The organism is Streptomyces sp. SCUT-3, from assembly GCF_014083985.1.
In the GTDB taxonomy this organism is placed as follows: domain Bacteria; phylum Actinomycetota; class Actinomycetes; order Streptomycetales; family Streptomycetaceae; genus Streptomyces_H; species Streptomyces_H thermolineatus.
Window position 1 is genome coordinate 442501 of the sequence record NZ_CP046907.1, and the last position, 115343, is coordinate 557843.

General features: G+C 75.5%; 83 protein-coding genes, 12 pseudogenes and 2 CRISPR repeat arrays (2 of these 97 only partly in view). Of the genes and pseudogenes, 38 read left to right on the forward strand and 57 right to left on the reverse strand.

Features of this window, described 5'->3' with window-relative positions; translation table 11 throughout:
- A protein-coding gene (gene ptsP, locus GQS52_RS02025; protein WP_182311383.1) for a phosphoenolpyruvate--protein phosphotransferase crosses the window boundary here: on the forward strand, positions 1-1225 show its 3' portion. 446 nt of this gene lie to the left of the window's left edge; only the last 1225 of its 1671 coding nucleotides appear in the window; its start codon lies beyond the left edge, outside the window; it ends in the stop codon at positions 1223-1225.
- Positions 1226-1367: 142 nt separating this feature from the next.
- Here the strand turns inward: ptsP and GQS52_RS02030 are convergent, their stop codons facing one another.
- Positions 1368-2243, reverse strand: coding sequence for a hypothetical protein (locus GQS52_RS02030; protein WP_182311384.1), 876 nt, complete (start codon positions 2241-2243; stop codon positions 1368-1370).
- 82 nt (positions 2244-2325) lie between these two features.
- On the reverse strand, positions 2326-4341 hold the full coding sequence (locus GQS52_RS02035) for an acetoacetate--CoA ligase (protein ID WP_182311385.1): 2016 nt from the start codon (positions 4339-4341) through the stop codon (positions 2326-2328).
- A gap of 240 nt (positions 4342-4581) precedes the next feature.
- On the opposite strand from GQS52_RS02035, the gene GQS52_RS02040 reads away from it, so the two are divergent.
- Positions 4582-7017 carry a glycoside hydrolase family 31 protein gene (locus GQS52_RS02040; RefSeq protein WP_182311386.1) on the forward strand — a complete coding sequence of 812 codons (2436 nt, stop codon included), beginning with the start codon at positions 4582-4584 and terminating at the stop codon, positions 7015-7017.
- Here GQS52_RS02040 and GQS52_RS02045 read toward each other — a convergent pair.
- The gene (locus GQS52_RS02045; RefSeq protein WP_182311387.1) at positions 6978-7580 is read right to left on the reverse strand and encodes an NUDIX domain-containing protein; all 603 of its coding nucleotides are present in this window, start codon (positions 7578-7580) and stop codon (positions 6978-6980) included. The genes GQS52_RS02040 and GQS52_RS02045 overlap by 40 nt on opposite strands.
- Positions 7581-7669: 89 nt before the next feature.
- Here GQS52_RS02045 and GQS52_RS02050 point away from each other — a divergent pair, with 89 nt between their 5' ends.
- Positions 7670-8536 carry a M15 family metallopeptidase gene (locus tag GQS52_RS02050; RefSeq protein ID WP_182311388.1) on the forward strand — a complete coding sequence of 289 codons (867 nt, stop codon included), beginning with the start codon at positions 7670-7672 and terminating at the stop codon, positions 8534-8536.
- A 106-nt stretch (positions 8537-8642) separates the two neighbouring features.
- Here GQS52_RS02050 and GQS52_RS02055 read toward each other — a convergent pair whose 3' ends face one another.
- The 3 genes from GQS52_RS02055 to GQS52_RS02070 are packed head-to-tail and all read right to left on the reverse strand — an operon-like array spanning position 8643 to position 12980.
- Complete coding sequence (locus tag GQS52_RS02055; RefSeq protein WP_182311389.1) at positions 8643-9254, reverse strand: ATP/GTP-binding protein; 612 nt, start codon at positions 9252-9254, stop codon at positions 8643-8645.
- Positions 9235-9642, reverse strand: a complete 408-nt coding sequence (locus GQS52_RS02060) for a DUF742 domain-containing protein (protein WP_182311390.1) — start codon at positions 9640-9642, stop codon at positions 9235-9237. The genes GQS52_RS02055 and GQS52_RS02060 overlap by 20 nt, the downstream gene beginning before the upstream one ends.
- The gene (locus GQS52_RS02070) at positions 9639-12980 is read right to left on the reverse strand and encodes a nitrate- and nitrite sensing domain-containing protein (RefSeq protein ID WP_259370518.1); all 3342 of its coding nucleotides are present in this window, start codon (positions 12978-12980) and stop codon (positions 9639-9641) included. The genes GQS52_RS02060 and GQS52_RS02070 overlap by 4 nt, the downstream gene beginning before the upstream one ends.
- Before the next feature lie 283 nt (positions 12981-13263).
- Between GQS52_RS02070 and GQS52_RS02075 the strand changes: the two genes are divergently transcribed.
- Positions 13264-13668: a hypothetical protein gene (locus tag GQS52_RS02075; RefSeq protein ID WP_182311392.1), complete on the forward strand. Its 405-nt coding sequence runs from the start codon at positions 13264-13266 to the stop codon at positions 13666-13668.
- Positions 13669-13846: 178 nt separating this feature from the next.
- Here the strand turns inward: GQS52_RS02075 and GQS52_RS02080 are convergent.
- The 3 pseudogenes from GQS52_RS02080 to GQS52_RS02090 form a co-directional block, all read right to left on the reverse strand.
- A pseudogene (locus GQS52_RS02080) lies at positions 13847-18580 on the reverse strand (hypothetical protein).
- A gap of 63 nt (positions 18581-18643) precedes the next feature.
- A pseudogene (locus tag GQS52_RS02085) lies at positions 18644-19452 on the reverse strand (hypothetical protein); the annotation flags it as partial.
- Positions 19453-19608: 156 nt separating this feature from the next.
- Positions 19609-21053: pseudogene (locus GQS52_RS02090) on the reverse strand (hypothetical protein).
- A gap of 358 nt (positions 21054-21411) precedes the next feature.
- On the opposite strand from GQS52_RS02090, the gene GQS52_RS02095 reads away from it, so the two are divergent.
- From GQS52_RS02095 to GQS52_RS02105, 3 genes are read left to right on the forward strand one after another with little or no spacing between them, the layout of a single operon-like run.
- Positions 21412-22176 carry a 5-oxoprolinase subunit PxpA gene (locus GQS52_RS02095; RefSeq protein WP_182311393.1) on the forward strand — a complete coding sequence of 255 codons (765 nt, stop codon included), beginning with the start codon at positions 21412-21414 and terminating at the stop codon, positions 22174-22176.
- On the forward strand, positions 22173-22829 hold the full coding sequence (locus tag GQS52_RS02100; RefSeq protein ID WP_182311394.1) for an allophanate hydrolase subunit 1: 657 nt from the start codon (positions 22173-22175) through the stop codon (positions 22827-22829). The genes GQS52_RS02095 and GQS52_RS02100 overlap by 4 nt, the downstream gene beginning before the upstream one ends.
- Positions 22826-23782 (forward strand): biotin-dependent carboxyltransferase family protein, encoded by a 957-nt coding sequence (locus GQS52_RS02105; RefSeq protein WP_182311395.1) that lies wholly within the window; start codon positions 22826-22828, stop codon positions 23780-23782. The genes GQS52_RS02100 and GQS52_RS02105 overlap by 4 nt, the downstream gene beginning before the upstream one ends.
- Before the next feature lie 139 nt (positions 23783-23921).
- On the opposite strand, the gene GQS52_RS02110 is transcribed toward GQS52_RS02105, so the two are convergent.
- Positions 23922-25322: a HEAT repeat domain-containing protein gene (locus GQS52_RS02110; protein ID WP_182311396.1), complete on the reverse strand. Its 1401-nt coding sequence runs from the start codon at positions 25320-25322 to the stop codon at positions 23922-23924.
- 156 nt (positions 25323-25478) lie between these two features.
- Here GQS52_RS02110 and GQS52_RS02115 point away from each other — a divergent pair, with 156 nt between their 5' ends.
- A complete protein-coding gene (locus GQS52_RS02115; protein ID WP_182311397.1) occupies positions 25479-25934 on the forward strand; it encodes a hypothetical protein in 456 nt (151 codons plus the stop codon).
- Positions 25935-25976: 42 nt separating this feature from the next.
- On the opposite strand, the pseudogene GQS52_RS02120 reads toward GQS52_RS02115, so the two are convergent.
- A pseudogene (locus GQS52_RS02120) lies at positions 25977-27435 on the reverse strand (hypothetical protein).
- 367 nt (positions 27436-27802) lie between these two features.
- Between GQS52_RS02120 and GQS52_RS02125 the strand changes: the two are divergent.
- The gene (locus GQS52_RS02125) at positions 27803-28960 is read left to right on the forward strand and encodes an aminoglycoside phosphotransferase family protein (protein WP_182316154.1); all 1158 of its coding nucleotides are present in this window, start codon (positions 27803-27805) and stop codon (positions 28958-28960) included.
- 69 nt (positions 28961-29029) lie between these two features.
- Here GQS52_RS02125 and GQS52_RS02130 read toward each other — a convergent pair whose 3' ends face one another.
- From GQS52_RS02130 to GQS52_RS02155, 7 genes and pseudogenes are all read right to left on the reverse strand, one after another.
- Complete coding sequence (locus GQS52_RS02130; RefSeq protein ID WP_182311398.1) at positions 29030-29524, reverse strand: hypothetical protein; 495 nt, start codon at positions 29522-29524, stop codon at positions 29030-29032.
- A gap of 162 nt (positions 29525-29686) precedes the next feature.
- A complete protein-coding gene (locus GQS52_RS28325) occupies positions 29687-29968 on the reverse strand; it encodes a hypothetical protein (protein ID WP_346268214.1) in 282 nt (93 codons plus the stop codon).
- Positions 29908-32655, reverse strand: a complete 2748-nt coding sequence (locus GQS52_RS02135) for an AAA family ATPase (RefSeq protein WP_346268215.1) — start codon at positions 32653-32655, stop codon at positions 29908-29910. Before GQS52_RS02135 ends, GQS52_RS28325 begins: the two co-directional genes overlap by 61 nt.
- Positions 32656-32844: 189 nt before the next feature.
- Positions 32845-33090 (reverse strand): DUF397 domain-containing protein, encoded by a 246-nt coding sequence (locus GQS52_RS02140; protein WP_182311399.1) that lies wholly within the window; start codon positions 33088-33090, stop codon positions 32845-32847.
- 203 nt (positions 33091-33293) lie between these two features.
- Entirely contained in the window at positions 33294-34166 is an 873-nt protein-coding gene (locus GQS52_RS02145; RefSeq protein WP_182311400.1) for a universal stress protein, read from the reverse strand.
- Between the two features lie 373 nt (positions 34167-34539).
- Positions 34540-35205 (reverse strand): annotated as a pseudogene (locus GQS52_RS02150) (response regulator transcription factor); the annotation flags it as partial.
- A gap of 140 nt (positions 35206-35345) precedes the next feature.
- Positions 35346-36590: a hypothetical protein gene (locus GQS52_RS02155; protein WP_259370519.1), complete on the reverse strand. Its 1245-nt coding sequence runs from the start codon at positions 36588-36590 to the stop codon at positions 35346-35348.
- A gap of 182 nt (positions 36591-36772) precedes the next feature.
- Between GQS52_RS02155 and GQS52_RS02160 the strand changes: the two genes are divergently transcribed.
- Both GQS52_RS02160 and GQS52_RS02165 read left to right on the forward strand, forming a co-directional pair.
- A complete protein-coding gene (locus tag GQS52_RS02160; protein WP_182311402.1) occupies positions 36773-37975 on the forward strand; it encodes a globin domain-containing protein in 1203 nt (400 codons plus the stop codon).
- Positions 37976-38176: 201 nt separating this feature from the next.
- A complete protein-coding gene (locus GQS52_RS02165) occupies positions 38177-39868 on the forward strand; it encodes a GAF domain-containing protein (RefSeq protein WP_275946449.1) in 1692 nt (563 codons plus the stop codon).
- Between the two features lie 118 nt (positions 39869-39986).
- Here the strand turns inward: GQS52_RS02165 and GQS52_RS02170 are convergent, their stop codons facing one another.
- On the reverse strand, positions 39987-40412 hold the full coding sequence (locus GQS52_RS02170; protein ID WP_182311404.1) for a pyridoxamine 5'-phosphate oxidase family protein: 426 nt from the start codon (positions 40410-40412) through the stop codon (positions 39987-39989).
- A gap of 279 nt (positions 40413-40691) precedes the next feature.
- Here GQS52_RS02170 and GQS52_RS02175 point away from each other — a divergent pair, with 279 nt between their 5' ends.
- The 5 genes from GQS52_RS02175 to GQS52_RS02195 all read left to right on the forward strand — a co-directional run bounded on the left by GQS52_RS02175 (position 40692) and on the right by GQS52_RS02195 (position 44691).
- The gene (locus GQS52_RS02175; protein ID WP_182311405.1) at positions 40692-41573 is read left to right on the forward strand and encodes a universal stress protein; all 882 of its coding nucleotides are present in this window, start codon (positions 40692-40694) and stop codon (positions 41571-41573) included.
- Between the two features lie 50 nt (positions 41574-41623).
- Positions 41624-42367, forward strand: coding sequence for a DUF4389 domain-containing protein (locus GQS52_RS02180; RefSeq protein ID WP_182311406.1), 744 nt, complete (start codon positions 41624-41626; stop codon positions 42365-42367).
- A gap of 89 nt (positions 42368-42456) precedes the next feature.
- Complete coding sequence (locus tag GQS52_RS02185; protein ID WP_182311407.1) at positions 42457-43278, forward strand: hypothetical protein; 822 nt, start codon at positions 42457-42459, stop codon at positions 43276-43278.
- A gap of 67 nt (positions 43279-43345) precedes the next feature.
- The gene (locus tag GQS52_RS02190; RefSeq protein ID WP_346268216.1) at positions 43346-44149 is read left to right on the forward strand and encodes a sensor histidine kinase; all 804 of its coding nucleotides are present in this window, start codon (positions 43346-43348) and stop codon (positions 44147-44149) included.
- 167 nt (positions 44150-44316) lie between these two features.
- Entirely contained in the window at positions 44317-44691 is a 375-nt protein-coding gene (locus tag GQS52_RS02195) for a metalloregulator ArsR/SmtB family transcription factor (protein WP_182311408.1), read from the forward strand.
- 72 nt (positions 44692-44763) lie between these two features.
- On the opposite strand, the gene GQS52_RS02200 is transcribed toward GQS52_RS02195, so the two are convergent.
- Positions 44764-46128, reverse strand: a complete 1365-nt coding sequence (locus GQS52_RS02200; RefSeq protein ID WP_182311409.1) for an NAD(P)-binding domain-containing protein — start codon at positions 46126-46128, stop codon at positions 44764-44766.
- A 313-nt stretch (positions 46129-46441) separates the two neighbouring features.
- Here GQS52_RS02200 and GQS52_RS02205 point away from each other — a divergent pair, with 313 nt between their 5' ends.
- Positions 46442-47479: an FAD-dependent oxidoreductase gene (locus GQS52_RS02205; RefSeq protein WP_182311410.1), complete on the forward strand. Its 1038-nt coding sequence runs from the start codon at positions 46442-46444 to the stop codon at positions 47477-47479.
- A gap of 296 nt (positions 47480-47775) precedes the next feature.
- Here the strand turns inward: GQS52_RS02205 and GQS52_RS02210 are convergent, their stop codons facing one another.
- Genes GQS52_RS02210 through GQS52_RS02220 form a run of 3 tightly spaced genes read right to left on the reverse strand, consistent with a single transcriptional unit; the run spans position 47776 to position 50275 of the window.
- The gene (locus GQS52_RS02210; RefSeq protein ID WP_182311411.1) at positions 47776-48858 is read right to left on the reverse strand and encodes an ArsO family NAD(P)H-dependent flavin-containing monooxygenase; all 1083 of its coding nucleotides are present in this window, start codon (positions 48856-48858) and stop codon (positions 47776-47778) included.
- Positions 48855-49964 carry an ACR3 family arsenite efflux transporter gene (arsB, locus tag GQS52_RS02215; RefSeq protein WP_182311412.1) on the reverse strand — a complete coding sequence of 370 codons (1110 nt, stop codon included), beginning with the start codon at positions 49962-49964 and terminating at the stop codon, positions 48855-48857. Before arsB ends, GQS52_RS02210 begins: the two co-directional genes overlap by 4 nt.
- The gene (locus tag GQS52_RS02220; RefSeq protein ID WP_182311413.1) at positions 49961-50275 is read right to left on the reverse strand and encodes a metalloregulator ArsR/SmtB family transcription factor; all 315 of its coding nucleotides are present in this window, start codon (positions 50273-50275) and stop codon (positions 49961-49963) included. Before GQS52_RS02220 ends, arsB begins: the two co-directional genes overlap by 4 nt.
- Positions 50276-50369: 94 nt before the next feature.
- Here GQS52_RS02220 and GQS52_RS02225 point away from each other — a divergent pair, with 94 nt between their 5' ends.
- Complete coding sequence (locus GQS52_RS02225; RefSeq protein WP_182311414.1) at positions 50370-50783, forward strand: arsenate reductase ArsC; 414 nt, start codon at positions 50370-50372, stop codon at positions 50781-50783.
- Positions 50784-50826: 43 nt separating this feature from the next.
- Positions 50827-51210, forward strand: coding sequence for a hypothetical protein (locus tag GQS52_RS02230; protein WP_182311415.1), 384 nt, complete (start codon positions 50827-50829; stop codon positions 51208-51210).
- A gap of 154 nt (positions 51211-51364) precedes the next feature.
- Positions 51365-52611: direct repeats of the CRISPR family, unit length 28 nt; unit sequence GAACTACCCCCGCGGGTGCGGGGACGAC.
- Positions 52612-52632: 21 nt separating this feature from the next.
- Here GQS52_RS02230 and cas2e read toward each other — a convergent pair.
- The 8 genes from cas2e to cas3 all read right to left on the reverse strand — a co-directional run bounded on the left by cas2e (position 52633) and on the right by cas3 (position 62841).
- Positions 52633-52980, reverse strand: a complete 348-nt coding sequence (cas2e, locus tag GQS52_RS02235) for a type I-E CRISPR-associated endoribonuclease Cas2e (RefSeq protein WP_182311416.1) — start codon at positions 52978-52980, stop codon at positions 52633-52635.
- Positions 52977-53963 carry a type I-E CRISPR-associated endonuclease Cas1e gene (cas1e, locus tag GQS52_RS02240; RefSeq protein ID WP_182311417.1) on the reverse strand — a complete coding sequence of 329 codons (987 nt, stop codon included), beginning with the start codon at positions 53961-53963 and terminating at the stop codon, positions 52977-52979. Before cas1e ends, cas2e begins: the two co-directional genes overlap by 4 nt.
- Positions 53956-54747 (reverse strand): type I-E CRISPR-associated protein Cas6/Cse3/CasE, encoded by a 792-nt coding sequence (cas6e, locus tag GQS52_RS02245; RefSeq protein ID WP_182311418.1) that lies wholly within the window; start codon positions 54745-54747, stop codon positions 53956-53958. Before cas6e ends, cas1e begins: the two co-directional genes overlap by 8 nt.
- A 4-nt stretch (positions 54748-54751) precedes the next feature.
- Positions 54752-55546, reverse strand: coding sequence for a type I-E CRISPR-associated protein Cas5/CasD (gene cas5e, locus GQS52_RS02250; RefSeq protein WP_182311419.1), 795 nt, complete (start codon positions 55544-55546; stop codon positions 54752-54754).
- The gene (gene cas7e, locus GQS52_RS02255; RefSeq protein ID WP_182311420.1) at positions 55543-56703 is read right to left on the reverse strand and encodes a type I-E CRISPR-associated protein Cas7/Cse4/CasC; all 1161 of its coding nucleotides are present in this window, start codon (positions 56701-56703) and stop codon (positions 55543-55545) included. The genes cas5e and cas7e overlap by 4 nt, the downstream gene beginning before the upstream one ends.
- A gap of 104 nt (positions 56704-56807) precedes the next feature.
- A complete protein-coding gene (gene casB / locus GQS52_RS02260; RefSeq protein WP_182311421.1) occupies positions 56808-57959 on the reverse strand; it encodes a type I-E CRISPR-associated protein Cse2/CasB in 1152 nt (383 codons plus the stop codon).
- On the reverse strand, positions 57956-59641 hold the full coding sequence (gene casA / locus GQS52_RS02265; RefSeq protein WP_182311422.1) for a type I-E CRISPR-associated protein Cse1/CasA: 1686 nt from the start codon (positions 59639-59641) through the stop codon (positions 57956-57958). Before casA ends, casB begins: the two co-directional genes overlap by 4 nt.
- A 305-nt stretch (positions 59642-59946) precedes the next feature.
- Positions 59947-62841, reverse strand: coding sequence for a CRISPR-associated helicase Cas3' (gene cas3, locus GQS52_RS02270; RefSeq protein ID WP_182316156.1), 2895 nt, complete (start codon positions 62839-62841; stop codon positions 59947-59949).
- A gap of 167 nt (positions 62842-63008) precedes the next feature.
- Positions 63009-66215: a CRISPR direct-repeat array (repeat unit 28 nt; unit sequence GTCGTCCCCGCACCCGCGGGGGTAGTTC).
- Between the two features lie 196 nt (positions 66216-66411).
- Here cas3 and dhaK point away from each other — a divergent pair.
- The 3 genes from dhaK to GQS52_RS02285 all read left to right on the forward strand — a co-directional run bounded on the left by dhaK (position 66412) and on the right by GQS52_RS02285 (position 68573).
- On the forward strand, positions 66412-67404 hold the full coding sequence (dhaK, locus tag GQS52_RS02275; RefSeq protein ID WP_182311423.1) for a dihydroxyacetone kinase subunit DhaK: 993 nt from the start codon (positions 66412-66414) through the stop codon (positions 67402-67404).
- 72 nt (positions 67405-67476) lie between these two features.
- Complete coding sequence (gene dhaL, locus GQS52_RS02280) at positions 67477-68142, forward strand: dihydroxyacetone kinase subunit DhaL (protein WP_182311424.1); 666 nt, start codon at positions 67477-67479, stop codon at positions 68140-68142.
- Positions 68139-68573 carry a PTS fructose transporter subunit IIA gene (locus GQS52_RS02285; protein ID WP_182311425.1) on the forward strand — a complete coding sequence of 145 codons (435 nt, stop codon included), beginning with the start codon at positions 68139-68141 and terminating at the stop codon, positions 68571-68573. Before dhaL ends, GQS52_RS02285 begins: the two co-directional genes overlap by 4 nt.
- Here the strand turns inward: GQS52_RS02285 and GQS52_RS02290 are convergent.
- Complete coding sequence (locus tag GQS52_RS02290; RefSeq protein ID WP_220472728.1) at positions 68558-69961, reverse strand: DUF418 domain-containing protein; 1404 nt, start codon at positions 69959-69961, stop codon at positions 68558-68560. The genes GQS52_RS02285 and GQS52_RS02290 overlap by 16 nt on opposite strands.
- Before the next feature lie 242 nt (positions 69962-70203).
- Here GQS52_RS02290 and GQS52_RS02295 point away from each other — a divergent pair, with 242 nt between their 5' ends.
- A complete protein-coding gene (locus GQS52_RS02295) occupies positions 70204-71079 on the forward strand; it encodes an alpha/beta hydrolase (protein ID WP_182311426.1) in 876 nt (291 codons plus the stop codon).
- An 82-nt stretch (positions 71080-71161) separates the two neighbouring features.
- Here the strand turns inward: GQS52_RS02295 and GQS52_RS02300 are convergent, their stop codons facing one another.
- Positions 71162-71641 (reverse strand): NUDIX domain-containing protein, encoded by a 480-nt coding sequence (locus GQS52_RS02300; RefSeq protein ID WP_182311427.1) that lies wholly within the window; start codon positions 71639-71641, stop codon positions 71162-71164.
- 293 nt (positions 71642-71934) lie between these two features.
- On the opposite strand from GQS52_RS02300, the gene GQS52_RS02305 reads away from it, so the two are divergent.
- Complete coding sequence (locus tag GQS52_RS02305; protein WP_182311428.1) at positions 71935-72678, forward strand: SDR family oxidoreductase; 744 nt, start codon at positions 71935-71937, stop codon at positions 72676-72678.
- 51 nt (positions 72679-72729) lie between these two features.
- On the opposite strand, the gene GQS52_RS02310 is transcribed toward GQS52_RS02305, so the two are convergent.
- The 12 genes and pseudogenes from GQS52_RS02310 to GQS52_RS02350 form a co-directional block, all read right to left on the reverse strand.
- The gene (locus tag GQS52_RS02310; protein WP_182311429.1) at positions 72730-73461 is read right to left on the reverse strand and encodes a class I SAM-dependent methyltransferase; all 732 of its coding nucleotides are present in this window, start codon (positions 73459-73461) and stop codon (positions 72730-72732) included.
- Between the two features lie 292 nt (positions 73462-73753).
- The gene (locus GQS52_RS02315; protein ID WP_182311430.1) at positions 73754-74371 is read right to left on the reverse strand and encodes a TetR/AcrR family transcriptional regulator; all 618 of its coding nucleotides are present in this window, start codon (positions 74369-74371) and stop codon (positions 73754-73756) included.
- Positions 74372-74490: 119 nt separating this feature from the next.
- Complete coding sequence (locus tag GQS52_RS02320; protein ID WP_182311431.1) at positions 74491-75261, reverse strand: enoyl-CoA hydratase family protein; 771 nt, start codon at positions 75259-75261, stop codon at positions 74491-74493.
- Positions 75262-75268: 7 nt separating this feature from the next.
- The gene (locus GQS52_RS02325) at positions 75269-76897 is read right to left on the reverse strand and encodes a 4-coumarate--CoA ligase family protein (RefSeq protein WP_182311432.1); all 1629 of its coding nucleotides are present in this window, start codon (positions 76895-76897) and stop codon (positions 75269-75271) included.
- A gap of 203 nt (positions 76898-77100) precedes the next feature.
- Positions 77101-78284, reverse strand: a pseudogene (locus GQS52_RS02330) (acyl-CoA dehydrogenase family protein).
- Positions 78281-80355, reverse strand: a pseudogene (locus GQS52_RS02335) (biotin carboxylase N-terminal domain-containing protein). Before GQS52_RS02335 ends, GQS52_RS02330 begins: the two co-directional pseudogenes overlap by 4 nt.
- A gap of 128 nt (positions 80356-80483) precedes the next feature.
- A pseudogene (locus tag GQS52_RS02340) lies at positions 80484-82086 on the reverse strand (carboxyl transferase domain-containing protein).
- Entirely contained in the window at positions 82083-82337 is a 255-nt protein-coding gene (locus GQS52_RS28330) for a hypothetical protein (protein ID WP_346268217.1), read from the reverse strand. Before GQS52_RS28330 ends, GQS52_RS02340 begins: the two are co-directional and overlap by 4 nt.
- A 482-nt stretch (positions 82338-82819) precedes the next feature.
- A pseudogene (locus GQS52_RS28335) lies at positions 82820-83194 on the reverse strand (acyclic terpene utilization AtuA family protein); the annotation flags it as partial.
- Positions 83089-83600, reverse strand: a pseudogene (locus GQS52_RS28340) (acyclic terpene utilization AtuA family protein). The pseudogenes GQS52_RS28335 and GQS52_RS28340, both read right to left, overlap by 106 nt.
- Positions 83564-83770, reverse strand: a pseudogene (locus GQS52_RS28345) (acyclic terpene utilization AtuA family protein); the annotation flags it as partial. The pseudogenes GQS52_RS28340 and GQS52_RS28345, both read right to left, overlap by 37 nt.
- Positions 83767-84668: pseudogene (locus GQS52_RS02350) on the reverse strand (TIGR03084 family metal-binding protein). The pseudogenes GQS52_RS02350 and GQS52_RS28345, both read right to left, overlap by 4 nt.
- 247 nt (positions 84669-84915) lie before the next feature.
- Here GQS52_RS02350 and GQS52_RS02355 point away from each other — a divergent pair.
- On the forward strand, positions 84916-85479 hold the full coding sequence (locus GQS52_RS02355) for a hypothetical protein (RefSeq protein WP_182311433.1): 564 nt from the start codon (positions 84916-84918) through the stop codon (positions 85477-85479).
- Between the two features lie 66 nt (positions 85480-85545).
- Positions 85546-86118, forward strand: coding sequence for a hypothetical protein (locus GQS52_RS27270; RefSeq protein ID WP_259370520.1), 573 nt, complete (start codon positions 85546-85548; stop codon positions 86116-86118).
- Between the two features lie 96 nt (positions 86119-86214).
- Here the strand turns inward: GQS52_RS27270 and GQS52_RS02365 are convergent, their stop codons facing one another.
- Positions 86215-87009 carry an aspartate/glutamate racemase family protein gene (locus GQS52_RS02365; RefSeq protein ID WP_182311434.1) on the reverse strand — a complete coding sequence of 265 codons (795 nt, stop codon included), beginning with the start codon at positions 87007-87009 and terminating at the stop codon, positions 86215-86217.
- Positions 87010-87312: 303 nt separating this feature from the next.
- Between GQS52_RS02365 and GQS52_RS02370 the strand changes: the two genes are divergently transcribed.
- The 4 genes from GQS52_RS02370 (at position 87313) to GQS52_RS02385 (ending at position 92023) form a co-directional block, all read left to right on the forward strand.
- Complete coding sequence (locus tag GQS52_RS02370; protein ID WP_182311435.1) at positions 87313-87822, forward strand: DUF6643 family protein; 510 nt, start codon at positions 87313-87315, stop codon at positions 87820-87822.
- Between the two features lie 54 nt (positions 87823-87876).
- On the forward strand, positions 87877-88707 hold the full coding sequence (locus tag GQS52_RS02375) for an MOSC N-terminal beta barrel domain-containing protein (RefSeq protein ID WP_182311436.1): 831 nt from the start codon (positions 87877-87879) through the stop codon (positions 88705-88707).
- 156 nt (positions 88708-88863) lie between these two features.
- Complete coding sequence (locus tag GQS52_RS02380; protein ID WP_182311437.1) at positions 88864-89460, forward strand: hypothetical protein; 597 nt, start codon at positions 88864-88866, stop codon at positions 89458-89460.
- A gap of 118 nt (positions 89461-89578) precedes the next feature.
- Positions 89579-92023 carry a right-handed parallel beta-helix repeat-containing protein gene (locus GQS52_RS02385; RefSeq protein WP_182311438.1) on the forward strand — a complete coding sequence of 815 codons (2445 nt, stop codon included), beginning with the start codon at positions 89579-89581 and terminating at the stop codon, positions 92021-92023.
- On the opposite strand, the gene GQS52_RS02390 is transcribed toward GQS52_RS02385, so the two are convergent.
- A complete protein-coding gene (locus tag GQS52_RS02390) occupies positions 91993-94575 on the reverse strand; it encodes a hypothetical protein (protein WP_259371019.1) in 2583 nt (860 codons plus the stop codon). The two genes, GQS52_RS02385 and GQS52_RS02390, sit on opposite strands and share 31 nt — an antisense overlap.
- Before the next feature lie 416 nt (positions 94576-94991).
- Here GQS52_RS02390 and GQS52_RS02395 point away from each other — a divergent pair, with 416 nt between their 5' ends.
- The 3 genes from GQS52_RS02395 to GQS52_RS02405 all read left to right on the forward strand — a co-directional run bounded on the left by GQS52_RS02395 (position 94992) and on the right by GQS52_RS02405 (position 97937).
- Positions 94992-95867, forward strand: coding sequence for a DeoR/GlpR family DNA-binding transcription regulator (locus GQS52_RS02395; protein ID WP_182311440.1), 876 nt, complete (start codon positions 94992-94994; stop codon positions 95865-95867).
- A 173-nt stretch (positions 95868-96040) separates the two neighbouring features.
- On the forward strand, positions 96041-96907 hold the full coding sequence (locus GQS52_RS02400; protein ID WP_182311441.1) for a GNAT family N-acetyltransferase: 867 nt from the start codon (positions 96041-96043) through the stop codon (positions 96905-96907).
- A gap of 268 nt (positions 96908-97175) precedes the next feature.
- Positions 97176-97937, forward strand: coding sequence for an STAS/SEC14 domain-containing protein (locus GQS52_RS02405; RefSeq protein ID WP_182311442.1), 762 nt, complete (start codon positions 97176-97178; stop codon positions 97935-97937).
- A 133-nt stretch (positions 97938-98070) separates the two neighbouring features.
- Here GQS52_RS02405 and GQS52_RS02410 read toward each other — a convergent pair whose 3' ends face one another.
- Both GQS52_RS02410 and GQS52_RS02415 read right to left on the reverse strand, forming a co-directional pair.
- Positions 98071-99342 (reverse strand): globin domain-containing protein, encoded by a 1272-nt coding sequence (locus tag GQS52_RS02410; protein WP_259370521.1) that lies wholly within the window; start codon positions 99340-99342, stop codon positions 98071-98073.
- A gap of 487 nt (positions 99343-99829) precedes the next feature.
- Positions 99830-100951 (reverse strand): PLP-dependent cysteine synthase family protein, encoded by a 1122-nt coding sequence (locus tag GQS52_RS02415; RefSeq protein WP_182311443.1) that lies wholly within the window; start codon positions 100949-100951, stop codon positions 99830-99832.
- Positions 100952-101195: 244 nt separating this feature from the next.
- Here GQS52_RS02415 and GQS52_RS02420 point away from each other — a divergent pair, with 244 nt between their 5' ends.
- Positions 101196-101819 carry an ATP-binding protein gene (locus GQS52_RS02420; RefSeq protein WP_182311444.1) on the forward strand — a complete coding sequence of 208 codons (624 nt, stop codon included), beginning with the start codon at positions 101196-101198 and terminating at the stop codon, positions 101817-101819.
- 82 nt (positions 101820-101901) lie between these two features.
- Here GQS52_RS02420 and GQS52_RS02425 read toward each other — a convergent pair whose 3' ends face one another.
- A complete protein-coding gene (locus tag GQS52_RS02425; protein WP_259370522.1) occupies positions 101902-102399 on the reverse strand; it encodes a MarR family transcriptional regulator in 498 nt (165 codons plus the stop codon).
- Between the two features lie 149 nt (positions 102400-102548).
- Between GQS52_RS02425 and GQS52_RS02430 the strand changes: the two genes are divergently transcribed.
- Positions 102549-103721: a PP2C family protein-serine/threonine phosphatase gene (locus tag GQS52_RS02430; protein ID WP_182311446.1), complete on the forward strand. Its 1173-nt coding sequence runs from the start codon at positions 102549-102551 to the stop codon at positions 103719-103721.
- A gap of 94 nt (positions 103722-103815) precedes the next feature.
- Here the strand turns inward: GQS52_RS02430 and GQS52_RS02435 are convergent, their stop codons facing one another.
- The 5 genes from GQS52_RS02435 to GQS52_RS02455 form a co-directional block, all read right to left on the reverse strand.
- Positions 103816-104190 (reverse strand): STAS domain-containing protein, encoded by a 375-nt coding sequence (locus GQS52_RS02435; protein WP_182311447.1) that lies wholly within the window; start codon positions 104188-104190, stop codon positions 103816-103818.
- Complete coding sequence (locus GQS52_RS02440) at positions 104187-105266, reverse strand: cobalamin B12-binding domain-containing protein (protein WP_259371021.1); 1080 nt, start codon at positions 105264-105266, stop codon at positions 104187-104189. Before GQS52_RS02440 ends, GQS52_RS02435 begins: the two co-directional genes overlap by 4 nt.
- A 184-nt stretch (positions 105267-105450) precedes the next feature.
- Complete coding sequence (locus GQS52_RS02445) at positions 105451-107142, reverse strand: PP2C family protein-serine/threonine phosphatase (RefSeq protein WP_259370523.1); 1692 nt, start codon at positions 107140-107142, stop codon at positions 105451-105453.
- Positions 107143-107379: 237 nt separating this feature from the next.
- Positions 107380-108609: an ROK family protein gene (locus tag GQS52_RS02450; RefSeq protein ID WP_182311448.1), complete on the reverse strand. Its 1230-nt coding sequence runs from the start codon at positions 108607-108609 to the stop codon at positions 107380-107382.
- A gap of 72 nt (positions 108610-108681) precedes the next feature.
- On the reverse strand, positions 108682-109620 hold the full coding sequence (locus tag GQS52_RS02455) for an alpha/beta hydrolase (protein WP_182311449.1): 939 nt from the start codon (positions 109618-109620) through the stop codon (positions 108682-108684).
- 96 nt (positions 109621-109716) lie between these two features.
- Here GQS52_RS02455 and GQS52_RS02460 point away from each other — a divergent pair, with 96 nt between their 5' ends.
- Positions 109717-110592, forward strand: coding sequence for a TetR/AcrR family transcriptional regulator (locus GQS52_RS02460; protein ID WP_182311450.1), 876 nt, complete (start codon positions 109717-109719; stop codon positions 110590-110592).
- Positions 110593-110702: 110 nt separating this feature from the next.
- On the opposite strand, the gene GQS52_RS02465 is transcribed toward GQS52_RS02460, so the two are convergent.
- A complete protein-coding gene (locus tag GQS52_RS02465) occupies positions 110703-112073 on the reverse strand; it encodes a deoxyribodipyrimidine photo-lyase (RefSeq protein ID WP_182311451.1) in 1371 nt (456 codons plus the stop codon).
- Positions 112074-112189: 116 nt separating this feature from the next.
- Positions 112190-112708 (reverse strand): MarR family transcriptional regulator, encoded by a 519-nt coding sequence (locus GQS52_RS02470; protein ID WP_259370524.1) that lies wholly within the window; start codon positions 112706-112708, stop codon positions 112190-112192.
- Between the two features lie 60 nt (positions 112709-112768).
- Here GQS52_RS02470 and GQS52_RS02475 point away from each other — a divergent pair, with 60 nt between their 5' ends.
- Positions 112769-114955: an MMPL family transporter gene (locus tag GQS52_RS02475; protein WP_182311452.1), complete on the forward strand. Its 2187-nt coding sequence runs from the start codon at positions 112769-112771 to the stop codon at positions 114953-114955.
- Between the two features lie 156 nt (positions 114956-115111).
- Positions 115112-115343, forward strand: partial view of a DUF6332 family protein gene (locus GQS52_RS02480; protein ID WP_182311453.1) — the 5' portion only. The gene runs 80 nt beyond the window's last position; 232 of the gene's 312 nt are visible here — the first part of the coding sequence; its start codon is at positions 115112-115114; the stop codon falls past the right edge of the window.

Here is a 115343-nt window from a genome sequence, read left to right on the forward strand (position 1 = left end):
CGACGAGCCGTACGTCCTGATCGCCCGGGACCTGGCGCCCGCGGACACCGCGCTGCTGGACCCGTCCCTGGTCCTCGGGTTCGTGACCGAGGAGGGCGGGCCGACCAGCCACAGCGCCATCCTGGCGCGCGCTATGGGGGTGCCGGCGGTGGTCGCCCTCGCGGGGGCGACGGAGCTGGCCGAGGGCGTGGAGATCGCGGTCGACGGCAGCAGCGGCGAGGTCTTCGTGGAACCGGGGGCGGAGCTGCGGGCACGGCTGGCCGCCGAGGCCGAGGCGCGCAGGGCCGCGCTCGCCGGGGCCACGGGGCCGGGCGCGACGTCCGACGGCCACAGGATGCCGCTGCTGGCGAACATCGGGGGGCCGGCGGACGTGGCGGCGGCGGTCGAGGCCGGGGCCGAGGGCGTGGGCCTGTTCCGCACCGAGTTCCTGTTCCTGGAGGACAGCGGGAGGGCCCCCTCGGTGGAGACGCAGGTGGCGGCCTACCGGGAGGTGCTGGAGGCCTTCCCCCGGGGGCGGGTCGTGGTGCGGGTCCTGGACGCGGGGGCCGACAAGCCGCTGGACTTCCTGACCCCGGGCGACGAGCCGAACCCGGCGCTGGGAGTGCGGGGCCTGCGGTCGCTGCTGAAGCACCCCGAGGTCCTGCGGGACCAGTTGAGGGCGCTGGCGCAGGCGTCCGCGGGACTGCCGGTCCACCTCGAGGTGATGGCTCCGATGGTGGCGGACCGCGCGGACGCGCGGGCCTTCGCGGAGGCGTGCCGCGAGGCCGGGCTGGCGGCGAAGTTCGGCGTGATGGTGGAGGTGCCCTCGGCGGCGCTGCGGGCGCGGTCGATCCTCCAGGAGGTCGGGTTCCTGTCGTTGGGCACCAACGACCTGGCGCAGTACACGTTCGCGGCGGACCGGCAGGTGGGTGCGCTCTCGCGGCTGCAGAACCCCTGGCACCCCGCGCTGCTGGACCTGGTGGCGATGTCGGCCGAGGCCGCCGCGGCGGACAGCAAGAGCTGCGGCGTGTGCGGTGAGGCGGCCTCGGACCCGCTGCTGGCGTGTGTGCTGACCGGGCTGGGGGTGACGAGCCTGTCGATGGGCGCGGCGGCGATCCCGTACGTGCGGGCGGCGCTGGCCAAGCACACCCTGGCGCAGTGCGAGCGGGCCGCGGCGGCGGCCCGGGCCACGGACTCCGCGGAGGAGGCCCGGCGCGCGGCGCAGGCGGTGCTCTCCGGCGAGTGAGGCCCGTGCCGCCGCCGGGGATCCGGCCGCGGCGCCCGTGCCGCGGCCGGGACGGCTGCGGCACGGGCGTTTCGACGGCGGGCCGGAGCAGTGCTGCCGGTCAGGGGCGGGGCTGGACGGGCAGGGAAGGGCAGGGGGCGGGTCAGTCGGGCGGGGCGAGGGGGATGCCCGCCCGGTGGTCCACGCCCGGTTCGGGGGCGACGGGTTCTCCGGTGGCGGCGTCCGTGCAGTAGGCGTTGAAGACCTCGGCCTCGGTGAGGGGGCGCAGCCAGCCGTCGTGCAGGGCCCATCCGCGGACGGTGTCCCGGGCGCCGGGGCGGATGCTGCGCATGACGACGCCTCCGGGGGCGCCGGTGGCGAGGCCCGCGGCGAGGACGGTGGTGAGGACGAGGGCGTCGGCCTCGCCGAGGCGCAGCTCCTCGTCCCGGGAGTTGTCGATGTGCAGGGCCGAGGTGAGGGGTGCCCCGTCGGTGGTGACGCTGCAGACGAGGTGGTGGGTTCCCGGGCCCGCCGCCTCCAGGAGGCGGGCCAGGGCGAGGGTGGCGCGGTGGAAGGCGGAGGCCCCCGGGTCCTCCCTGGTGGAGCAGTGTGCGCAGGCGGCGGCCTCGGCGAGGAGCGCTCCGGCGCTCTCCCAGGTGGCCCGGCGGTGGGCGGAGGCCAGGAGCAGGGGCGCGATCTCGCTCAGGGGCTGTCCGTGGTAGTGGACGAGGGGGCCGGTGGCCGCGACCTCGGCGGTGTAGCGGGCGCGGGCGGAGGGGGCGTCGGGGTCCAGTCCCTCGTCGGCGCAGTAGACGGTGAACTCCTCGGGGTCGAAGAGCGCGAGGACGACGTGGGTGCCCTGGGCCGCGAGGACGCGCAGGAGTCCTTCGGTCTGGGCGAGGTAGTGGTGGTGGTCGTCGAAGACGAAGGTGCTGTGGCGGCGCATGGCCGCGAAGTCCTGCTCGGTGGCCAGGAGCGCGACCGTGCAGGGTGCTTCTCGGCGCAGGGCGGTTCGGGCGTGCGGTCCGGCGGTGTGCATGGGTCCCCCTGGTGCGGCGTCCGACGATGCTCACAGACAGTAGTCCCGGCCACTGACAGTGAGCATCGCCGGGGTGCCGCGGTCAGGAGGAGCGCTTGCGGGCGAGCGCCTCGTAGAAGGCGAGCAGGGTGATGTCGTCGACCGACCCGGGGTTGACGGCCTTCTCCATCGGGGTGCCCTGGAGGAGTCTCTTGACGGGGACCTCGATGCGCTTGCCGGTGAGGGTGTGCGGGACGGCGGGGACCTCGATGACCTCGTCGGGGACGTGGCGCGGGGAGAGCTGCTCGCGCAGGGTGCGCCTGATGCGGTCGCGCAGGGCGTCGTCGAGGACCGCTCCCTCGGCGAGCTGGACGAACAGTGGCATCCAGTAGCCGCCGTCGGGCTGTTCGACGCCGATGACGAGGGACTCGCGGATCTCCGGGAGGCGTTCGACAGCCTCGTAGATGTCGGAGGAGCCCATGCGGACGCCGCCGCGGTTGAGGGTGGAGTCGGAGCGGCCGTGGATGACGACGGTGCCGCGGGAGGTGAGGGTGACCCAGTCGCCGTGCCGCCACACGCCGGGGTACACGTCGAAGTAGCTGTCGTGGTAGCGGGTGCCGTCGGGGTCGTTCCAGAAGCGGACCGGCATGGAGGGCATGGGGTTGGTGACGACGAGTTCGCCGACCTCGTCGGTCAGCGGCCGGCCCTGCGGGTCCCAGGACTGCAGGTCGGTGCCGAGGCAGGGGGCCTGGAGCTCGCCGATGTGCACGGGGAGGGTGGGGACGCCGCCGGCGAAGCAGCTGCACACGTCGGTGCCGCCGCTGACGGAGGCGATCCACAGGTCGGCGGCGACCTCGTCGTGGATCCAGCGGAAGCCGTCGGGCGGGAGCGGGGAGCCGGTGGTGGCGACGCACTTCAGCCGGGACAGGTCGAGGTCGCGGCCGGGGTGGACGCCCGCCTTGGAGCAGGCCATGACGTAGGCGGCGGAGGTGCCGAAGACGGTGGTGCCGGTGAGTTCGGCGATCCGCCACTGGGCGTCGACGGCCGGGTGGCCGGGGCTGCCGTCGTAGAGGACGACGGTGGCTCCCGCGAGGAGGCCGGAGACGAGGAAGTTCCACATCATCCAGCCGGTGGAGGTGTACCAGAAGAACCGGTCGTCGGGGCCGAGGTCGAGGTGCAGGCCGGTCTGCTTGAGGTGTTCGAGCAGGATGCCGCCCTGGGACTGGACGATGGCCTTGGGCAGGCCGGTGGTGCCGGAGGAGTAGAGCACCCACAGGGGGTGGTCGAAGGGGACCTGTTCGTAGGCGGGCCGGGGGTCGGAGGCGACCAGGTCGTCCCAGGCGAGGGCGCCCTCGGGGGCGGGGGTGCCGAGCAGGGGGATGTGCACGGTGGCGCGCAGGGAGGGCAGTTCGCCGCGCAGTTCGGCGACGGTGGCGGTGCGGTCGTGCTGCTTTCCGCCGTAGGTGTAGCCGTCGACGGTGAACAGGACGACGGGTTCGACCTGCCGGAAGCGGTCCAGGACGCTGCGGGCGCCGAAGTCGGGGGCGCAGGAGGTCCAGACGGCGCCGACGGCGGCGGTGGCCAGGAGGGCGGTGACGGCCTGGGGGATGTTGGGCAGGTAGCCGCTGACCCGGTCGCCGGGGCGCACGCCGAGGCGGCGCAGTTCTTCGGCGAGGGAGGCGGTCTGCCGTCGCAGTTCGGCCCAGGTGGTGGTGGCCGGCTCCTGGCGTTCGTCGAGGTGGATCAGGGCGGGTTCGCCGGCGCGGGCGGGGTCGTCGGCGGTGCGCAGCAGGTGCTGGGCGTAGTTGAGGGTGGCGCCGGGGAACCAGGTGGCGCCGGGCATGGAGGCGTCGGCGAGGACGGCGTCCGGTTCGGTGGTGAAGCGGACGTCGAACCAGTCGACGACGGCCTGCCAGAAGGCCTCGTTGTGCTCGACGGACCACCGGTGGAGGGCGTGGTAGGAGGCCGCGGGGTCTCCGGCGACGGGGGCGGGGGCGCCGTGCTCGTCCGCGGCCCGGCGGTGGAAGCGGGTGATGCGGGCGTTCTCGACCCGGTCGGGTCCCGGGGTCCACAGGGGTTCGGGCTGTGCGGGCGGGGTCTGCGGCGATGCGGTGGTCATGGGTGCGGCTCCCGGACGGTACGACGCTTGTGGGCGTGGCCCCGTACCCGGCGCGTGGTACGGGTACCGGACACGGACGTTCGAGACGATGCCATGTGATCGACTCCGCCGCCAGGGTGGTGGTCCGGTGGCCGGGGCGGGGAGGTCCGGGCGGGCGGTCGGGGGCGACTCGCGCAAGCGCAGGTGAACGGAGGTTGAACCCCCTTCGCACGGAGCGGTGCAGGTGGGAGTGTGTGCGCCATGGATGTGCGGGGCCTGGTGCGGGCCGCCCGGTGGGCGGGGCCCGTTGACGGGGTGCGGGTGTGGTCGGCGTCGTGGCGCAGGCATCGTTCGGACGTGCGTGATCTTCCTCCCGGGGGGCCCGCCAGGGCCCGGGTCCCGGGCGGGGCACTGGGCGCGGAGCCGGGGCCGGGGGGCGGGACGGTGCGGTTCGCGCGGTCCCGGCTGCTGGTGCGGGTGTTCGTGGGCGGCGCGGTGTTCTGCGGGTGGGACGGCGCGGAGCCCGGGCCGTCGTACGCGCTGGGCGGGGAGCTGCCCGAGGCCGACGTGCGGGCGGTGCTGGAGCCGGACCAGGACGGCTGGCGGCTGGTCTCGGAGCGGACGACCGTGCTGGTCTCCCGGCAGGGGGCGGTGGAGTTCCGCACCCCGGGCGGGGTGCTGCTGCGGCGCGACCTGCCGCCCCGCTGGTGGGACCGGGCGGGATCCGGGGCCGGGGACGCGCGGTGGGTGCAGCGGTCGGAGCTGCCCGCGGACGCGCGGTTCTTCGGGCTGGGCGGCCGGGCCCGGGGGGCGGGGCTGCCGGCCGGCGCGTACCGGTTGTGGAGCACCGGCCGGGGCGGGTGGCCGTCCTCCGGGGAGCGGCCCCTGCCCGGGGGCGAGCCCGGGCACCCGGCGGTGCCGGTGCACACGGTGGTCTCGGACGCCGGGTGCCACATGGTCCTCCACGACTGCTCGCGGGAGGGGCTGCTGACGCTGCACGACGGGGCCGAGGGGGCCGGGTCGGGGCACGACAGGCCGGCGGGGTGCGAGCTGGCCGCGGACGGCGGGCCGCTGCGGTACTGGGTGCTGACAGGTCCCCCGGCGCGGCTGACCCGGGGGTGGGTGGCGCTGACCGGGGCCCCCGCGCTGCCCCCGCTGTGGGCCCTGGGCCACCACCACCGGCGGCGGGGCGCCCGCGACATGCGGGAGGTGATCGGGACGGTGGAGGGCCACCGGGGGCACGGGCTCCCCCTGGCCGCGGTGCACCTGGGCCCTGAGCACCTCGAGGGGGGCCGGGCGTTCACGGTGGACGGGAAGCGGTTCCCCGGCCTCCGCGGGTTCGGCGCCGGGACCGGCGGGGCGGCCGGGGAGGGCGTGCGGCTGGTGTCGGCGGTCGTGCCCGCGGTGCGTGCCGGGGCGGGGTGCGCGGCGTACGAGGAGGGCTCGGCGGCGGACGCCTTCGTGCGGGACGCGCGGGGCGCGGTGGTGCGGGGTGCCGCGCCCCCCGGGGGGACGGGGCGGCGGGGCGGCGGCGTGGTGTGGCCGGACTTCACGGACGCCGCGGTGCGGCACTGGTGGGGCGGGCTGTACGGGGGGCTCCTGGAGCAGGGGTTCTCCGGGGTGTGGCACGAGGGGGACGAGCCCTGGGCGGCCGGCGCCTTCGGGGAGCGGACGCTGCCCCGCTCGGCCCGGCACTCGCTGGAGGGGCGCGGCGGGGACCACCGCGAGGCGCACAACGTCTACGGGCTGCAGATGGCGCGGGCCGCCCACCGGGGTCTGCGCGGGCTGCGTCCCGGCGTCCGGCCGTTCCTGGTGCCCGGGGCCGGCTGGGCGGGGGTCCACCGGTACGGCCCGGTGCGGGTCGGGGGCGCGGGGGCGGACTGGGAGGGGCTCCGCGGTTCGCTGTCCGCGCTGCTGGGGCTGGGGCTGTCGGGGGTTCCGCTGGCGGGTGCGGACGTCCCCGCCCTGCCGGAGCGCGGGGATGCGGAGCTGTTCGTGCGCTGGATGCAGTTGGGCTCGCTGCTGCCGTTCCTGCGGACCTGCTCGGGTGCGGACGCGGCGGATCCGTGGCGTCCGGGGGCGGAGCCGTGGCGTTTCGGGGCGGGGGCGCTGGCCGCGGTGCGGGAGGCGTTCGCGCGGCGGGAGGAGCTGATGCCGTACCTGTACACGGTGGCGCACACCGCGCACCGCGCCGGCGTGCCGTGGGTGCGGCCGGTGTGGTGGCACGAGCCGGAGGACCGGGCGCTGCGGGAGGTGGGGGACGCCTTCCTGGTGGGCGGCTCGCTGCTGGTGGCGCCGGTGACGGAGCCGGGAGCGGTGTCGCGGGAGGTGCGGCTGCCGCGCGGGCGGTGGTACGACCGGGCGACCGGTGCGGTGTACCGGGGGCCGGGTCGGGTGGTGGTGCGCACCCCGCTGTCGCGGCTCCCGGTGCTGGTGCGCGCGGGGGCGGTGCTGCCGGTGGCCGCGGCCGGCGGCGGGGTGGAGCTGGAGGTGTGGGCGCCGGAGCCGGGGCGCAGGGGCATGGGACTGCTGGTCCGCGACGGGGGCGACGGCTGGGACGCCCCGGTGGTGGAGCGGTTCACCAGCCGCCTGGTGGACGGCCGGGTGCTGGTGGTGCGCGAGGGCGCGGACGGGGAGGACGGGGCGGCCGGGGCGGGCTACCCGGTACGGGTGTGCGGCGCGCCGCTCCCGGAGTAGCCGTCGGCGAACCAGGTGGCGGCGGCGCGGGTGTGGAGGGGGAAGGCGAGTTCGGCGGGGGCGGGCAGGATCTGCCAGCCCCCGGTCTCGTCGGTGGGGGCGGACGGCGGCAGGGTGCCGGCGTCGCGGGCCGGGAGGAGGCCGAAGAGCAGCAGGTGGCCGCCGGGCGAGCTGAGGGCGTCGGCGAGCCGCACGTCGTCGGCGGGGGCCCGGATCCCGGTCTCCTCCTCCAGTTCGCGCACGACGGCCTGCTGCCAGGACTCGTCGTGGTCGACGAAGCCGCCGGGCAGGGCGAGCAGGCCGCGCCGGGGCTCGATGGTGCGCCGGACGACGACCAGGCCGGTGGCGGAGCCCGGGCCGGAACCGGAGCCCGGGCCGGAACCGGAGCCCGGGCCGGAACCGGAGCCGGGGGCGGACCGCACGGGCAGCAGGGCCACGGCGACCGGCAGGGGGTTCCGGTAGGCGGTGTGCCCGCAGGCCGGGCAGGTGCGCGGCCAGCCGGCCCCCGGGAGGTGGGCGGCGCCGCAGGACGAGCAGTGCGAGTTCTCGCGGGGAGGAGCCACGTCAGGGACTGTAGTGGGCGGGGCGGCGGTGCGGGTGGCGTTCCGCGCGGCGGGGCGACGGAGCGGGTGGCGAGTGCTATGAAATGAGCATGACGATTCCTTCGGGTGCGGGACGGGACGGGCGGCCGGGACGGGCACGGCGGGGCGGCCGGCGGCTGCGGGCCGCGGCGGTGGTGCTGGCGGTGGTGACGGCGGTGACGGGCGCCGGGCAGGCGACCGCGACCGCGGGCCGGACGGAGGCGGGCCCCGGTCCGTCGGCGCCGCCGGAGTTCGTGTCCCTGCGGTCGGTGGACCCCACGATCCTGCAGGACATCCGGTACCGCACCGCGCACAACTTCACCGGGCGCCCGGTGGAGGGGTACGAGCAGCCGCTGTGCGTCCTGACCCGCCCCGCGGCCGAGGCCCTGCACCGGGTGCAGGTGCGGCTGCTGCGGGAGGGGTACTCGCTGAAGGTGTACGACTGCTACCGGCCGCAGCGGGCCGTGGACTCCTTCGTGGAGTGGGCGCAGGACCCCGACGACGAACTGGCCAAGGAGGAGTTCTACCCGGACGTGGACAAGTCCCGCCTGTTCGAGGACGGTTACATCGCGGAGCGCTCCGGGCACAGCCGCGGCTCCACGGTGGACCTGACGCTGGTGGAGCTGCCTGCGAAGCGCACCCGTGCCTACCGTCCCGGGGAGCCCCTGGTGCCCTGCCACGCCCCGCAGGAGGAGCGTTTCCCGGACAACTCGGTGGACATGGGCACCGGTTACGACTGCTTCGACACCCTCTCCCACACCTTCGACCCCCGGGTCACCGGCGAGCAGCGGGCCAACCGGCTGAGGCTGCGGGAGGCCCTGGGGCGGGAGGGGTTCGCCCCGTACGACCTGGAGTGGTGGCACTTCACGCACAGGCCGGAGACGTTCCCCGACACGTACTTCGACTTCCCCGTGGCCCGGCGCCCGCTGGCGCCGTGACCGCCGGGGCGGATCCGTTCCGCCCGCCTGCCGCCGGGCGCACCGGCGGGCCCCGCACGCACCGGCGGGCCCTGCGCATGCAGGGCCCGCCGGTGCTCGGAGCGGGTCAGCCGACGGCCGGGGCCGCCTCCTCCTCGGGGGTGGTGGCCATGGCGTGCTCGACCACGGCGATCAGGACCTCCTTGACCGTCTGCCGGTCGCGCGCGTCGCAGAGCACGACCGGGGTGGACGGGTCGAGGTCGAGCGCGTCGCGGATGGTGTCCGGCGGGTAGAAGTCGGCTCCCTCGAAGCAGTTGACCGCGACCGTGAACGGGATGCCGCGGCGCTCGAAGTAGTCGATGGCCCCGAAGCAGTCCTCCAGCCGGCGGGTGTCCGCCAGCACGACCGCGCCCAGGGCCCCCTGGGCCAGTTCGTCCCACAGGAACCAGAAGCGGTCCTGTCCGGGCGTGCCGAACAGGTACAGCACCAGGTCCTCGCGCAGGGTGATCCGGCCGAAGTCCATCGCCACCGTGGTGGTGTGCTTCGACTCCACCCCGCTGATGTCGTCCACCGGCCGGCCGGCCTCGCTGAGCGCCTCCTCGGTGCGCAGCGGTTTGATCTCGCTGACCGCGCCGACCAGGGTGGTTTTGCCCACCCCGAATCCGCCGGCCACGAGGATCTTGAGAGCCACCGGCTCGACGTCCGGCCGGTGACGCTTGTCAGAGCGCCCGAAGACCATTGATCACCTCGCGCAGAATTCTTTCGTCCGGCAGCTGTGCCGGCGGTACGGGTCGGCTGACGCGGACCAGCTCCGCGTCCAGCAGGTCACCCAGCAGCACCCGGACCACACCAACCGGCAGGTCGAGTTCTGCGGCGATCTCCGCGACGGACATCGGTTCGGCCCGGCACAGTTCGACGATGTCGACGTGCTCGGGAGAGAGGGTGTGCGGGAAGACGGCGTCCTCGAGCCCGTCGTCCTCCCCCTCGGAGCGGTCCTCGGCGACGACCAGGGCGATCAGGTCGAGCTTCTCCTCGGAGGAGCTGCGGGTGCGGCCGCGGGTCATCGCGTACGGCCGCACCACCGGTCCGGCCGCGTCGTCGAACCAGCCTTCCGGGTCAGACGTCATGACGTGCTGTCACCTGTCCCTCCACCTGTGCCCCTGCGGTTAACACCCTGGCCGCTTCGGATGCCACTATCCCTCTGCGGTTCGCGGTGCGGCCCCAGGTGGACCCCCACCCTCTTGACGAGCAGCGTCATCTCGTAGGCGACCTGCCCGACGTCGGAGTCGGAGTCGGCCATGACGGCCAGGCAGCTGCCGTCGCCGGCGGCCGTGACGAACAGGAAGGCCTCGTCCATCTCCACCATGGTCTGGCGGACCTCGCCGACGGAGAAGTGGCGGCCCACGCCCTTGGCCAGGCTGTGGAAGCCGGAGGCCACGGCCGCGAGGTGCTCGGAGTCCTCGCGCGTCAGGTTCTGCGACGAGCCCGTGGCCAGGCCGTCGCCGGAGAGCACCAGCGCTTTGCGGATGCTGCCCACCCGGGCCACCAGGTCGTCAAGGAGCCAGCTCAGCTCGCCCGTCGGATTGGTCGGTGCGGTCATCGACCGTCCCCTTCTCGAGTCATTCGTGGTGCGGTGGTGCCCGGCCCCTGCGAGGGGCCCTGGGCACCGGAGTCTTCGGTGTCGGCCTCGGTGCGGCCGCGCTGCCATCCCCTCTGCAGGGACGCCATGCGGGCGCGGACCTCGTCGGCCGAGCGCTCGCGGGCCGCGGACTCCCGGGAGGAGTCCGCCCGCCCGCCGGCTCCCCCGCGCGTCGCGGCGGAGGCGCGCAACTGGGGCGCGAGGCTGGCCTGCTTGACGCGGCGCGGCAGGCCGCCCGGGCCCGCCGGGCGCGGGCGCGCCGCCGCCTCCGGGGCCGGAGCCGGGGTGGCCGCCGGGGCCGGGGCGGCCTCCGGGGCCGGGGCGGCCGCCGGAGCCGGGGTGGCCGCCGGGGCCGGGGCGGGGGTGCCGGAGGACACGCCGGACGGCTCCGGCGCCGCCTCCCGCTCCTCGGCGGGGGGCGGGTTGGCGCCCTCGGGGTCGGTGGAGCCGACCGCGCCGCCCGCCAGGGTCGCCTGGCGGCGCCGCCGCGCAGGGCGGGCGGACCGCCCGGGGCACCGTCGCCGGTGACCAGGCGCGGGGCGCGGCGGCGGGGCAGGCCCGTCCCGGTGCGGTCCCCGGCCGGCGGGGGGCCGGCGGGGCGGTCGTCCGCGGACCGGTCGCCCCGGTCGTCGGCGGGGTGGTCCCGGGGCTCGTCCCCGGCGGCCGGGCCGTCGGGGATGCCCCACTGGCGGAAGGCCTGCGAGTGCGCGGAGTCGGTGTCGCCCCGGCCGGGCCGCTCGTCCTGCCGGGCGGCCGGCGCCGCGGACCTCCCCGGCCCCGGCCCCGCTCGCGCTCGGCGTCGAGCAGTGCGCGCAGCCCGGGACCCGACGAGGAGGCGGAGTCGCCGCCGGAGCGGTCCTCGGAGCCTTCGGGACGCTCCTCCCCGGCGGCGGGGACGGCGGCCAGGCCGACCGGCGCGGGGGCGGAGGCCTTCGGCGCCCGCTGCTCGCCGGTCCGCGAGGACTCGGCGTCCTCGCTGAGCAGGCCGGAGGGGATCAGGACGACCGCGCTGGTGCCGCCGTAGGGCGAGGGGCGCAGCGAGACCCGCACGTTCTGCCGGCGGGCCAGGCGGCTGACCACGAACAGGCCCAGCCGGTCGGTGTCGGACAGCTCGAACTCGGGGGTCTCGGCGAGCCGCAGGTTGGCCTCCAGCAGGCCGTCGGGCGTCATGCCCAGTCCGCGGTCGTCGATCTCGAGGACGAAGCCGTTGGCGACCGCCTCGCCGTGCACCTGCACGGTGGTCTGCGGAGGGGAGAACACCGTGGCGTTCTCGATCAGTTCGGCGATCAGATGGGTGAGGTCGGCGACCGCGGGGCCGTTGACCGCCAGGCGGGGCAGGCGGCGGACCTCGACGCGCTCGTAGTCCTCCACCGCGGCAATCGCGGCCCGGACCACGTCGATCAGCTGCACGGGCTTGCGCCACTGCCGGGAGGGGGCCGCCCCGGAGAGGATGACCAGGCCCTCGGCGTGCCGCCGCATGCGGGTGGCCATGTGGTCCAGACGGAAGAGGTCGGCGAGCTCCGCGGCGTCCTCGGTGCGCCGTTCCATCGTGTCGAGCAGGGTGAGCTGACGGTGCACGAGGGCCTGGCTGCGGCGGGCGAGGTTGACGAAGACCTCCGAGACCCCGCGGCGCATCCGCGCCTGCTTGACCGCGGCCTCGACCGCCGCCGTCTGCAGGGTGCCGAGGGCCTGGCCGACCTGGCCGATCTCGTCGTCGCCGTACTCGTGCTCCGGCACCTCGGCGGCGACGTCGACGTCCTCGCCGGCGGCGAGGCGGCGCATCACGCGCGGCAGGCGGGTGCCGGAGGCCTCTAGGGCCTCCTTGCGCAGCTCGGACAGGTCGTGGGCGATCTCGCGGCCGATCCGGAAGGAGACGACGACGGAGGCGACGACGGCGATCAGGCCGAGACCCCCGGCGATGCCGGCCTTGAGGAGGACCGAGCGGGCGAAGGGCTCGACGTTGCCCTGGAAGTCCTCGACCGTCCGCCGGTGCAGCACGGCGAGGTCGTCGAGCGCGGTGGCGGTCAGGCCGCCCCACTCCTGGGCCCCGACCGCGGTGGGCGCCCCGGAGACGCCGGCCGCGACGATCCGCTCCTCTGCGGCCCGCAGCTTCCTGCCGGTGCCCCCGTGCCAGTAGTCGGAGTACGAGCGGCGGGCCGCCTCCGAGACGGTGCCGGGGCTGTTGCCGAAGAGCATCCGCTGCTCGGCCACGGAGTCGGAGAAGGCGCGCATCTCGGCGGTGCTGGTGCGGCCCGAGGCGGCGGCGGCCGCGTACAGGGCGTCCTCGCGGGCGATGCCCTCGCGGGCCCGGGCCAGTTCGGTGAGGACGCGGGCCTGGCGGTCCAGGTCGCCGTTGTTGAGCGGGTTGACGGTGCCGAAGAAGTCGTGGGCGGCGTCGATCAGGCGGGTGTAGCTGCGGTAGGCCTCGATGCGGGTGGTCTTCGTCTCGCTGATGCCGGTGCGCAGCTCGCCGATGTCGCCGAGCCGGTCGACCACGGTGTCCATCCGCGTGAGCGAGGACTGCCGCAGGGCGGAGCGCAGGTTCTCCTCCGCCGCGACCTCGCGGAACGCCTCGACGGCCTCGTCGGTGGCGTCCTGGCTGCGTTCCAGGTCCGCCCGCGCGGTGGAGCGCCGCGGGTCGGCGAGGTAGACGAGGGCTTCGCGACGTTCGTGCTGAAGGGTTTCGACCACCTCGTCCAAGGGGTAGCCAATGCCCTGGGTGATCCTCTCCACACCGAGGAGGCCCACGACGTCGCGGCCGGTGACCACCGAGGCGAAACCCCAGATGCCGATGAGGGACACCAGCGGCACCATGAGCAACGCCACGATCTTCCGGCGGATCGATTTCCCGGAGCCGCGCATACCCTCCCCAACGCCAGTCCCGCGAACGGGTGGTGGTCCGTCAAACGGCGCGAGCTTACTACTGACGGAGGACCCCTTCGAAGCCACGTGCGGCCGTTTGTCCATGTCAGAACGGCAGAGCCATCCGGAATTGTCCCTTCTTCTTCGGACATCACGGCAACCCTTTCGACCGTTTTTGACACCTTGTCAAGAACCTGCCGCCGGAGGCGACTGCATAGTTCCGCACCCCACGGGCAACAGGACCATCATGGAAACGGTGGACGACCCGCAGCCTCTCTGGACCGAGGAGCCTGTGGGAACACCCCGGATGCCCGACCCGGTGCGCAACGCCGCGGTACGGGCCGTGATCTCGGTATCGGTCACCCTGGTGGCGACGATGGTCGCGGTGCTCGGCGCGCTCGCCCGGGCCTGGATGGCCGCCCCGTCGGTGCTGCTGGCCATAGCCTGCACGATCGCCGCCACCTGGGCGGTCCTGGACGTGTGGGTGACCCGGCAGGTGTGGAACCAGCGGCACGGGGTGCTCTCCAGCCCCAGCAGCGCCGCCCGCCGACTCCGGCGGGAGCGCCGCCGCGCCCGCCGGGCCGGGCGGGCACGGGGGGCCGGGCGCACCGCCCGGCCCGAGGCCCGCAGGGACCTCCTCTTCCGGGCCTGAGCGCAGCACGGCGGCGGGCGCGGCCGGACGGTGACCGTCCGGCCGCGCCCGCCGCCGTTTCACGCACGTGTGCGCGTGCGTGTGCGTGTGTGTGCGTGTGCATGCAGGCGCGTGCGCGTTCGTGCGTGCGCGCATGCGTGTGCGCGCGCCGTTCCTTAACGCCCCGGGAGCGCCCGGGTCACTCCTGCTCGTGCTGCGGGCCGCGCCGGAAGATGCGGGTGGCGGTGACCTCCCCCACGGTCCGGTCGTCCGGGCGCGGGGCGGGGATGCCGCGGCGCAGGTGCTCCTCGACCGAGATGAACTTCTGCCCCATCCTCAGGTCCGCGTCGTTGCGCAGCCGCACCACCAGCGGGAACTCGGCCAGCGCGGTGGTGTCGAACAGGCCGGTGGTGTAGAGCAGCTGCACTCCGAGCGCGTCGGCGACCGCCCGCTGGAGCTCCAGCAGGTAGGTGGCGTTGGCGCGGCCGATGGGGTTGTCCAGGAACAGGGTGCCCGCGTGGCGGCGGCGCGAGCGGCCGCGGTCGTTGCTGCGCAGCGCGGCCATCGTGCAGTACAGGGCGATGGCGGCGGTCAGCAGCTGGCCGCCGGAGAAGACGTCGCCCATCTGCCCGACGGGGACGCGCTCGGCCCGCAGCACCGCGTCGGGCTTGAGGATCTCCACCGAGACGCCCTTGGGCCGCAGGGCCGCGTGGACCGAGCGCAGCAGCAGGGTCATGCCGTCGCGGCGGCCGAAGTCCTGCCGGGACGCGGTGCCGTCCTTGCGCAGGGAGGCGCGGGTGGCCTCGTCGACCACCTCCCCCAGGCGTTCGGTGAGCGTGGCCTGGTCCGGGTCCTCGAAGCGGATGCGCAGGAACTCCTGGCCCGACCACTCCCCCAGCCCCTCGGGGAGCCGGGAGAGGCGCTGCGCGGAGCGCAGGGTGGCCAGTGACGCCTCGACCAGTCCGCGCAGCCGGTCCACGATGCTGCCGCGGTTGCGCTCCAGCTGCTCGAGTTCGTCGGTGAGCACCCGCAGGCGCGGGGCGAACGCGGCGGCCCAGGCGGCGGCGTGCTCGGGCAGGGAGGACGCGGGCAGTTCGCGGATCTGCCGGCGGGCGGGGGTGCGCACCTGCTCGTAGCGGGCGGAGTTGGCGTGCCGGACCAGGACGTCGCACGCCTCGCGCACCCGGGACTCGGCGGCCGACAGGTCCGCCGCGCAGCCGCGCAGCGAGCGGCGGGCCTCGGCCGCGGCGGTGCGGGCAGCCTCCAGGGTCCCGTCGAAGGGGGACGCCCCGGGGCCGTCGGCCTGCTCGTCGTCGGCGGCCGGGCCGTCGCGCAGGAGGTCGCGCAGGAGGGCGGCGATCTCGTCGAAGCCGGCGGCGGAGTCCTCGGCGGCCCGGTGGGCGCGGACCAGTTCGGCGTGCCGGGCGCGGGCGGACTCCAGGGCGTCGGTGCGGGAGGCGAGTTCGGCGCCGACCGAGCGCAGCAGGGACTGGGCGTGGGCGACGCCGTCGGGGACGAGCTCCTCGGGCAGCTCGGTGTGCGCGGTGCCGTCCGCGGGGGCGTGCCGCTCGGCCTCGCCCCTCAGGCGGCCGAGCTGCTCGCTGGCGGCCGCGGAGCGGGACTCCAGGGTGTGCACCAGGGTCTCGGCGCGGGCGGCGGCGGCCTGCCGGGAGGGGCCGTCCGCGCCGTCGGTGTCCTCCAGCAGCGCCGCGGCGCGGGTGCGGACCTTGTTGGTCAGCCGGTCGAGTTCGGCGAGCGCGGCGCTCTCGGCGCTCTCGGCGCGGGCCTGTTCGGCGCGCAGGTCGGTTCCGACGCCGACCTGCTCGTACACCTGGGAGGCGGCCCGGTACGCCTCGCGCAGGGCCGGCAGGGAGGCGCGGGGCGCCTCCTGCGGGAGTTCCCCGGGCCCCTCCTCGGGGAGGTCGTCGGGGGCTCCGGCGATGTCGGCGCGTTCGGCGCGCAGGGTGCGGGCGGTGCGGCGGGCGTCGTCGGCGGCCCGCTGGGCGGCCCGGCGGTCCTCGTCGGCGGTGCGGGCGCGGGCCAGGAACTCCTGGGCGCGCTCTCCGCCTCGGCGGCCTCGTCCGCCAGTTCGCGGGCCCTGCGCTGCCAGGCGGGGCGCTCGCGCAGGCGGAAGGCGAGGCCGGACAGGGCGTCGGCGCGGCGGCGGGCCCGCTGCGCCGCCTCCTGCCGCTCGTCGCGCAGGCGGGCGGCCTCGGCGGCGGCCTCGTCGGCCTCCGCGCGGGCCTCCCGGGCCGCGGTCAGGCGCCGTTCGGCCGCCGCGGCCCGCTCGCGGGCCTCGGCCGCGGCGGCGGCCAGCTCGGCGAGGCGCCCTCCGGGCAGCCGGCGCGCCAGGAGGCCAGCCGGGCGGCGAGGGAGCGGTCGTGGGTGAGCCGGGCGGCCAGGGAGCGGATCTCCTGGTCGCGGGCGACGGCGCGCTCGCGCAGGGCGCGGCGTTCGCCGTCGGCCGCGTTCTCGTCGTGCATCGCCGGGTTCGGCGGCACGAGGAAGACGTCGGGCTCCGCCTCCGCGGAGGGGGCGGGGGCGAGCAGGGCGGCGGCGGTCCCGACGGCGACGGTGGAGCGCGGCAGCAGGGACGCCTCGGCGAGGACCTCGCGGGCGCGCAGGTAGCTGTCGGGGTCGGTGACGACCACGCCGTCGACCAGTTCGGGGCGCGCGGCCAGGACGGCCGCGTGGTCGGCGGGGTCCACGGACTGGGCGAGGTAGCGCCAGCCGGGCAGCGCCGGGACGCCGTGCTCGCCGAGGTGCTCGACGGTGGCCAGGACGTCGGGGCCGGGGGGCAGCAGTCCCCCGTCGCCGAGCGCGGCCAGGATCCGGGAGTCGTCGGCGGCGGCGGTGCGCAGGTCGAACAGCTGGCGCTCGGCGGAGGCGACGGCGGTGTCGAGCAGTTCGCGCAGCGTCTGCGCGCAGACGTCGAGCACCTCGACGGTCAGGGCGTCGCCCTCGCGGAGGCGGCGGGCGGCGTCCCGGGCCGCCCGGACGGCGCCGTCCGGGCGCGCGGCGCCGGGGTCCTGCGCGGGTTCCGCGGGCCCTGCGGACTCCGCGGACTCCTCGGATTCCGAGGGGGCCCGGGCCGGGCGAGGGGGGAGGCTGAGGAGTTCGGCCAGGCGCTCCTCTCCCGCGAGGGACTCCGCGGCCCGGTACTCGGCCGCGTGGGCGGCCTCCTCCTTGTCCGCGGTCGGCCGCGCGGGCGGCGGCGAGGTCGGCGCGGGCCTCCTCGGCGGCCGCGTCCCTGGCCCGGTCGGCGGCCGCGCGGGCGGCGTCGCGGGCCTGCTCCCAGGCCGTCCCGGCGGCACCGGCGTGCTCGCCCGCCTCCAGGGCGGCGCGCGCCGGGTCGGACTCGGGGGCGCCGGCGTCGATCCAGCCGGCCCGCACCGCCTGTTCGGTCTCCTGCTCGACCTCGGCCAGCCGCTGGCGCAGGTGCTCGGCCTCGCTGCGGGCCTTCTGCACGGCGGTGGCGGCGGCGGTGGCGTCCCGGTGGGCGGCCTCGCCCTCCTCCTGCAGGGCGGCGGCGCGCTCCTCCAGTTCGTCGGCGTGCCGCTCGGCCTGGGCGGCCGCCGACTGCAGGGCGCGCACCAGGTCGGCGGCGGCGCGGGCGCGGGCGGCCAGCGCGGGGGCGGCGTCGCGTTCGGCCTCGCGGATGGCGGCGGCCACCCGGGCGGCGCGGTCGGCCGCGGCGCGGTGGCGCAGGACGACCTCGGTGGCCTGCCAGGCGGAGTGCAGGTGCGGGCGTCGTTGAGTTCGCGGCGCAGGCGGCGGGCGTCCTTCTCGGCCGCGGCCAGGCTGAGCGAGGCGTGGCGGTGGGCGAGTTCGGCGGCGATCAGGGGCGCTGCGGCCCCGGGCGCGGTCGGCGTCGGCGGCCGCGGCGGACGCGTCGTCGACGGCCTCGGCGAGCTCGGCGGCGCGTCCGCGTTCCTCGGTCCCCCGCAGGGACAGGCGCCTGGCCAGGACGCGGGCCCGCGCTCGGCCCGGCGTGGACGCCGCGGGCGCCCTCCCGGGCGGCGGTGGCCTCCACGATGCGGCCCAGCAGGTCGACGGAGCCGGCGGTGAAGTTCGTTCGGCGGTCAGTTCGGCGCGGCGGCCGAGCTTGCCGGCGAAGCCGTGGACGAGGTCGGCCAGTCCGTCGGTGTCGCGGGTGTCGGTGACGGCGCGCAGCAGCAGGTCGGTGAAGTCGGAGTCGTTCTTGACCGCGAACAGGCCGGCGGCCTCGCCCTCGTCGGCGTTCATCTCCCTCTGGTAACGGAAGAGTTCGGGGTCCAGGCCGAGTTCGCCAAGGTGCTCGTTCCAGCGCTCGTGGACCTCCTCCCAGACCACGTCCAGGTGGGGGTACGCCTTGCCGGCCTCCATGAGGGCGTCGCGGAAGCCCTTCATGGTGCGGCGGCGGCCGGTGGCGCCGGAGGCCCCCTCGGCGGCGGGGCGCACCGCGTTGCCCTCGGCGACGGGCAGGTTGTCCAGGGACAGCCCGGGCCGGGGCGGAAGGTACCAGGCCTCGGCGAACTTGCGGGGTCGGAGGAGACCTGGCGGCCGCGCCACTCGCTGACCTTGCCGACGACGACCGGCTCGCCGGTGACGGTGTGCTGCCACTCCAGGGCGACGTGGCCGCAGTCGTCGGCGAGGAGGAACTTGCGCAGCACGCCGGAGCTGGCGCCGCCGAGGGTGTTGCGGTGGCCGGGCAGCATGACCGAGAAGATCAGCTTGAGCAGGACGGACTTGCCGCCGCCGTTCTCCAGGAAGAGGACGCCGGCGGGGGCGGGGCGGCGGGGCGGTCCCGCCGGCTCCTCGCCGAACAGCTCGGCCTGGGTGGGCGCCGGCTCGGGGACGAGGTCGCCGACGCCGCGCAGGTCCAGGACGGTGTCGGCGTAGCGCGCACCGGCGGCCCGATGGAGTACAGGCGGACCCGGGACAGCTCGTACATGGTGCGGACTTTCCGTGTGAACGTGTGTGGGGCGGTGCGGGGTGCGGAGGGGACGGGCCGCCGTCAGCCGTGGAAGGGCAGGCCGGCCCCGGGGCGAGGCCGTCGTCCTCGTCCGGGGGCAGGAGCGTGGGGGTGCCGTCGCCCACCACCACCACTCCCAGGTCGAGCAGTTCGGCCATGGCGGCGCCGCCGGCCAGGTCCCGGACCTGGAGCTGGTAGCGGGCGGTGGTGCGTAGTGCCGCCGGCCTCGTCGCCGGTGCGCTGGAGGAAGCCGGAGTCGACGAGGAAGGCCACGGCCTTGCCGACGATGCCGATCGTGGATCCGGCCAGGCGGCGGGCGTCCTTGGTGGCGCCGGTGGCGCTGCGGCGGGTGTAGACCCGCCAGGCGGCCTCCAGGCCGGGCGCGTCGGTGGCCGGGTCGGTGACCTCGCCCTGCTCGGCGGCCCGCTCCTCCAGGCGGCGGCAGGCCTGGCGGACGAAGGAGTCCACGCCGTTGACGGTGATCCGCCCGACGTAGCCGTCGTCGGCGAGGTCCTCGGGCGGGGGAAGGCCATGGCGGCGACGGCCAGGTGGGCCAGGCCGTGCAGGAAGCGGTCGGTGGAGTCGGCGGCGGCCCGGCGCGAGTAGTCGCCGGTGCGGACGGCGAAGACGGAGTCCTCCGCGGCGGCGACGGCCATGCCGGCGCGGGCGGAGACCTCCAGCACCACCAGGCCGAGTCCGGTGCGACGGCGTCGGCCAGCCGGGCGAAGGCGGGGTCGTCGCGGTGGCGGCGGACCAGTTCGGCGTACCAGGTCGCGGGCCGGCAGGAGCTTGGGCTGGAGGCCGAAGGAGACCAGCCGCGCGGCGTCGGCCACGTCGGCGGGGGTGACGGGTCCCGCCCCTCGCGCGGGGCCGGCTCGGTGCCGTCGTCGAACTCGTCGCTCACGGGTGGTGCTCCAGGTGGTGGTGGGACTGCAGGGGCGGGCGGGGGGCGTGGTGCGGCATGGTGTGTGGTGCGGGCACGGCGGGGCCACCGGCCGGTCGGGCGGTCAGGCGGTCGGCCGGGGCCGGGGACGGGAGTGCGTCGGGCGGTCCTGCCTCTCAGGTTCCTGGCGCTCGGCCGACATCCCGGCGGCGTCCAGCAGCGCCGAGCCGACGATCAGGTCCGCCCCGCCGAACTCGGGTCGTCCAGCTCGGTGCCGTCGTCCACGGCGAACAGCAGCCGCTCCTCCCCCTGCCGGTAGGCGGTGCCCACCGGCGGGCTGGCCGCGTGCACGGCCATCAGGGCGACCAGGTAGGGCAGTTCGGGGTCACGGCGGCGGGCCTCGGCCAGCAGCCGGGGCACGGCGCGGCGCGGGCGTCGGCGGTCGAGCAGTTCGCCGGCCGCCTCCAGCTGCGCGGCGGTGAACCGGCTGGTGTCGGGGGTGGCGACGAGGTCCGGCTCGGGCATCCGCTCGCCCAGGTGCTCGCGCTCCACCGGCGGGGTCAGCAGCACTTCGACCAGGTCGGCCACCCGCACGGCGGCCGGGGTGCGCAGCCCGGTGCCGCGGGCGAAGAAGGCGTCGGTGACGCGGGACGCCTGCTCCACGGGCAGCGGCAGCACCGGGTGCAGCAGTTGCCCGTACAGGTCCAGTCCGGCGCGGGCGGGCGGCGCGGCGAAGGCCTGCCGGTCCTGCTCGGCCCGGAAGACCGGGCCCGCCTCGAGGAGCCGGGACTGCAGCTGGGTGTGGCGGCGGATGCAGTCCTTGACGATGTCGACGAGCTCCGCGGCGCGGCGCTTGTGCTCCCCGGAGCGGGGGTCGTCGGCGTCGGCGTCGTCGCGGACGCGGCGGATGTTGGTGAGGATGGCGTTCTCGTGCCGGTAGCGGTCGGCGACGTGGTCGAGGGCCTCCGCTATCAAGTCGGGCACGGCCTGCAGCCAGTCCACGGCCCGGACGTTGCGGCGGGTGGCGTCCAACGCCTTGCGCAGGGACTCGGCGTACTGGACGGTGCGGTAGCGGGCCTGCTCGGCGGCGAGCTGCGCGTCGGCCAGGCGCCCGCGCCGCACCAGGACCTCCAGTTTGACCTCGGCGGCGATCTGGGCGCTGGTGACGTCGGTGTCCAGGGCGCCGACCAGGACGTTGACGGCCTCGTCGGTGGTGCGCAGGTAGACCCCGCCGTCCGGGCCGGGGACCTCCTCGACGAGCTTGAAGTCGTAGTCGCGGCGGACATAGGAGCCGTCGGTGTCGAAGGTGCCGTAGACGGCGCGGAAGCCGCGGTCGACGCTGCCGACGTTGACCAGGTTCTCCAGGACCCAGCGGGCCACCCGCTCGTGCTCGGCGGCGGGGCGGCCGGGGGCCTGGGCGGCGGCGCGGGGCACCAGGCGGGCGACTATCGCCTGCGGGTCCGCGCCGGTGTCGAAGTCCATCTGGAGGGTGACCAGGTCGATGGCGGCCAGGGCCAGCTCGGCCATCGCGTACACGGAGTACTCGCCGGCCAGGTTGGCCTTGCGCACGTCCAGGTCGTGCAGCGGGGCGGTGCAGGCGAGCGCCTTGAGCCGCCGGGCCAGGCCCTCGTCGGCGGCCGGTCCGGGGGCGGGGCGCGGGGCGCCGGCCGCGTTCTGCTGCGGGACGGTCGCCAGGTCGTGCACAGTCACGTCGCACAGATTAGGCGCTCCGGCCGACAGGTACCGAAACGCCACGGGCCGCGGGGCTGCCCCGGGCCCGCCCCCGGACGGCCGGGCGCCACCGGCCTTGTAGGGTTGCCCGACGATCTCCTACCGTAGGTGTCGCAGCGGGCCGGTCCGGCTCTCCCCCGCGAGGAAGGCCCCCGGCGGCCGGCGGCACCGTCCCGCACCAAGGAGCCGCAGCGCCATGAGCCTCCCGGTGATCGACCTCAACGCCGACCTCGGCGAGGGCTTCGGCCGGTGGCAGCTCACCGACGACGAGGCCCTGCTGTCCGTGGTCACCAGCGCCAACGTCGCCTGCGGCTTCCACGCCGCGGACCCGTCGACCATGCGGCGCGTGTGCGCCCTGGCCGCCGAGCGCGGGGTCCGCATCGGCGCCCAGGTCTCCTACCGGGACCTGGCCGGCTTCGGGCGGCGCGCCATGGACGTGCCCCCGGAGGAGCTGGCCGACGAGATCGCCTACCAGATCGGGGCGCTGGAGGTCTTCGCCCGGGCCGCGGGCGCCGAGGTCGCCTACGTCAAGCCGCACGGCGCGCTGTACAACCGCACCGTGCACGACGAGGAGCAGGCCGGCGCGGTCGTGGAGGGCATCCGGCTCACCGGGGCGCAGGTCCCCGTCCTCGGCCTGCCCGGTTCGCTGCTGCACGCCGCCGCGCGGCGCGCGGGGCTGCCGGTCGTGGCCGAGGCGTTCGCCGACCGCGCCTACACCGCCGCCGGCACCCTGGTGCCCCGGCGCGAGCCCGGGTCGGTGGTCACCGACCCGGACGCCGTCACCGAGCGGGCGCTGCGGTTCGCCCGCGACGGCGAGGTCACCGCGCTCACCGGCGAGCTGGTCGCGGTGCGCGCCCGCTCTCTGTGCCTGCACGGCGACACCCCCGGGGCCGCGGACCTGGCCCGGCGGGTGCGGGCCTTCCTGGAGGAGGCCGGGGTGAAGGTGGAGGCCTTCGCGTGAGGGTCCTGCCGGTCGGGGAGCACGCCCTGCTCCTCGAGGCGGACACCGGCGAGGAGGCCGCGGCCTGGCACGCCGAACTGCTGCGCCGCCGGGAGGCCGGGACACTGCCGCCGGTCCGCGAGATCGTGCCGGCCGCCCGCACCGTCCTGCTCGACGGGCTCGACGGGCCCGATGCCGTCCGGCGCCTGGCCGCCGGCCTGGCGGGCCTGCGCCCGCAGACCGCGCCGGGGCCGGCCCGCGCCGCGGTCGAGATCCCGGTGCGCTACGACGGGCCGGACCTGGCCGAGGTCGCCCGGATGTGGGGGGTGGCCCCCGGGGAGGTCGCCGCCGTCCACTCGGCCGTGGAGTTCCGGGTCGCCTTCTGCGGTTTCGCGCCGGGCTTCGGCTACCTGGCGGGGCTGCCGGAGCGCTACGGCGTGCCCCGGCGGGCCACCCCGCGCGCCTCGGTGCCGGCCGGCGCGGTCGCCCTGGCCGGCACCTGGACCGGCGTCTACCCCCGTCCCTCGCCGGGCGGCTGGCAGCTGATCGGCACCACGGACACCGTCCTGTGGGACACCGCCCGCACCCCCGCCGCCCTGCTCTCCCCGGGCGTCCGGGTGCGCTTCGTCCCGGTCGTCCCGGTCGCCCCGGTCGCCCCGGAGCCGGCCGGATGAGCGCCGCGGGGCCCGACGGGGCGCGCGAGGCCGAGGTCGAGGTCGTGCGGGCCGGAGCGCTGACCACGGTGCAGGACCTGGGGCGGCCCGGCCACGCCCACCTGGGCGTGCCGCGTTCGGGGGCGCTGGACGAGCCCGCGCACCGGCTGGCCAACCGGCTGGTCGGCAACCGCGCGCACGCCGCGACCCTGGAGACCACCCTCACCGGCTGCGCGGTGCGGGTGCGCCGCGCGGTCACGGTCGCGGTGACGGGGGCGCCGTCCCCGGTGACCGTCGGCGGGCGGCCCGCGGCCTGGGGCGCCGCCGTGCACGTCCCGGCCGGGGCGGTGGTGGAGGTGGGCCGGGCGGCCGCCGGGCTGCGCGCCTACCTGGCGTTCGCGGGCGGGATCGAGGTCGAGCCGGTGCTCGGCAGCCGGGCCACCGACCTGCTCTCCGGCCTCGGCCCGCCCCCGCTCGCCGACGGCGCGGTGCTCCCGGTGGGCGCGCCGCACGGCCGCCCCGCCGACGCGGACACGGCCGTGTGGCGGGGACCGGCCCGGGAGCTGGTGCTGCCGGTGGCGCTGGGGCCGCGCGACGACTGGTTCACCGCGGCCGCCCTGCACACCCTGGCCACCGGCCGGTTCACCGTGTCCCCGGCCGGCAACCGCATCGGTCTGCGCACGCACGGGCCGGCCCTGGAGCGGGCCCGCGGCGGCGAACTGCCCAGCGAGGGCATGGTGCTGGGGGCGGTCCAGGTGCCGCCGGACGGGCGGCCCGTGGTGTTCCTGGCGGACCACCCGACCACCGGCGGCTACCCGGTGGTCGGCGTCGTCCCCGCCCGGGCCCTGGCGGCCGCGGCGCAGGCGGTGCCGGGCACGCCGGTGCGGTTCGTGCCGTTCCGCCCGCGGACGGCCGCGGTCCGGCACCCCGTGGTCCCGGACGGCACGCGCCCGCCCGGCGGGTACGGGGGATGAACCGCCGGGCGGGCTGAGACGACGCATACCCCCTCCCCGCCGCGCCATGCGCACCCCGCAGGGGTTTCCGGCCCCGGGCGGGGCCCCGGGCCGGCGGGGCCTCCGGGCAGGCGGGGCCTCCGCGCCGGCGGCAAGGCGGTCAGCGGGGGCCGTGCAGGCGTCCGCGCACGGCGCTCTGGACCTCGGCCTCCTCGGCCGGGTCGGCGGCCAGGCGGCGGAGCCGGGCGAGCACCCGGACGTCGCCGATGGCGGCGTGGGCAGCGGCCAGGGAGCGGGTGGACTCCTCGCAGTCCCACAGGCACTCGACGGCGAAGCCGGAGGCGAAGGCGGGGTCGGTGACGGCCAGTGCCCGGGCCGCCCGGCCGCGCAGCTGCGAGGAGGCGGTCTCGCGGTAGACGTGGCGCAGCAGGGGTGCCGCGCAGGTGACGGCCAGCCGGCCGGCGCCGTCGACCAGCGGGCCCAGTCCCGCGGCGTCGGCGCCCTCGCGGCGGACCAGGTTCCGCAGGGCGGCCAGGACGCGGGGGGCGTCCGCCCCGCCGCCGCGTGCGGCCAGCAGCCGGGCGGCCGCGGCGCCCAGGGCGTCGTCGCGTGCGGACCACAGGCGGGCGCGTTCCAGGGACCGGGTGTCGCGCATGCGCTCGAAGGAGCACAGGGCGGCGTCCGCGACCCGCCGTTCGGGGGCGCCGGCCGCGGCCTCGATCAGCTCCAGGGTTGCGGGGTCCTCCTTGCCCGCCAGGTGGCGCAGGGCGGCGGCGCGCGCGGTGGCGGGGCCGAAGCGGGCTGCCGCGAGGAGTTCGGGACGGTCCTCGGGGCCGGCGACGGCGTCCAGGCAGCGGGCCGCGGCGGCGTCGCGGTGCCCGTCGGAGCCGGCGGGGCCGGGCTGCTCGGCCCATTCCAGGACCGCGCCGACGCTCCACCCGGGGGTCGGGCCGGCGGGGGCGAGCTGACGCTGCCAGCGGTGGAAGGAGGCGTCGTCGAACGCCCGGCGCACCCGCTCGTGCTCCTCGGCCCACAGGTGCCACGGGCGCGGCTCGTAGGCGTCGCGCACGGCCGCGGCCAGCTGTGCGTCGCCCTCCGGCCCCGCGGGGAACCGGGCGAGCACGGCGGGCCCGAGCCGGCGGAGGGAGGCGTCGTCGTCGCGCACGGCGAGTTCGTCCAGGGCCCACTGCCAGGAGGTGCCGGCGGCGGCGTAGCGGCGCAGCAGGCCGGTCGCGTCGCGCCTGCCGTAACCGGCGAGGCGTCCCAGCACCGACAGTGCCAGGCCGGTGCGGTGCTCGTCGGTGTCGACCAGGTCGTCCGGGTGGAAGAGGTGCTGCTCGATCCCGTCGAGTCCCGCCTCGAGCTCGCTGTACAGGCGCGCGTAGTAGAGGGAGCGGGACTCCAGCTGCCAGTCGCCGCGCGGGTCGCGCAGCACGCATGCCTCCAACGCGGCGAGCGCCTCGCCCGGCTGCGCCGCGAGGGCGTGCAGCGTGCCGTCCCCGCGGCCTCGCTGGAGGAGACCGAGAAGGGAACCACTGGGCGCTATGTCTGGGTCGAACATGAGGTCAGCATCCGTTGCGGGGTCTTTCCTGGCAACGGGATTTCCGCTGCCGGTCACCCGTACCTGCCGGTCACCGCGGTGTTCCACCCCCTGTGCGGGCCGCCGGGGCACGGCCGGGCAGCGCCGTAGCTTACCCGGAGATCGGCCCCCGGGCCCGTGCCGGAGCGGACCTCCTTCCCGGAGAGCACGGTGCGCGCCGCGGCACCGCCCCGGCCGGTCGGGGCGAAACCCTTACGATCACCCCCACCCTGTGCCAAAGTCAGCACTGCCCCTCCCCCTCCGCCCCGTGCGGCCGCCGCCTCCCGGTCCGGCCCCCTCTCCCTCGACGAGCTGCCCTCGTGGCTGTGCGCCGAGGACCGGCAGGCCCTGACCGCGGCGGTCGCCGCCGGCCCGGTGGACGGCCGGCCGGTCGACGGCAGGTTCCGCATCGTGCGCCCGGACGGTGCGGTCCGCGCCGTCCACGTGGCGGGCGAGCCGGTGCTCGACGCCGACGGCGGCGCACTGTCCCTGCGGGTGGTGGTGCGGGACCTCGGCGACCGGCCCCCGCGCCGGGAGGGAGCCGGACCGGGAGACGGGGAGGCGCGGGGCGAGGGCCGGGAGGCGCGGGGGTGAGCGCCCTTCGCGTGCCCGTCCCCGCGCTCCCGCCCCTCCCCCTCAGACGCCGCGGAGCCCGGCGCGCGGGGGCGCCGTCTCCTCGATCTCGGCCCGCAGTTCACGGATGCCCGCGTCGTCCGCGTAGCGGCCGGTGAGCCGGTACATCTCCCGCAGCCGGTCCCAGGTGCGGTGCGAGGACGTCTGCCCGATGCTGACCAGCGCCAGCCGGGCGTAGCGGTCGGCCTGCTCGGGGTCGCCGCCGATGAAGCAGGCGGAGGCCAGGGACAGGTAGTCGAAGATCTTCGACCGCTCCCGGCCGTCGGCCCGCAGGTCCAGCGCCCTGCCCGCGTGGTGCTGGGCGAGGGCCGCGGCCGAGGGCTCGTGCTCGGCCAGGGTGCGGTAGGACAGCGCCTGCATGCCGTGCAGGTCCGCCTCGTCGAACATCTGCATCCAGCTCGGCGGGGGGGACGTCGGAGCGGTCGGAGACGAAGAGCTCCTCGGCCTCGCCCAGGGTGCGGCGCACGGCCTGGCCCCTGCCCAGCGAGGCCTGTGCCCAGGCCTCGATCGTCAGCAGCATGGCGCGGGTGCGCGGCAGGGTCTCCTCGCCGGACCCGGACTTGGCCAGCTGCATCAGGTCCAGGGCCTCGTCGGGGCGTCCCAGGTGCACCATCTGGCGCGCGGCGCGCGAGAGCGCCTCACCGGCCCGGGGGCGGTCGCCCCCCTCGCGGGCCGCGTGCGCGGCGATGACGAAGTACTTCTGGGCGGTGGGTTCCAGGCCCACGTCGTGGGACATCCAGCCGGCGAGCACCGCCAGGTTCGCCGCCACCCCCCACAGCCGGCGCTGCAGGTGCGGGGGGTGCCGGTAGGCGAGCATGCCGCCCACCTCGTTGAGCTGGCCCACGACCGCCTTGCGCTGGAGACCCCCGCCGCGGGAGGCGTCCCACGCGCGGAAGACCTCCACCGAACGTTCCAGGGCGTCCACTTCCTCGGACCCCACCGGGGCCGCCTCGTAGCGGTCGAAGGAGACGTGGCCCGCGCGGCCGGGCCCGCCCGCGCCGGCCTGTGCCTGTGGGGGGGCGTCGTGCAGCCAGTCGCGCATGGCGGCGGTCAGCGCCGATCCTGCGGTGAGTGCCGCGCCGGCACCCACCAGTCCGCGTCGGTTGAGCATGAGGTCCATTCCCGTGAATTCGGTGAGGACCGCGGCTGTTCGTTCCGGTGCCCAGGGCAGGCCGTCGACGGTTTGCCTACTGCCGGTGCGCCGATGCCGGTCGAACCCGAGATCCTCGATGGTCACGACACGGCCGAGGCGCTCGGTGAACAGGGAGGCCAACACCTTGGGCACGGGATCTCGCGGCTTCTCGCCGGTCTCGATCCAACGCCTCACACGGGACGTGTCGGTCGACAGCTGCTGGTGGCCGCAGGCCGCCGCGTGCCGGTTGACCAGCCGTGCGAGTTCGCCCTTCGACCAGCCCGTCAGGGCGAACAGGTCGGACAGGCGGGTGTTGGGTTCCTTGGTCACGTCAAGCCCCCAGGTTCCTCGGCACGGTCGACAGTAGTGGCCGTGCCCACCCCCCGGGAGCATTCGCCAGGGTTCGCCAGGGTGCGCCACGTGGTCTGCCACCCGCGCGCGGGTGTGGTGTGGGTGACGCGCTCCCCGGACCGGCTCCGGCCGGTTCCAGCACGGCGGTGCGGTCGGGACGAACCGGCCGCGCAGCCGTACCGCCGGGAGCTCCGGGCGTCCGGTCGGCGGCTCCCTGCCCGGTCCCGGGCCCGCATTCCCCAGGGTGCGGGTCCGGGACCGGGCGGGAGGCCCCGGCCGCCCGGTCCGCCCGGACAGGTGCGCAGCCCGCCGTCGGCCGAAGGAAGGGAACCCTCTCCCGCTCATGATGTACTCGGCATCGTCCTCCGTGTCCGCCCCGCCCCGGCCCGTACGTCCGCGCGACGGGGACGGCGCGCCGCCGGCGCGCCCCCTGCCGCCGGCCCGGGTCGTCGCCCCGGCCCGCGCCTCGTTCCGCGGCCTGCCGCCCGGCATCCTGGACGAAGCCGCCCGGCGCGGCCGGCCGGCGGCCCCCGGGGACCGCGCCCGGTCCGACGGCCGTCCCGGTCCGGGCACCCCTCTCGGCGAGGAGCTGCGGGCCGCGGTCGCCTCCGTCCGGCGGGTCTGCCCCGAGTTCACCGCCGTGCAGGTGCTGCGGCGCAGCGGCCGGTCGGCGCTGGTCGCCGGAACCGTCGGCCGGGTGCCCGCCGTGGCCAAGTGCCTGATCGACCACTCCCCCGCGTGGGTGGACCGGTTCCGCCACGAAATAGGGGCCTACCGCACGTTCGTCCGCCATCGCCCGCCGGCCGGGGCCCCGCGGCTGATCGCCGCCGACCCCGGCAGCTGCGTGCTGCTGCTGGAGCGGATCCCCGGGCGGACCGCCGCCCTGCAGCGGCACCCGGCCGGCGCCGTCCCCGCGGCGGACGCGCAGTCGGTCCTGGCCGCGTTCTGCCGGGTCAACCTGTGGCAGCCGCCGGCCGGTTCCTTCGAGCCGTGCATCGACTACCCGGGGCAGATCGCCCGGTACCACGAGACGGGCCTGCTCACCGACCGGGACCTGGGGGACCTGCAGAAACTGCTGCACGGCCTCGGCCACCCCCAGTGGCAGTTCTGCCACGGCGACGCGCTGCTGTCGAACGTGGTGCTCTCCCCGGCCGGCCCGGTGCTGCTGGACTGGGAGCACGCCGGCTGGTACCTGCCCGGCTACGACCTGGCTGTGCTGTGGTCGGTGCTGGGCCGCGACCCGGCCTCGCGCCGCCGGATCAGCCGGCTCGCGCAGGCGGCGGGGCCGTCCTCCCGGGACGCGTTCCTGGTGAACCTGATGCTCGTGCTGACCCGCGAGATCCGCCGCTGCGAGACGGTCGTGCAGCGCGCCATGCGCAGCAGCGTCCCCCCGGCCCCTGGACAGGCCGAGGCCGACGAGGAGCAGCGGCTGCTGCTGCGCCGCCTGCACGACGACTGCGGCAGGGTGCGCCGGGCGGTGCGGGCCGCCGTCGGGACGCGTTGACCCCTTGGCCCCGGCCGGGTCCGTGCCCGCCGGGCAGGCGCGGGCATGCGGCGCGGCCGGGGACGCGGGTCAGGACCGGAACATCTCCGCAGGCAGCGGCTTGAGCAGCCGGTACAGGTCGTCGGTGATCGGGCGGTCCCAGGTGGCGATCGTCACCAGGACGCCGTCGCTCCGGTCGAACTGGGCGCAGGCGATGCGTCCTTCGGAGCACTTGATCCGCCGCACGATCAGCAGGCTGTCGTCGTGCATGACGGGGGTGTCCTCGCGCTCCACGACGTGCACCGGCTCGTCGTTGCCCAGGGCAGCGAGCAGTTGGGCGACCTCGAAGGGGACCTCGTCGTCCGCGGTCTCCCGCGCCGGGGAGCCCTCGGGGAGGTTGCCGATCAGCATGGCCGGGCCGCGCCCGCCGAACAGGTCGTAGCGCAGGAAGATCCCCTGGCAGCTGCCGTCGGGGCCGGGCAGCAGGGCCGCCCCCAGGTTGCCCGGCCAGTCGCCGGGGTCCATGGCGAGGACGTCGAAGTCCGGGCCGGTGGGCGTGGCGGAGCGGCGGCGCAGAAAGGACATGGGGTCATCGTACGTGGGGCGGCGCACCGCACCGGTACGGTGTGGCGCCGTTCCCGGGACGAGGCGGGACAGGGCGGGACAGGGCGGGGCGGAACGGCGCGGGGGCGGGCCCGGACGGCCCTCCGGGAGCGGCCTCGGCTCCGGACGCGGCCCCGGGAGCGGTCAGGGCTCCAGGGCCCGGGACAGGCCGGCCCGGTCGGTGCCGGTCTTGGCGAAGACCGCCGAGAGCAGGCGGACGACGGTCTGCTCCCGGAGGCGCAGCTCCCGTGCGATCCCGGCGTTGTCCGTGCCCCGGGCGGCGCGCACGGCGACCGCCCGCTCGGCCTCGGTCAGGTCCGCGTCCTGCGGGGTGCGCAGCCGCCGCGGGCGCAGGCCCGCCGCCGTCAGTTCGCCGCGGGCGCGCCGGACCAGCCCGTCCGCCCCGCAGGCGGCCGCGGCCTCCATGCCCCGGTAGAGCTGCTCGGCCGCCTCGTGGACGCAACCGACGCGGCGCAGCGCCGTCCCGTGGTCGACGAGCGCCACGGCCAGTTCGTGGGCGGCCGGGGACTGCTCGAGCCGGGCGACGGCCTCGTCGAGGAGCCGGACCGCCTCGGCGGGCGGTGCGACGGCGGCCGCGGCGCGCAGCGCCTGGCCGATGCCGCCGGCGGTGCCGAAGGCACGGGCCCGGCGCACGGCGTCGGCCGCCACGTCGCGTGCCCGGTCCGGGTGGTCCGGGGCGAGCGCGAGGGCGTGGTCGAGCTGCCAGCGGCACCAGGCGGGATTGCGCATGCCCCGGGCCTCGAGCCTGCGGCCGACCTCCTCCAGGTGGCGTGCCGCGTCGCGGTGCCGGCCCAGGGCGAGCAGGAGTTCGCCGTGGACGGCCTGGGCGTCGGGGAAGGTGACGGCGGCCGGGAACGGGGCGCGCAGCCGTGCTCGCGGGCGAGTTCGTGCGCCTCCTCGGTGCGGCCGCGGGCCAGCAGGACGACGACGAGCGTGCCCACGGCGTACCACTCGACGGGGAGGCGGCCCGTGCCCATCCGTTCGGCGATCTCCAGCCCGGTGCGGGCGAAGTCCTCGGCCTCGGCCAGGCGTCCGCGGCGGTACTTGAGGTAGCCGAGCAGGGTGTAGCCGGAGGCGAGGTGGCCGCCGCGCCAACCGCGGCGCTCGAACGCGGCGATCCCGTCGAGGAACTGCTCCTCGCTGCGGCCGGGCCGGTCGCAGTACATGAAGGTGGAGGCCACCAGCAGGGGGACTTCGTAGCCCCAGTCGTCGCAGGCCCAGTCCAGGCCGTCGCCGAGGGCGCGCTCGGCGAAGTGCAGGGCGGTGTCCGCCGGTTCGCCCCGGACGACGGCGTCCCAGGCGCGCAGTCCGAGGATGTGCCGGTGGGCGCGGGTGCGGCCGGTGATCCGGTCGGCGAGGCGGGCCAGGCGCCGGGAGCGCGCCGGGGCGTCCTCCTCGTCGGCGCTGAAGGCGCTCCACATGAACTGCTCGGCCCGCATGCGCAGGCGTCCCGGTGCGTCGGTGGCGTGCCGGGCCGCGTCGGCGACGGTGGCGACCGCCTCGGCCATCCGGTCGGTGTGGGCGAGTGCCTGGGCCAGGCGGGAGGCGACCGTCTCGCGCAGCGCGGGAGCGAGCAGGGGCTCCTCCAGGGCGGCCCGCAGGTGGTTGATGGTCGTGGCGGGCTCGTGCAGGAGTGAGGCGCAGCCCAGTTCGAGGAGGACGGCGCCGCGGTCCTCGGGTGCCGGGGGTTCGCGCAGGGCGCGGGCCAGGCAGCGGCGGGCGGCCTCGGGGGCCCCGGAGCCCATGTGCTCGCGGGCGGCCTCGCGGAGCCGGCGCACGACCCACGGGTCGCCCTCGGGGTGCATCTCCAGCAGGTGGCGGGCCGCGGCGGTGGCGCCGAGTCCCGCGTCGAGCACCTCCACCGCGGCCTGCCCGTGCATGGCGACGCGGAAGCCGTGGGGTACGGAGCGGTAGACGGCGCCGGCGATCAGCGGGTGGACGAACTCCAGCTTCCCCCCGCCGTCGGGCGCGGGGAGGGGCCCGTCGTCGGGGACGGCCCGCAGCCGGGCGGCGGGCGCGGGCGCGCGGGGGCGGTCCGCGTCGGGCACGGGGGTCAGGATCCGGGCGCCGCGCAGCTGTTCGACCGCGTGGGCGGCCTCGGTGGGGCCCAGGCCGGCCAGGCCGGCCGCGGCCGCCGGGGAGACCTCGGGGGCGAGGACGGCGGCGGCCCAGGCGAACCGCTTGGCGGCCCCGCCGAGCCGCTCCAGCCTGTCCAGCAGCCCGGCGCCCTTGACCTGGGAGGCCAGGTCGGGCAGCGCGGCGGTGTTCCCGGCCCGCGGTTCGACCCCCTTCTCCCGCACCTTCTCGGCGAGTTCGACGGTCTCGAAGGGGTTGCCGCCGGTGACCGCCCACAGTTGGCGGCAGAACTCCTCGTCGGCGTCCTCCCCCAGTGCCTCGCGCACCAGGGCGCGGACGCCCGCCGGGGTGAGGGGTCCGAGCACGTGCGGGCGGGTGCCGCCCGGGCCCGTCATGGCCCGGAAGGCGGCCGGGTGGGAGGGCTGTTCGTCGGGGCGGTGGGCGAGCACCACGAGCATGGGCAGCTCCGCGGCGCGCGGCGCGTACCCCGCCAGCCAGTCCAGGGACTCGGCGTCGGCCCAGTGCGCGTCGTCCAGGACGAGGACGACCGGGCGCCGTCGCACGCCCAGGTGCGTGACGACCCAGTCCAGGCCGTCCCGCACGCCGGTGGGGTCGGGTGCGGTCCCCTCCTGCGCCGCCATCAGTCCCATGGCGGGTCCGAGGATGCCGTACCAGTCGCCCAGCAGTTCGCGCCGGCCGTCCTCGCCGGCCGCGGCGAGGACGGGCTGGAGCAGTTGGCGGACGACGTGGAACGGGGTGTGCTGCTCCTGTTCGGCGCCGCGGGCGAAGAGGACGGTGCAGCCGCGGGCCGCGGCCGAGCGCCGCACCTCGGCGAGCAGGGTGGTCTTCCCCGTGCCGGCGGGGCCGGCGAAGACGAGCAGGCCTCCGCGTCCGGCGGCGGCCCCCTCCGCCGCGTCCCCCTCCGGGCCGCACAGGTCGGTCAACGCCCCGGTGACGGCTGCTGTCTGGCTCTCGCGCTCGAGCACCCGGCGGCCCGGCCGCCGTCCGTCCTGCATCTCCCTCGCCCCTTCAGCAGGTCGGGCAGGTTCCGCCGAGACTACGCCCGCGCGGGCGGCCGGGGGCGCCTTCCGGCGTCATCGGCCGCCGCCGGGCGGCCGTTGTTCGCGCGGAGCGTACGCCCGGCGCGCGGCCGCCCCCCGGCGCCGGGTGCGCCGGGCGAGCCGGACGCACCGGGTGAGTGCCGGTCAGTTCAGGTCGAACTCCCCGTCACGGGCGCCCAGGACGAAAGCGCGCCACTCCCCCGGGGTGAAGATCAGGGCGGGCCCGTCGGGGTTGCGGCCGTCGCGCATGGCGATGTGGCCGTCGACGAAGGCGATCTGCACGTCCCCGACCCCCTGGCTGCTGGAGAGCCACTCCGCCCCGCTCAGGTCCAGGTCGGGCTTGGCCCCGCCCTGCGGCTGCTGTTGCTGCTCCGCGGTGGTGTCCCCCACGTCGTGCTCCTCCCAGTGTGGTCGTACGCACCCACAGTAGCGATCCCTGCGCGCCGCGCGCACGCCCGTGTCCCGGATTCCCGTTCCCGGCCGCCCCGTTCGGGCCTTCGGGCCGGCACGTCCGCCCCGCCGCCGGCGGCGGAACGCGCGCGGCCCCGGACCTGGGGAGGTCCGGGGCCGCGCGTCCGTGGCTCGGGGCTGGATCAGTCGTGCGGAACGACCGCGACGGGGCAGCTCGCGTGGTGCAGGACCGCGTGGGCGACCGAGCCCAGGCGGGGGCCGACGGGGGCGGCGCGGTGGCGGCGGCCGACGATCACGAGGTCCGCGGTGTTGGCGCGCTGCAGCAGCTGCTCCGAGGCCGGGCCGGAGACGACCTCCGGGGTGATCTGCACCCCGGGGAACCTCTCGCGCCACGGCGCCAGGACCTCGGTGAGCGCCTGGGTCTGGGCGCGCTCCAGGTCTCCCCTGAGGTCGGTCTCGATGCTCATCCCGTAGCCGTAGGCGTAGGCGTACACCGCCGGGAAGTTCCAGGTGTGCACGATCCTCAGGGGCGCCGAGCGGCGGGCCGCCTCGTCGAAGGCGAACTCGAGCAGCGCCTCCCCGGCCTGCTCGACGTCGATGCCGAGGACGATCTCGCCGTACCCGGCGCCCTCCTCGGGCAGGCTCCCGGCGCGCACCGAGACCACCGGGCAGTCCGAGCGCGCGGCGACCGCAAGCCCGACCGAGCCCAGCAGGAAGCCGCTCACGGTGCCCAGCCCGCGGGAACCGAGCACCAGCATCCGCGAGTTGCCGGAGGCGCCCAGGAGCGCCGGCACGGGGAGGGAGGGGAGCAGGTCGGTGGAGACGGGCAGGCCAGGGTGGCTGCCGCGCACCTCCTCGGCCGCCCCGCTCAGCAGCTTCTCGGCCCATCCGTGCATGTCGGTGAGCAGGTCGGCCCACTCCGGCTGGGACCTCCGCTCCCATGCGTGCACCACCCGCAGAGGCAGGTCGCGCAGGGTCGCCTCCCGCGCGGCCCACCGCGTGGCGGCGAGGCTTTCGTCCGAGCCGTCCACACCCACGGTGATCGGTTCCAGCATGGGAGCACCTCCATGTGCCGTTCGTCGTACCGGCCGCGGGTGTCCGCCGCCGGTGTCCACCCTGCCGCTTCCGGCGGGGTGCCGTGCAGGGCCGCAGGTCCCCTTGCGGGGCCGGACGTCCCTGGCCCGTCCGGCTCCGTGGGGGCCGGCCGGGACCCGCCTCCGGGCGGGTCCGCGCCGTGCCCGCCGGAGCGGGTGGCGTTCACCGCGAGGATACGGCTTCGGCCCGTGCGGGCTGCGGGCGGGCGGGGCGGCCGCCGCGCGACCGCGGTGCCGCCACAGCGCCGCCGCGGTGACGCTGCGGTGACGCTGCGGTGACGTCAGAGGTGGTGGCCGCCCCGGTCGTGGGGTCGGAGGGCTTGAGCCCCTGGGTGCGCGAGGCGATGACGGCGGCCTGGACCCGCCGCTCGACGCCGAGCTTGGCCAGCAGGCGCGAGATGTGGTTCTTGACGGTCTTCTCCGCCAGGAAGAGCCGCTCGCCGATCTGCCGGTTCGTCAGCCCCTCGCCGATCAGGGCGAGGATCTCCCGTTCGCGGCCGGTCAGGTCCGGCAGGGTGTCCGGGCCGGGCTCAGGATCGGCGGCCTCGGCGCCGCGCAGCCGCGCCATGAGGCGGGCGGTGGCGCTCGCGTCCAGCAGGGACTGCCCGGAGGCCACGGTGCGCACCGCGGAGACCAGGTCCGAGCCCCGGATCTGCTTGAGGACGTAACCGGAGGCACCGGCCATGATCGCGTCCAGCAGCGCCTCCTCGTCGTCGAAGGAGGTCAGCATCAGACAGGCGAGCCCGGGCATGCGCGAACGCAGCTCCCGGCACACGCTCACCCCGTCGCCGTCGGGCAGGCGGACGTCGAGGACGGCCACGTCCGGGCGCAGCGCGGGGACCCTGACCAGGGCCTGCTCGGCCGTGGCGGCCTCCCCGACCACGGTCAGGTCGGGCTCGGAGTCGAGCAGGTCGTGCACGCCTCTCCTGACCACCTCGTGGTCGTCCAGCAGGAACACCCTGATCGGGGCGTCCGGGGTGGGCTGTTCGCTGTCCGACATGCCTGCTCCTACCTCCTGCGTCGTGGCGGTGCGGGGCCCTGTGCCGGCCGCCCGCCGTCGTCCTGCCCGGGCTCCGGCGGGCTCCGGCGGGCTCCGGCCGGTGCGGGACGGCCGGACCGCGGACCGCCGCGGCGGTCCGGTCAGGTGCGGGCCGGACCGGGGGTCCCGGCCGGCGCCCGCGGCCCGGCCCGTGTGCCCGCACCGGGGCTGCGCGGGGCGGGCCCCTCGGGCCCGTAGCCTATGCGCACCAGCGCCTGGGGGCTGCCCGGGCCGCCGGACGGGCCGTGCACACGCCGCCGCAGGTCCTCCCACTCGAGCGCCCGGTGGAGCACCGAGGCGCGCAGTCCGCGGACGGTGAGCAGCAGCAGTACGCGCTGCAGCGCCTGCCCGGCCAGCAGCCGGTCGGCGGGACGGTCGTGACGGGTGCCCAGCAGGAGCAGGCGGGGGTGCTCCTCGAACCGCAGCCCGGGCGGTCGGCGGTCCGGGTCCGGGGGCGGGGCGGGGGCGTTCCCGCCCCGGGCCCGGCCGTCCCGGGGGACGGTCGCGCACGGGCCGCCCCGGCCGCCCCGGCCGCCGCTCCCCGTACTGCCGCCGCCGGGGAGGCCGATGCCGGGGAGGCCGATGCCGGGGAGGCGGCCGGCAGGGAGGCGGCCGGCGGCGTCCCGGTGCTCGGCCTCGGCGGCCAGGTCCAGCAGCCGTCCGGTCTCCTCCGTTCCCGGCAGGGCCGGCACGGCGCCCTCGGCCCGTGCCGCCGAGGCCAGTTCGGCGAGGATCCCGTCGGGCACCGGGTGGTCGCCGAAGGGCAGGCGGCTGCTGTGGCGGCGCCAGATGGCGTCGTACAGGCCCCGGTCCGGGCCGCACCGGCCCGCCTCCGGCCCGGTGCGCGGAGAGCCGGCCAGCCGCACCGCGGCCAGCAGCCCCGGGTCGGCGGGGTCGGGCAGGACCCGCGTCACCGGCTCCCACCCCAGGTGCCGGGCGGCCACCCGCAGATTGAGGACGGCAGCGCCCGCCGACACGTACGGGCCCCGTCCGTCCCACCCCGCTCCGGGCGGGGAGGGACGGACGCCGGCGCGGATCCCGTCGGCGCGGATCCCGTCGGCGCGGGCCCCGCCGGTGCGGAGCCCGTCCGTCCACGTCCCGTCGGCCCGGACCTCGACGGTGCGGGTGTACGGCAGGAAGCGCAGGCGCCACGGCCGGACGTCGCACAGGGACGGCGCGGCGACCGCGGCGGAGACCAGGGTCTCCAGCGCGGCGGCGTTCAGGACCGGCTCCTGCACGGCGGTCTCCTCGGCGGTGGGCGGGGCCTCGGCGTCGGCCTCCCGTCCCGTCCCAGGTTTCGCCGCGTCCGGGCGGCCCGGCAGGGCCCCAAGGGCGCCCGCGCGCACGCCGTGCGTCCCTGCCCGCACGGGGTCCCGGGGGACCTTCGTCCCTTCTTCGTGGGCCGGTGGCCCCGTGCTGCCGCAGTGGGGCCGCCGGGCCCGGTCCGGGGCCTCTTCCGGCTGCTATACCGGTTCCGGCCGTAGACGCCGCGGCCCGCTCCTCCTCCCCCCGACACCCGGAGTCCGCCATGCTCTCCACCGATTCGGCCGCCGTGGTCCGAGCCACCCTGCCGGTCGTCGCCGAGGCGCTCGACGAGATCACCGCCCGCTTCTACGCCACCATGCTGGGCGAGCACCCCGAGCTGCTGGACGGGATGTTCAACCGGGGCAACCAGGCCAGCGGCGCCCAGCGCCGGGCCCTGGCCGGCTCGATCGCCGCCTTCGCGCAGGCCCTGCTCTCCGACCCCGACACCCGCCCGGACGCGCTGCTGGCCCGCATAGCCCACAAGCACGCGTCCCTGGGCGTCACCGACGACCAGTACACGATCGTCCACAAGTACCTGTTCCGCGCCATCGCCGAGGTCCTGGGCGAGGCGGTGACCCCCGAGGTGGCCGCGGCCTGGGACGAGGTCTACTGGCTGATGGCCGGCGCCCTGATCTCCCTGGAGGCCCGCCTGTACGACCGGGCGCGGGTCGAGCCCGGGCAGGTCTGGCGCCGGTGGACGGTGGTGGGGCGCCGCGAGGAGACCCGCGACGCGGCCTCCTTCCTGCTGCGCCCGGCCGACGGCGCCCCCGCCCCGGAGGCCCGGGCCGGCCAGTACGTGAGCGTGCGGGTGCAGGCCGCCGACGGGGTGCACCAGCTGCGCCAGTACTCCCTGTCGTCCGACCCGGACAACGAGCTGCGCCGCATCACCGTCAAGCGGGTCCGCGGCGCCGACGTCCCCGACGGCGAGGTGTCGAACCTGCTGCACGAGCAGGTGCGCGCCGGCGACGAGCTGACCCTGTCCGCCCCCTTCGGCGACGTCGCCCTGGACGAGGCGGACACCCCGCTGGTGCTGGTCTCCGCCGGGATCGGCTGCACCCCGATGACCGGCATGCTCGGCCACCTGGCGTCCACCGGCTCCAAGCGCCCGGTCCTGGTCCTGCACGCGGACCGCTCCCCCGCCGACCACGCGCTGCGTGCCGAGACGCGCGAGCTGGTAGGGGACCTGCCCGACGCCCGCGCCGTCTTCTGGTACGAGCGTCCCGGGGCCGAGGAGCCGGACGCCCGGGCCGGCCTGATGGACCTGGCCGGGGTCGCCGTCCCCAAGGACTCCACGGTGTACCTGTGCGGCCCGCTGCCCTTCATGCGCACCGTGCGCGGCGACCTGCTGCGCGCCGGGGTCCCCGCCCGCGACATCCACTACGAGGTCTTCGGCCCCGACCTGTGGATCCCCGGCGACGCCGCCTGATCCGCCCCTCCCCGCGGGGGCGGGGGCGGCCCGCTCCGGAACCGCGTCCTGCGGTCCGGCGCGGGCCGTCCCCGCCGCGGGAAGCGGCCTCCGTGCGTACCGAGGGCCCCGAACGGCTACGGTGACAGGGTGGGACGGGCCGGACGCGGCCCGGACGGACTGCGGAGGGTAATGCGGGTGGAAGGCACCGAGGGCGGCCGAATGCGGCTGCCTCAGCTGAGGCTGGACGATCTGCTCACCGAACTCCAGGCCCACCTGGACTCGGCGCGCGGCACCCGCGACCGGGTGCACAGCCTGCTGGAGGCGGTGCTCGCGGTCGGCCGCGAACTCGAGCTGGAGCAGGTGCTGCGGCACATCGTCGAGTCGGCCGTGGCCCTGGTCGACGCCCGCTACGGCGCGCTGGGCGTGATCGGCCCGGACGGGGAGCAGCTGTCGGAGTTCCTGACCGTCGGGGTGAGCGAGGAGGAGACCGCCGCCATCGGCCCGTACCCGCGCGGGCACGGCATCCTCGGCGAGCTGATCCGCCACCCCGAGCCCCTGCGCCTGCCCAAGCTGTCCGAGCACCCCTCCTCGTACGGCTTCCCGCCCAACCACCCGCCGATGAACTCCTTCCTGGGCGTGCCGATCCGGGTGCGCGACCAGGTGTTCGGCAACCTCTACATGACGGAGAAGCAGGGCTCGGCGGAGTTCGACGCCGAGGACGAGGCGGTGCTGTCCACCCTGGCCGTGGCGGCCGGCGTGGCGATCGACAACGCCCGCCTGTACGAGGAGACCCGGCGGCGCGAGCTGTGGCTGCGGGCGAACGCCGAGATCACCCACGGCCTGCTGTCCGGCGGCCCGCGCAGCGAGGTGATCGGCCTGATAGCCGAGCGCGCGCTGGCCAACACCTCGTCCTCGCTGGCCGTGATCGCCGTGCCCATGGCGGACACCTCGGCGCTGACCGTGGAGCTGGCGGTCGGCCGGGGCGCCGAGAGGTTCCGCGGCCTGGTGCTGCCGGCCGAGGGCACCCTGATCGGCGCGGCGCTGACCGCCGGCGGTCCGGTGACCAGCGCCGACTCCTCGGCCGACCCGCGGATCCTCGTCGGGCCGTCGCGGTTCACGGGCCTGGGCCCGGCCGTCGCGGTGCCCATCGGCACCGGCTCGGGGGTGCGCGCGGTCCTGCTCCTGGCCCGCGACCGGGGGGCGCCGGTGTTCACCGGCACCGAGACCTCCCCGCTGCTGAACTTCGCCGGGCAGGCCGCGCTGGCCATGGAACTGTCCGAGCGGAGGCGCGACGCCGAGCAGATCGCGCTGCTGGAGGACCGCGACCGGATCGCCCGCGACCTGCACGACCTGGCGATCCAGCGGCTGTTCGCGACCGGGATGACGCTGCAGAGCGCGGAGCGCTTCATCAGCCACCCCCAGGCGTCCGAGCGGGTCCTGCGGGCCGTCGGGGACCTGGACGAGACCATCAAGATCATCCGGTCCACGATCTTCGGGCTGCGGGCCCACGAGAGCGGCGGCGGCCAGAACCTGCGGGCCCGCACCGTGCGGGCGGTCAGTGAGGCGGCCCAGGTGCTGGGCTTCGCGCCGAGCCTGCGCATGGAGGGCCTGCTGGACACCCACGTCTCCCGGGAGGCCGCCGAGGCGCTGGCCGCGGTGCTCGGCGAGTCCCTGACGAACGTCGCCCGCCACGCCCGGGCCAAACGGGTGGACGTGGCCCTGGAGACCGACGGCCGGGAGGTCGTGCTCACCGTCACCGACGACGGCGTGGGCATCGCCCCCGGCGGCCGGCGCAGCGGGCTGCGCAACCTGGCCGAGCGGGCGGAGCGGCTCGGCGGCACCCTGGAGCTGTCCGCCCCGCCGTCCGGCGGCACGGTGCTGACCTGGCGCGCCCCCTGCCGGGAGGACTGACCCCGGCCGGGAGGACCCGCCGTGCCGACGGTGCGGGCGAGGACCGGCCGGCGCGCAGCCCGGACGCCAGGGGAGCCCGGACGCCAGGGGAGCCCGGAGGATCAGGAGGCCCGGACGGTCAGGAGGCCCGGGCCGTCGCGGCCGCCAGCACGCGGCCGGACACCAGTTCGGGGGCGATCCGGACGAAGACCTGCTCGGCGGCCGGCACCCACGGGTGCGAGCCGGTGGCACGCAGCCGGGCCGACTCCTCCGGGTCGGTCACCACGGAGGCCCTGCCCGTCACCGTCACGCTCCAGCCGGTGCCCTCCGGCTCGTCGAAGCGGTCCGCCTGGAAGGCCACCACGTGCCCGTCCGTCGCGCGGACCAGGCGGGACCGGGCGGAGGTGCACAGCAGCACACCCCGGTCCTCGTCCAGCTGGAAGGTGACCGGGACGACGGCGGGCAGGGCGTCCAGGGTGCACACCACGCGCCCGATCGACACCGATGCCAGTAGCCGGAGGCATTCCTGCCTGCCGGCCTCGCGAGAACCGTCGTGTCCGTGCATGTGCCAATCCTCCGTGCCGGCGGGGACCGCGCGGTAGGGCCGGTGGTCCTTGCTTGTCACCGCCGAGCAGCCCGGCGGGAGGGGGCCGCACCCCCGAAGGGCCTCCCCGGGGCGCCGGACCGCCGGGAGGCGGGCATGGTGGAAGGAGCCCGTCCGGCCCCGCCCGACCGCGGGAGGCCCGCCCGGGACCGGTCACGCTCCCGGCGGCGCCCGGCCGGCGCACCGCGCGCCGGGCAGGGGGCGCGGTCGCAGGGCGCATCGTGCAGTTGTGGAGGAGACATGGCACCGGCACCCGACCGCCGCCCCGTCGTGGCCGGCGTGGACTCCGTCCTCCCCAATCCGGCGGCCCTGGTGTGGGCCGCCGACGAGGCGCACCGGCGCGAGGCGCCGCTGTGCCTGGTGCACGCCCTGGCGCCGCCGCCCCGGGGCCGCCACCACCCCGGTGCGGAGGCCCACCACCAGTCCCTGAGGGAGCAGGGGCGGCAGGCGCTGGAACGCGGCGCCGCCCTGGCCCACGAGCGGTACCCGGACCTGGAGGTGTCCTCGTCGGTCGAGGAGGGACCGCCGGCCCTGGTCCTGTGCCGGCAGGCGGCGCACGCGGAGACGGTCGTCCTGGGCTCGCGCGGGCTCTCCCGCGCCGCGCAGGTGGTCAGCGCCGGCTCGGTGACGGTCCCGGTGAGCGCCCAGGCCTCGTGCCCGGTGGTGGTGGTCCGGGAGCCGGAGCAGTCCGCGCGCCCGCAGCAGCCGCCGCTGGTGGTCGTCGGGGTCGACGGCAGCCTCCCCTCCGCGGCCGCGCTGGAGTACGCCTACGAGGCGGCGGCCCTGCGCGGCGCGGTGCTGCGGGCGGTGTGGGCGTGGCGCCCCCCGCGGTTCGTGCCGACGGACGAGGAGTCCGCGGAGGACGAGCGCCGGCGGCGGCTGGCGCAGTCTCTGGCCGTGTCCGGCGCCGGGTTCCCCGGGGTCGGGACCGAGCAGGAGGTGGTCCGCGGCCATCCGGTGGAGGAGCTGGTCCGGGTGTCCGGGCGGGCCGCGCTCCTGGTGGTGGGCAGGCGGGGCCGCGGCGGGTTCACCGGGATGCGGCTCGGCTCCGTCGCCCACGGCGTCCTGCGCCACGCACAGTGCCCGGTCGCCGTCGTGCCCGCGCCGGAGGGCGAGGGCTGAGCGGGGCGTCCCGGGCGCCGCGTCGTACCAGTCGTGAAGGAGGCGGTCGGATGCCGTCCGTGCCCCGTTCCCCCGTGCCGTCCTTCCCCGTCCTGCTGGACGGGGAGCCGGACCGCGGGCTGTCCCGCTGGCTGTGGCTGGTGAAGTGGCTGCTGGCGCTCCCCCACGTCGTCGTCCTGTTCTTCCTGTGGACGGCCTTCGCGGTGCTGAGCGTCGTGGCGTTCTTCTCGGTCCTGGCCACCGGCCGCTATCCGCGTGCGGTCTTCGAGTTCAACGTCGGGGTGCTGCGCTGGCACTGGCGCGTGGCCTACTACGCCTACGCCGTCCTGGGCACCGACCGCTACCCGCCCTTCACCCTGGCCGACGTGCCCGGCTACCCGGCCCGGCTGGAGGTGGTGCCTCCCGGGCGCCTGTCCCGGGGCCTGGTGCTGGTCAAGTGGTGGCTGCTGGCCCTGCCCCACTACCTGGTCGTCGGCCTGTTCCTCGGCACGGCGCCCGGGCCGGAGGAGGCGGGCCGCGCCGGCCTGATCGGGCTGCTCGCCCTGTTCGCCGTCGTCGGCCTGGCCGCCACCGGCCGCTACCCGTCAGGCCTGTTCGACCTGCTGATGGGGCTCAACCGGTGGGTGGTGCGGGTGGCCGTCTACGCAGCCCTGATGACCGACTCCTACCCGCCGTTCCGGCTGGACGCGGGCGGGGCCGACCCGGCACGGCACGGGGCCGGGTCCCCCGGCGCGGGGACGGGGGACGCGGGCCCCGGCGGGGCGGGACCCGGCGGGGCCGGGAGGGCGCCGTGAACCCCGCGCCGTTCCCCTCCTCCTGTTCCTCCGGTTCCTTCCGCGCGCCGGGACGCGTGCCGCCCGGCACACGTCCCGCGCGGCTCCCGGTGGCGGGCGCAGCGGCGGCCGTCCTGTACGCCGTGCTCGTCCGCCCCCGGCTGCTGCGCTGCGGCGCCACCCGCGAGGAAGCCGGGCGCGCCCTCCCCGGCGACGGCCTGGTCCCCGGGGCCCGCAGCCGCACCACCATGGCCGCGACGCTGCCCGCCCCGCCGGTCCGGGTGTGGCCCTGGCTGGCGCAGATGGGCTGCGACCGGGGCGGCTGGTACAGCTGGGACCGGCTCGACAACGGCGGGCGGCCCAGCGCCAGGACCCTCGTGCCGCGATGGCAGGACCTCGCCGAGGGCGACCGCCTGCACTCGGTGCCCGGCGGCCGCGCGTGGTTCACCGCCGCCGTGGTGGACCCGCCGCGGACACTGGTCCTGCACACGTGCCTGTCCCTGCCCTCGGGCGTCCCGTTCGATCCCGCCGGCCCGCGGCCGCGGGCGTGGACCGAGGGCGTGTGGGGTTTCCACCTGGAGCCCCTCCCGGGCGGGCGGACCCGCCTGCTGGTGCGCACGGTCGGGCGCGACGAGCCGCGCCTGCCGATGCGGCCGGTCTCCGTGCTGTTCGGCGAGCCGGCCCATCTGGTCATGCAGAGGCGTCAGTTCCGCAACCTGCGGGCGCGGGTGGAGCCGGCGCGGACTGACGGGGCCGCCGTCCTGGGCTACCTGCGGTACGTGCCGGTCGGGCGGCATCCGGGGGTCCTCGCGCGGACACTTCGGGCGGGCGTCGGAGCACGGACCAAAGGGTTGTACGGTGGACAACCGGCGCACGCGCCCCGCCCCCCTTGCCCGACCCCGCACCGCCCCTGGAGGTGGCCAGCACCGTGACCACCGTCCCGGACCCCCTGCCGACGGCGAGTGAGCCCTTCATACACCCGGCCCTGTTCTACCGGGCTTGGAGGACTACCTGACCGGGGTCGGCGGCTTCGTCGAGGCCGCGCTCGCGGCGGGCGAGCCCGTCCTCGTCGCCGTGCCCGGGCCCCGGCTCGCCGCGCTGCGCGACCGCCTCGGCCCCGCCCGCGACGGCCTGGCCCTCGTGGACATGACCGAGCTGGGCCGCAACCCCGGCCGCATCCTCGCCGCCCTGCGCGACTTCGCCGACCGCCACCCGGGCCGCGCAGCGCGGATCGTGGGGGAGCCGATCTGGCCCGGCCGTTCCCGGGCCGAGACCACGGAGGCGACGCGGCACGAGGCCCTGATCAACCTCGCCTTCGCCGGCCGCACCGCGACCGTCCTGTGCCCCTACGACGCGAACGGTCTGCCCGCCCGGGTCCTGGCCGACGCCCGCCGCACCCATCCGGTGGTCGTCGAGGACGGCCGCGAGCGCCCCAGCCCCCACTACGCCGACCCCGCGGACGTCGGGGCCGGCTGCGACACCCCCCTGCCCGACCCTCCCGGCGACGGCACCGTGGCCGTCGACTTCTCCGCGGGCCTGCTGTCGGCGGCGCGCCACCGGGCGGACGTCTGGGCGGCCGAGGCGGGCCTGGACGCCCGGCGCCGGACCGACTTCGTCCTCGCGGTCGGCGAGGCCACCACGAACTCCGTCGCCCACGGCGGCGGGTACGGCACCCTGCGCCTGTGGACCGACCGCGGCGTGCACACCGCGGAGGTCCGCGACCGGGGCCGGCTGGCCGATCCGCTGGCCGGCCGCCGCCGCCCCTCCCGGAGTCGGCCGACGGCGGCCGGGGGCTGTGGATGATCCACCAGCTGTGCGACCTGGTCGAGACCCGCGCCGGTTCGGGCGGCCTGGTCCTGCGCATGCACATGGCCGCCGGCGGCTCCTGAACGGCGGGCACCGCCGAGGGGTCGCAGCGGGCGCCTCGGAGGGACCTGGTGCGGGCGGCCGACGAATGTCAATATAGAAACATGTCGAATTCCACGGCCGCGGAGAGACCGGTGCAGGCACCCCCGGAGGCGGAGCCCGCGGTGCCGTGCTGCCCCCCGCTGACCTCGGCGGAGCTGTCCGAGGCGGACGCGCGGACCATGGCGGCGATGTTCAAGGCGCTGTCCGACCCCGTCCGGCTGCGCCTGTTCTCCCGGGTGGCCTCGCACCCCGGCGGCGAGGCGTGCGTGTGCGACATCCAGGACGTCGGCGTCTCCCAGCCCACCGTGAGCCACCACCTGAAGAAGCTGCGCGAGGCGGGCCTGCTCACCTCCGAGCGGCGCGGCACCTGGGTGTACTACCGGGTGGCCCCGGAGGTGCTGGCCGCCATGGCGGCCATGCTCACCCGGCACTCCTGACGCCCCGGCCGCACGTCGCCCCGCGTCCGGCCGGACGCGGGGCGGCGTGCGCGAGCGGGACCCTCCCGACGCTCAGCAGCCGCCGGCGGGGGCGGGGCCGCCGATCTGCAGGACGGCCGGGGCCGCGCAGCAGCCGCCGTCGGCGGCCCCGTCGGCCTCCTCGGCCTCGGGCCGGTCGAACAGGCCCGCCCCGCCGCACACTCCGGTCTCGGGGAGGGTCAGTTCGACGCGCTCGGCGGCCTCGCGGTCGCCGGCCAGGGCGGCGGCGACCGAGCGCACCTGCTCGTAGCCGGTCATGGCCAGGAACGTCGGGGCGCGGCCGTAGGACTTCATCCCCACCAGGTACACGCCCTGCTCGGGGTGGGAGAGCTCCTTGACGCCGTGCGGGTAGACGGTGCCGCAGGAGTGCTGGTTGGGGTCGATCAGCGGGGCGAGCGCGACGGGGGCCTGGAGGCGCTCGTCCAGGCCGAGGCGGACCTCGGAGAGGAAGGACAGGTCGGGGCGGAAGCCGGTGAGGACGACGACCTCGTCGACCGGGTCGGTGCGGCGGCCGTCCTCGGCCACCAGCACCGGGCGCCCGTCGTCGTCGCGCTCGACGGCGGCGGTGCGGAAGCCGGTGACCGCCGAGGCGTGGCCGGCCTCGACTGCGGCCTTGGCCGCGAGCCCGAGGGCGCCGCGGGCGGGGAGCTGGTCGGCCTCGCCGCCGCCGAAGGTGTTGTCGCCGATGTCGCGGCGCAGGATCCACAGCGCGTGCGTTCCCGCCTCCTCCTCCGCCAGGCGGGCCAGGGCCGCGAGGGCGGTGAAGGCGGAGGCTCCGGAGCCGACCACCGCGGTGCGCCGGCCGGCGAAGCGGGCGCGGACCGCCGGGTCGTCGAGGTCCGGCATGCGGTAGGAGATGCGGTCGGCCGCGGCCTTCTCCCCGATGGCGGGCAGGCCGTCGCCGCCGAGGGGGGCGGGGGTCGTCCAGGTGCCGGAGGCGTCGACGACCGCGCGTGCGGTGATCCGTTCCTCGCCGCCGTCGGCGGTGGTGAGGTGGACGGTGAAGGGCTGCCCGTCGCGGCCGGAGTCGACGACGCGGTCCCGTCCGGCGCGGGCCACGCCGGTGACGGTGGCGTTGTAGCGGACCCTGCCGCCCAGTGCGTCGGCGAGCGGCTGGAGGTACCGCTCCGCCCAGTCGCCGCCGGTGGGACAGGCGGATCCGTCGGGGCGGACCCAGCCGGTGGGGGCCAGCAGCTTCTCCGCCGCCGGGTCGACGACCTCGTCCCAGGTGGAGAACAGCGGCACGTGGCTCCACTCGCGCACGGAGGCGGCGGCCGAGGCACCGGCCTCCAGGACCAGCGGCTCGAGACCGCGCTCGACCAGGCGGGCGGCGGCGGCCAGGCCCACGGGGCCGGCCCCGATCACGACGACGGGCGGTTCGGCGGTGGGTGCGCTCATGGCAGGCGTGTCCTTACGTCCTCGTGCGGCCGGTGCAGCAGGGAAGGCCCGGTCGGCCGCTCGCTTCGATGTGCGTCGATGTGCGTCTATGTGAAGGAGCTTGCCACTCCGCATCGACAGACGTCAACATAGACGCATGTCGAAATTGAATGCGAAGAGCTTACGAAGCCCCTGGAGAGGCCCCCGAGCCGGCCTTCCGGCCCCGGGGGCTCCCGGAGAACCGCCGCACACGACCGCGGTCCGACACCGACCGGCACCGCCGGCGCCGTCCGGCACCCCCGGCACCGACCCGCCCCCGAAGGAGCGCCCTCCGGTGGAACACGCCGACCTCGCCGTCATCGGCGCAGGCCAGGCCGGGCTCGCCACCGCGGCCGCCGCGCCCGCCCACGGCTTCACCCCGCTCGTCCTCGAGGCGGCCGACGCCCCGGGAGGGGCCTGGCCGCACTACTACGACAGCCTCACCCTCTTCTCCCCGGCGAGGTACTCGGCGCTTCCCGGCCGCCCCTTCCCCGGCGACCCCGACCGCTGTCCGGGCCGGGACGAGGTGGTGGCCTACCTGCGCGACTACGCCGCCGCGCTGGACGCCGACATCCGCACCCGCACCCGGGTGACCTCCCTGCGCCGCGAGGACGGCGCCTGGACCGTCACCGCCGAGGACGGCAGGACGTGGTCGGCACGGGCCGTGGTCTGCGCGACCGGTGACTACACCACTCCCCACCGGCCCGACCTGCCCGGCCGGGACGGCTTCACCGGCACCCTGCTGCACGCGGCCGACTACCGCCGCCCCGACGGCTTCGCCGGCCGGCGGGTCGTGGTGGTGGGCGGCGGGAACTCCGCGGTGCAGATCGCCGCCGAGCTCGGCGCCGTCGCCGACACCACCCTGGCCACCCGCCGCCCCCTCGCCTGGACACCGCAGCGCCCGCTCGGCCGCGACCTGCACCGGTGGCTGAAGCACACCCGCCTGGACACCGCCCCTCTCACCCGGCTGTGGCAGAGGCTGCCGGTCTCCGTCCTCGACGACGGCCGGTACCGCGCGGCCCTGGAGGCCGGCGGCGTGGACCGCCGCGAGATGTTCACCCGCTTCGAGGACGACGGCGTCGCCTGGGCCGACGGCACGCGCGAGAAGGTCGACGCGGTGGTGCTGGCCACCGGCTACCGCCCCGCGTTCCCCCACCTCGCAGGCACCGGGGCCCTGGACGCCGGAGGCAGGCCCCTGCACCGCGGCGGCCTCTCCACCACCGTGCCGGGCCTGGGCTACGTCGGCATGGAGTTCCAGCGCGGCTTCTCCTCCAAGACCCTGCGCGGCGTCGGCCGGGACGCCGCGCACGTCCTGAGGCACCTGCGGAGTTGACTCCCTGCCGCCCCGGAAGGCGGCCTCGGTCCCCGGACACCCGTCGGACTTCGCGTCCTGTGGCCGCCGAACGCGTGCGACGGCGGAACCACCGGCCGGGGGCGCCTTCCGGGCCACGAGGCTCCGGCGCCTCCGGGTGCCGCGGCTGCCGCCCACCGGCTGAAGACGGACTCCCCGCGCCGCATTCAGGTGGTCGCGGTCGACGCGTGCTGCCCGGCCCCGGAAGGGTCACGAGGAATCCGCCACCGTCCGGCATCCGCCACGACGGAACCGGGAACCCCTGAACGCCCGCCGGTTCACACGTCCGGGCTCGCCGGGGACCGGCCGAGCAGGGCGGCGATCTCGCGGGCGGCGTCGCGGGCGGGGCGGCCGACGCCGATCAGGGTGGCCGAGGCCGGGCCGGTCCAGTCGCCGTAGCCGAGCAGGTGCAGCCTCGGTTCGCCGACGGCCCGGGTGCCGTCGGTGGGGATGCGGCCGCGGGCGCCGCGCAGACCGAGCGGGGCGAGGTGGGCCAGCGCCGGGCGGAAGCCGGTGCACCAGATCACCGCGTCCGCCTCCGCGCGCGTGCCGTCGGTCCACTCCACGCCGTCCTCGGTGAGGCGGGTGAACATCGGCTGGGCCTTGAGCAGGCCCGCGTCGCGGGCCGCGCGGACCGGCGGCACGGCGACGACGTCACCGAGGGAGGCGACGCCGCCGGTGTCGGCGCGGCCTGCCTCCAGGGCGCGGCGGCGGGCGGTGGCCACGTCGAACAGGGCGCGGCCGTCGATGTCGTCGGGCAGGAAGCGGGGCGGGCGCAGGGTCGCCCAGGTGAGGTCGATGCCGGCCGGGGCGAGGTCGGCGGCGATCTGCGCGCCGGAGTTCCCGCCGCCGACCACGACGACCCGCTGCCCGGCGAAGTCGGCGGGGCGGCGGTAGTCCACGGTGTGCAGCTGCCGTCCGGCGAAGGCCTCCCGGCCGGGGACGGCGGGGACGAACGGGCGCCACCAGGTGCCCGTCGCGGAGACCACCGCGCGGGCCGACCAGGTGCCCGCGTCGGTCTCCACGCGCAGCCGGGCGCTGTCGCGGCGGACGGCGCCGACCCGCACGGGACGGTGGACGGGCAGGCCGTAGCGGCGCTCGTAGTCGGTGAGGTACTCCGCCACGTGCCGGGCGTCCGGGTACTCCTGGCCGGCCTGTGCGGGCATGGGCCGACCGGGCAGCGAGGAGTGGGCGGCCGGGGAGAACAGGTGGAGGGAGTCCCACGCGTGCCGCCACGCCCCGCCGGGCTCGGCCTGCGCGTCGAGGACGGCGAAGCCGACCCCGAGGCGGCGCAGGTGGTAGCCGGCGGCGAGCCCTGCCTGGCCGCCGCCGACCACCACCACGTCCACCGCGTGCGTCACGGGGCCGTCGTCACGGCGTCGGTGCCGAACTTCTTGCGCCAGGCCAGGGCGACGTAGACCAGTCCGACGAGGACGGGGACCTCGATCAGCGGCCCGACGACGCCGGACAGCGCCTGGCCGGAGGTGACGCCGAAGGTGGCGATGGCGACCGCGATGGCCAGTTCGAAGTTGTTGCCGGCGGCGGTGAAGGCCAGGGTGGCGGTGCGGTCGTAGGCCAGGCCGATCGCCTTGCCCAGGACGAAGCTGCCGAAGAACATGATCGCGAAGTAGGCCAGCAGGGGCAGCGCGATCCGGGCGACGTCCCACGGCTTGGAGGTGATGGTCTCCCCCTGCAGGGCGAAGAGGATCACGATGGTGAACAGCAGGCCGTACAGCGCCCACGGGCCGATCCTCGGCAGGAACCTGCTCTCGTACGACTCGCGGCCCATCCTCCTCTCCCCGATGCGGCGGGTGAGGAACCCGGCCAGCAGCGGCACGCCGAGGAAGATGACGACGTTGAGCGCGATCTCCCACATCGAGACGTCCAGGCCGGTGCCGTCGCCCAGGCCGAGCCAGCCGGGGAGCAGGTCGAGGTAGAACCAGCCGAGCAGGCCGAAGGCGAGGACCTGGAAGACGGAGTTGAGGGCGACGAGGACGGCGGCGGCCTCGCGGTCTCCGCAGGCCAGGTCGTTCCAGATGATGACCATCGCGATGCAGCGGGCGAGTCCGACGACGATCAGCCCGGTGCGGTACTCGGGCAGGTCGGGCAGGAAGGTCCAGGCGAGGGCGAACATCACCGCCGGCCCGACGACCCAGTTGACCACCAGCGAGGAGGCCATCAGCTTCTTGTCGCCGGTGACGGTGTCGAGCCGGTCGTAGCGGACCTTGGCCAGCACCGGGTACATCATGACCAGCAGGCCGAGCGCGATCGGCAGCGAGATCCCGCCGATCTCGACGGCGGCCAGGGCGTCGCCCATGCCGGGGACGACGCGGCCGAGGCCGAGGCCGACCGCCATGGCGAGCAGGATCCACACCGCCAGGTAGCGGTCGAGGGTGGAGAGCCCGGCGGTGACCGCCTGCTCCCCGGTGGCGGCCCGCGGGGCGGTCGCGGGTTCGGTGCTGGTCACGGGCAGGACCTCTTCGTATCGGCGGCAAGGGTGGTGCGGGCGGCGGCGGCGAGGTCGGCGAAGGCTCCGGCCAGGGCGTCGAGGACCTCGGGGCGCAGCCGGTAGTAGGTGAAGCGCCCGCACGGCTCGGTCTCGACGACGCCGGCCTCGCGCAGCACCCGCAGGTGGTTGGACAGGTTGGTCTGCTTCGCCCCGGTCTCGTCCACCAGGTGGGTGGTGCACAGGGTCTCTCGGGCGAGCAGCTGCACGATCCGGAACCTGAGCGGGTCGGCCAGGACCCGGATCACTTCAGCGTCGACTGACGTCATCATGCACTGATACTCTCACATCAGTGGTGGCTGACACCACCGAGCGCTGATGTCCTGTGCCGTCGGCGCACGCCCGTCGCGAGATGAGAGACCCGCCGTGTCCGACAAGCCCTCCGTGCTGTTCGTCTGCGTCCACAACGCCGGCCGCTCCCAGATGGCCGCCGCCTGGCTCACCCACCTGGCCGGGGACCGCGTCGAGGTCCGCTCCGCCGGCTCCGCGCCCGCCGACGCGGTCAACCCGGCCGCCGTCGAGGCGATGCGCGAGGTCGGCATCGACATGTCCGCCGAGGTGCCGAAGGTCCTGACCGTGGACGCCGTGCGGGCCTCGGACGTGTGCGTCACCATGGGCTGCGGTGACACCTGCCCCGTCTTCCCCGGCAAGCGCTACCTGGACTGGAAACTGGAGGACCCGGCCGGGCAGGGCGTCGAGACCGTCCGGACCGTCCGCGACGAGATCAAGACCCTGGTCGAGGGCCTGATCGCCGAGATCGCCCCGGAGAGGACCGCCTGAGCGGGCGCCGGCCCCAGTACCGTTCCTGCTGACACCAGCGCCCGTGACGTGGTTGTCAAGCCCGAACCGGCGGGCTCACACCGCCACCCTCCACATCGCTCACGCCTCCCTGGCCTCCGAAGGCATAGTCACCGCCGATGACACGCTGACGAGCACTACCGAGACGGAGGATTTCCTTCGCCTCCACAACGGCATCCTGGGCCCTGAGCTGATGGACAAGATGCGTAGCCAGGCCGAGCACTTCAGTGCTGAACCGGTCTCCGGCGACGTCTTAGCCGTCGATCTCACCGGTGAGACCAAGAATGCCACCTACTCGACCGATGCCATCCACCGCGACGAGGCCGTCATCGTCGCGGCACCGACCTCCCCACCCTCCTGGACGCCGGATGCCGCCTCGCTGCCCTCGTCAACAGCAAGTGACCGATAAACCCGACAAAACCACGGCACTCTTCTGAACGGAACGGACTGTTCAGCCCGTCCGTCACTGGTCCCTGCCGATGGGTCTGCAGGGGCCGTCTGTTGTCACCTCACCGTTCTCCGCACCGGCCGGGTCCAACAATCATGGCGTCCGTGCGACCCGATCGCCGCCCCCGCAGATGCGGGGACGACGCGGCCGGCGTGTGGACGGTCCAGTCCGACGTCGAACTACCCCCGCGGGTGCGGGGACGACACCAGTTCCCCGTCCTGCTTAACCCAGTACGAGGAACTACCCCCGCGGGTGCGGGGACGACTCCCAGCCCATCGACGTGATGGAGAACCGCAGGGAACTACCCCCGCGGGTGCGGGGACGACGCCCTCTGCGCGCAGGCAGACCCCGAACTGTGGGAACTACCCCCGCGGGTGCGGGGACGACCACACCACCGAGTCCCTCGCCGTCGACCGGCTGGAACTACCCCCGCGGGTGCAGGGACGACAAGGAGTCCATGGAGAAGCCGCGGGGGTCGACCGAACTACCCCCGCGGGTGCGGGGACGACCCATGGGTCCTTGCCGTCCCCGAGGTTCTCGCAGAACTACCCCCGCGGGTGCGGGGACGACCTGCATTCGTACAAGGAAGGGAACCGGATTCTCGAACTACCCCCGCGGGTGCGGGGACGACGTCCCCCAGTCGCGTGACCGCGCCTACTGGGCGGAACTACCCCCGCGGGTGCGGGGACGACGTCGGCTCGGGGACGGTGGGGGGTGCGAAGGGGGAACTACCCCCGCGGGTGCGGGGACGACATGTCGACCCAGGCGCCGTCGGCCTCGTAGGACGAACTACCCCCGCGGGTGCGGGGACGACTCCTGCAGCTCGGGGGGCAGCTCGGTGTCGGCCGAACTACCCCCGCGGGTGCGGGGACGACGCAGCAGGCCGAGGCCGGTGCCGGCCATCGCGAGAACTACCCCCGCGGGTGCGGGGACGACGCGGTTGCCGTACACCGGGTGCCGCACCCGGCCGAACTACCCCCGCGGGTGCGGGGACGACCCTGAATGACGATACCGGTAGGTGCCGCAATGGGAACTACCCCCGCGGGTGCGGGGACGACGTCCGCCGCGCCAACGGCGGGCCCTCGACGCATGAACTACCCCCGCGGGTGCGGGGACGACCCGATACCGATGCATGGCGTGCGGAGTGTGACCGAACTACCCCGCGGGTGCGGGGACGACGGACGAGGCCGCCTGAGACGGCATTAACCGCGGGAACTACCCCCGCGGGTGCGGGGACGACGTCGCCTATGGCCCCTCGTGTCGCTTGATGACAGAACTACCCCCGCGGGTGCGGGGACGACTCCCCCGGGCCCAGCGGCGGTGCCGGGTCCGGGGAACTACCCCCGCGGGTGCGGGGACGACCCTTACTGACCTGGGGTGTTGTCACGTGATCATGCCGTTTTTCTTTACTTCGTTCGATGCCCTCCAAGGCTGTCCGGAGTTCCCTCGTGGCCTGGACATCAAGGTGAGTCCGTCGAAGTCCGTGGGGGTCCAGCGTTCCTGGCCGGCTGTGCGGACGGTCCATCCCTGCTCCGTCCGGGCCGGCTCGATCATGACGGCTTGGCCGTCGCGGATACGGTCGGCCAGGACTTTCCACAGTCCGTCACGGATCCGAGCATTCGGGCTACCGACGAATACGCCGGGGGCCACCTCGATGAACCAACGGGTCAGGTGCCCTCGGAGCCCCGGAGGGGCCGCGATGAGGACCACCACTGTCGTTGCGGCGCTCATGTGGCCGTGTCTCCGACCGGGTCCGGGATGATGTCGAGGTGGCTGTCCGGGTCGAAGACGTAGGTGCCCCAGTTACGTCCCCCGCCGACCACGCCGTCCCCGTCGTCCCACAGGCCTCCCGAGTCCTCTTCCAGCAGGGTGGTGCCCTTCGGGACCAGCAGGTCTCTGATGTCCGCAACGATCCGGGGCAGTAGTTTTCCCTGGACCACGGAATCCCGGAGAGCTGTGCGTGCGTCCCGTTCCGATGTCAGTCCCTTGGCCGCGAGGTCGAAGGCGAGCGGGATGGTGAACTCGGCCTTGTAGAGGTCGGCGATGTCCAGGACGAAGGACAGTGCGGAGCCGGTGTGGACGAAGCCCAGGGCCGGGCTGGCCCCGATACCGGTGATGACGGCGTGGCAGATGCCGTACAGAGCCGAGTTCGCTGCGGACAGGAGCCGGTTGACGTCGTCGCCTGCTGCGAATGCGTCTCCGGGCTTGTAGTCCCGCTTGGTCCATGTCACCCCGGTGCGTTCGGAGTGCTTGGCGTAGAGGCGGCGTACGCGCGTACCCTCACGCCCCCGTAGCTGCTGGAGAGTCAGCCCGGACGTGTCCTCGTCGGGGAAGCGCAGCTCGTACATGCGGCGGGCAACTGCAACGCGTTCCTTGGGGCGGGTGGCCAGCCATGCCTGCCGCAGTTGGAGCTGGGAGCCACGGGCGACCCCGTGGCCCGAGGCGTACAGGCGGACGCCCTGCTCGCCGACCCAGCACATGGATGTGCCGGAGTCGGCGAGCAGCGCGACCGCCCCGTGGGTGATGCGGCTTCCTGGACCGATCAGGAGGACGGCGAGCCAGGCCGCCGGTACATGGACCACTCGCGCCTTGTTGATCAGGACGACCGCGTTGTCGTCCCGGTCGATGTGGCATCGTTCGACGTACAGGCTGGATACCCGGTCCTCCAGTCTGTGCACCTCCTGCGGCCCGGCCCGCCACCACGGCTCAGCCATTGGCCGTCGCCTTCGCGCGTACCGGCGCCAGGGTGAGGAGTCCCTGCCCGTACCCCTTGGCCGGTCCGATGCCTCCCAGCAGTGTCGACCGCAGCGCGTCCGGGTCCGTCACTCTCAGCCGCCCCTCGAAGGTGGCTGTGGACAGGGTGACGCGCGGGCCGTCCCGGTGCTTGCTGAAGCGCAGGATGTCGCGGCTGACGATGGACACGGCAGGCCCCGGCCCGATCGGGCCGTCCTCGTCGAGTCCGGGGGCCGGCGCGTCGGCCGAGGCTTCGGGAATGGTGAAGCCGTGGCGTTCCGCCCTGTCGATGAGCCAGGCGAGCTGCTGGGCGACCGTCCGGTGGGCCACGCGGAAGCCGCGGGGGCGGCGGTCGGCGTCGGGCCGCTCGGTGCGGGTCTTCAGGCGCTCGTTCTGCTGCTCGCTCGGTTTGGCGGGCCTCGGCACGCTCTGGACCGGGTTGGCGGTCAGGCGGAATCCGAATTCCCTTCCTCGCGCAATGCGTTCGAGCAGTGGCGTGTAGTCGGCGATGAGCGGTTCACCGCCGTCCGCGCCGGGCCAGCCGGCTTCGTCCACCAGGTGCTGCCAGGAGGGGCGGCTCCCGGTGAGGACGAGGATCTCGGCGCGGTGGGCGGTGTTGTTCTCCAGCCGCCACAGCACACGTTCGGTGACGGGCTGTACGGCGAGGCCCGCAAGGATTGCCGCGTGCAGCCGGTGCGGGTTAGACAGCAGGGAGACCGCCTTGCGGCGGCGCGGGTTCAGGGCGATTTTCGACAAGTACGGCATCGGGTCACCACCCCAGGAGAGCGAACGGGTCGTGGTCGGGGTTCACCGAAGGGGATCCCCTGTCGGCAGGCTTCGTCGCCTCCTGGCCGGTCGGGACCGTGACCCACAGGTGCCGCACCGCGCGGCGGCTGAAGAAGGTGCCCGTCCTGAGGTCGTAGGTGTCGGGCACGTCGACGGCGAACTGGTCACCGGTGGGGTCTTCCACTGTGGCCTCCAGCGTCACCTCAGTCCCCTGCACCTGGGCCCGCCGGCGGGTGGACGCCTGCCAGGGCACGTCGGACAGCACGTCCGCGAGTTCGGCGCCGGATCGCAGGCCGAGGCTGACAGGTCCGGTCGGCGGGCAGGAACGGCGGCCCAGGCAGAGTGGGTGGACGGGGTGGCGCACCGCGTGCTCCAGGCGTTCCAGAAGCGGCCTCGGGCCCCGCAGCGCGGCGACGAATACGGCGTCCTGGAGGTAGAAACGCTGGGTGACGCCGGTGTGCTTGGCCGGGCTGGTCCTCGTCTGCATGCCTTTGGTGTTCACCTTGGCGGACGGCAGCGGTACGCCCCGGTGGTCGCTGAAGGTGTGGTAGTCACGCAGCAGTGAGCCCGGCTGGTCGACGCGGATGCCGAGCCGGAGATCGAGCAGGTCGGCGATCGAGGTATCGCGGGAGCGTCCTTCGGCGGCCGCGAGGAGGCCGAGGATGCCGGACTTGGTGGGCTGGGGCCGGGTTTCGCGCCGGTTGTAGCGGGAGGGACCGCCCCAGGACTGCAGGGGTGCGGCCAGCCGCATTACGAGGACGGTGTGGTCGGTCGTCATGCGTCGGCCTTCGCGATCCGGCCCTCGGCCAGCCACTTCCCGACCAGTTCGCCGAGCGAGTCGAGCAGCTCGGGGAAGGTGACGGACGGGCCGAACACTTCGGTGACCTTGTCGGCCTCGATGCTGTAGGCGGCCAGGGTGCGGGCCGGTTCGGCGCCCCAGGTCTCGGCGACGGACCTCAGTTCGTCGGCCAGTCGCACGGCGGACTCGGCCGCCAGGCCGGCGGCTCCCGCCACCGGCTCCTCGTAGGCGGAGACCAGGTTGACCGGCTGGTCGGTGCGGAGGGTGAGGAGCACCAGGTGGGGCAGGGTGCGGTGGGCGAAGGAGTTCATGTGCCCCGTGGGCATGGAGCGGGTGAAGGCGTCGACGAAACGCACGGTCGTCTCGCGTGCGGCCTCGGCGGAGGTGAGGTTGTCGCGGAGCTGGTGCACGCCGAGGACCGCGTACCGGTACAGCGTGGACGAGTTGAACTCGATGGTGCCGATCATGCCTGCGCCGTGGTCCTCGGTGTTCTCGTCGTCCACCGCGGTGTAGTAGTCGAACTCGGTGCGGACCGCATGGGTGGACAGGGCGTGCGCGACCTGGACGGCGGCGTCGACGTTCAGCGAGGGCAGGTCGGCGACCATCCGTCCGAAGAGCGCGACCTCGGCAGGGTGCCCCTTGGTGAGTGTGGCGACGACCGGGAGTTTGGCGACCTGGGCCTTGAGCTCCCCGTCGGGCAGAGCGGCCAGTTCGGCGGCACGGCCGTTCAGCAGCTTGACGATCTCGTCGAGCTGTCGCTTGCCGAAGAAGAGGAGGTAGGCCGACTGCTCCTCCTTCTTGGACGACTTGGTGATGCCGAGGGGCTCCAGCAGCGCGGCGGTCAGGCGGTCGGCCTGGGCTGTTTCGAGTCCTGCACCGCCTTCGGCTGCCGGCCGGGTGAGCCGCTCGGCGAGGAGGGAGGCGATCCGCTTGGTCCGGGTTGCGCGGTCGGCCGGCTCGACGGCCTTGGCGAACTCGGTGCGGGTGGCCCGCTTCCACGCCTGGGAGGAGACTCGAGCGCGGCGGGCGCCGCCGTAGAGCGCCTGCTTCGGGGTTCCCGAGTCGTCCCGGTTGGCGTTGGACGGCGGCAGGCTCTGCAGGACGTGGACCTCGACGAACAGGGTGGGCTGGGGCATGGGCCGGCTCCTCGGTGGCATGAGATGTCGCCGGACGGCGACACGGGTCTGAAGACGTAAGGGGGAGGCGGTGCCGGACGGGAAACGGCCGCCCGGCCCAGGTGTCAGGAGTTCGTGGACATGGTCCCGACACGGAAGTCGCGGTCCCAGTGGTCACGGAAACGGCCTTGGGCGTACGGCAGTTCCGGGTCGTCCCATGTCCGCAGGGCAGTGCGCAGCAGGTCGTAGTCGAGGCCGATGTCGGCGCGGCTGAGCATGGTGACGAATCCCCGCAGGTGCATCGCCAGCTCGCCGGTGTCGGTCGAGGTGAGCAGGGCGCCGAACCGGCGTTCCAGTGCTTCCTCACCGCTGCCGCTCCTCACCTGCAGCAGGCGTGCGGCGGTGCCGGGGCTGTTGCCGGGGACGTGCACCGCCCGGCTGCGGCCCTGCTGGTGCCGGCCGAAGAGGGTCAGTGCGGTGTGTTCGGCGACCAGGTCCCTGGTGAGGGCACCCTTGTCGCGCAGTTCCGAAGGCATACGGGTCGTGTAGTAGGGCCACATCGCGGGCACGGTGCCGGCTTCCCGCCCGGCACCGGATCTCAGTGCCGCCAACTGCCCGCCGTTCTCGGGCCGGTCCGGGTCGAACCGCGCCCAGTACGGAAGAGTTTCCGCCTGCCGGTCCGGGGCGTCCCCCGGGGCGGACGGATCACCGTACTGGAGTCCCCAGGACCGCAGCACCCGGCCCTGGTGCGGCCCTTCCCAGGTGGCCAGGTCGTGCATCAGCCGTGTGTAGTCGAGTCCGATGCCCGACTGCCGCAGCAGGGGGACGAGCCGGTACAGGTGTTGGACCAGTTCGTGGAGGTCCTGCGCGGTGGCGGCCGCGATCAGCCGCCGTTCCACGGCGCTCTCCGAGAGCGTCTCGGCTCGGCGCAGCGCCTGGCACGCCCGGCCCAGGCCCGTCCCCGGCCGGTGGACGGGCTCCGCCCCCTGCTGGTGCCTGCCGAACAGGGTGAGCGCGGCGTGTTCGGCGACGTAGGGGGCCGGTAGGCGGTCCGAGGCCCGTTCGGCGTCCGTGAGCTCCACACGGTGCGCGTACCGCATGGCCGCGACGGTGCCGGGCTCGTTCCCAATGCCGTCACGCAGGCCGCGCAGCATCCGCGTGATGTTCTCCGAGAACCCGGGCCTGCCCTCCCGTGCGCGGGTGCGCCGGTCGTCGGCCGCCTCCTCCCAGAAATAGGCACGACGGCCGGTCCGGGGCCCGCCGACTGAGGCGCTCATGTTGTTGCCTTCCCGTTGTCCGGGGATTCCTCGGTGGCCAGGGGCAGAATCTCGGCAAGTTTCTTGTAGAAGGCCCCGACGGCCTTTCCACTGCGATGGACGACGTCCTTGCCGTTCACCTTCACGACGCGCCCCACCACCGCACGCGGTGGCACTGCGGCAAGCAGCGTCTCGGCCTCCCTGACGGCCGCCGCCCGCACGGACAGCTCCCAGGCCAACTCGGCGCGCTCCAGCAGATCGTCGTCCTCGCCGACGGTGCGCAGTCCGGCGAGCAGACGGCGCATGGTTCCGTCGAGGACGTGCAGGAACCGCGAGGAAGGCCGCTGCCCCTTGTCGCGGGGCAGCGGATCACCGCCCGAGGCGCGCCTCAGGTCGTTGTCGAGGTTGTCCAGGGCACGGCCGGCCCGGTCGGCCTGGCTCGCACATTCCAGGATCACGGCGCGCAACCAGTCGTTCTCGGCGAGCAGGGAAGCCACGGGGAGCGGCAGGCTGTCACCGATGGCGTTCTCGACGACAGCGGACTGGTTGCCGTATTCGAGACCGCAGATCTCCACCCCGAGGGGGTAGTCGGCGGGAAGGGCGTCATCGGCCCGCAGATCGCCTGCCTGCCGGAGGAGGGCGGAGGTGTACGGCCCGTCGCCCTCCACCGGCAGGGCCAGTGCGAGCAGTGTGCCGAGTCCCTGCCAGGCGGCGCGCCCCGAAACGTGGCGGCGCGGACGTCGCTGGGGTTGCCCGGCTTTCGGCTTCGCCGTGTGGGACCAGGCGGTGTGCGGGTCCCGCTCCGGTGTCCGGGCCAGCCGGTCACCTGCTGACACGATCACGCGGTGCACGCGCGGCCCTTCCTCCGTCTCGCGGGCGATCAGCCGGATCCGGCGTGACTGGAAGGTGAACAGGTCCAACAGGCCACCGGTCGGGCGCGTCGACCACTCGGGCCCGGCCGGGGACTTCCAGCCGAGCGATGCCGGACGCTCGTCCCAGGCCCATTGGGGGCGGTCCGCCGGGTCCAGACCGTCAGGCAGGATCGGCGTGTTCAACATCAGCGTCTCGAACAGGTTCCGGCCGACCGGGACGACCACCCCGAGCTGACCGAGCGGGCCGGTCGGGTTTCCAGTGGTCTTGCCGTTCTTCGCCTGCGGATCGCCCACGGCCCCGGTCTTGATGGAAGCCGTGTCCCAGCAGTGCGCGTGGAGCAGCCACAGCAGCGCCTGGCCCGGCGTCAGCAGCAGCTCGTCCGCCTCGGTGAGCGCGCTGAACAGCGGCACGTTGTTGCCGGAGGCGATCGACGGCACGAGCTGCGCGACCGACTTCGTCTCGCCGTTCAATGCCTCCAGGTCCGCAACCTGCGCGAACGGCTGCTCGCCTCCCAGGATCCGGAAACGGTCGCCGTAGCGGCGGGGGCCGAGGTAGTCGGTCAGCAGCTCGACCTCGGCGTCCGAGAAGCGGCCGTGCCCGAACCGCTCCGCCCACTCCCGCCGTGTGCGCGGCACACCGATGGCGTCCAGTACCACCGGCAGCAGAAGCTGCCGAAGCAGTGCGGGCAGCATCGTCGACGCCGGCAGTTCGAGCCGCTGTGTCGTGTGCGCATCCACCAGCACGTCCAGCAGGCCCGTCGTGCAGCTCGTACCGTCGGCATCGACCGCGCCCAGCCATGCGCCGCGGACGAGATCTCCGTCGGTCTCCATGAGACTCCCCCTTCCAAAAATCACGTGCACACCTCACGGACGTGCGCCGGTCGGGCGGGTAGCCCGGCACTCAAGAACCGGCTTCCCGACGGCCGCCGAGAGCCTTTCAGCACAAGGTTCAATTCTTCAAGCCGTTCGGCAGATTCGGCGGAACTGTTCCGTCGGGCCACGGACCGCGATAGGATCCTGCGGGCGCGCGGGGCGGTGCCCCCTCCCCGATGCGGGGGTGTTCCCGTTCAGTTCTTGGCAGTCGTCCCCGCCCTTGCGGGGTGCTCGAAGCTCCGGGCGCGGCTCCGCGCGCTTCATCAACCCTGTTCGACGATCAACCCCAGCACGTCGTCGTACGAGATCCGGTGCCCGCCCAGCACGGCTTTCCCGTCCTCTTCGAGCACCAGTGCCCGCGCGTACCGGAGCCACGGATGGCCGCTCCACCCCGGCAGCGGTGCGAGTCCCGCTTCCGTGGCCTCCGCCACCTCTGTCAGCCGTGTCGGCAACCGCACCGTGCCGCCGAGTAGCCGGTCGACCACCGTCTCGTCGACCACTTCGCCGTGGACGCCGATCCACGTCCCGTCGTGCGCCCGGCACCCGCCGTCCGAGCGGCGGACGATCACGGTCTCCACCGATCGCCCACCGTCCCGCACCACCGCGTCGAGCTCCTCCTCCGAAGCCGCCCGGCTGCCCGCGTAGTGGAGTCCCTCCAGGGTCGGCGCCCCCCACTCGCGGGGGCGCGTCAACAAAAAACCCTCGGCGTTCCTCTCCCGTTGCTCCTGCTTCGCCCGCCACAGCTCCCGGGCTGCTGCCTCGTCCCATTCCGGCGGGCAGATCTCCGGCGTCCCGTAGCCCCTGGCAACCAGGCTCGGCACATCCGCCGGGATACTCCATCCGGCCTCCGTCGAACCCCCTCCGCCCAGCGGCCCAGCGGCCTCGGCGACCAGGGCCGCCGCCCGCAGCAGCGGCCACTCCCCGTAGATCGCCTTCGACGCGGGCAGGAATCGCGGGCGTCCTCCCCCGCCGGCCGCCACACCCGTCACCAGGACGCGCGGCCGGGCGAGCCCCTTCGGCCGCCTGGTCCCGTCGTGCCGGTGGAGACGCCCGATGCGCTGCAGCAGCAGATCGACGGGGGCGAGATCGGTCACCAGGAGATCCGCATCCACGTCGAACGACTGCTCGGCAAGCTGTGTGGCGACCACCACCATCCGGCCGGGCCGCCCCTCACCGGCTCCGGGTCCCAGCAGCCGCAGGCACTCCTCGGTGCGTTCCGCCCGGTGGGTCGAGCACAACCGCCCGTGCAGCAATCGCAGTTCGCCCTCGAACCCGCCCTCGACCAGTGCCCGGTGGATCGCCTGTGCGCGATCGACCTGATTGACCACCACCAACGCCACACCGCCGCCGGCGACCGCTTGCCGCACCGCCGCGGCGATCGACGCCCCGTCCCGGTCAATGCCGGGCAACCAGTCGACCCGGGTCGGCATCGAACCACGCCAGGACGGCACGGCTTCGCGCGAGCTCACCGCCACCGGAGCCCCGTCGAGCGCGTAAGCAGCAGTGACACACGGATAGCCGGCGGCTTCAGGAACCGGACAGGCCGCATCGGCCGAGCCGAGGGCACCCGACAGATACGCGTCGGCGAAGGCCTGCCGCTGTACCGGCGGAAGCGTCGCCGAGAGCAGGACCACCGGAACCCCGGCCTGCCCGAGCCAGCGCAACGCCTCCAGAAGGAACTGCCGCATGTAGACGTCCGCGGCGTGCACCTCGTCCACGATCACAACCTTGCCGACCAGCCCGGCGAAACGCAGCATCACATGCCGCGTACGGGTCGCCGCGTGAAGGAGATGGTCGACGGTCCCGACGGCGAACGCCGTGAGCAGTCCCCGCTTGTTGCCCAGGAACCAGCGCGCCGGACCGTCGGCCCGCTCCTCCGCGCCGCTGCTTCCCTCCGTCGACCAGGAAGGCATGCCGTACTCGGCATCCTCCTCGGTCGCACCGTAGACATCGAACGGATCAAGGTCGGCCGACTCCCCTTCCCCTGCGAACCCCCCGACCCGGTTCCGCCGCTGCCCCTCCCATATCTCGCGCCACTCCGGGTTGAACCGGCGCCTGCCGTGCAGCAGCCCGACCTGCGCCTCCAGCTCCGGATCGAACGACCGCACCCAGCTCAGCACCTGCTCGTACATCGGGTCACTCGTCGCCTGCGTCGGCATGGCCACGAACACCCCGTCCAAACCGAACCGCGCCGCCAACACCTCCGCCGCCGCCAGCGCGGCCTTCGTCTTGCCCTCCCCCATCGGCGCCTCGGCCACCATCAGCCCGGGAACGGGCATCGACCACGCCTGCTCGACCAGTTCCCGTTGCGAGGCCCGCGGAACTACCCCCAGGCGCTGTGTCAACGGAGCCAACGGCCCCTCAGGCAGCGGGAGTCCACCCCATCCGCCCCGCAGCCCGAGCCGCCGCCACGCCTCCTCGGCACGCTGCCGGGAGCCGGCCGGAGACACCTTCCGCGCATCCGCAAGTCCTTCGAACTGTTCGCTGTCACTGGCGATCCAGTCCGCCATGACGATCAGCCCGGACAGAGCCAACTGCTCCGCCTTGTTCAGCGCGCCCGCCGGCCGCACGTCAGCCAGGTCCTCGAAACCGACGGCTCGGGTGAACACGTCCACGACGGCCTTCTGGACCTCCTCCCAAGAGGACCCACGCCCCTGCACCTCACGGTGCTTCGGCCTCAGCCCCTGAACGGACGGAAACGTCCCGTGATGGCCGGCCACCAGCGGCCACACCCACGCCGCACTGTCCGCGCTCCCCCACTCAGCGACCAGCCTCGGCCTCAGCAACGCCGCCCCCGCCACATCGTGCCGCCATCGCTGCCTCCGATCCACCGGAAGCCGCCCCCACGCCAGACCGGCCTCCTTGACCGGTGCCGCCTCGGCATCGTCCAACGCCTGAAACGCGGGGCACGCCTTTCCGCAGTCGTGGATCCCGCAGACCCACATGAACCACGTACGCCCACGCCCGCCGCTGATCTCGTCAAGCCGACGCCGGAACGCGGACGACAAGTAGTGGTCCCACATCACCCCAGCCACGGCAGCCGTGTCCAGCAAGTGTCCGAGCAACAGGTGCGTCCGCCCCCGATTCCGTGCCGCAGACTTCCCCCACAACCGCGACACCCTGATGACGCTCTCTTCCGACAGCCCCATCACCCGCATCAGGTCGACAACCGACCGCCCATCCTCCACCGGCGTGGTTCTCCCTCCGTACAGTGGATCCGCACCATAGACCGCCCCACTGACAACACCCCTTGGTCACATGCCCAGACCGAAGACCCTGCCGAATGAAAACCGGCCCGCCTGTTAGCATCGCCGCAGGTCAAGAAGGGTCGTCCCCGCACCCGCGGGGGTAGTTCGGGGCCGCGGTCGCGCAGGATGCTCCACGAGACGTCGTCCCCGCACCCGCGGGGGTAGTTCGGTGGACCCCCGGGGGCCGGGGGTGGGCATGGGGTCGTCCCCGCACCCGCGGGGGTAGTTCGCGCGGCGCCGCCCACGACCGTCCGGAGTCCGGGTCGTCCCCGCACCCGCGGGGGTAGTTCGGCTGAGCGATGACCCCACGCTGCGGGCCGAGCGTCGTCCCCGCACCCGCGGGGGTAGTTCGCCACTGGTGGGGGGACATCGGGGGGTAGGGAAGTCGTCCCCGCACCCGCGGGGGTAGTTCCCTGTTCCCCTGAGAGGGGGGAACGCCCGGGGAGTCGTCCCCGCACCCGCGGGGGTAGTTCGGCGATCCTGGACTTCTACGGAGCCCCGATCGGGTCGTCCCCGCACCCGCGGGGGTAGTTCGTTCCCCGGCCGCGGGTGGTGGTCCGGGCGCCCGTCGTCCCCGCACCCGCGGGGGTAGTTCCTGCTGCGCAGTCTCCGGCATCGGTCCGCCAAGGTCGTCCCCGCACCCGCGGGGGTAGTTCGATGAGCAGGTAGACGGTCCACAGCGGGACGAGGTCGTCCCCGCACCCGCGGGGGTAGTTCGACGACCTGTGATGACGTGGCCTCCGCCGCGGCGTCGTCCCCGCACCCGCGGGGGTAGTTCCGTGATCTTCGTGCTGACCGACGGGGCCGGATCGTCGTCCCCGCACCCGCGGGGGTAGTTCGACCGGGTGGACCATCAACCAGGACGGCAGCGCGTCGTCCCCGCACCCGCGGGGGTAGTTCGCCCCGCTGGAAGTCCCGCCTCCGCTGGGACGAGTCGTCCCCGCACCCGCGGGGGTAGTTCGCTGGGCCCGGCGGCGGCGGCGATCTGCACCAGGTCGTCCCCGCACCCGCGGGGGTAGTTCGCCGATGTCCGGGCCGTTCACGTTCGACCTGATGTCGTCCCCGCACCCGCGGGGGTAGTTCGGCGCGCAGGCTGCGGTAGGCGGTTCCCTTGTTGTCGTCCCCGCACCCGCGGGGGTAGTTCTGTGCAAGCGCCGTGGAACCGGTCCGGCTTCCTGTCGTCCCCGCACCCGCGGGGGTAGTTCACCGGGAGGGGAGTCCGCATCCCTGCGCCCGGCGTCGTCCCCGCACCCGCGGGGGTAGTTCTCCCCTGCTGCGGGGTGGTCTGCCTGCTGTGTAGTCGTCCCCGCACCCGCGGGGGTAGTTCTTTCCGTACGGTGTCGTCGCGCGGCTTGAGGACGTCGTCCCCGCACCCGCGGGGGTAGTTCGCCCCGCACCGCCACGCATCGGCCGGCCACCAGGTCGTCCCCGCACCCGCGGGGGTAGTTCGCACCTTCTGCGCGGTGGCCCGGGAGATCCCCCGTCGTCCCCGCACCCGCGGGGGTAGTTCGCAGCAGGCCATCGAGACCGCCGCCCGCGCCGTGTCGTCCCCGCACCCGCGGGGGTAGTTCACGTCGCGGCCGCGGTGCCGAGCCCGGCCCCGGCGTCGTCCCCGCACCCGCGGGGGTAGTTCGATGTCCGGCGCCTCGGACGCGGTCCGCGCGGCGTCGTCCCCGCACCCGCGGGGGTAGTTCTGGTCAGGGCGCTGGCTACACTGACCGTGTTCTGTCGTCCCCGCACCCGCGGGGGTAGTTCTGGGTAGTTGTTCGGCCCGGCGTAGCGGAGACCGTCGTCCCCGCTCCCGCGGGGGTAGTTCGGCCCTCGGCTACGGCGCACACTTCGTCAACGGGTCGTCCCCGCACCCGCGGGGGTAGTTCGAACGACTCCGGCGCCATGGTCACCGGTACGAAGTCGTCCCCGCACCCGCGGGGGTAGTTCGGGCTACCGGTCCGGAGGGTCCGGGGTGACGATGTCGTCCCCGCACCCGCGGGGGTAGTTCTCCCCCGGTCCGGACACCACCGGTGATCTCCTCGTCGTCCCCGCACCCGCGGGGTAGTTCCTACGGCCAGATCGGGTGGCGGTACGGGGCCAAGTCGTCCCCGCACCCGCGGGGGTAGTTCCCGGCTCTGCGGAGTCCGGTCGAGGATGAGCGGGTCGTCCCCGCACCCGCGGGGGTAGTTCGCTGCTCCCGCTCTACCAGGCCCCGGTGACCGGGTCGTCCCCGCACCCGCGGGGGTAGTTCGAACGGCAAGCCGAGGAAGACCCCCCCCCCGCCCGGGTCGTCCCTGCACCCGCGGGGATAGTTCGCTGACCGACGAGACCGGCCTCGTCCACCGCGTGTCGTCCCTGCACCCGCGGGGGTAGTTCCCTGTTCGGCGAGACGACACTGATGCTGCGCGGGTCGTCCCTGCACCCGCAGGGGTAGTTCGTGATCACCGGCCAGGCGGGGACGGTGCCGCCCGTCGTCCCTGCACCCGCGGGGGTAGTTCGGTCGGACTCGCCCTGTCCACGGGGGTGATGGTGTCGTCCCTGCACCCGCGGGAGTAATTCGACGGCGCAGCTCTGGCCGCGCTGGCACGGGCAGTCGTCCCTGCACCCGCGGGGGTAGTTCCTCCTCCCGCCGCGGCCCCCTGCGTTTCCAGGAGTCGTCCCTGCACCCGCGGGGGTAGTTCGCGGCAGCACCTGATGGTGGTGGGTGCGGTGGCGTCGTCCCTGCATCGGCGGGGGTAGTTCGGACGTTTACGACGCGGTGCGGCACCTGTGGCGGTCGTCCCTGCACCCGCGGGGGTAGTTCGCTGTCCCCGCTACCTCGCGCCACTGCGGCGCCGTCGTCCCTGCACCCGCGGGGGTAGTTCGTAGAGGTAGACCTCGGCCTTGCTGATCGTGGCGTCGTCCCCGCAACCGCGGGGGTAGTTCCCGGGTGGAGAACGCCGCCGCAACCGGCCGGGCGTCGTCCCCGCACCCGCGGGGGTAGTTCTCCCTCCGCCTCCGGCCAGAGTTCCCGGGCTCTGTCGTCCCCGCACCCGCAGGGGGTAGTTCCTGCTCGCAGAGGAACACTGACCCATGGACCGCGTCGTCCCCGCACCCGCGGGGGTAGTTCGCCGTACGCGTTCTATGGTGGCCAGCACTTGAGGTCGTCCCCGCACTCGCGGGGGTAGTTCCGAGGTCACGCGATGAGCACCGTCCCTGGTTTCGTCGTCCCCGCACCCGCGGGGGGTAGTTCTCGGTGATCTCCGGGGTGATCCCTGCCTCCTCGGTCGTCCCCGCACCTGCGGGGGTAGTTCCTGATCCCGGGTGGCGTTCTTCCCGGCCTCCGGGTCACCCCTGCGCCCGCGAGGGTGACCCGGAGGCAGTCCGGGCGGCTTGCATGCGCACCGGTCGTCCTCGCACACGCAGGGTGGCCCCCAGGGCAGCTCGTAGACTGATCGGTAGCAGGAGTCGTTCTCGCGCGCAGGGATAGTTACCCACCGGGAGGCACCCGTGAAGATGCTGATCAACGTCCCCGAGACCGTGGTGGCCGACGCGCTGCGCGGGATGGCGGTGGCCCATCCGGAGCTGGCGGTGGACGTGGAGAACCGGGTGGTGGTGCGGCGGGACGCACCGGTGCCGGGGAAGGTGGCGCTGGTCTCGGGCGGCGGGTCGGGGCACGAGCCGCTGCACGCGGGGTTCGTCGGACGCGGGATGCTGGACGCGGCGTGCCCGGGCGAGGTGTTCACCTCGCCGGTGCCCGACCAGATGGTGCGGGCCGCGGCGGCCGTGGACAGCGGGCGGGGCGTGCTGTTCGTGGTGAAGAACTACACAGGCGACGTGCTCAACTTCGACATGGCGGCGGAACTGGCCGAGGACGAGGGCGTACAGGTGGCCAAGGTCCTGGTCAACGACGACGTGGCGGTGGTCGACAGCCTCTACACCGCCGGGCGGCGCGGCACCGGGGCCACGCTGTTCGTGGAGAAGATCGCCGGGGCGCTCGCCGAGGAGGGCGCGCCGCTGGAGGCGGTGCAGGCGGTCGCCCGCCGGGTCAACGAGTCCTCTCGCAGCTTCGGTGTGGCGCTGGGCGCGTGCACCACGCCCGCCAAGGGCGGCCCCACGTTCGACCTGCCCCTGGGGGAGCTGGAGCTGGGCATCGGGATCCACGGCGAGCCCGGGCGCGAGCGCCGCCCGATGATGACCTCCGGGGAGATCGCGGACTTCGCGGTGGACGCGGTCCTGGACGACCTGGCCCCCGACAGCCCGGTGATCGTGCTGGTCAACGGCATGGGGGCAACCCCGCTGCTGGAGCTGTACGGGTTCGGCGCCGAGGTGCAGCGGGCCCTGGGGGCGCGCGGGACGGCCGTGGCCCGCACACTGGTGGGCAACTACGTCACCTCGCTGGACATGCCGGGCGCCTCGGTCACCGTGTGCGAGGTGGACGAGGAGCTGCTGCGCCTGTGGGACGCCCCGGTGTGCACCCCGGGGCTGCGCCGGGGCTGCTGAACGGGACGTCCGCCCGGCCCGGCCCGGCGGACGCGCTGTTTCGCGCCCCGGCCCCGGAGGAAGACGCTTCCCATGACAGCACCCGCATCCCCCGAACCGGCGGTCGACGCCCTCTTCGTCCGGCGCTGGCTGGCCGAGGCCGCGGCCGTCGTCGACCGCGAGGCCGTGCACCTGACGGAGCTGGACTCGGCGATCGGCGACGCCGACCACGGAAGCAACATGCAGCGCGGTTTCCGGGCCGCCGCCCAGGAGATGGAGCAGGACCCGGCGGCCACCCCCGGCGCGGTGCTGGCCGGGATCGGGCGGATCCTGATCAGCAGGGTCGGCGGCGCCTCCGGACCGCTGTACGGGACGCTGCTGCGCAGGGCGGGCAAGGCGCTGGGCGACGCCGAGGAGGTGGCCCCGGAGCAGCTGCGGGAGGCACTGCGGGCCGGGGTCGACGGGGTCGCGCAGCTCGGCGGCGCGGCGCAGGGCGACAAGACGATGATCGACGCGCTGGCCCCGGCGGTCGAGGCGATGGGGTTCGCCCTGGACAAGGGGGCGAGCCTGGTGGACGCCCTGGCCGCCGCCCGGATCGCCGCGGAGGAGGGGGCCGTGGCCACCGTCCCGATGCTGGCCCGCAAGGGGCGCGCCAGTTACCTGGGCGAGCGCAGCATCGGCCACCAGGACCCGGGCGCGACCTCCTCCGCGCTGCTGCTCGGCGCCCTCGCCGACGTCGCGCAGGACGGGGCGCTGTGAACGCCGGGGCGGGCCGGGCGCCCGCAGCCCCGGGGAAGGTCGGGATCGTGCTGGTCTCGCACAGCGCCGCGGTGGCCGAGAGCACCGCGCGGCTGGCCGCCGACCTGTCCGGCGCGCCCGAGCCGGCGCCGGTGGCGGCGGCGGGCGGCGCGCACGACGGCGGGGTGGGGACGAGTTCCGAGGCGATCACCACCGCCGCCCGGGAGGTGGACCGCGGGGCGGGCGTGGTGGTCCTGGCCGACCTGGGGAGCGCGGTGCTGACCGTCAAGACGCTGCTGGCGGAGGGCGGCGAGCTGCCGGAGGGGACCCGGCTGGCCGACGCCCCCTTCGTGGAGGGGGCGGTGGCCGCCGTGGTCACCGCCTCGGTCGGCGGCGACGTGGAGGCCGTGCTGTCCGCCGCGCAGGACGCCTACTCCTACCGCAAGGTCTGATCCCCGGGCCGGGCGCCCGCACCGGCCGCCTCCCCACCGGCCGCTCCCGCCGTCCCCGTGGCCGCCGTCCCCGCCGTCCCTGCCACCGGCCCGGCCCCGCCGGGGCCGGCCGCTCCCGCCTCCCCGGTTCCGGCCGGGGCCGGGCCGGCGGTGCCGCGGGGGCTCAGCGCCCACTTCTGCACGGCCTCCAGCGGCCCGTGGGAGAAGCGGCGCAGCCACAGGCTCGCGCCGAGGGTCAGGACCAGGCAGACCGCGGCCCACAGTCCCATGACCCACCAGGGCCCGGCGCCGTCGAACCGGGCGGCCAGGCCCAGTCCGATGCCGTACGAGACCAGCGCGCAGATCGCGTTCTGCGCGACGTAGGCGGACAGCGCGGTGCGGCCGACGGCCGTCAGGCCCGCGGTGAGGGGGCCGGGGCGGCGGCCCCGGCGGGCGGCGCGGTCGGCCAGGACGCCGATCAGTCCGAGGTAGCCCAGGGCCAGCACGGGGGCGGCCGTGTACCGGCCGAGCATCAGGAAGTCCGGTCCGGCCAGCGCGGCGGCCGCGTTCAGGGGCAGGCCCAGGCCCAGCCCCCAGGCGCACAGGCGGGCACGGATGCGCCGCCCGGCGGCGTCGGGGGCGAAGGCCCCCGCGCGGAACAGCCGCACGCCGAGCAGGAAGAGGAGGACCAGCAGGGGGAAGGAGAGGACCGGTTCGATGCGCAGGGCCGCGAAGTTCTCCAGCCGGAACGCCACCTGGTCGAGGTAGCCGCCGTCGGCGTAGAGGGCGACGGCGCGTTCGTCGGCCGGGGAGGGGGCGCCGCCGTCCCGCCCCGTGCCGGAGCCGTCCGTCAGGAACGCGGCGGTGACCAGGAGCACGAGGGCCAGGTGCAGGCCCGCGAAGGTCCACGCGGCGACGGTGCGGGCGCGTGGGGACCGGCCCAGCAGCCGCGCCACCAGGAGCGCGGTGACCGCGTAGCCCATGAGCACGTCCCAGGCGAAGACCAGGGTGAAGTGGAGTGTCCCCTCCAGGAACAGGAACAGCGCGCGTCGGCGGTAGCGGCCGGGCCACGCCTGTCCGCGGGCGGCGGCCGACTCGTACTGGACGGCCAGGCCGACGCCGAACAGCACGGTCAGCAGGGACAGGAACTTGCCGTCGGCCAGGAACCGGAAGACGCCCTCGGCGACCGACGGGAGCGAGGGGTCGGACAGGACGGACTCCGCCGGGGACGGCATCCCTCCCGAGAGCACCGACCACTCCCCTCCGGGGGCGGTGAATATCCACACGTTGGTCATGAGGGTCCCGAGGATCGCCGCACCGCGCAGGACGTCCAGCAGCGGTATCCGCCGCCGGGCCGCGGGCGGGGAGGGACGGGGAGGGGCGGGAAGGGGCACGGCGGTGTCGCTCATCGTGGTCTCCGGGACGGGCGGGCGGGGTCGTCTCGACGCCTCCCATGCTTCCGGCCGTCCCGGGCCGGGTCGTCGTGTGCGGTGACGAAAGCCGACTGCACCTTTCGGTGCAGTCGGGGCCCGCGCAGGTCCTCCCGGCGGCCCACCGCCCCGGGGATCCCGCACGGAACCGCCCCGGACCGCGGCCGGGCGGCGGGGTTAGGCTGCGGAGCGTTCCACCGCGCAGGAGAGAAGGTCAGAGTATGCGGCACGAGGTGCTGTCCGTTCCGGTCGAGGGCGGCGGGCTGGCGGTCCACCGGTGGGCGGGGGCCCCGGGGGCGCCGGTGGTGGTGGCCCTGCACGGCCTGACGGCCAACGGCCTGAGCTGGGCCCCGGTGGCCGCCGCGCTGGACGGCGCGGTGACCCTCCTCGCCCCGGACCTGCGGGGACGGGCCTGCAGTTCGTCCCTGCCCGGGCCGTACGGGCTGGCCGCGCACGCCCGTGACGTGTCGGCGCTGGTGAAGTGGGCCGGCGGCGTGCCGCTGGTGCTGGCCGGGCACTCGATGGGTGCGTTCGTCGCGGCGGTGACCGCGGCCCGCCACCCGGACGCGGCCCGCTCCGTGGTGCTGGTCGACGGCGGGCTGCCGGTCCCCGTGCCGCGGGGTCAGGACGCGGAGGGGATGAGCGAGGCGCTGGTGGGCCCGGCCGTGCGGCGGCTGTCGGCCGAGTTCGCCTCGCGGGAGCAGTACCGGGGCTTCTGGCGGGCGCACCCGGCGTTCGACGGGTACTGGTCGGACGCGGTGGAGGAGTACCTCCAGCACGACCTGGCCGGCGAGGAGCCGCGCCTGCGGTCGTCCTGCGCGGAGGAGGCGGTCCGCGCCGACGGGGCGGACGTGATGCTCGGTTCCGAGGCGGCCGGTGCGGCCGGGCGGCTGGTCTGCCCGGCCGAACTGCTGTGGGCGCCGCGCGGGTTCATGGACCAGCCGGGCGGCCTGTACGACGAGGAGTACCTGCGGGCGGTGTCCGGCGACTTCCCGGCGGCCGCGCGGTTGGTGCCGGACACCAACCACTACTCGATCCTCACCGGGGAGCAGGGGGCACGCGCGGTGGCCCGCCGCCTGCTCGCCCGCGCGCTGTAGGGCCGCCGGCAGGCCGGGCCCGCGCCGCGGTACGGGCGCGCGGGGCCGTGTCGCGCGGGCCCGTACCGCGGGCCCGTACCGGTCAGACGCCCTTGGGCGGCTCGAACCAGGCGGGCCCGTCGGCCGCGGCGAGCTTGACCAGTTCCACCATCCGCTCCCCGATCGGCGGCAACGCGTCCGGGGAGAACCAGCCGACCTCCAGGGACTCGTCGTCGTTGACCCTGGCGTCGCCGCCGACCGCACGGCAGCGGAAGACGGTGTCCATGTACTGCGAGCGGTCACCGTTGGGGTAGTCGATCGGCGGGGTGCTCCGTACGGCGACGATCCGCTCGGGCACCACGTGCACGCCGGTCTCCTCCAGCACCTCGCGCACCGCGGTGTCGGCGGGCTCCTCCCCCGGTTCGGGGATGCCGCTGATCAGCGCCCACCGGCCGTTGTCGGCGCGGCGGCCGAGCAGGACGCGGCCCTCGTCGTCGAAGGTGACGGTCACGACCCCGGGCAGGAGGAGCAGGTGGTGGCCGCACTTGGCGCGGATGTCGCGGAGGAACGGGGGAATCGCCATGCGCGGAAGCCTAGTTGTCCGGGCCGGGTTGCTCGTTCCGATCGGTGACGATCACCCGTCGGGGGGGCCTGCGGGGACTTTGACCCGGCGCGCGCCGCAGTCACCGCCGCGGTTCCCGGGTTCCCCGCCCCGCCTGTGATCCTTCTCCTCCGTTCTCGGCGGGTCGGCCGTCCGTGCAGCTCATAGGCTCGGGCCGAGGGGATGTCGCGCTGCCGTGCGCTGCGGTGTTCCCGTGCCCGGCCCCGCGTGCGTCCCCCTGTGGCAAGGACGTACGACGAGCCGAGGAGCAGCTCATGGCACTGGAGAACAAGGTCGCGATCGTCACCGGGGGTGCGTCCGGGATCGGTGAGGCCGTCACCCGGACGTTCGTCGCGCGCGGGGCGCGCGTGGTCGTCGTCGACCTGCAGCAGGAGGCCGGGGACGCGCTCACGGCCGAGCTGGGGGACGCGGTGGCGTTCCTGCAGGGCGACGTCTCGGACCGCGCGGTCGCCGACCGGGCCGTGGCCACCGCCGTGGAGCGGTACGGGAAGCTCGACGTGCTGGTGAACAACGCGAGCGCCTCGCGGGTGCGGCCCTTCACCGAGCAGACCGACGACGACTGGCGGCTGGCGCTGGACACCTCGCTCTTCGCCACGCGCAACTTCATGCTCGCCGCGCACGAGGAGCTTCAAAAGACCCGGGGGTCCGTGATCAACTTCGCCTCCGGCGCCGGCCTCGAGGGGCAGCCGAACCAGGCCTCCTACGCGGCGGCCAAGGAGGCCGTCCGCGGCCTGAGCCGCGTGGTCGCCAACGAGTGGGCCGCCGACCAGATCCGCGTCAACGTCGTGTCGCCGATGGCGAGGACGGGGGGCGTGGAGCAGTGGGCCGCCGCGCACCCCGAGCAGTACGCCCTCTCGGCTGCGAAGGTCCCGCTCGGCCGGTTCGGCGACCCGATGGAGGACGTGGCGCCGATCGTGGCCTTCCTCGCCGACGACGACTCCCGGTACATGACGGGGCAGACCCTCATGGCCGACGGCGGCGCGATCAAACTGCGCTGACGCCGGGCCCGGCGGCCCGCCCGCGGCTACGGGCGGGCCGCCGGAGGCCGTTCAGGCGTCGCGGCGGAACAGGGCCGTCCAGAGGAAGGGCTCGCCGAAGTACGGGGACCCGGGCGGTTCGTCGCGCATGCGGCGCAGTTCGACCTCCGTCAGGCCGGAGAAGATCCGGCGCAGGGACTCCGGGGTGTAGGCGAGTCCGCCGTGGAGGCGGGAGTCGCGGTAGAACGCCTCGTCGGGGAGCTCGGAGCCCATCGCTCCGGCCGCGAAGCAGGTGAGGGCGAAGTGGCCGCCGGGGGCGAGGACGCGGTCGAGGAGGGCGAGGTAGCTGATGCGGCGGTGGGGCGGCAGGTGGTGGAAGCAGCCCGAGTCGTAGACCAGGTCGTACGGGCCGTCCAGCCCGGTCGTGGCGGGGGCGAAGGCGTCGCCGCAGTGGAACCGGACGTCGGCGCCGGCTTCGCGGGCGCGCTCCCCGGCCCATTCGACGGCCTTCGGCGAGAGGTCGACGGCGTCCACCAGGCGGCCCGGGGAGGCCAGGTGGAGGGCGTTGCGGCCCGGGCCGCAGCCGAGGTCCAGGACCCGTTCCGGGGCGATCAGGCCCCGGTCCAGGTAGGAGGCCAGGTTCTCGTCCGGCTTGTGCGCGAAGAACGGGACCGGCCTGGAGCGGTCGCCGTAGAAGTCGTCCCACCAGTCGGCCCCGGCGGCCGTCCAGCGGTCGGCCTCCGGGGCGAACAGCCTGTCCAGCAGCCCGAGTACGTCCTCGACCGTGCGTATGTTCCGGTCCATCCGGTCCCCCTTCCACGACGGGTGACACGGTAGTGCCGGACGGCACGCGGCCACGTGCCGGAGCGGACCGCGCGAGGCGCGGGCGGGGCGCCGGACGGCCTGTGCGGGCAGGGGCCGGACCGTCACCCCGGGCCGTGCGCAGCCGCCGCCCGTGCCCCTCGCCGGGGGCCGTCACGGTGCCGTTCCCGGCGGGCCCGGGGCGGGTTTTTCCGACGGGCCGCCAAACGCCCCGGAAGGGTGCCCCGGTCGGGCGGACCGGCCGGGTGCCCGGCCGGGTGCCCGGCCGGGCGGCTCAGCCGGTGGCCAGGACCGTCTCCAGGGTGCGCGCCCACTGGGCGACCACCCCGGCGCGCCGGGCGCTGTCGTCGGTGAGGAGGTTGGCCAGGCCCAGGCCGCGGGCCATGTCCAAGGTGGCCTGGACGGTCTCGCGCACCCCTTCCACGCTCTCGTCCGCGCCGAGGAACTCCACCGCCGCCCGGTGGGTCTCGCGTCCCACCCGGGTCTCCAGGTCGGTGATCCTCGGCCGCAGCTGCTCCTCGTCCGCGGCCGCCACCCACAGGTGCAGGGCGGCGCGGAAGAGCGGGCCGGTGTAGCAGTCGACGAGGACCTCCACCGCCGCGCGGATCCTGTCGGCGCCTTCCGGCGGAAGGGCGGCGACCGCCGCCCGCACCGCGGCGATCCGCTCCTCCGCGACGTACTCCACCGCCGCGGTGAACAGGTCCTCCCGGGTCGGGAAGTGGTGCTGCGCCGCGCCCCGGGAGACCCCGGCGCGCAGGGAGACCGCCGCCACCGTGCTGCCCGCCCAGCCGTGCTCGGCCAGGCACTCGACGGCCGCCTCCAGCAGCCGCCGCCGGGTGGCCCGGCTGCGGTCCTGCTTGGGGGCTCGCTCTGCGGCGGCGTGCGTGGTCACGTCGTGCAGGGTACCCGTGGTGCCCGTCCCGGCCGCGGGCGGCCGGTGGCCGGCCGGGGGCTCCTCCCGGGGGCGGCGCCCCGGTCCGGCGGGCGGACCGTGCCCTCCCGGGCCCCCGGTCACCGCACCCACCGGGGCGGGCGCCGTTGGAGGAAGGCGGTCATGCCCTCGCGGGCGTCCTCGGAGGCGAAGAGCCGGGCCGAGGCTGCGGCCAGGGCCTCGGTGTCGCGGTCGAAGGCGCGCAGCACCCCTGCGGTGGCCAGGCGCTTGGACTCCGCCAGTCCCTGCGGGGAGGCGGCGCGCAGCCCGTCCAGCACCGGTTGCAGGGCCTCGGCCGGGTCGCCGTCGCAGGCCAGGGTGGTCAGGCCGATGCGGGCGGCCTCGGCCGGGCCGAACTTCTCCCCGGTGAGGTAGTAGCGGGTGGCGGCGCGCGGATCCAGGCGGGGCAGCAGGGGCAGGGAGATCACGGCCGGGGCCAGGCCGAGGCGGGCCTCGGTGAAGGCGAACGTGGCGTCCGGCCCGGCGGCGGAGACGTCGCAGGCGCCGAGCAGGCCCAGCCCGCCCGCCCGGACGTGGCCGGTGACCGAGGCGACGACGGGCTTGGGCAGCTCGACGATCGCGCGCAGCAGGGCGGCGAGCCGCAGCGGGCCGGCCGCCGGGTCGCCCGAGACGGCCTCGGAGAGGTCGGCGCCGGCGCTGAAGACGGTGCCGGTGTGGGTGAGCAGCACGCCCCTGGTGCCGGGGTCGGCCCCGGCCTCGTCCAGGGCCCGGTGCAGCTGGTCCATGAGCCGGCCCGACAGGGCGTTGCGGTTGTGCGGGGAGTCCAGGGTCAGGACGGCGATGCCGCGGTCGTCGGTGCGGCGGACCAGGGGCTCGCTGCTGTCGTCCACGGGGGTGTCACTCTCCTTGTCGGGGGGCGGGTACGGCGGGGGCCCCGGCCTGCCGGGCGCGCAGTTCGCGGCGGAGGATCTTCCCGGAGGCGGCCTTGGGGACGGCGTCGACGAATTCGACGGCGCGGACCTTCTTGTAGGGGGCGACCCGGGCGGCGACGTGCTCCACGACCTGCTGCCCGGTCAGGCCCGAGCCGGGCCGGGGCACGACGAACGCCTTGGGCACCTCGCCGCCGTCGGCGCCGGGGACCCCGACGACGGCGGCGTCGGCGACGTCGGGGTGGGTGAGCAGGACGGCCTCGAGCTCTGCGGGGGCGACCTGGTAGCCCTTGTACTTGATGAGCTCCTTGACCCGGTCGACGACGTACAGCCAGCCGTCGGCGTCGACGCGGCCCACGTCGCCGGTGTGCAGCCAGCCGTCGGCGTCGACCGTCGCCGCGGTGGCGTCCGGGCGGCCCAGGTAGCCCTTCATCACCTGCGGTCCGCGGACGAGGATCTCGCCCTCCTCGTCGACCCCCAGGTCGCGGGGGGCTCCGCCCCCGTCCTCCGTCACGCTGACGATGCGCAGCTCGGTGGAGGGCAGGAGCCTGCCGACGGCTCCGGGCGGCGGGTCCTGGGCGTCCAGCGGCACGACGTGGGTGCCGGGCGAGAGCTCGGTCATCCCGTACGCCTGCCGTACCGGGGGCAGGCCCAGGCGGCGGGAGCAGGCCTCGGCGAGGCCGGCGTCGAGCGGGGCGGCGGCGGAGACGATGTAGCGCAGCGAGGACAGGTCGTGGTCGGCGACCGCCGGGTGCTTGGCGAGGGCCAGCACGATGGGCGGGGCGACGAACAGGCCCTCGACGCGGTGCTCGGCGATCGCGGCCAGGAACCGGTCGAGGTCGAAGCGGGGCAGGACGACGACGGTGGATCCGCACCGCAGCGGGTGGTTCATCAGGGCGGTGAGGCCGTAGATGTGGAAGAACGGCAGGACGGCGAGGATGCGTTCGCCGGGCCCGGGGTGGTGCAGGGCGTCGATCTGCAGCAGGTTGGTGGACAGGTTGCGGTGGGTGAGCTCCACGCCCTTGGGGGTGCCGGTGGTGCCGGAGGAGTAGGGCAGCACGGCGGTGTCGCGGACGGGGTCGATGTCCACCTGCGGTTCGGGGTCTTCGCAGGCCAGCAGGTCGAGGACGCTGCGGTGGCCGTCGGCCCGGTCGCACACCAGGATCTCGCGCACCGGGTTGCCGCGGGCCGCGGCGGCCTCGGCGGCGGCCCGGGCGGTGTCCAGGAAGTGGGAGACCGTCACGATCCAGCCCGCCCGGCTGTCGAGGAGCTGGCGGGTCAGGTCCTCGACGGTGGCCAGGGAGTTGACGGTGGTGACGACCGCGCCCGCCCGGACGGCGCCGTGGAAGACGGCCGGGTAGGCGACGGTGTTGGGGCTGTACAGGGCCAGCACGTCGCCCTTGCGCAGCCCGGAGGCGGCCAGGGCGGCGGCGATGCGCCGGGAGAAGGCGTCCAGTTGGCCGTAGGTGACGGTCAGTCCGCCGACGCCGTCCACCAGGGCGGTGCGGTCGGCGAACTCGCCGGCCCGCCCCAGGACGGTCTCGTGGATCGGCCGGTCGAGGACGGGGACGCTCGGGTAGGTGCTGTGGAAGACCACGGTGGCGCTCCTTCCGGCCGGGGGCGGGGGTGCCCGCCGCCGCCGACCACGGTGTCGGCGTTCCTGCCCACCGGGCAGTCGTTGCTCGGGCGCCGTTCGGCGGATCCGTTCGGCGGGGCGCCCGCGGCCCGTCCCGGGACGGCCGGCCGACCGGAGGTGCGGCCGGCGGCCCCGGGCCCCGGAGGTCCCGGAGGTCCCGGAGGTCAGTAGGACTTGGGCAGCCCCAAGGTGTGCTGGGCGACGTAGTTGAGGATCATTTCGCGGCTGACCGGGGCGATGCGGCCGACCCGGGAGGCGGTGAGCAGGGAGGCCAGGCCGTACTCGGCGGTCAGTCCGTTGCCGCCGAGGGTGTGCACGGCCTGGTCGACGGCGTTGGCGCAGGCCTCGGCGGCCGCGTACTTGGCCACGTTGGCGGCCTCGCCGGCCCCGGCGTCGTCCCCGCTGTCGTAGAGGAAGGCGGCCTTCTGCATCATCAGGCGGGCGAGTTCGGTCTCGATCCTGATCCGGGCCAGGGGTGGGCGATGCCCTGGTGGGCGCCGATGGGCTGCTTCCACACCTGCCGGGTGGAGGCGTACTCCGCCGCCCGGCCCAGGGCGTAGCGGGCGAGGCCCACGGAGTAGGCGGCGGCCATGATGCGTTCGGGGTTGAGGCCGGCGAACAGCTGCACCAGGCCGGCGTCCTCGTCGCCGACGAGTGCGTCGGCGGGCAGGCGCACGTCGTCGAGGAAGACCTGGAACTGCTTCTCGGGGGCCTCGATCTCCATCTCGATGGCGCGGTACTCGAAGCCGGGGGTGGTGCGGGGCACGAGGAAGAGGGCGGGCTTGAGCCGCCCGGTGCGGGCGTCCTCGGTGCGGGCGACGATCATGGTGGCGTCGGCGCGGTCCACGCCGGAGATGAAGACCTTGGCCCCGTTCAGCACCCAGTCGTCGCCGTCGCGCCGGGCGGTGGTGGTGATGCGGTGGGAGTTGGACCCGGCGTCCGGTTCGGTGATGCCGAAGGCGAGGGTGACCGAGCCGTCGGCCAGGCCGGGCAGCCAGCGGCGCTTCTGCTCCCCGGTGCCGAAGCGGGCGATGACGGTGCCGCAGATGGCGGGCGAGACGACCATCAGCAGCAGCGGGCAGCCGTTGGCGCCCATCTCCTCCAGGACGATGGCCAGTTCGCTGATGCCGGCCCCGCCGCCGCCGTACTCCTCGGGGAGGTTGACGCCGATGTGGCCGAGCTTGGCGGCCTCGTGCCACAGTTCGTCGGTGTGCCCCTTCTCGCGCAGGGCGTTGACGTAGTAGGCGCGGTCGTAGCGGGTGCCGAGCTGCCGGACGGCGGCGCGCAGGGCGCGGCGCTCCTCGCTCTCGGTGAAGGCGTTGTCGAAGGTGGCGGCCGGTGCGGTCACGGGCGGGGCTCCTCTGCGTCGGAGGGGGCGGTCGGCCGGGGTTCCGGGCCGGCGGGGTCCACGGGGTCCGAGTGGTTCACGGGGTCCGAGGGGTCCGGGGAGTCCGCCGTGACGACGGCGAGGACCGTGCCGACGTCGACCTGGCGGCCGGGGTGGGCGTGCAGTGCGGTGACGGTGCCGTCGGCGGGGGCGGTGACGCGGTGCTCCATCTTCATCGCCTCCAGCCACAGCAGGGGCTGCCCGGCCTCCACCCGCTCGCCCTCGGCGACGGCGACCCGCACGACGGTGCCGGGCATGGGGGCGAGGAGGGAGCCGGGGGCGGTGCGGCCGCCGGGTTCGGGGAAGCGGGACACGGCGGTCAGGGTCAGGCGGGCCCCGGGGGTGTCGACCCAGACGGTGTCCCCGCGCCGGGTGACGGTCCAGGTGCGGCGCACTCCGCCGGTCTCCAGAACCACGCGGTCGGGCTCGGCCCGCACCACGCGGGTGCCCGGGCGGTCGAGCAGGACGGGCCCGGCGCGGCCGGTGCGGTAGCGCACCGTGTGCTCGGTGTTCCCGGCCAGGTAGCGGGCGGTGTGCGGGACGGAGGGGACGTTGCGCCAGCCCCCGGCCCGGCCGGCGACCGCGGGGGCGCGCAACCTGCGGTGCGCCTGGTCGGCCAGGGCCGCGGCGGCCGCGCACAGCGACTCCGCCTCCGCCCGTTCCTGCGCCTGCTGCTCGCCGGGGCCGGTGAGTTCGCCGTGGTGGCGGGTCAGGAAGGCGGTGTCGGCGCGGCCCGCGGCGAACTCCGGGTGGCGCAGGATGCGCACCAGCAGGTCGCGGTTGGTGCGGGGGCCGTGGATGCGGCTGCGGTCCAGGGCGTGGGCGAGGCGGCGCAGCGCCTCGGCGCGGGTGGGGGCCCAGGCGACGGCCTTGGCGAGCATCGCGTCGTAGTGCACGCCGATGTCGCTGCCGTCCTCCACGCCCGGGTCCAGCCGCAGGCCGTGGTCGGCGCCCGCGACGGCGCTGAAGCGGGCGGTCACCCCGGGGACGTCGAACAGGTGCAGCCGTCCGGCCTGGGGCTGCCAGCCGCGGGCCGGGTCCTCGGCGTACAGGCGGGCCTGGACGGCGTGGCCGCGGGGCGCGGGCGGGACGGGCGCGGGCAGGGGGCGCCCTCGGCGATGCGGATCTGGTGGGCGACCAGGTCCAGGCCGGTGACGCACTCGGTGACCGGGTGCTCGACCTGCAGGCGGGTGTTCATCTCCAGGAAGAAGAACCGGCCGTCGGGGGCGAGGAGGAACTCCACGGTGCCGGCGCCGGTGTAGCCGACGGCGCGGGCGGCGTCGGCGGCGGCGCCGTGCAGGGCGGCGCGCAGCGCGTCGTCCAGGCCGGGGGCGGGGGTCTCCTCGACGACCTTCTGGTGGCGGCGCTGGACGGAGCAGTCGCGCTCCCCCACCGCCCAGACGGTGCCGTGGGCGTCGGCGAGGATCTGCACCTCGACGTGGCGGCCGGCGGGCAGGTAGGGCTCGAGGAAGACCTCCGAGTCGCCGAAGGCGGCCTGCGCCTCGGCGCGCGCCGCGGCCAGCTCCGTCTCCAGGGCGGCGAGTTCGCGCACCACCCGCATGCCGCGTCCGCCGCCGCCGGCGGCGGCCTTGACCAGCAGCGGCAGGTCGTCGGCGGTGGCCTCCGCCGGGTCCGGGGCGGTGGCCACGGGCACGCCGGCGGCGGCCGCGATCCGCTTGGCCGAGGTCTTCGACCCCATGGCGGCGATGGCCTCCGCTGAGGGCCCGATCCAGGTGAGCCCGGCGGCGGTGACGGCGCGGGCGAAGTCGGCGTTCTCGGACAGGAAGCCGTAGCCGGGGTGGACGGCGTCGGCGCCGGCGGCCTCGGCGGCCTTCACCAGCAGGTCGGCCCGCAGGTAGGTGTCGGCGGGCGTGCTGCCGGGCAGCCGCACGACGGCGTCGGCCTCCGCGGCGTGCGGGGAGCCTTCGTCCGCGTCGGAGCAGACGGCGACGGTGGAGATGCCCAGGTCCCGGCAGGTGCGGAAGACCCTGCGGGCGATCTCGCCGCGGTTGGCGACCAGTACGGAGCCGATCGTGCGCCCGGTGCCGGCGCCCGTCGCGCCTCCGGTGCCGGTGCCCGTCGTGTGCCCGGTGTCGGATCCGGTCGTGCGTCCGGTGTCGGTGCCGGTCATGTGCTCGGTGTCCCCTCGCATCGTTTCCCTCACATCCGGAAGGTGCCGAAGCCGCCGCGCACGCCCTGCACGGGCGCGCCGTGGACGGCCGACAGGCACAGGCCGAGGACGGTGCGGGTGTCGCGCGGGTCGATCACGCCGTCGTCGTAGAGCCGGCCGGACAGGAACATCGGCAGCGACTCGGCCTCCACCTGCTGCTCGACCATGGCGCGCAGGGCCGCGTCGGCCTCGTCGTCCCAGGGGCGCCCCTTGGCCTGCGCGGACTGGCGGGCGACGATGGACAGCACCCCGGCCAGCTGCGCCGGGCCCATCACCGCCGACTTGGCGCTGGGCCAGGCGAACAGGAACCGCGGGTCGTAGGCCCGGCCGCACATGCCGTAGTGGCCGGCGCCGTAGCTGGCGCCGATCAGCACCGAGATGTGCGGGACGCGGCTGTTGGAGACCGCGTTGATCATCATGGCGCCGTGCTTGACGATGCCGCCCTGCTCGTAGTCGGTGCCGACCATGTAGCCGGTGGTGTTGTGCAGGAACAGCAGGGGGATGTCGCGCTGGTTGGCGAGCTGGATGAACTGGGCGGCCTTCTGGGACTCCTGGCTGAACAGCACGCCCTGCGCGTTGGCCAGGACGCCGACGGGTAGCCGTGCAGGCGGGCCCAGCCGGTGGCCAGGCTGGGGCCGTACAGCGGCTTGAACTCGTCGAAGTCGCTGCCGTCGACGATGCGGGCGATCACCTCGCGCGGGTCGAAGGGGGTCTTGAGGTCCTCGGGGACGATCCCGAGGAGCTCCTCCTCGTCGTACTTCGGCGGTTCGGGCGCGGGGTCGGCCGGGGGCGGCCCCTGCTTGCGCCACTCCAGGCGGGCGACGATGCGGCGGGCGCGGCGCAGGGCGTCGGGTTCGTCGTCGGCGAGGTGGTCGGCCAGGCCGGAGGTGCGGGCGTGCATCTCGGCGCCGCCGAGGGTCTCGTCGTCGGCGTCCTCCCGGTGGCCATCTTCACCAGGGGCGGTCCGCCGAGGAAGACCTTGGAGCGTCCGCGCACCATCACCGTGTGGTCGGACATCCCCGGCACGTAGGCGCCGCCGGCCGTGGAGTTGCCCATGACGACGGCGATCGTGGGGATGCCGGCGGCGGACAGCCGGGTCAGGTCGCGGAAGAGGGCCCCGCCGGGGACGAAGATCTCCTTCTGGCCGGTCAGGTCGGCCCCGCCGGACTCGACGAGGTTGATCACCGGGAGCCGGTTGGCCAGGGCGATCTCGTTGGCGCGCAGGGCCTTGCGCAGCGTCCAGGGGTTGCTGGCGCCGCCGCGCACGGTGGGGTCGTTGGCGGTGATCAGGCACTCGGTCCCCTCGACGGTGCCGATGCCGGTGACCAGGGAGGCGCCGACGGGGTAGTCGCTGCCCCAGGCGGCGAGCGGGGACAGCTCCAGGAACGGGGTGTCGGGGTCGAGGAGCAGTTCGATGCGTTCGCGGGCGGGGAGCTTGCCGCGGCCGCGGTGTCGCTCGGTGTACTTGGGGCCGCCGCCGGCGACGGCCTTGTCGTGCTCGGCCCGCAGCGCGTCGAGCTTGTCCAGCATCGCGGCGCGGGCCGCGGCGTACTCCGCCGAGGCGGTGTCCAGGGCGGTGGCCAGGACGGTCACAGCAGTGCCTCCGGTATGTCGAGCCGGCGCGAGCGGAGCCATTCGCCGAGCGCCTTGGCCTGGGGGTCGAAGCGGGCCTGCGAGGCGACGCCGTCGCCGAGGAGCCCGTCGATGCGGAAGTTGACGGCGCGCAGGTTGGGCAGCAGGTGGCGGGTGACGGGCAGGCGGGCGGTCTCGGGGAGGAGTTCGCGCAGCAGGGCGGGGTGAGGGTGTGGGCGAGCCAGCGCCAGGCGTCCTCGGTCTCGGTCCACGCCGACGTTGGCGCTGCCGCCCTTGTCGCCGCTGCGGGCGCCGGCGACCAGGCCGAGGGGGCCCGGCGCACGGGGCCGGGCGGCAGCGGCTCGGGCAGCGGCGGCTCCGGCGGGTCGGCGAGGGGCCGGCCGGCCGGGGCGGGGCCGATGCGCAGCCGCCGCCCGTCGGGCAGGACGGCGGTGTGCTCCACGGCGGCGGCGTCGACGAAGGCGGCCTCGAACACCCCGTAGGGGGCGGCCTTGCCGGGCGGGGCGGTGAGGTGGAAGCCGGGGTAGGAGGCCAGGCCGAGTTCGACGGCGGCGCCGGTGACCGCGCGCCCGACGGCCTCGGGGTCCTCGTCGCGCACGACCAGCCGCAGCAGTGCGGACGCCTCCTCCTCGGCGGCGGCGTCCGGGTGGTCGGTGCGGGCCAGGGTCCAGCGGACCTCCGCGGGGCGGCGGTCGGCGAGCGCGGCCTCGGTCTGCTCGCGCACCAGCGCCGCCTTGGCCTCGACGCCCAGGCCGGTCAGGACGAAGACGACCTCGTTGCGCCAGCCGCCGAGCCGGTTGAGGCCGACCTTGAGGGTGGGCGGCGGGGCCTCGCCGCGCACCCCGTCGATGCGCACCCGGTCGGGCCCGTCCTGGCTCAGGCGGACGGTGTCCAGCCGGCGGTGACGTCGGGCCCGGCGTAGCGGGGGGAGTCGGTCGTACAGCAGCTGGGCGGTGACGGTGCCGACGGTGACGGCGCCCCCGGTGCCGGGGTGCTTGGTGATCACCGACGACCCGTCGGCGTGCAGCTCGGCCAGGGGAAGCCGGGGCGGCGCACGTCGTGGCGTTCGAAGAAGGCGTAGTTGCCGCCGGTCGCCTGGGTGCCGCACTCCAGGACGTGGCCGGCGACGACGGCGCCGGCGAGCCGGTCCCGGTCGTCGGCCGCCCACCCGAAGTGCGCGGCGGCCGGGCCGGTCACCAGGGCGGCGTCGGTGACCCGCCCGGTGACCACGACGTCGGCCCGGCCCGCAGGCAGGCGGCGATGCCCTCCCCTCCCAGGTAGGCGTTGGCCGCCAGGGCGCCGCCGGGCAGGCCGAGCGCGGCGGCGCGGGGCAGCAGGTCGTCGCCCTCGACGTGGGCGACGCGCACCGGCAGGCCCAGGCGCTCCGCCAGCTCCCGCAGGGCGTCGGCCAGGCCGGACGGTTCAGCCCGCCCGCGTTGGTGACGATCCGCACGCCCTTGTCGGCGGCGGTGGCGAGGTTCTCCTCCATCTGCCGCAGGAAGGTCCTCGCGTATCCGCGGGAGGGGTCCTTCATCCGGTCGCGGCCGAGGAGGAGCATGGTCAGTTCGGCGAGGTAGTCGCCGGTGAGGACGTCCACCGGGCCGCCGTGGAGCATCTCGCGGACGGCGTCGGCGCGGTCCCCGTAGAAGCCGGAGGCGTTGGCGATGCGCAGCGGCCCGGTCATCCCCGCTCACCCGCCGTCGCCCGCTCCCCCGCCGTCGCCCGCTGCTCCGCCGTCCGCTCCGCCGGCTCCCGCTGCCCCGTCCGATGCTCCCCGGACGGCTCCTGCCGGGGTGCGCGTCCCCGCCCGGGGGGCCCGGCGAAGGCCTGGGCGATGTCCAGCCAGCGGTCGGCGTCCGCGCCGCGGGCGCTCAGGGCCAGGTCGGCGCGGTTCCGGCGCCGGGTGACCAGCAGGCAGAAGTCCTCCGCCGGGCCGGTGACCGACTGGGCGGCCCCCGGGGGCCGAAGGCCCACACGGTCCCGGGCGGGGCCGTCCCCTCCGGCGGGGTGAGTTCCACGCGGAACTCCTCCCGCGGGGGCTCCAGGCCGTGCACGAAGTGGGCGTAGTCCCGGGCCCGCACGCCGATGCGGGCCACGTGCCGCAGCCGGGCGGTGGGGGCGCTGTGCACGGACAGGGCGTCGGCGACGTCCTGTCCGTGCGCCCAGGTCTCCATCAGCCGGGCCGTGGCCATGGAGGCGATGCTCATCGGGGGGCCGAACCAGGGCAGCCGGGTGCCGGCGGGGGCCGCGCGCAGCGCAGCGTCCAGCGCGGTCCGCCCCTCCCGCCAGCGGTGGAGCAGGTCGGCCGGGTGCGCCCGGGCCCCCTCCTCGGCGCCGTCGTCGACGTGCCGGTCGACCGCGGCCAGCGCCTGCTCGACCTCGCGGGCGAATCCGGCGGGGTCGGTGGCGGCCAGCAGGGCGCGCTCGTCGGTCCAGGCCAGGTGGGCGATCTGGTGGGCGACCGTCCAGCCGGGGGCCGGGGTGGGGGTGCGCCAGCCCTGCTCGTCGAGGCCTGCGACGAGGCCGTCCAGTGCGGACGTCTCGTCCGCCAGGTCGTCGAGCACCGGTTCCGGGTCGGCCATCGCCGATCCCCCTCTCGCCGCCGTGCACCAGGTGGTGACGCGCCCCCGGGCCGGGGCGCCGGTGACGAGCGTGGCAGCAGCACGGGAAACAAGCAAGCGTGCTTGCATGCTTTTTTCCGACCGGCCCCCGCAGGGTCCGCAGGATGCGGCGGGGGCCGGCGGACCCGGCGGGCGGGGCGGCACCGTTTCGAACCCTCCACCCGGGGCACCCGTGGACCGCGGGACCCGACCGACAAGGGAGGCACCAATGTCAACAGGGACCCTCGTGACCGTGGTCGTGGTCGTCCTCGTGGTCCTGGCCGCCCTCGCCGCCGTCGTGTTCGTCCGGCGGAGGAACCGCAGGCGGCTCCACGAGCGCTTCGGCCCGGAGTACGAGCGGACCGTGGAGGCCCACGACGACCGCCGCCGGGCCGAACACGAACTGCGGGAACGGGAGAAGCGCCACGACGCGCTGGACATCCGGCCGCTGCGCCCGGAGACGCGGGACCGCTACGCCCGGGAATGGACCAGGGTGCAGGAGGAGTTCGTCGACCGTCCGGACGGCGCCGTGCACGAGGCGGACCGGCTGGTGACCGCGCTCATGGGCGAGCGCGGGTACCCGACCGAGGGTTTCGAGCAGCAGGTGAGGGACCTGTCGGTCGAGCACGGGCGCACCCTGGAGCACTACCGGGCGGCCCACGAGGTCAACGGACGCAGCACCGGCGGGAGGGCGACCACGGAGGAACTGCGGGGCGCGATGGTCCACTACCGCGCACTGTTCGACGAACTGCTCGAGGACGGCAGCGGGCCGCGGAGCGCAAGCCGCCCGTGACCCGTCCGACACCCGGCCGCGCCGGCTCCGCACACGCCGGGCGGCCGTCCCCACGGAGGTGAGGACATGCAGCAGAACCCCATGACCGGGCGCGAGGACGAGCCCCTGACCACGGAGGACATCGCACACCCCCAGCAGGACACCGGAGTGCAGGACACCGGCGGGCCGGCCGGAGCACCGCTGTTCCCCGGCGAGGCGGCGACCGCCGAGACCGGGCAGATGCCGGAGGCGCCTCCGGGGTCGCGGGGCGGAGTCTCCCCCGGGGAGGAACCCTCCCCGGGGGCCTCTCCGGGAGGCGGCGGGGAACCGGGCCCCGGCCCCGCCGGGACGGCGGAGAAGCCGTCCGGCGCGGCCGGAGGAGCCGGGGAGGACCGGCCGCTCCTGGGGGACGAGGAGGGCGAGGGCTTCCGCTCCCGGTGGCAGGAGATCCAGAGCAGGTTCGTCGACGACCCGCGGGAGGCGGTCCGTTCGGCGGACGCGCTGGTGGCCGAGGTGATGCAGGAACTGGCGGCGACCTTCTCCGGCCACCGGCAGGGCCTGGAGGACCAGTGGAACCGCGGCGAGCAGGTGGCCACCGAGGACCTGCGGATCGCCCTCCAGCGCTACCGGTCCTTCTTCAACCGGCTGCTCAGGACCTGAGCGCCGGGCCCCGAGCCGTGCCCCGCGCCGGGCGCCCCGGTCCGGGTGGCGTCCGCCCGGGCCGGGGCTCCGGGGGCGGGCGCCCCGGGGGCGGGGTCAGGCCGGCAGGCCGGCGCCGGCCGCGAGCAGGCGGCCCTCGGCGTACCGGGCCGCCTCGGCGGGCAGCACGGCGGTGCGGCCGCTGAGCAGGACGGTCAGCGAGCCGGTGCCGTCGCCCCCGGTGCGGATCTCCGACAGGGCGCCCAGGCGCCGCAGCGCCTGGACGGCGACGGCCTCGGCCGATCCGTAGAGGGCGACCGGCGGCCCGCCGGGGCGGCCGACAGCGTCGCGGATGCGGCCGGCGACCAGTTCGTAGTGGGTGCAGCCCAGGACGACGGCCCGCACGTCCCGCGGGGTCAGGGCGGCCGCGGCGGCGACGGCGGCGTCGATCGCCGCCTCGTCGGCGGACTCGACGGCGTCGGCCAGGCCGGGGCAGGGGACCTCGGTGACGTGCGCGCCGTCGCCGAAGTCCTGGATCAGGCCGCGCTGGTAGGCGCTGCCGGTGGTGGCGGGGGTGGCCCAGATGGCGATCCGGCCGCCGCGGGCCGCGGCGGGCTTGATCGCGGGGACGGTGCCGATCACCGGGACGTGCGGCTCCAGCTCGGACCGCAGCGCGGGCAGGGCGTGCACCGACGCGGTGTTGCAGGCGACGACCAGGGCGTCGGGGCGGTGCGCGGCCGCGGCGCGGGCGCAGGCGAGTGCGTGCTCGGTGAGGTCGGCGGGGGTGCGCGGGCCCCACGGCATGCCGTCGGGGTCGCTGGAGAGGACGAGGTCGGCGTCGGGGCGCAGCCGCCGCAGTGCCGCGCCTGCCGCGAGCAGCCCGATACCGGAGTCAACGAGCGCGATCTTCACGCAGCAACCTTATGCGATCCGCCCGCCCGTCCCCGGGGGAGGGCGGCGGGCCGCAGGACGGCCGCGGGCGTCCCCGACGGTCCTCCCGCAAGGCGGTGCGGGCCCGTCCGGACACCCCCGCCCGGAGACGGGCGTACCCCTCGGTAACCCGTCGGACGCAGGACTTTTACGTGAACATTGCGCAGACCGGTGACCGATTTCACAGGATTCACCCGCGTTGGTGACCTCGGACCGTGCGAGCCGGGAAAAATCGCCCCCCTGTCCGTCTCCCAATAGCCCACGGCGTGGCTTAACTTATGCGCTATGACCTCCCCCCGCGGCACCTACGGCGGCGGCTACTACTCCTCGCCCGCCTTCGCTGACACTCCCATCTACGACAGGCTCGTCTCTGAGCGGGGCACCCCTCAGATCGCGCCGATACGCGTGCCGGCCGCCTACGACACGGGCAGCCACCTGCCCGCGCTCCCCTCGGCCCTGCCGGCGCTGCCCCCCGCGCCGTCCGCCGGCGGCTACCACACCCCCGCGCACGGCACCACGGGCGGCTACCCGGCCCCGCCGCAGCCGGCCGCGGCCTACCAGCCGCAGCCCCCGGCCCCGAGCATGCCGGCCCCCTACATCCCGCAGCAGGCGGGCCCTTCCCGCGGCTACTCCGCGGGCGGCTACCAGGGCCAGCCCCAGTCGCCGTACCAGAGCAACGGCGCCGGCTACGACACCTCGCGCCCCGTGCCGCCGCGGCCCCTGCCGCCCCGGCAGGTGCCGGCGCCCTACAACTACGCGGAGGACCCGTACCGCCGGTCCGCCCAGGGCTACTAGGCGACGGGCACCCGGGCGGGGACGGAGGTCGCTCCCACCCGGCATGATGTCGGCATGACGGCGACTCACGAACTCGTTTCCCTGCACCTCTATCCGGTCAAGTCGCTCGCCGGGGCGTCGCCACGGACCGCGGTCGTCGAACCGTGGGGGCTGCGCGGGGACCGCAGGTGGATGCTGGTGGACGCCTCGGGGCAGGTCGTCACCCAGCGGGAGCACGCGCGGATGGCCCTCGCCACCGCGGCCCCCGCCGCGGAGGGCGGGATACGGCTCGAGGGGCCGGGCGCGGAACCGCTCGAGGTGCCCGTCCCCGACCCGGGGCGGGGCACGGTGCGGGTGCGGATCTGGCAGGACGAGGTGGAGGCGGTCCCTGCACAGGAGGCGGCCTCCGCCTGGTTCGGCGAGCTGCTCGGCGCCGAGGTGCGGCTGGTGCACATGGACGCGCCGGGGAGCAGGCGGCCGATCGACCCCCGCTACGCGAGGCCGGGCGAGACCGTCTCCTTCGCGGACGGCTTCCCGCTGCTGCTCACCACCACCGCCTCCCTCGACGCGCTCAACTCCCTGGTCGCACAGGGGGACTTCCCCGAGCAGGGGCCGCTGCCGATGGACCGCTTCCGGCCGAGCGTCGTCGTGGCGGGGGGCACGGCCTGGGAGGAGGACGGCTGGCGCCGGGTCCGCATCGGCGAGGTCGTCCTGCGCGTGGCCAAGCCGTGCGGCCGCTGCGTGATCACCACGACCGACCAGCGCACCGGCGAGCGCGGCAAGGAGCCGCTGCGCACCCTGGCCCGGCACCGCCGGATCGGCGACAGGCTGGTCTTCGGCCAGAACCTGGTCCCCGAGAACGGCGGGACGCTGCGGGTGGGGGACCCGTTCACGGTCCTGGAATGATCGTTGCGGGGACAACCCGCCCCCGGCCGCTGCGTCCTGTCCCGGGGGACGGTTTCCGCGCGCACGATGCGCGCGGGCAGGGACGAAGGCGCATGATCGAGGTGCGGGGGGAGACCCGTTCGAGGCACACGTCATGCCGTGAGGGGGTGCTGACGGATGCGGACGACACCGCACCGGCGGGAGTGGCGGGGCAATCCGCTGCGCCGCCGTTCGGACAGGGTGGAGACGTGGGTGGGCCTGGTGCTCGTCGCCGGAGCGGCGGTGGGTGCGCCGGCCGTGGGCTGGGGCGTGGGGGACGCGGTCCACACGTCCCTGCTGCACACCGCGCAGCAGGAGCGCGCCGAGCGTCACCGGGTGGCGGCCGTGCTGCTGGAGGACGCCCCGGGGGTGTCCTCGCCGGCCGACCCGGAGACCGCGGACAGCGGGGTGAACGCGCCGCCCGTGCTGGTGCGCTGGACCGGCCGCGACGGGGTCGAGCGCACCGCGCGCGTGCAGGTGGGCACGGGGCTCGTCGCCGGGGACACCACCGCGGTGTGGGTGGACCGCGGCGGCCGCGTCGCCCTGCCGCCGCTGTCCCGGGCCCAGGCGGAGGCGTACGGCATCGTCGCCGGGATCGGCGGCGCGGGGGCGGCGGGCGGCCTGCTGCTGGCCCTGCGGTGGGCGGTCCACCTGCGCTTCGAGCGGCAGCGGCTGGACGCGTGGGAGCAGGAGTGGCGACGGGTCGGGCCCGACTGGGGCAAACACCCCACCTGAGGCCGGGCCCGCCCTCCGCACCCCCCGGGACCGAGGAGGCGGAGGTCACCGGCGCCCTTGCGCGCACGCTACGGTGGGGCAGCCGGCACGACGCAAGAGGGTGGGACCGATCAGCACGATGGCACAGGGTGTGGTTCAGGTGACGCACACCGGCAGTTCGCGGTGGCGTCGCCGGACGGGTGAGTACGATTCCCTGACCGCCGCCCTCGAGGCGGCCGGCGACGGTGACGTGGTGTCCGCTGCCCCCGGCACCTACTGCGAGAACGTCGTGCTGACCAGAGCGGTCGTCCTGCGCGGCACCGAGGGCCCGGGAACGGTGCGCATCGCCCCCTCCGGCGGCGTGGCGCTGTCGGTGCGTGCCTCGGCCACCGTGCAGGACCTGCAGATCGAGGGCCAGGACAGCTCGGCCCCGGCAGTGCTGGTCGAGGGCTCCTCCCCCGAGCTGGTGGGGCTGAAGGTCTCGACCCGCTCGGCGGTGGGCATCGAGGTGCGCGACGGGGCCCGGCCCACGGTGCGCCGCTGCTCGGTGGACAACCCGGCGGGCCTGGGCATCAGCGTGCTCGACGAGTCCGGCGGCCTGTTCGACGAGTGCGAGGTGACCGCGGCCGGGCAGACCGGCGTCTCGGTGCGCGGCGGCGCCTCGCCGCGGCTGGAGCGCTGCCGGGTGCACCACAGCGGCGGCACGGGCCTGTCGATCACCGGCGAGGGCACCGCGGTCGAGGCGATCGGCTGCGAGGTGTTCGAGACCAAGGGCGCCGGCGTGCAGGTCTCCTCCCGCGCCACCGGCCACCTGACGGACTGCACGGTCCACCGCACCTCCGGCGACGGCATCACCCTGGACACCGACGCGGTCCTGGCTCTGACCTCCTGCGACATCCACGACGTCCCCGAGAACGCGGTCGACCTGCGCTCCCGCTCGGTCCTGACGCTGCACCGCACCACGGTGCACCGGTTCGGCCGCAACGGACTGTCGGTGTGGGACCCGGGCACCCGGGTGGACGCCCACCACAGCGAGATCCACGACTCCACCGGCGACTACCCGGCCGTGTGGATCAGCGACGGCGCCGCCGCCGTGCTCGACTCCTGCCGGGTGCACGACGTGCCCGACGCGCTGTTCGTCCTGGACCGCGGCTCGCGCGCGGACGTCGTCGACAGCGACCTGTCCCAGGTCCGCAACACCGCGGTCTCGGTGAGCGACGGGGCCACCGTCCAGCTGGACGACTGCCGCATCCGCGAGGCCGCCACCGGCGCCTGGTTCCGCGACCACGGCAGCGGCGGCACGATCGCCTCCTGCACCGTGGAGAACACCTCCACCGGGATCATCGTCACCAAGGGCGCCGACCCCACCGTCGAACGCTGCACCGTCACCTCCCCCGCCGAGGCCGGCTTCTACGTCTCCGCGGGCGGGCGCGGCACCTTCACCGCCTGCACGGTCAGCGACAGCCGCGGCTTCGGCTTCCACGTCACCGACGGCTGCCGCGCGTCGCTGACCGGCTGCCGCACCGAGCGGTGCGCCCGCGGCGGCTACGAGTTCGCCGAGGACGGCGCCACCGCCGAGGACTGCTCCAGCGACGAGAGCGCGGAGCGGCGCGGCGGGGCGGCGCCCGGCGTCCGGGCGGCCGGCGGCAGCGCTCCCGGCGGGGTCACCGCCACCGAACAGCAGTCGCCCGCAGGCTCGTTCGGCCTGCTCGGCGGGGTGCCGGCCCAGCGCCCCGAGCCCGCGGCCGCCCCCGCCGCCCCGGCGCCGTCGGTGCGCCCCTCGGAGGAGGTGCTGGCCGAACTGGACGCCCTGGTGGGCCTGCAGACGGTCAAGCAGGAGGTGCGCACCCTCATCGACCTCATCGCGGTGGGCAGGCGCCGCGAGCAGGCCGGCCTCAAGGCCCCCTCCCTCCGCCGCCACCTGGTATTCACCGGCTCCCCCGGCACCGGCAAGACCACCGTGGCCCGCCTGTACGGCGAGATCCTGGCCTCGCTGGGGGTCCTCGAGCGCGGCCACCTGGTCGAGGTCGCCCGGGTCGACCTGGTGGGCGAGCACATCGGCTCGACCGCCATCCGCACCCAGGAGGCGTTCGACCGGGCGCGCGGCGGCGTGCTGTTCATCGACGAGGCGTACGCCCTCTCCCCGGAGGACTCCGGCCGGGACTTCGGTCGTGAGGCCATCGACACGCTGGTGAAGCTGATGGAGGACCACCGGGACGCCGTGGTGGTCATCGTCGCCGGCTACACCGAGGAGATGGCCCGCTTCCTGTCCGTCAACCCCGGTGTGGCGTCACGTTTCTCCCGCACCATCACCTTCGGCGACTACGGGCCCGAGGAACTGCTGCAGATCGTGGAGCAGCAGGCCGTGGAGCACCAGTACCAGCTGGGCGAGGGCACCCCGGAGGCCCTGCTGAAGCACTTCACCGCCATGCCCCGGGGCGCCTCGTTCGGCAACGGCCGCACCGCCCGGCAGACGTTCGAGGCGATGCTCGAGCGCCACGCCGGACGGGTGGCCCAGCTGCCCGACCCCACCACCGAGGACCTGCAGCTGCTCTACCCGGAGGACCTGCCCGGAACGCCCTGACCGGGCACCGTGCCCCGCCCGGGCCCGTCCCGGCGCGGTCCTGCCCGCCCCGGGCCGTCCCGGTGGAGTCCGTCCCGGTGGAGTCCGTCCCGGTGGGGTCCGTCCCGGCGTGCGGCCCCCAGCCGCTTCAGCAGGCGGGCGCGCTCGGCACCGAAGGCCGGGTCGGCCTGGTACTCGAAGTGGCCCAGGACCGGCGCCGGCAGCGGGTGCCGCACGGTGCGGCCGTAGGAGGCGGGGTCCTCGAGCGGCGGCGCGTCCACCGGCTCCCCGCCCGGGGCCGCCACGTGCACCGGGCCGCCGATGGGGTCGGTGCGCCGCCACAGGTTGCGCCAGGTGCTCAGCTGCCGGTGCAGCCCTGCCAGGGCGTCCGGCCCCAGGTAGGCGGGGAACCAGCGCCCGTACAGCCGTTCCAGGGGCGAGCCGTAGGTCAGCAGCGCCACGTTGCGGCGCGCCCCGGGCGGCAGCTGCCAGACGGCGGCCGCGGCCAGCACGCTGCCCTGGGAGTGCCCGGACAGCACCAGCCGGCCCCCGGTCTGCCCGGTCCAGGTGGACATCCGCCACGTCAGGTCCGGCACCGCGCGCTCGGCGTAGCACGGCGGGGCGAACGGGTGGGCGGCGCGGGGCCAGAACGTGCCCACGTCCCACAGGATGCCGACGGTGCGGCGGGCCGCGTGGTCGCGGTAGGCGCGGCGCCCCAGGGCGACGATCGCGATGACGCCGGCGCCCATCAGCCAGGAGCCCAGCGACTGGGCGGCCCCGGCGGTCCACTCGACCGTCGGCGCGGCGCCCCTGGCCGCGTCGCCCGGCACCCGCCCGGTCGCCGCCGCCCCGGCGACGGCGAACGCCCCCAGGACCAGGGCGCTCAGCGCGATCCCGGCGACCAGCGCCGGCGCGCTGTCGGTCAGCTCCGCCCGGGCGGTCGCCCCGGCGATCTGTCGGGTGCGGGCCGGCTGCTCCTCCTCGTCGGACAGGCCCGCCCGCACCTCCTCCGCCAACTCCCCGGTGCGCCCGACCAGCCGGACCAGCCCGGCCACGCACAGCGCCAGGACGACGGCCAGCAGCGGCGGCAGGACGGACGCCTGCCAGGACAGCAGGACCGGCGGCCCCTGGAGCAGCCCGCCGGGGTCACCGGGGTCCGTCCCCCGGTCGAGCCAGTCGGCGATCCGCTGGGCCAGCCCCCCGGAGAGCACGCCTCCCAGCCCGCAGGCCAGCATGGCCACGGCGGGCCCGCCCATCCCCCGCAGGACCGGCCGCCCGGCCCCGGCGGTCCCGGCGGTCCCGGCGGTCCCGGCGGTCCCGGCGGTCCCGGCGGTCCCGCTGATCCTGCTGGTCCCACCGGCCTCACCGTCACCGGGCGGGGACGCGGGGGCCGCGTGCAACCCCGGGTCACCGGCCGCCCGGTGCGCCCGGTCCGACCGGTCCTCCCTGCGCGTCCGGTGCATCCGGTGCGCCACCAGGCCCAAGGCGGCCACCAGGGCGCCCTGGAGCACGGTGAGGACGGTGAACACGTCCCCGCCGGGCAGCCGTCCCGCCGAGACCCACTCCTCCCGGCCGGCGGCCGTCCAGCAGGCGGCCGCGAGGGCGAGCGCCAGCGCCCAGCCGGGCAGGGCCCGCACCGCGAGCCGGTCCACGCCCTCGTCGGGCACGCTCTCGCTGCGGCCGCGCCGGTTCACCACCGCGACGACGGCCAGGCCCGTCAGGACGACCAGGGCGAGCAGCGCCCAGTCCGCCGCCGCCGCGGCCTGCCGCCCCGGGGTTCCCCGGTCGTACCGCAGGGCGGGCAGCAGCAGCGCGACGGCCACGGTCAGGAACCCGGCCGCGGTGTGCGCGGCGCGCAGCCGGGCGACCAGCCGGCGTCCGTACCAGAAACCCGGCAGGGACAGGGCCGGGACCGCACCGGCCTCCGCCTCCTCCGCGCCGGCCGTCCCCGATCCCCCGGCCGTCCCCTCCTCGTCGGTCTCCCCGTCCGCGGACCGGCCACCGCCGCCGCGGGCGGGGGCGGGGGCGGGCAGGGGCGGCCGCTGCGCCTCGTAGGCGGTCCAGGTGCGCCGGGAGAGCCACCACAGCAGGACGACCAGCAGCAGCGGGACGAGCGAGGCGAGCGCCAGCCTGCGGCCCGGGACGCGCCACCAGCCGCCGTCCGCCCCCGCGAACCCCAGCCAGGACTGCCCGGCCACGCACCGGGGGGTGCCCGCGCACTGCCAGGCGACGAGGTCGAGCGCGACCTCGCAGGCGGCGCTGACCAGCAGCACGGTCAGCGACAGCGCCAGCAGGCGCACCAGCAGGTCGTGGGCGCGGTCGAGCCCGGGCCGGTGCCCGGCCGGCGCCGGGCGCATCCAGTGCGCCAGGTTGACGACCATGAAGGGCAGTAACAGCAGCCACAGGGCCCGGCTGCTGTTGCCGGAGGTCAGGTTGCACCAGGAGTACGCCTCGGGAACGGGCTCCTCGCGGTGCCCGCCCGGGCGGCTCTCGGCGTCCGCGTCGTCGGTGCGCCGGTACAGGCCCGCGGTGTCGTCGCCCTGCACGCGCACGATCCGCCGGTCGCCCAGCATCACGTCCGGTGTCGTGCCGCCGACCCCGTGGACCAGCAGTTCCAGGGCGATGCCCGGGGGCGCGGCCCCCGCGGCCCCCGCGTCGCGCGCTTTCGTCCCGCTGCCCGCGTCCGGCTCCGGGGGTGGTCCGCCGACCGCCGCCGCCCCGCACCTGTCGATGTTCTCCGTCACAGTTGCCCGCCTCCCCGTTCCGCCCGTGTCCGTGGATGACGCGGAAGCAAGCATCCCGTTTTCCCGCGGTCGGCGGCAGTGGTCCTGCCGCGGACGACCCGAAATCGTGACCCCGCCGCCCGTGTGTCGCCCGTCACCCGGGCACTCCGCTCCCGCGCCCCGACCGCCCGTCCCGGACGTGGAAGGATGACCGGACACGTGTGCGCCACGGCAGCGGTACCGCCATGGGAAGGACGGAACCTCGGGTGAGCGACAACCACAACCTCCTCGCCGAGCAGCGGCGCGCCCTGATCCTGGACGAGGTGCGGCGTCGCGGCGGGGTCCGCGTCAACGAGCTGACCCGCAGGCTGAACGTCTCCGACATGACGGTGCGCCGCGACCTGGACGCGCTGTCCCGTCAGGGCGTGGTGGCGAAGGTGCACGGCGGCGCGGTGCCGGTGGCCGGGACGAGCAGCCACGAACCGGGCTTCGAGGACAGGTCGGGCCTGGAGCCGGGCGCCAAGGAGGCCGTGGCCCGGGCCGCGGCCCGCCTGGTGGCCCCGGGGAGCGCGGTCGCCCTCTCCGGCGGGACGACGACGTTCGCCCTCGCCCGGCACCTGCTGGAGGTCCCCGACCTGACGGTGGTCACCAACTCGGTGCGGGTGTCGGAGGTCTTCCACGCGGCGCAGCGGCGCCCGGCCGCCCCGGGAGGGCGGGGGGCGGCGGGGGTCCCGGCGACCGTGGTGCTCACCGGCGGGGTGCGCACCCCCTCGGACTCCCTGGTGGGCCCGGTGGCGGACCGGGCGGTCGCCTCCCTCCACTTCGACGTGCTGTTCCTGGGCGTGCACGGCATCTCCGCGGAGGCGGGCCTGTCGACGCCCAACCTGGCGGAGGCCGAGACCAACCGGCACTTCGTGCGGTCGGCCCGGCGGGTGGTGGTGACCGCCGACCACACCAAGTGGGGCGCGGTGGGCCTGAGTTCGTTTGCCCCCCTGGACGCGGTGGACACCTGGGTGACGGACGCGGGCATGCCGCAGGAGGTTCGCGAGCAGGTCCGCGAACTACTGCCGGACCTGCTCGTGGCCCCGGACCACCGGGAGCCGGGCAACACCCCGCAACGGCAGGGCCCGTCCTCGGAATGACCCTGCCGGGGCAGGAACGACGCTGGGTCGTCGCCGAACCCCCGGTGCTTCGTGGGGGGGCGGTTGCCTTCCCGAGCCCCCGGACCCGTACCTCGCCCGCGCCCCGCCCACACCTCGCCGGCCGGCCGAAAACCGGGTGCGGGCCGCCGGTGCCGTGGTGTGTGATCGGCGGCATGGCGATTGTGCTGGGTGAACCGGGGACCGACGGACTGAGCGACGCCGTGGGCGTGCTGCGGGAGTGGCAGTACGACGGGGCGCCGATGCAACTGCACCCGGGGGACCTGGGCTGGTTCTGGCAGTCGGGGGCGGAGGCGGCGGCCGCGGCGGTCCGGACGTGGAGCCGGGACGGACGGATCCTCGCCGTCGGCCTGCTGGACGGCCCCGGGCTGCTGCGGCTGACGACCGCGCCGGACGCCCGGCGGGACCCGGAGTTGGCGCAGCAACTGGTCAAGGACGTGAGCGAGCCGGAGCGCGGCGTACTGCCCGCGGGGAGGGTGAACGTCGAGGCGCCGGCGGATGCGCTGGTCCAGGACCTGCTGTCCGGGAACGGCTGGAGGGCCGACGAGCCGTGGACGCCGCTGCTCCGCGGCCTCGCGGAGCCGGTGGAGGACCCGGGCGTGCGGATCGAGGCGGTCGGGCCGGAGCAGGCGCACGTGTTCGCCGCCGTGCACCGGGCCGCGTTCGACGGATCGAGGTTCACGGACACGCGCTGGCGCGCGATGGCGGCCGGAGCGCCGTACGCCGACGCCCGGTGCCTGGTCGCGTACGACGACCGGGGCAGCGCGGTGGCGGCGGTGGCGGTGTGGTCGGCCGGGCCGGGCAGGCCCGGGCTGCTCGAACCGATGGGCGTGCACCGGGACCACCGCCGTCACGGCCACGGCAGGGCGATCGCCGTCGCCGCGGCGGCCGCGCTCCGGGAACTGGGCTCGTCGAGCGCGATCGTCTGCACTCCCAGCGCCAACACCGCTGCCGTCGCCGCCTACAGCTCGGCCGGCTTCCGACCGCGCCCCGAGGTCCGGGACAAGTACCGGGACGCTTGACATCCTCTCCCCCTCCCCCCGATCACGGACGGAGCCGGACGACCGCGGCGGGCGAACGGTTCCGGCGCGGCCGACGACCGCAGGCCGCACTCTGCCGCTCCGCCGCTCTGCTGCGCGGCTCCGAGCGCCCGGCAGAACACCCGGGGACGAATCCGTCATAAACTTTCCCAGGAGGGGACAAAGCAGGCGCCGGGCGTGCCATGGCGCACGCCGAGTGTCGATGCCGGTCCGTACCGCACGTCACGAAGGTGCCGGAAGAGGAGACGGCATGCTCGAGAGGATCAAGGACGTGCCGGCCGGTGTCGACGCGCTGAAGGCGGTCGGCACCGTGTCGAAGAACGACTACGAGACGGTGATCGAACCGCTCGTCGACAGCGCGCGCAAGGAAGGCCGCCGCATCCGTTTCCTGTACGAGTTCGGCCCGGAGTTCCGGTCGTTCACCCCGGGGGCCGGGTGGGAGGACCTCAAGGTCGGTTTCGGTCTCATGCGGCTGCTCGACGGTTGCGCGGTCGTCACCGACACCGCCTGGATCCGCGAGTCGAGCCGGCTCGCGGGGTTCCTGATGTCCTGCCCGGTACGCGTCTTCGGCACCCGGGAGCGCGACGAAGCCGTCCGCTGGCTGGGCTCGCTGCCCGAAGGCCCCGGCGTCTCCCACCGCCTCCTGCCCGAGTCCCGGGTCGTCGTGGTCGAGGTGGACCAGCCCCTGCGCACCCAGGACTTCGAGGCCCTGGCGCTGACCGCGGACAGCTGGCTCGAAACCCACACCGAGCTGGCCGGCCTCGTGGTCCACGTCCGCGAGTTCCCCGGCTGGGAGAACATCGGGAGCCTGCTCCGGCACGTGCGCTTCGTCCGCGACCACCACCGGAAGATCAGGAGGGTCGCGCTGGCCGCCGACAGCAGGCTCGCCGACCTGGTGCCCCGCCTCGCGAACCACTTCGTCCAGGCCGAGGTGCGGCGTTTCGAGTACGACGAACTCGACGACGCCGTCGCCTGGGCGGCGGGCTCACCGGACCGGGCACCGTCCGGCTGACGGGCCGACCGGCACCCTCCGCGCCCCGGCCGCCGGGGAACGACTCCGCGCATTCCGCCTGCCGTCCGGGCCCCGGGACGGCCCGAAGCGACCTGGCTCCGGTCCGCGCCGCCCGGCCCCGGCCGGGCGGCCGTCAGGCCTCGCCGATGCCGGGCACGGGGTCGTGGAGGATGCGGCCGGCGGGCGTCCCGGCCTCGATCAGCCGGGTCACCGTGGACTCGACCATCTTGGGCGGGCCGCTGACGAGGGCGAGGTGTGCGGACCAGTCGCCGTGGCGGTCCAACGCGTCGGCCACCATGCCGGTCTCCCCCTGGAACCACGGGTCCTCGGAGATCACCGGGACGACCTCCAGCCACGGGCAGCGGGCGTCCAGGTCGGCCAGGTCGTCCCAGTCGTAGAGGTCGGAGCGGGTGCGGGCGCCGACGAACAGGTGCACCTGCCGGCCGTCCGCGTGCCGGGCCGCCAGGTCCTGCAGGATCGCCTTGGCCTGGGCGAGTCCCGTGCCGCCGGCCACCAGCAGCAGGTCTCCCAGGGGCGCGCCGTCCAGCGTCGTCGTGCCGCCGGCCGGGCCGAGCCGCAGGGTGTCGCCGACGCGGGTGTGCTCCACCAGGGCCTCGCTCATGCCGCCCGGTCCGGTCAGGCGGACGTGGAACTCCAGGACGTCGTCCTGCCGGGGGGCGCAGGCGATCGAGTACCGGCGCCAGGCGCGGGGCATCAGCGGGGACTGCAGGCTGCCGTGCTGGCCGGCCCGGTAGGAGTAGGGCTCGTTGGGCAGGATCCGCAGCACTGCGAGGTCGGGTCCGCGGCGTTCGTGTCCGACGACCTCGGCGGTCCAGTAGGGCGGTTCGGTCAGCGCGGCCTCGGCGCCGTCGACCATGGCCCCGACGGCGAACCGCAGCGCGCGGGTCCAGGCGTCGTCCAGCTCGGGGGTCCACTGCGGGCCGGCCTGCACGCGCAGCGCCTCGCGCAGAGCCTCCTCGAACGTCTCGTAGTGCACCGGCTGCACGCCGAGCTTGCGGTGGCCGCGGCCGAGCTGCTCGAAGACCGAGGCCACCTGCTCCGGGTCGTGCAGGTTGTCGATCATGTAGGTGAACATCTGACCGAGCCGGTCCTGCTGGAAGTCCATCGACTCGGGGAACATGGACCGCAGGTAGGGCCGCCGCCGGAACATGGCCTCGTACAGGTGGTCTATCAGCTGGTCGAAGGGGGTGACCAGGTGGAGGTTCTGCATAATCAGCTGCTGGACGGCGGCGCCGTCGCGGAGATCCACCCCCCGGCGCGGGCTTCCGGCTCCCGGGGAGGCGGGCCCTCCCGGGGAGAGGATCTGCCGGCGCAGCCGCATCGCGTGGTGCCGGGCGAGCAGGGAGTGGTAGTCGTCCATATCGGTCTTGCCGCTGCTGATCACGGTTGGATTCTAGTTGCACTTTTTTCACTCCCTGTACCGGCCCCCGTTCCCACCTGCACCTTCTCCCGTAACCGTGCTGTGTGCCGGGCGGTCGGGCGGCGCCCAGGAGGGGTTCGCTCCGCCCGCACGGAGCCGGCGCGGGAGGGCCGCGGAGAGGCGCGGGCCCCGGGGCGCAGGGCTGCCGACCCACCGAGCTGCTGGGCCGTTGGGGTGTTGGACCCTTGGGGCGTTGGGGCGTTGGGGTGATCCGGTTGCGGTTTGGCACCGCGCTTTTCGCCCCGGTGCCCCACATGGGCTAGCTTTCGTCCCCCACTTGGGTCAGCACGTTGCGCCGCGTGAGGGATGCTCACGAAAAGCGTGGCGTCAAACCGCAGAACCGGGAGGAAAGCCCGGCGGCAAAGCATCGCTCGCTGCGCGTCGCCCGCCCCCACGGCCCGCACGGTCCCGCAGGCCGGCCCCGCACGCCCCGGCCCCGCCGGCCGGGGCGTCAGCCGGTCCACTCCCCGGTGGCCAGGAACCGGTCGATCACGGCGCTGGGCGGGGCTATGTCCAGTCCCTGTGCGGCGAGCCAGGTGTCGGAGTAGTACTTGTCGAGGTAGCGGTCGCCCGGATCGCAGATCAGGGCGACGACGCTGCCGGTCTCCCCCTCGCGGAGCATCCCCGCCACGATCCGGAACGCGGCCCACAGCCCGGTGCCGGTGGATCCGCCGGCCCTGCGGCCCATCACCCGCTCCAGGGCGCGCACGGCGGCCACGCCGGCCGCGTCGGGCACCTTGATCATCCGGTCGACGGCTCCGGGCACGAAGCTGGGTTCCATGCGGGGGCGGCCGATGCCCTCGATCCTGGAGTCGCGTTCGCAGACGGCGTCCGCGTCCGCGTTCACCCAGCCGTCGAAGAAGCAGGAGTTCTCCGGGTCGGCGACGCACACCCTGGTGTCGAGCTGCATGTAGTGCACGTAGCGGCCGATGGTGGCGGACGTGCCGCCGGTGCCGGCGGTGGCGACGATCCAGGCCGGCTCCGGGTGGCGCTCCATGCGCATCTGCTGGAAGACCGATTCGGCGATGTTGTTGTTGCCCCGCCAGTCGGTGGCCCGTTCCGCGTAGGTGAACTGGTCCATGTAGTGGCCGCCGGTCTCGGCCGCGAGGCGGGCGGAGACCTCGTAGACCGTGCGCGGGTCGTCCACGAGGTGGCAGGTGCCGCCGTGGAACTCGATCAGCCGGGTCTTCTCGCTGCTGGTGGTGCGCGGCATCACCGCGATGAAGGGCACGCCGATCAGCTTGGCGAAGTAGGCCTCGGACACGGCCGTGGACCCGCTGGACGCCTCGATGACCGGCTTGCCGGGCCGGATCCACCCGTTGCACAGGCCGTACAGGAAGAGCGACCGGGCCAGGCGGTGCTTCAGGCTCCCGGTGGGGTGGGTGGACTCGTCCTTGAGGTAGAGGTCGATGCCCCACTCCCCGGGCAGCGGGAAGCGCAGCAGGTGCGTGTCGGCGCTGCGGTTGGCGTCGGCATGGACCCTGCGGACCGACTCCTTCAACCAGGCCCGGTAGACCGGGTCGGAGCGGTCGACGTCCGTCTGCTCGGTGCTGGTTCCGGTGTTGGTGATCACTGTGGTGCGCCTTCCGCCTTCGTGCTCGTCCCCGGCCGGCCGGGGACGAGCACGATCCTACGGAGGCGCGGGCGGGGCGCGACACGCGCGAGTTGCACGATCGCTGCCGCAGGGTGACCCTGGACCCGTATCACAGCGTGTCGCAACAGTCGCTCACTGTAGTTGTCGCAAGAATCCCCACTCCGAGCGGACCGGACGGGCATCCTCCGGGTGCCTTCGCCCCTCCGCGGAGGGAGTCGCAGCCGTGATCACGGACCGGAGCAAGACCTGCGCGCTCGAACTCGACGCACTGCCGTCCCGGATAGGACAGGTCAGGAGAATCGTTTCGGCGCAGTTGCGTTACTGGGACCTCGTCCCGCTGATCGACCCCGCCCTCCTGGGTGTGACCGAACTCCTGGCCAACGTGCACCGGCACGCGCGGCCGAACAAGCGGTGCACCGTGGAGATGGACTTCGCCGACAGCCGGCTGACCGTCGCCGTCCGCGACGGCGACCCCCGCCTGCCGACGGCCCGCATGCCCGACCCGACCGCCACCAGCGGCCGCGGGATCGCGATGATCGCGGCCCTGAGCGAGGCGTGGGGCGCCCGGGCCGAGGCGGAGCGGGGCGGCAAGGTGGTGTGGTTCATGCTGCGCGAGCGCCGGCCGCGCCTCCGCCTGGCCGAGGACCCGCCGGTGCTCACCGCGGTGGACGCCCTCGCGGAGCCCACCGCCCCCGCCGAGCCCCCGGTGGCGCCCGCCGAGCCGCTGACGGTGCCCGCCGAACCCCTGATGGTGCCCGTGGAGTCCCCGGTGGGCGTCCCCCTGGAGTCCCCTGTGGAGATCCCGGTGGGCGCGGCCGCGGCGCGGCAGGCCGTCACTGTGGCCTGACCCCTCTCCCCCGGCGTGCCGCCGCCCCCGTGTCCGCCGTGCGCGGCGCGGGGGCGGCGGCACGTCCGCACCGGGCGCGGGATCAGGCGGTGCGGGACGCGTCCAGGGAGGCTTCGCCGGCCGGGGGGAGGGCCTCGGCCGCGGCGGCGGCGCAGAAGGAGGTCAGGCCCGCCAGCAGTGCGGCACGGTCCGCGGGGGGCATCGCGGCGACGACCTTGTGCAGCTCCCGCTCCCGCCGCGCCCTCAGGTCGGCCAGGTACGCCGCGCCGCGGCGGGTGAGCCGCAGCACCAGCTCGCGACGGCTGCTCGGACAGGGCGCCCTCTCCAGGAAGCCGACGGCCTGGAGGCGGTCGCACAGGCGGCTCACCGACGGCGGGGTGGACTCCATGGCCTCGGCCAGCGTGCGCAGGTTGATGCCCTCCTGGTGCTCCAGGACGAAGAGCACGCGCAGCTGGGAGGGGGAGACCGGGGCCGCCGAGACCTCCCTGCCGCGCCCCCACAGCACCTCGAGCAGCTCGACGGCCGAGGAGGCGGCGCAGGCCGCCTCGGCGGTCGGCGGGGGGAGCGGGGAGGACGTCACCCCCCACTGTGGCATTCTCCGAGCGGGCCTTCCATTCCCCGTGCGGCGCACTGGGGGAGAAAAGCCCCCCACCAGACATTCCCCCCGCGGATTCCGTCTGCGCGGCGGTGTCCGCCCGCCCGGAGCCCGCCCGGCTGAGAAGGCATTCGTTGGAAAGACTCACGGCGGTCGGCCGGGCGCTGCGCGCCGCCGCTCCCCCGCACCTCCTGGACGTCGTGCGCCGGGAACTGGCCGCGCACTACGGTGCGACCTCGGTCGACCTGCTGATGGCGGACTACGGCCTGACCGTGCTGCAGCCGGTGACGGTGCTGCCGCACACCTCGGTGCCGGTCCCCCTCCACAACAACCCGCCGGGGCGCGTCTTCGGCTCCCAGCAGCCCTTCGTCGAGCCGCGCGGGGACAGCTCCTGCCTGGCCCACCTGCCCGTCACGGTGCACGGCGACCGGCTGGGCGTGCTGTCGGTGGGGCTGCCGGAGGACCACTGCCCGCCGGGGGTGCTGGCGGAACTGGCCGAGGTGGCCGAGACGCTGGGGCACGAGGTGGTCGTCGCCGAGCGCGAGACCGACCTGTACCTGCAGGCGCGGCGCAGGAACCGCCTGACCCTGGCGGCGGAGATGCAGTGGCAGCTCCTGCCGGGGCGGGCGGCCGCCCGCCCCGAGTACGCCGTCGGGGCCCAACTGGAGCCCGCGTACCACATCTACGGCGACAGCTTCGACTGGTCCTCGGACGCCGACCGGCTCACCGTCGCCGTCGTCAACGGGATGGGCGAGGGCATCGAGGCGTCGCTGCTGACCAACCTGGCGGTCAACGCGCTCCGCAACGCCCGGCGGGGCGGCGTCCCCCTCGCCGACCAGGCCGCGCTGGCCGACCAGGCGGTGTACGCGCAGTACCGCGGGGAGCGCCACGTCTCGGCGCTGATGCTGGGCATCGACCTGGCGACGGGGCGCGGGCAGGCGGTGGACGCCGGTTCGCCGCGGATGCTGCGCTGCCGCAACGGAGTGGTGGAGCGCGTCTCCTTCGAGGAGCAGTTCCCCCTGGGCATGTTCGAGGAGTCCCACTACGCGGCCCAGGAGTTCCGGGTGGAGCCGGGCGACCGGCTGATTCTGGTCAGCGACGGCGTGTACGCGGTGGCGTCCCGGGGCGGGGAGCCGTACGGCGAGCGCGCCCTGGTGCGGGCGATCGGCGCCACCCGGCTGCTGCCCGCGGCCGAGGTGCCGCGGGCGGTGCTGCGCGAGCTGGCGCAGCACCGCGGTATGCACGAGCCGGAGGACGACGCCCTCGTGCTCTGCCTCGACTGGCACGGCCGCCCCGGCACGTCGTAGCCGGGACGGGAGGCCGCGGCCGGACCGGGGACCGGGAGGCCACCGGCCGGACGGGCAGCCGGGACGGGGCAGCCGGACGGGACGGCCGGGCGGGTCAGTTGGCCGACCGGCCGGCCGCCTCCGGGTCGGGGACCAGCGCGTCGGCGAGGACGCCGTCCAGGCCGGTGATCTCCATGACGTTCATGAGCCGGTCGTCGATCCCGATCAGGCGCAGGCTCACCCCGGCCTTCCCGGTGAGCTGCCAGACGGAGACGATCGCGGACAGCCCGGAGGAGTCGCACAGGCCCACTCCGCCCATGTCGACCGTCAGGCTCCGGGGGGCCGGGCGGAGGCGCAGGACCTCCTCGGCGGCGTCGCGCAGTCCGCCGGCGGTCTCGTAGTCGCAGTCGCCCGTCAGGACGAGGACGACCGTGCCGGGCCGGGAGCGGTCGACGGTGATGTCCAGCGGTCTGTCGACTGCGCCGTTCACGCGGCTCCCTCCGCGTCCGTCCCGGCGGCGGCCACCACCGCGCGTCCGGCGCCGAGCAGGGCCAGGGCGCGGGGGAAGTCCCTCAGCTGCTGCGCCATCAGTTCCAGCCCGAGTGCCAGGGAGTGCGCGGGCACGCCCCGGGCGCCGAGGATCCGGACCGTCCATCCCAGGAAGTCGGTGAACAGCTGCGGGTCGCCGGTGTAGAGGGCGGCGACGAGGAAGTCGGCGACGTGCCCGATGTCCTCGCGGGTGTACTCCAGTTGCCGGGGGGAGTAGTCCCGCAGGGCGGGGAACCGCTCGCCGAGCCCGGCCACCGTGGCCCCGACCAGGTCCGCGCGGGCCTTGCTGACCAGGGTGTACTCCTGGTCCTCCAGGTGGGGCAGGGGCGCCAGGGGGTCGCCGGGGACGTGCGGGGTCAGCCGCAGGGGGCCGTGCCGCTCCAGCCGGTCGGCGGCCTCGGTGGCGGTGGCGGCCCAGGCGTCGGCGCCGAGCAGGTCCGCGTAGCGGCCGTCGGCCCCGAAGCCCGCGCCGCCGACCAGCACGGGCACGCCCGCGGCCTGGCAGGCGGTGATCGTGGCGTGGGCGGTCGGCAGGCGCACCGGCAGCGAGCACGACAGGGCGACGACCTCGGGGCCGGTGGCGTGCAGGTGGGCTATCAGGTGGGGGGTGGGCACGTGGGCGCCGAGGAAGTCCACCCGCCAGCCGCGCAGTTTCAGCGTCTCGGCCAGCAGCCGGGCGGGGAAGGCGTGCCACTCCCCGTCCACGCAGGTCACGGTGGCGCGGCCGCGGCGGGGCTCGGTCCGGGCGGCGGGGTGGCAGGCCAGCGCGCCGACCGCGCGGTCGCTGATCGCGGTGGCCGCGTGCTCGCGCGCGACCGTGAACCGTCCGGCGGCCCACTCCGCCCCGACCCTGGCCTGCGCCGGGGCGATCACCTCCAGCAGGACGGACTCGGGCGCCAGGCCGTCGTCGAGCGCACGGTGCACCACGTCGACGGCACGGTGCTCGTCCATGTCGGAGACGGCGGCGAAGAACTCCTCGTGCCGTTCCTCCGCCCCTGCCCCGCCGGGGCCCGCCACCGGCGGGCCGGCCGGTGACGGGCCGGCCGATGACGGGGCGGCCGGTGACGGGGCGGCCGGTGACGGGGCGGTCCGCGGGTGGTCGGTCAGCGACTGGTCGGTCACTCTCCTGCCTTTCGGTCGTGTGCCGGCGCCTGCGCCGGCCTGCGGCGCTCCTCGTCCGCGGTGCTGCGGGAACGGGCGCTCAACCCGTGTACCTGCCCCGTCCGGTGCCGTCCACCGCGGTCAGGTGGGATCCGCGGGGGGCACCGACGGCCAGCAGGGCGATGTCGTCGTGCTCGTTGCCGCCCAGCCACTGGGCGGTGAGCATCTCCACCCGCTCCACCACGGCGCGGACGGGCATCCGCGCGCACTCGGCCAGCGCGCCGCTCAGGCGCTGCGTGCCGAACATCTCGTTGCCGGAGGCCCCTCCCCGCGCCTCGGTGACGCCGTCGGAGAACAGCAGGCACGTCTCGCCCGGCTCCAGGACGGTCTCCCAGGTCGTGGAGGTGACGGAGGGGACCACCCCGATCAGCGTGCCGCGGGTCTCGGCCTCCTCGACGCGTCCGTCGCCGCGGAGGATCAGGGGAGCAGGGTGGCCGGCCGAGGTCAGGCGCAGCCCGACCCGGCCGTGGCCGAGCGGGGTGGCGTCGGCCAGGACCATGGTCGCGAACCGCGCGTCCGCGCCCTGCCGGCGCAGGAGGGTGTCGTTGAGCAGGCGCAGCAGCCGGTCGTGCCGCGACTCCACCTGGCGCAGCGCGGTCAGGGTGTTGCGGATCCTGCCGGTCAGCACGGCGGCCCCGGGGCCCTTTCCGCACACGTCGCCCAGGACGACGAAGGTGCCCTCCTCCCCCTCCCCGAAGGTGCAGGGGTGGACGTCGTAGAAGTCGCCTCCGATCCGCTCCACGGCCCGGGCCGGCCGGTAGGCGCCCTCCAGGTCCAGTCCCTCGACGGGGGCCAGGGGCGGGGGCAGCAGGTCGCGCTGGAGGATCTCCGTCGTGTCGTTCTTGTCCGCGTACAGGACGGCCGCGGAGATCGCGGCGCCGGCACGGGCGGCGAAGACCCTGGCGAAGACCTCCTCGTCCTCGGTGAACGCCGGCGAGCCGGCCCGGCGCAGCAGCACCAGTGCGCCGGCGGGCACGCCGTTGCCCGGCAGCGGGGTGACCACCAGCGAGCCGAGTTCGCCGAACCCGGGCGGCAGGAGCCATTGCGGGGCGAGCGCGGGGTCCACCCACCGGGAGGGGACGGGCGGGAAGCCGGCCAGCGCCTCGGCCAGCCCCGGCACCTCCTCGACGTCGGCGGCGGCGGGCAGGGACTTCTCCCGCGGTGCGTCTCCGGCCACGGCGCCGGTGAGGGTCATCCGGCGGCGGCCGGCCGGGGCGACCACCACGGCCGCGTCCGCGAGCTGCCCGGCGGCCAGTTCGGCCGTGGTCTGCAGGCACTTGGAGCGGTTCAGCGAGGCCAGCAGGCGGGCGGAGGCCAGGGCCAGGAAGCGGGTGCGTCCGCGCTCGTCCGCCAGCCGGCGGCAGGCCGTCCGCTCCTCGGTGACGTCGGCCAGCCGCCAGGCGGTCAGCCCGTCGGGCAGCGGGCTGCGGGTGGCAGTGACCTCCCTGTCGCCGGCCGGTCCCTCGGCCGTCGCGGCGCCCCGGGCGTGCGCCTCGGACAGCCATTGCGGAACGCCGGGGGAGGCGAGCCGCCGCGCGTCCCGGAGCCGGGGGACCAGTGTTTCCGCCGCACTGTTGCGGAACACCACGCCCCCTTCGGTGTCGCACACCACCAGGGCCGGGCCGTCCTCGACCAGCGCGCGCAGCACCGAGGCGCCGACCGCCGCACCGGGGACGTGGCGACCCGCGGCCTGCCCGGGGGGCGGTTCCGGAATTCTGTGGGGGGAAGTCACAATAAGGGCGGACGCGGCGCCGGGCCGGCGTCCGGTTTCCCTCACCCTCTCGGCATGTAGTTCGACCGTTGAAGTGTTGTCGTCCAACAACACTCTCTTGAGCGGTCGGCAAAAGCAAGCCGCCCCCGCCCGGGGCGGAAGGACGCCTTCCGGCCCTCCGGCCGGGCCGCGGCCGGCCCGTCGCCTCGACCCGGTCCGCCGCCCCGGCCCGTCGGGCCGCCCTGCCGGCCCGGCCCTTCAGCCCCCCTGCGGCGCGAGGACCGCCAGGGGATCGTCCAGCAGGGGCTGCCAGGCCAACTCGGCAGCCCCCACGAGGCTGTTGAAGTCCAGTGTGCACGGCAGCACCGGCACGCTCCCGCTGCGCCCCCACAGGCTGCGGTCGGCGACGACGGAGCGCAGGCGCTCGGGGTCGGCCTCCAGCAGGTCGCGGTGGAGGCCGCCGAGCAGGATGCGGTCGGGGTTGAGCACGTTCACCAGCCCCGCCAGTCCCAGGCCGAGGCGGTCGATCAGGAGGTCCGCGGCCCGCCGCACGTCCGGATCCGCGTACTTCCTGCGGAGCAGTTCGCGGGCCTGGGCCGGCAGGGAGAGTTCGGGGCCGGGCTCGCGTCCGGCCTCCCGCAGGAACGCCAGCGGGTCGACCTCGACGTCGAGGCAGCCGCGGCCACCGCAGTGGCAGGCGCGCCCCTGCGGGTTCACCGTCAGGTGGCCCACCTCCAGGGCCAGGCCCGAACTGCCGGTGTGCAGGCGGCCGTCGACAACCAGCGCGCCACCGACACCGCGGTGGCCGGTGGCGACCACCAGCAGGTGCGCAGCACCCCGCCCGCCGCCGTGGCGGTGCTCGGCCAGGGCAGCGAGGTTGATGTCGTTGCCGACCCAGCAGTCCACCGGGCCGACGGGCCCGGCGATGCCGTGTCGCCGCACCTGTTCGGTGAACCGCTCGCGCACCGGCACCCCGGCCGGCCAGGCCAGGTGCATGGGGTTGAGGGCGACGCCCTCCGGCTCGGCGACGGCCGAGGGGACCGCCAGTCCGGCCCCGACGCACACCCGCCCGGTCCGCTCCAGCAGCCGCGCGCCCGTCTCGACGACCTCGCCGAGGACCTGGGCCGGATCGGGGTCGACGATCACGCAGCCGGGGTCGGTGGCCACGATCCGCCCCCCCAGGCCGACCAGGGCGGCGCGGAAGCCGTCGCTGTGCACCTGGGCGGCGAGCACCACCGGGCCGTCGGGGTCCACCTCGAGCCGGTGCGAGGGACGGCCCTGCGCACCGGCGGCCACAGTGGGCCGGGTGTCGACCCGGATCAGGCCGAGCGCCTCCAGCTCCGCGGCGACCGCGCCCGCCGTGGCCCGGGTCACGCCGAGCTCGGCGGTCAGGACCGCACGGGTGGGCGCGCGCCCGGTGTGCACCAGTGCAAGTGCCGGGCCGAGCGCGCCGCGGCCCCTCTCCAGCCTTGTCCGAATCTGTGTCACGCTCCCATTCTCACTTTGTACCGCTGTGATACAAAACAGGCATCACCCCTCGGCGGCCACCGCGCCCGTCCGTCACCCCGGACGGCGGGCCCCCGTCACGGAGGCGAGCCACGGCCGGAGCACGGGCAGGACCCGGTCCGCCTGCATGGCCTGCGTGTGGTCGAGCCCGTCCAGCACCCTCACGTCCCAGCCGAGCGCCTCCAGTTCCGCGCGCCGGTTCACGACCGGTCCCGCCATGCTCACGTGCACACCGCCCCAGCGCTCCCCGTAGGGGATCTCGTCCGCCGAGCCCACGAAGCACAGGCGGGGGCAGCCGACCCGCGTCTGGGCCGCAAGGTCGTCGAACCCCCGCAACGCCCGGTACAGCGTGACGAACTGCCGGGTCTGCGGCTCCGTCGCCGTCGCCTCCACGGACGACCAGTCGAACTCCCCCGACGCGTCCGGCACGTCCTGCGCGTCCGGCACGTCCTGCGCGTCCGGCACGTCCGGCACAGGCGGCGCGTCCGGCGCCTCCCGCACGTCCCGCGCGGGCGGGGGCCCCTCGGGAGCGGAGGCCATCGCGTGGGCGGCCTCCGTGACGCGGAGCATCTCCGCGTACGGTCCGCCGAGCGGCGGGAAGCCGCCCATCACCAGTGCCGAGAGGCGGTCGGTGCGGATCGCGAGCTGGAGCCCGCCCAGCGCGAGCCACGAGTACCCGTAGTACGCGAACCGGTCGGCGCCCGCGGCGTCGGCCACGGCGAGCAGGTCGGCGGCGACGTTGGCGGGGGTCAGGGTGTCCGGCTTGGGCTTCTCCATGACGTGGCCCTCGTAGTCGAACGCGATCACCCGGAAGACGTCGCGGAGGCCGTCGACGAGGGAGCGGCCCAGCTCGGGGTCCGCGCCCCACCTCCGCATTTCTTCGGCCCGCGGCCCTTCGGCCGGCCGCGGGTCCACGGGGAGCAGGAGCGCAGGGCCGTCACCGTGGACCTCCACCTCGACGGTGCTCCCGTCGTGCAGTTCCACCCGGGGCATCGAAGACCTCCTCGTCCCGGCCTGCCGGAGCAGGCAATTCCTTACGGCGTAAAATGATGACCGGAGCGACAATAACGTACGGCGTAAGGAGTTGTCGTGGACGTCTTCGCCGGGCAGGGTGACGCGGCACGCACCATGGCCCTGCTGTGGGACGCGCCGCAGCGGCCCGGAACGGGGCGCAGGACCCCCGGGCCCCGGCCCGGGCTGAGCGCGGACGCGATCGTGGAGGCGGCCGTCGCGGTGGCCGACGCGGGCACCGGGACGGGACTGTCCATGCGCGCGGTGGCCGAACGGCTCGGGTGCTCCGCCATGGCCCTGTACACGTACGTGCCCGGCAAGGACGAACTGCTCGACCTGATGTACGACCGGGTCCACGCCGAACTGCCCGCCGGGCACGAGCCCGGCGCGGGGTGGCGCGCCGCGGCGGCGTCGTGGGCCGGGGAGCTGCGGGCCCTCTACCTGCGGCACCCGTGGGTGCTGCGGGTGTCCCGCGCGCGGCCCGTGCTCGGCCCCCACGAGCAGACCGTCCTGGAGACGCTGCTGGGCATCCTCGACGGGGCCGGGCTGCCGGCGGGGACACGGCAGGGGGTCGTGGGCCTGCTCTTCGACTTCGTCCGCGGGAGCGCGCAGACGGTCGCGGACGCACGGAACGCCGCGGCGGCGACCGGCACCTCCGACCAGGAGTGGTGGTCCGCCCGGTCGGCCGTCCTGCGGGAGGTCGCCCCCGACTTCGCCGAACGCTTCCCCCTGTCGGTGCGCCTGGGGCAGGAGACCGCGGCGGCGCGGAAAGAGGCGGCTGCACGGGGAGAGGCAGCCCCGCGGGGGGAGGCGCCCCCGCGGAAGGGCGACGCCGCGCCGTACCTGGAGCAGGAGGCCGACGCGGCCTTCGCGGCCGGCCTCGCCGTCGTTCTGGACGGGATCGGGGCGTCCGCCGCGTCACTCCCCCGCAGTCCCGGCACGCCCGACGGGTGAGCCCCCTCGCGCCCCCGCGCCTTCCCGGCCGGGCCGGGCGGCCCCCGCCGGGCAAGCACCCCCGCCGGGCGGGCGGCCCGCCCGGCGGGGGCCAGGAACCCCTGCGGACGTCAGTCCAGGCCGCGGGCGGCGCGGAAGCGGGCGAGGGCGTGGTCGAGGTCGACGACCGGGTCCGGGTAGTCCAGCCCGCGGCGCACGGCCGCGTCCAGCGTCCAGGGCCGGTGCACGGCCGGCCCCGGCACGCCGGCCAGTTCGGGGATCCAGCGGCGCACGTAGGCGCCGTCGGGGTCGAGGCGCCGGGCCTGGGCGAGGGGGTTGAGGACCCGGTTGGGGCGGGTGTCGGTGCCGGTGCCGGCCACCCACTGCCAGTTCATCTGGTTGTTGGCGAGGTCGCCGTCGACCAGCAGGTCCAGGAAGTGCCGGGCGCCGGTGCGCCAGTCGGCGTAGAGGGTCTTGGTGAGGAAGCTCGCGGCGAGCAGCCGGGCGCGGTTGTGCATCCAGCCCTCGTGGGCGAGCTGGCGCATCGCGGCGTCGACGACCGGGTAGCCGGTGCGTCCGGCCCGCCACGCCTCGATCTCCTGCGGGTCCGTGCGCCACCGGTCGCCGCGGGGGCGGTAGTCGTGGTGGGCGGCCCGCGGGCGGGCGGCGAGCACCTGGTGGTGGAAGTCGCGCCAGGCGAGCTGCCGAACGAAGGCGTCGGCCCCCTCCCCGCCGCGTCCGCGGGCCCGCACGACGGTCTCGGTGGCGGACAGGCAGCCGAAGTGCAGGTACGGGGAGAGCCGGGAGGTGGCGTCGCGGGACAGGTCGTCGTGGCCCTGCGCGTAGTCGTCCAGGGGCCCGTCGAGCCAGGCCGCCAGCCGCTCGCGCCCCCGGCTCTCCCCGCCCGCCGGCAGGGCGGGCGAGGGCCGCCCGGGGGCGAGCGAGGCGGCGGAGGGGATCGGCAGCGAGCCGACCGAAGGGGGCACCGCGAGGGCGCGGGGCGGGTCGAGCGGGGTGCGCAGGGCGCAGTCGGCCCACCGGTTGAAGTACGGGGTGAAGACCGCGAAGTGGTCCTTGCCCGCCGGGGTGACGGCGCCGGGCGCGACGGCCGTCACCACCGTGTCGTGGACGTGCAGTTCGCGGCCTGCGGCGCCCAGTGCGCGGCGCAGGCGCTCCTCGCGGGTGCGGGCGTGGCCGCTGACGTCCGCGGCCAGGTGCACCTCGGCCGCACCGGCCTCCTCGGCGACACGGCGCACCTGCTCGGTGAGGTCCCCGCTGCGCAGGACGAGCCGCCCGCCGCGCCGCCGCAGGCCCGCGTCGAGGTCGTGCAGGCAGTCGACGAGGAAGGCCGCGCGGTTGGGCACGAGGAACCCGGCGTCGCGGACCGCGTCGTCGAGCACGAACAGCGGGACGACCTCCCCGCCCGCCCTGAGGGCGGCGTGCAGCACGGGGTTGTCGTGCAGGCGCAGGTCGGCGGTGAACAGGGCTACGGCGGTGGGCATGGCCCCATCCCTACGCGAGGCACCGCCGCCGGGGCGCGCGACACGCGGGACGGGCGCCGTCCGCGGGGAGGGCGGCCGCCGGACGGGAGGGCGGCCGCCGGACGGGAAAGCGGCCGTCAGACGGGAGGGCGGCCGGGGGGAGCGGACTCGCCGCCGTCGGTGCGCATGTCGGTGAGCTCGTCGACGAGCGCGCCCAGGAAGCGGGCGACCGTGCGCAGTTCGTCCTCGTCGAACCGGGAGCAGACGTTACCGGTGCGCTGCGCCAGGGGGCGGAAGAACTCGGCCGCCACCGGGAGGGCCCGTTCGGCGAAGTGCAGGTGGACCACGCGCCGGTCGGCGACGTCCCGGCTGCGCCTGATGTGGCCGACCCGCTCCAGGCGGTCCACCACGGCGGTGACCGCCCCGGACGTGAGGTTGAGCCTGCGGCTCAGGGCTCCGGGGGTGAGCGGTTCGTGGCCGGGGCCCTCGCCGTCGAGGATGGCGGCGAGGGCCTGGGCGTCGGTGGGGTGCAGGCCCTGGCGGCGGGCGAACTCGTGCGTGACGTGGTTGAGCTCCCCGTTGAGCCGGCGCAGCAGGAAGGCGAAGGCCTGCAGGTCGGTCCGGGGCTCCGGCTGGGCTTCGCTTGATTCGCTCACCCGCACACGATATTAAATCTTGATGATTGAGATAGTCGATCGCTGAACAGAAGAAGGCCCATGACCAGTACGCAACGCCGCAGCCGATGGCTGCTGCCCGTCCTCCTCCTCGTCGTCTGGCTCGGGGTGGGGGGCGCCTTCGGCCCCTACGCCGGCAAGCTCGGCGAGGTCTCCACCAACGACAGCGCCGCGTTCCTGCCGCAGAGCGCGGAGTCCACGAAGGTCAACGAGCTGCGCACCGGCTTCGAGACCTCCCGCACCGTGCCCGCGATCGTGGTGTGGGTCTCCGAGGAGGGGCGGGTCACCGACGAGCAGCGTGCGGCGGCGGCCCGCGCCCTGGAGAAGGCCGCGCAGGTCGACGGCGCGACCGGCAAGGCGTCCCCGCCCGTGCCCTCGGAGGACGGCCGCGCCCTGCAGGGCGTGGTCCCGCTCGCCGACGATCTCGGGGACGGGCTGGAGCCGGCCCTGGAGGGGATCCGCGCCGCGGCAGACGAGGTCCCCGGCACCACCGCCGACCTGGGCGGGCCCGCCGCCACCCAGGCCGACCTGTCCTCGGCCTTCGCCGGGATCGACGGGATCCTGCTCGGCGTCGCCCTGGCCGTGGTCCTGGTGATCCTGCTCGCGGTCTACCGGAGCGTGCTGCTGCCCTTCGCGGTGATCCTCGGCTCGGTCTTCGCCCTCGCCCTGGCCTGCGCGATCGTGTACTTCCTGGCCGACCGCGACGTGCTGCGGGTCGACGGCCAGGTGCAGGGCATCCTGTTCATCCTGGTGATCGGCGCCGCCACCGACTACGCCCTGCTGCTGGTCGCCCGCTACCGCGAGGAACTGGTGGCGCAGAGCGACCGGTTCGCCGCCATGGGCCGCGCGCTCCGCCAGTCGGCCGGCGCGATCACCGCGAGCGCCGCGACCGTCGCGCTGGGCCTGCTGACCCTGCTGCTGAGCGACCTGACCAACAACCGCGCGCTGGGCCCGGTGGGCGCGATCGGCATCGTCTGCGCGGTCGTCTCCGCCCTGACCTTCCTGCCCGCCGTGCTGCTGCTCCTGGGCCGGGCCGCCTACTGGCCGGCCAAGCCGCAGACGGACGACGGAGGCGGACGGGGCGGGGCGCTGTGGGGCCGCGTGGCGCAGACCGTGCAGCGCAGGCCGCGCCGCATCTGGACCGTCTCGGCGTTGCTTCTCGCGGTACTGGCCGCCTTCTCCCCGACGCTCTCCTCCAAGGGCGTCCCGCTGGACGAGATCTTCATCAACGACGCGCCCTCGGTGGCCGCGCAGCAGAAGCTGGCCGAGCACTTCCCCGGCGGCTCCGGCAACCCGGCCGTGATCATCGCGGACGCCGGGTCGGCGGAAGCGGTCGTGCGGGCCGCGGAGTCCGTCGACGGCGTCGACTCCGCGTCCCCTGTGACGGAGTCCGGCGCACCGGTCGGCGAACCGAAGGTCGTGGACGGCAGGGTCGCCGTCAACGCCGTCCTGGAGGACCCGGCCGACAGCGACGGGGCCAAGCAGACCGTGGTCGACCTGCGCGAGGCGGTGCACGCCGTGGACGGGGCGGACGCGCTCGTCGGCGGCTACACCGCCCAGCAGTACGACACCCAGGTCACCACCGCCCGCGACCGCGCGGTGGTCATCCCCGTGGTCCTGGTGGTGATCCTGGCGATCCTGGTCCTGCTGCTGCGCTCCCTGGTGGCACCGCTGCTGCTGGTGGCCACGGTGGCGCTCAACTTCGCGGCCACCCTGGGCGTCTCCGCGCTGGTCTTCGAGCACCTGCTCGGCCTCAGCGGCACGGACTCCTCGGTGCCGCTGTACGGGTTCGTCTTCCTCGTCGCCCTCGGGGTGGACTACAACATCTTCCTGATGACCCGGGTGCGCGAGGAGTCCCAGGTGCTCGGCACCCGCAAGGGCGTGCTCAAGGGCCTGGTGGCCACCGGCGGCGTGATCACCTCCGCGGGCGTGGTGCTGGCCGCGACCTTCGCCGCACTGGCGGTGATCCCGCTGGCCTTCATGCTGCAGATCGCCTTCATCGTGGCGTTCGGCGTGCTGATGGACACCCTGCTGGTGCGCTCCCTGCTGGTGCCCGCACTGATCCTGGACATCGGCCCGAAGGTCTGGTGGCCCGGCCGCCTCGCCCGGCAGGACCCCGGAGACGCGTCCGGCACCGGGGATGCGTCCGGCGCAGGGGGCGCGTCCGGTGCCGGGGGCGCGTCCGGTGCCGGGGGCGCCGAGGGAGTGGCTGCTTCCCCCCGCCCCTGACCGGGAGGGCCGGGCCTGTGGGTGCCGGCCCTCCCCCTGTCGGAAAAGCGCGCCCGCCGGGCGTTCGCGATTCTCGGCAGGGGGTAGTCGGGGGGGGTGCGTCAGAGGCTCCCGCCCGTCCGGTGGGGCCGCAGTGAACGGCGGGGAGGATCTTGCATGCGCGGTACCGACAACCCGTACCGGAAAGCGGCGACGGGCCGCGGGCTGCTGCTCTCGGTGGTCTCCGGCCTGGTGGCCGCAGGACTGGTCTTCCTCAGCGTCGCCTCACCGCTCCTCGTCCGGGACCTGTCCGGGGCTGCCCGCGAGGCGTTGCTGACCACCGCCCAGAGCGCGGCAGTGGTGGCATTCCTGGCCAGGCTGGCCCTGGGCGCCCTGCGCCCGGTCGTGG

What these genes read in the sequence shown, in the direction of transcription:
- GQS52_RS02075 (WP_182311392.1), top strand. Translation starts at nt 13,264, where the DNA reads ATGGAAACGGTGGACGACCCGCAGCCTCTCTGGACCGAGGAGCCTGTG.
- cas6e (WP_182311418.1), bottom strand. Translation starts at nt 54,747, where the DNA reads ATGCCGTACTTGTCGAAAATCGCCCTGAACCCGCGCCGCCGCAAGGCG.
- dhaL (WP_182311424.1), top strand. Translation starts at nt 67,477, where the DNA reads ATGACAGCACCCGCATCCCCCGAACCGGCGGTCGACGCCCTCTTCGTC.
- cas2e (WP_182311416.1), bottom strand. Translation starts at nt 52,980, where the DNA reads ATGAGCGCCGCAACGACAGTGGTGGTCCTCATCGCGGCCCCTCCGGGG.
- GQS52_RS02455 (WP_182311449.1), bottom strand. Translation starts at nt 109,620, where the DNA reads ATGCCCCGGGTGGAACTGCACGACGGGAGCACCGTCGAGGTGGAGGTC.
- GQS52_RS02095 (WP_182311393.1), top strand. Translation starts at nt 21,412, where the DNA reads ATGAGCCTCCCGGTGATCGACCTCAACGCCGACCTCGGCGAGGGCTTC.
- GQS52_RS02220 (WP_182311413.1), bottom strand. Translation starts at nt 50,275, where the DNA reads ATGATGACGTCAGTCGACGCTGAAGTGATCCGGGTCCTGGCCGACCCG.
- GQS52_RS02170 (WP_182311404.1), bottom strand. Translation starts at nt 40,412, where the DNA reads ATGCACGGACACGACGGTTCTCGCGAGGCCGGCAGGCAGGAATGCCTC.
- GQS52_RS27270 (WP_259370520.1), top strand. Translation starts at nt 85,546, where the DNA reads ATGCAGCAGAACCCCATGACCGGGCGCGAGGACGAGCCCCTGACCACG.
- GQS52_RS02055 (WP_182311389.1), bottom strand. Translation starts at nt 9,254, where the DNA reads ATGGTCTTCGGGCGCTCTGACAAGCGTCACCGGCCGGACGTCGAGCCG.
- GQS52_RS02400 (WP_182311441.1), top strand. Translation starts at nt 96,041, where the DNA reads ATGGCGATTGTGCTGGGTGAACCGGGGACCGACGGACTGAGCGACGCC.
- GQS52_RS02405 (WP_182311442.1), top strand. Translation starts at nt 97,176, where the DNA reads ATGCTCGAGAGGATCAAGGACGTGCCGGCCGGTGTCGACGCGCTGAAG.
- GQS52_RS02110 (WP_182311396.1), bottom strand. Translation starts at nt 25,322, where the DNA reads ATGTTCGACCCAGACATAGCGCCCAGTGGTTCCCTTCTCGGTCTCCTC.
- GQS52_RS02355 (WP_182311433.1), top strand. Translation starts at nt 84,916, where the DNA reads ATGTCAACAGGGACCCTCGTGACCGTGGTCGTGGTCGTCCTCGTGGTC.
- GQS52_RS02050 (WP_182311388.1), top strand. Translation starts at nt 7,670, where the DNA reads ATGACGATTCCTTCGGGTGCGGGACGGGACGGGCGGCCGGGACGGGCA.
- GQS52_RS02030 (WP_182311384.1), bottom strand. Translation starts at nt 2,243, where the DNA reads ATGCACACCGCCGGACCGCACGCCCGAACCGCCCTGCGCCGAGAAGCA.
- GQS52_RS02175 (WP_182311405.1), top strand. Translation starts at nt 40,692, where the DNA reads ATGGCACCGGCACCCGACCGCCGCCCCGTCGTGGCCGGCGTGGACTCC.
- casB (WP_182311421.1), bottom strand. Translation starts at nt 57,959, where the DNA reads ATGAGCGCCTCAGTCGGCGGGCCCCGGACCGGCCGTCGTGCCTATTTC.
- cas5e (WP_182311419.1), bottom strand. Translation starts at nt 55,546, where the DNA reads ATGACGACCGACCACACCGTCCTCGTAATGCGGCTGGCCGCACCCCTG.
- cas7e (WP_182311420.1), bottom strand. Translation starts at nt 56,703, where the DNA reads ATGCCCCAGCCCACCCTGTTCGTCGAGGTCCACGTCCTGCAGAGCCTG.
- GQS52_RS02465 (WP_182311451.1), bottom strand. Translation starts at nt 112,073, where the DNA reads ATGCCCACCGCCGTAGCCCTGTTCACCGCCGACCTGCGCCTGCACGAC.
- GQS52_RS02160 (WP_182311402.1), top strand. Translation starts at nt 36,773, where the DNA reads ATGCTCTCCACCGATTCGGCCGCCGTGGTCCGAGCCACCCTGCCGGTC.
- GQS52_RS02130 (WP_182311398.1), bottom strand. Translation starts at nt 29,524, where the DNA reads ATGTCCTTTCTGCGCCGCCGCTCCGCCACGCCCACCGGCCCGGACTTC.
- GQS52_RS02125 (WP_182316154.1), top strand. Translation starts at nt 27,803, where the DNA reads ATGTACTCGGCATCGTCCTCCGTGTCCGCCCCGCCCCGGCCCGTACGT.
- cas3 (WP_182316156.1), bottom strand. Translation starts at nt 62,841, where the DNA reads ATGCGGGTGATGGGGCTGTCGGAAGAGAGCGTCATCAGGGTGTCGCGG.
- GQS52_RS02200 (WP_182311409.1), bottom strand. Translation starts at nt 46,128, where the DNA reads ATGAGCGCACCCACCGCCGAACCGCCCGTCGTCGTGATCGGGGCCGGC.
- GQS52_RS02375 (WP_182311436.1), top strand. Translation starts at nt 87,877, where the DNA reads ATGACGGCGACTCACGAACTCGTTTCCCTGCACCTCTATCCGGTCAAG.
- GQS52_RS02390 (WP_259371019.1), bottom strand. Translation starts at nt 94,575, where the DNA reads ATGCTGGGCGACCGGCGGATCGTGCGCGTGCAGGGCGACGACACCGCG.
- GQS52_RS02300 (WP_182311427.1), bottom strand. Translation starts at nt 71,641, where the DNA reads ATGGCGATTCCCCCGTTCCTCCGCGACATCCGCGCCAAGTGCGGCCAC.
- GQS52_RS02310 (WP_182311429.1), bottom strand. Translation starts at nt 73,461, where the DNA reads ATGGACCGGAACATACGCACGGTCGAGGACGTACTCGGGCTGCTGGAC.
- GQS52_RS02135 (WP_346268215.1), bottom strand. Translation starts at nt 32,655, where the DNA reads ATGCAGGACGGACGGCGGCCGGGCCGCCGGGTGCTCGAGCGCGAGAGC.
- GQS52_RS02165 (WP_275946449.1), top strand. Translation starts at nt 38,177, where the DNA reads ATGCGGCTGCCTCAGCTGAGGCTGGACGATCTGCTCACCGAACTCCAG.
- GQS52_RS02380 (WP_182311437.1), top strand. Translation starts at nt 88,864, where the DNA reads ATGCGGACGACACCGCACCGGCGGGAGTGGCGGGGCAATCCGCTGCGC.
- casA (WP_182311422.1), bottom strand. Translation starts at nt 59,641, where the DNA reads ATGGAGACCGACGGAGATCTCGTCCGCGGCGCATGGCTGGGCGCGGTC.
- GQS52_RS02370 (WP_182311435.1), top strand. Translation starts at nt 87,313, where the DNA reads ATGACCTCCCCCCGCGGCACCTACGGCGGCGGCTACTACTCCTCGCCC.
- GQS52_RS02475 (WP_182311452.1), top strand. Translation starts at nt 112,769, where the DNA reads ATGACCAGTACGCAACGCCGCAGCCGATGGCTGCTGCCCGTCCTCCTC.
- GQS52_RS02040 (WP_182311386.1), top strand. Translation starts at nt 4,582, where the DNA reads ATGGATGTGCGGGGCCTGGTGCGGGCCGCCCGGTGGGCGGGGCCCGTT.
- GQS52_RS02145 (WP_182311400.1), bottom strand. Translation starts at nt 34,166, where the DNA reads ATGCTGGAACCGATCACCGTGGGTGTGGACGGCTCGGACGAAAGCCTC.
- GQS52_RS02385 (WP_182311438.1), top strand. Translation starts at nt 89,579, where the DNA reads ATGGCACAGGGTGTGGTTCAGGTGACGCACACCGGCAGTTCGCGGTGG.
- GQS52_RS02305 (WP_182311428.1), top strand. Translation starts at nt 71,935, where the DNA reads ATGGCACTGGAGAACAAGGTCGCGATCGTCACCGGGGGTGCGTCCGGG.
- cas1e (WP_182311417.1), bottom strand. Translation starts at nt 53,963, where the DNA reads ATGGCTGAGCCGTGGTGGCGGGCCGGGCCGCAGGAGGTGCACAGACTG.
- GQS52_RS02295 (WP_182311426.1), top strand. Translation starts at nt 70,204, where the DNA reads ATGCGGCACGAGGTGCTGTCCGTTCCGGTCGAGGGCGGCGGGCTGGCG.
- GQS52_RS02105 (WP_182311395.1), top strand. Translation starts at nt 22,826, where the DNA reads ATGAGCGCCGCGGGGCCCGACGGGGCGCGCGAGGCCGAGGTCGAGGTC.
- GQS52_RS02060 (WP_182311390.1), bottom strand. Translation starts at nt 9,642, where the DNA reads ATGACGTCTGACCCGGAAGGCTGGTTCGACGACGCGGCCGGACCGGTG.
- GQS52_RS28325 (WP_346268214.1), bottom strand. Translation starts at nt 29,968, where the DNA reads ATGGAGGCCGCGGCCGCCTGCGGGGCGGACGGGCTGGTCCGGCGCGCC.
- GQS52_RS02180 (WP_182311406.1), top strand. Translation starts at nt 41,624, where the DNA reads ATGCCGTCCGTGCCCCGTTCCCCCGTGCCGTCCTTCCCCGTCCTGCTG.
- GQS52_RS02290 (WP_220472728.1), bottom strand. Translation starts at nt 69,961, where the DNA reads ATGAGCGACACCGCCGTGCCCCTTCCCGCCCCTCCCCGTCCCTCCCCG.
- GQS52_RS02195 (WP_182311408.1), top strand. Translation starts at nt 44,317, where the DNA reads ATGTCGAATTCCACGGCCGCGGAGAGACCGGTGCAGGCACCCCCGGAG.
- GQS52_RS02035 (WP_182311385.1), bottom strand. Translation starts at nt 4,341, where the DNA reads ATGACCACCGCATCGCCGCAGACCCCGCCCGCACAGCCCGAACCCCTG.